This is a genomic window from Sodalis sp. RH19 (assembly GCF_047324215.1).
GTDB lineage: Bacteria > Pseudomonadota > Gammaproteobacteria > Enterobacterales > Enterobacteriaceae > Acerihabitans.
In genome coordinates this window covers 2415785-2531127 of the sequence record NZ_CP178734.1, presented here as the reverse complement: position 1 = coordinate 2531127, position 115343 = coordinate 2415785, and the positions used below count along the sequence as shown (strand labels likewise).

The following is a 115343-nucleotide window of genomic DNA, read 5'->3' as shown; positions in this document are numbered from 1 at the left end:
AACTATGCGCAGGATCTGCAGCTGTCGGTGCGCGGCTTCGGCAGCCGTTCGATGTACGGCGTGCGCGGGGTGCGGATTTATGTGGACGGCATTCCGGCCACCATGCCGGACGGGCAGGGACAGACCTCGAATATCGATCTTAACTCGGTGGATAAGGTGGAGGTGCTGCGCGGCCCGTATTCGGCGCTGTATGGCAACGCATCCGGCGGCGTGGTGAATATCGATACCCAGACCGGCGCCCAGCCGGCGACGCTTGAGGCCGGCACCTACTACGGCAGCTACGGCACCTGGCGCAACAGCGTCAAGGCCACCGGCGCCACCGGCGACGGCACCCAGGCCGGGGACGTGAACTACGCGGTATCCGCCTCGCGCTTTACCACCCACGGCTTTCGCGATCACAGCGCCACGCAGAAAAATCTGGGCAACGCCAAGGTGGGCGTGCGCCTGGATGACGTCAGCACGCTGACGCTGATGTTTAACAGCGTGTCCGTGGACGCCGGCGATCCGGGCGGCCTGACGGCGGACGAATGGCATGACAACCCGCGCCAGTCGCCGCGCGCGGACCAGTACAACACCCGCAAGACCCTGGACCAGACCCAGGCGGGGCTGCGCTATCAGCGCGAGATGGGCGCCAATGACCAATTGACCATGCTGGCGTACCATGGCGAGCGCCATACCACCCAGTACCAGTCCATTCCCCTGTCGGCGCAGCTCAACCCCAACCATGCCGGCGGCGTTATCGTGCTGGAGCGTAAATACCAGGGCATAGATACGCGCTGGCGCCACCAGGATAACCTGGGGCCGGTACCGGTCACGCTTACCGGCGGGCTGGATTATGAAACCATGACCGAGCGGCGCCAGGGGTTCGAAAACTATCTTGCCCGGGACGACGGCATCACCTACGGGGAAAAGGGCGCCCTGCGGCGCAACGAGAAAAACCGTATGTGGAATCTCGATCCCTACCTGCAAACCACCTGGAACCTGACCCCGCGCTGGACGCTGGATGCCGGGCTGCGCTACAGCACGGTCAGCTTTGATTCCCGCGATTACTACATCACCGGCGCCAACGGCGACGACAGCGGCAGCGCCCGCTATCATCGCCTGCTGCCGATGGGCTCGCTGAATTATGCCGTCAACCCCGCCTGGAACCTGTATTTCTCTGCCGGGCGCGGTTTTGAAACGCCCACCATTAATGAACTCTCCTACCGCCCCGACGGCCAGCCGGGCCTGAACACCGCGCTAAAGCCCGCCACCAGCGATACGTTTGAACTGGGCAGTAAGACGCGTATCGGCTACGGCTTGCTGACCGCCGCCGTGTTCCAGACCAATACCGACCACGAACTGGTGGTCGCCGAGAGCACCGGCGGGCGCACCAGCTACGCCAATGCCGGCAAAACCCGCCGCCGCGGCCTGGAGCTGGCGCTGGATCAGCAGTTTGCGCTGGACTGGCGGCTGAAAATGGCATGGACGCTGCTGGACGCCACCTACCGCAACGCCACCTGCGCGTCCGACGGTCTGCACGCCGGATGAACGGGTGCCGGCGGGCAATCGCCTGCCGGGCATCGCCCGCAATATGGGTTATGCCACGCTGGAATGGCGGCCCGAGGCGGGGTGGCATGCGGGGGCCGAGGTGCGTTATATGAGCGCTATCCAGGCCGATGACCAGAACAGCGCCCAGGCGCCGTCCTATACGGTCGCCAGCCTGAATACCGGCTACCGGGTGAACTGGCGTAAATGGTCGCTGGATGTGTTTGGCCGGGTGGATAACCTGTTCGATCGCCGCTACGTCGGCTCGGTGATCGTCAATGAAGGCAACGGGCGCTATTTCGAGCCGGCCGAGGGCCGCAACTGGGGCGGCGGCGCGACCCTAAGCTACGTTTTTGAATAATCATGGCATAACAAGAGCTATTTGACCTATCTAGCTTAATCTTTACATCATCGACATGACATTTTGGTAAGGTGCATCCTATGCAAAAACAGACAGTGTTATCACGGACACTCGTCATACTGACGGCATTATTCGCCGCGCTGAGCGGCCTCTACCTGCTGATCGGCGGCGTTTGGCTGGCCACGCTTCACGGCTCGCCGTATTACATCATCGCCGGCCTGGCGATGCTGCTTACCGCCTGGCTGCTGTACCGGCGCCGCCCCGCGGCGCTGTTGCTGTACGCCATTTTCCTGCTCGGCACCACGGTTTGGGCGCTCTGGGAGGTCGGCACCGATTTCTGGGCGCTGACGCCGCGCCTGGACGTGACGTTCTTTTTCGGCCTGTGGATCGCGCTGCCCTTTATCTACCGCCGCCTGGCGGCCAGGGACGCGCTGGCGCGCGGCTCCCTGCTGGCCTCGCTGCTGATTACCGTGCTGGTGCTGGTCTACGCGGTCTTTAACGACCCGCAGGAAATCAACGGTACCCTGAGCGCCGACCAGACGGCGTCCTCCGCCCAAAGCGCCAACGGTATCGCCAACGGCGACTGGCCCGCCTATGGCCGCACCCAGGAAGGGACGCGCTATTCGCCGCTCAACCAGATCAATGATAAAAACGTCGGCCAGCTGAAGGAGGCCTGGACGTTTCGCACCGGGGATATGAAAACCGCCGCCGATCCGGCGGAGCTGACCGATGAAGTGACGCCGATTAAAATCGGCGATCTGCTTTACCTGTGTACGCCGCACCAGAAGCTGTTTGCCCTGGACGCCGCCACCGGCAAAGAGAGATGGCGCTTCGACCCGCAGCTGAAAACCGATCCGTCGTTCCAGCATGTCACCTGCCGCGGCGTGTCCTACCATGAAACGCCGGATGCGGCGCAGGCCAACGCCGCGGGCCAGCCGCCGGCGCTTTGCGCCCGCCGCATCTTGCTGCCGGTCAACGACGGCCATCTGTATGCGCTGGATGCCCAGAGCGGCAAACTCTGTCCGGATTTCGCCGACAACGGCAAGCTGAACCTGCAAAACAATATGCCGTTTCCCAAAGCCGGCGGCTACGAGCCTACCTCGCCGCCGATCGTCACCGGTAATGTGATCGTGATTGCCGGCGCGGTGACCGATAACTATTCCACCCGCGAGCCGTCAGGGGTGATCCGCGGTTTTGACGTTAACAGCGGCAAGCTGCTGTGGGCGTTTGATCCCGGCAGCAAGGACCCCAACATCATTCCGGAAGGCGCGCAGCTCTATACCCCGAACTCGCCCAATTCCTGGGCCCCGGCCGCCTATGACGCCAAGCTGGATTTAGTCTATCTGCCGATTGGCGTCGCCACGCCCGATATCTGGGGCGGCAACCGTACGCCGGAAATGGAGCGGTTTGCCAGCGGCCTGCTGGCGCTGAACGCCACCACCGGCAAACTGGCCTGGTTCTACCAGACCGTGCATCACGATCTGTGGGATATGGACGTGCCGGCGCAGCCGACCCTGGCGGATATCACCGATGAAGGCGGCAATAAGATACCGGTAATTTATGTGCCGGCGAAAACCGGCAATATTTTTGTGCTGGATCGCCGTACCGGCAAAACGGTGGTGCCGGCGCCGGAAACCCCGGTGCCGCAGGGCCCGGCCAAAGGCGATCGCCTGTCGCCCACCCAGCCGTTCTCGGAATTGACCTACCGTCCCAAGCAAAACCTGAGCGGCAAGGATATGTGGGGCGCCACTATCTACGATCAGCTGATCTGCCGCGTGATGTTTCACCAGCTGCGCTATGAGGGGCCGTTTACGCCGCCTTCCGAGCAAGGCACCCTGGTGTTCCCCGGCAACCTCGGCATGTTTGAATGGGGCGGTATTTCGGTTGATACCGACCGTCAGATTGCCGTCGCCAACCCGATGGCGCTGCCCTTCGTCTCGAAGCTTATCCCGCGCGGTCCGGGCAATCCGATGGAGCCGGATGAGGCCAAGGGGGGGACGGGTTCCGAGGTCGGCATCCAGCCGCAATACGGCGTTCCTTACGGCGTGACGCTGAACCCCTTCCTCTCGCCGCTGGGTTTCCCCTGCAAACAGCCGGCGTGGGGATATATCTCGGCCCTGGACCTGAAGACCAATGAGGTTGTCTGGAAAAAACGCATCGGCACCGTACGCGACAGCTCGCCGCTGCCGCTGCCGTTCAAAATGGGCATGCCGATGCTGGGCGGCCCTATTTCCACCGCCGGCAATGTCGCCTTTATCGCCGCCACGGCGGATAACTACCTGCGCGCGTTTAACGTGGCCAATGGCCAGGCGCTATGGGAAGCGCGCCTGCCGGCGGGCGGCCAGGCCACGCCGATGACCTATGAGGTCAACGGCAGGCAGTACGTGGTGATAGCCGCCGGCGGCCACGGTTCATTCGGCACCAAGCTTGGCGATTATCTTATCGCCTATGCCTTGCCGGACGCGAAATAATATCCTCCGGGGGCCGGCTATTATATTAATAGCCGGCCCCCGCGCCGCAATGGCCCGTCATCGCTAAATAATGGTGGACCCCTGAGTATATTCTTAATAAACCCCGCCGCCGCTTTCATTATTTCCCGCCAGCGCAAGGCTATTATTTATTGACGCAATGTTATTGATTTGTAATAATAAATATTAAAAACATTATTTAATGCCGCGTTAAGGATAAATAAGCCCATCGGCTGAAATAATAATAAAGTTTTTGCACCTCGGGCCGATTGAGCTGAAGCCCCCGCGTCTATTTATCCGCCTATTAATGAGGTGCAGATGAGAATTAACAATCCCGTTACTCTCAGTGAGTATAAGATTGACAGTGAAACAACATTACAATCCGCAACCGATCTCCAGGGTACTATTTTTTATGCCAATGCGGCGTTTGTCAGCGCGTCTGGATACCACTATCAGGATCTAGTTAATCAGCCTCATAATATTGTCCGCCACCCCGATATGCCGCCTGCGGCGTTTGCCGATATGTGGCATACGCTGCGGGCGGGGCATTCCTGGTCGGCGCTGGTCAAAAACCGCCGTAAGAACGGCGACTTTTATTGGGTACGCGCCAATGCGACGCCGACGGGCCATAACGGCCAGACCACGGGGTATCTCTCGGTGCGCATCGCCCCGACCGCCGAGGAGGTCAGACAGGCGTCGGCCTTATATCAGGATATGAATTCCGGCAGGGCCGGTCGCCGCCGCCTGGCGCTGTACCGGGGACTGCTGGTGCGCACCGGTTGGCTCGCGCCGCTGTCGCTGCTGCAAAAAATGCCCTTGCGCTGGCGTTTGCGCCTTGCGCTGTTGATGGCCGCCGCGCTGCCCGCGGTGGGCGCCGGCGTGTTCGCGCTCGGACCGGCGGCGCTTGGCGCCGTCACCCTGGGCGGATTGGCGGTGACCTCCGGCTGGCTGCACCGGCAGGTGGGAAAACCTATTGCCGTCATCCTGGCGCAGGCGCAAAGACTGTCGTCCTGCCAGAGAGGGGAATATGTCTATTTCAACCGGGTTGATGAAATCGGCTACCTGCTGCGCAGCGTTAACCAGATGGGCCTGAACCTGCGCTCCCTGACGGACGACGTCAGCGGCCAGATCAAGGATATCAGCAACGCCAGCGGTGAAATCGCCGCGGGGAACCGCCAGCTGAAAGTGCGTACGGAGCAGGCGGGCGATAATCTGCAGCAGATTATCAGCGCCACCGAGCAGCTGATGGCGAGCGTCGGCAACAGCGCCGACAGCGTTAATGAAACCCGGTCGCTGGCGGCAATGAGCAGCAGCGCCGCCGAAGAGGGCCGGGAAAGGATGACCGAGGTCATCAGTACCATGGGCGCCATCAGCGATTCCAGCCGCCGCATCGTGGATATTATCGCCGTTATCGAAGGGATTGCGTTCCAGACCAATATCCTGGCGCTTAACGCCGCGGTGGAAGCGGCCCGCGCCGGCGAGCAGGGCCGCGGGTTTGCGGTGGTGGCCGGAGAGGTCCGCCTGCTGGCGCAGCGATCGTCCTTGGCGGCCAGGGAAATCAAGGATCTGATTGAAACCAGCGTGGAGCGGATAACGGACGGGAGCAAACTAGTGCAAAACGCCGGCGACACCATGGATAATATCGTCCAGCAGGCGGGCCAGGTGGCGAGCCTTATCGGCGAGATCAGCACCTCCTCGCAAGAACAGACCATGGCCCTGACCCTGATAAGCCAGTCCATCGGCCAATTGGACCAGACCACGCAGCAAAACGCGGCCATGGTGGAGCAATATGCCCAATCCGCTGAAGAATTGTCCCATAGCACGGTACGCCTGGCGGCGGCGGTAAACGTCTATCGCCCCCATCAGGAACCGCGCGCGGCGTCGCCTTCCCTTGCGCGCGGCGGGTCCTGACGCCGCCGTTTTCCGCGCCGGCGCGGCGGCGGCCGGGCCACCGGCGCTGTTGCTAACCGCTTGATTAATTCGCCGCCGCCAGCGATATTGTTAGCGGTGGCGGCGGGTCTTCCTGCCGCCGCCACGTTTGGCGTTGCCGCTTTCGGTAGCGTCGCTATTGCGCCGGGCAAATTTATAACGCTGTTTTAGCAAACAATCGCTTATTAAACTCCCCGCATTAACCGGCCCGGCCGGGGGCATGTCCTTCGGCCGGATCAGTCTGTTCATTACCGGATAACAGGATTGGCCATGCATTCTTCCGCTTCCGCCAGCTCGGACTCGCTGCTGCGGCATCCGTCTTTTGTCGCATTCTGGCTGGCCCGCACCGGCTCCGCCTTCGGTTTCCAGATGCTGTCCATCGTGGTGAGCTGGCAAATCTATACCATGACCGGACGTGCGTTTGACCTCGGCCTGATTGGCCTGGCGCAGTTCCTGCCGTCGGTGCTGCTGGCGCTGCCCGCCGGCCATGCTGCCGACCAGTTCGATCGCCGGCGCATCGTATTATTCGGCCAGATAACCGAATGGCTGGCCATTGCCGCGCTGGCGGCGCTGACCCTGATGCATTATGCCAATGAGCTGGCTATCCTGGGCCTGGTGTTTTTTATCGCCGTGGCCAAAACCATGGAGGCGCCGGCGCTGCAGTCGATGCTGCCGGCGCTGGTGCCGCCGTCGATGCTGGCGCGCGCCATGGCCGCCAATGCCGCCTCCGGCGAGGCCGCGATGATGGTGGGTCCGGCGCTGGGCGGTTTTCTTTATGTCGCCGGGGCCGGTACGGTGTATATCGCCATCGGCGCGCTGTACCTGGTGTCGATCTGGATGGTCGCCCGCCTGCGCTACGAGCAGGCGCCGCCCAAACGCGTACCGGCCAGTTTCGCCACCCTTTTCGCCGGGGTGCGCTTTATCCGCGCCCGCCCCGATGTGCTGGGGGTGATCTCGCTGGACCTGTTCGCCGTGCTGCTGGGCGGCGCCACCGCGCTGCTGCCGATTTTCGCCAAGGATATCCTGCATACCGGCCCCTGGGGCCTGGGGCTGCTGCGCGGCGCGCCGGCGCTGGGCGCGCTGCTGGTCGGTTTCTGGCTGAGCCGCCGGGCGCTTGAGCGGAACGTGGGCATGATCATGTTCCTGTCGGTGGCCGGGTTCGGTATCGCGACCCTGGTGTTTGCGCTGTCCACCGCGCTCTGGCTGTCGCTGCTGGCCTTGTTCGCCCTCGGCGGCTTCGATATGGTGAGCATGGTGATTCGCGGCGCGCTGGTCCAGCTGGATACCCCCGACGCCATGCGCGGCCGGGTCAGCGCGGTCAATTCGATATTTATCAATACCTCCAACCAACTGGGCGAATTCGAGTCCGGCCTGTTGGCGGCATGGCTGGGCGCGGTGCCGGCCGCGGCCCTGGGCGGTATCGGCACCCTGGTGGTGGTGGGACTGTGGATGGCCTGGTTCCCCAATCTGCGCCGGCGCCAGCGGCTGCATAACGAGGAAAGGATGCAGGAAGGGGCCGCCGATACCCTGTAGCGGGCGGGCGGAAAAATAAGTGCGGTGGTCGCCCGGGTTTCTTCCATACTGTCTTTATCCTGTTAATGATGGAGTCCCGGATGCACAACCCGACGCTGATGCAGTTTTTTCATTGGTATTATCCCGCCGGCGGTACCCTGTGGCATGAAGCCGCCGAACGGGCGGGCTGGCTGGCGGACATCGGCATCAGCCTGGTATGGCTGCCCCCGGCCTATAAAGCGGATACCGGCGCGCAGTCCGTCGGTTACGATACCTATGATTTGTTTGATCTGGGCGAGTTCGATCAAAAGGGCGGGCGGGCCACCAAATATGGCGACAAAGCGGCGCTGCTGGCGGCCATCGCGGCGCTGAAATCCCATCATATCGGCGTACTGCTTGACGTGGTGCTGAACCATAAAATGGGCGCCGACGAGCAGGAACGCATTCAGGTCAATCGCGTTGAAATCGAGGACCGGGAAGAAATAGAAGACCAGGCGATAGATGCCACCGCCTGGACCCGTTTCACCTTTCCCGCCCGGCAGGGCCAATATTCTCAGTTCGTTTGGGATCATAAGTGCTTTAGCGGCATCGACCTGATAGAGGATCCCGCGGAAAAAGGCATTTTCAAAATCGTCAATGACTATACCCGCGACGGCTGGAACGAAGAGGTGGACGACGAACTGGGTAATTACGATTATCTGATGGGCGCCAATATCGAATTCCGCAATCCGGCCGTCACGGCCGAACTGGCCCACTGGGGCCGGTGGGTGATGAATGAAACCCATTGCGACGGTTTTCGCCTGGATGCGGTCAAACATATCCCCGCCTGGTTTTACCGCGACTGGATCGACCAAATCCAGGCCGATGCCGCGCAGCCAATGCTGGTTATCGCCGAGTACTGGTCGCATAAAACGGCGATCTTGCTGCAGTATCTGGAGCAGGTGGCGGGGAAAACCATGCTGTTCGATGCGCCGCTGCAAATGAACTTCCATCATGCCTCGACGCAGGGCGCGGAATTTGATTTGCGGCAGGTGTTCAGCGATACCCTGGTGGCCGCCGACCCGGCCCATGCCGTCACCCTGGTGGACAATCACGATACCCAGCCGCTGCAAGCGCTGGAGGCGCCGGTGGCGCCCTGGTTCAAACCGCTGGCCTATGCGCTGATACTGCTGCGCGAGCAGGGCGTGCCGACGGTGTTTTATCCCGATCTGTTCGGCGCGTCCTATGAGGATAAAGACCAGGAGGGCAATGTCCGCGCCATCGAGCTGCCGGCGATCCCGGGGCTGGAGGCGTTAATCCGCGCGCGGCAGTTGTACGCGCACGGCCGGCAGACCGACTATTTCGACGATGCGCACTGCGTGGCCTTTCACCGCCACGGCACCGGCGAGCGGCCGGGCTGCGTGGTGATCATGTCCAACAGCGGCGAGGGCGAAAAACGCCTGCGGCTTGGCGCTGATTTTGCCCATGGGCGCCTGCGGGATTACCTCGGGCAGCATGAGGCGACGGTGACGCTGGATGAGACCGGCGCCGGTATCTTCAGATGCCGCGCCGCCGGCGTCAGCGTTTGGGTTGATGCGGGCTAAGCGGCTATCGGGTCCGCGGAAAACCGCGCTGTCATAGGGCGCATGGCGCCGCATCGTTATCCCATCATCAGCGCCTCCAGCGCGCCGAGATCCCTGGCGTTCCCCAGGTTTTTCAGCCCGTCGAACAGGGCGGCCGCGTGATCCAGGTCCGTGCAGCAGTCGATAAATTTTTGCCTGCGCTCGCCTTCGCTAAAAGGTTCCGCGTTGCTGCCTTTCGCCAGGCGGCGCTCGGCTTCCAGGCGGCGTCCGTCGCGCAGGGTGAGGGTAACGCGGTGCGGCAGCTTGTCGCCGGCTGGGACAGCGGCCTCTTGCTGCGCGCTGTAGGCGCGCATGCTGACGCGGGCCAGGCGCGCCGGATCGCTTTGCCGCGCTACCCGTGCGGGGGTAAAATCCTGTACGCTCAGCGCGCCGTGGCGCAGCCAGGTATCGACGCAATAGTGCATTGAGAAACGCGCCTGCATCTCATTTTCCGGTACGGTATAGGCCAGGTTGCGCCGGTTGGCGATGCCGACCAGCGTTTCTACCGAGACCACGTCGGCGTCGGTAAAATCATGGGCCTCCCGCAGGTCGGACAGCGTATCGACAATCATATGCGTCGAGCCGCAGCAGGGATGGCGCTTGGGCATTACCCCCACGCCGTCAATACTGTGCAGCCGGGTGCCGAGGATGGCCGGGATGTCCCAGCCGGCGGGCGCGGCGCCGCCGAACATTTCACCAAATCCCTGCGGCGCCTCGAGGATATCGATTCTGCCGCGCATGCCCTGTTGCGCCAATACGGCCGCGTCCACCGCGTTGCGGGCCGCCCAGCCCGCATGCAGCGGTTTGATGGGCGTGCCGAACTGGCCTTTGATGCCCGACGCAAAACTGACGGCGTTGCTTAAGGCGCGGGCAATGCCGTCCTGGTCCAGGCCCATCAGCCAGGCGACGCCCGCCGCCGTGCCGATGCAGCCGACCGTCGACGTGCCGTGCCAGCCGGCGGTGTAGTGCGCAGGCCCCACTCCCGCGCCGATAAACGCCTGCGCCTGCAGGCCGATCAGATAGGCGTCGATCAGTTGCCCGCCGCCGGCGTCGAGTTCATCCGCCACCGCCAGCAGCGCCGGCACCAGTACCGCCGAGGCGTGACTCATGCCCGGCCCGAAGTTGTCGTCATAGTCGATGGCGTGTGCCGACGTGCCGTTGATAAACGCGGCAATCGCCGCCGGGGCGCGGCCGCCGCCGATCACGCGCGCCCGGCCGCCGTGGCGCAGGTACATCTCGCCCGCCGCCCGCACGGCGAGCGCGGAAAAATCGCGCCGCCCGGCATAAAGACAGGCCAGCGTGTCGACAATCGCCAGGCGCGCCCGCTCCCGCGCCGTGTCGCTGAACCCGGTCTGGGCGCGGGTCCAGGCGGCAATGGCTTCAATCACGTTCATGTTTGTTCTCCCGAAAGTGCGGCTAGGAACACCAGCACCGCATTGATTAACTGGCCGAATTGGAAACGGTTGACCTCGCGCCCCGCGATGTCGGTATTCACACGGTGGACCACCACGGCGTCCAGGGCGGGCAGTATCAGGCAGTAATGTCCCCCCGCGCCGTAGGCGAAATAGCTGCCGCTTGGGAGTAGGCATCCGGGCAATGCCACGCCGTCACGGGCCAGCCACCACATATAGCCGTAGGCACCGCGATCGCCGGCGTGGGAATAGGGCAGCAGGCTCTGGCGCACCCATTGCGCCGGGATAATCTGTTTGCCCCGCCAGTGGCCCTGTTGCAGAAACAATTGGCCGAAACGGGCCAGATCGCGGGTCGACAGGCGAAACGGATAGGCCGCGTGTCGCGAATGCGCTCCCGGTTCCATCCAGCCGTCCTGCGGCCTGAAGTCGGCCATACCGATCGGTTGGGCTATCTGCTCGAAAAACGCCCGGTGGATATCCATGCCGGCCAGCTGTCGGTAAGCGCTGCCCAGGGCGTTGAAATCCCAATTGTTATAACTCCACCGGCAGCCCGGCGGCTGGCTGTGGCGCGGGGGTTTGATCCGCGTCATCCACGGTGTTTCATAGTTGGCCGGGTGGTAGATACCCGATCGCGCCGTCAGCAGGTCATAAAGCGTGGCGCTGCGCTCAACGTCGCTCAGGGCGTTTATATCGTTGATATCGAGGGCGGCCAGCGTCAGCGATACGTCGAAGCCGCCGCGCGCTACCTGGATGCCGATAAGCGCGCTGAGAAAGCTTTTGCGCATGGAATGGCAAAGAAAGCGCCGCCGCATGTCGCCATATTCCAGCAGGCTAACGCCGCCGCGCAGGATCAGCAGCGCGTCGCTGTCCAGGCTGTCGCAGCGCAGCAGCAGGGCGTCCCTGGCCTGATTTGCGTGAGTCGTCGTCATAATAACCGGCTCCTGGGCGCTAAAGGCTGCTGGCGGCGAGAAACTGCCGGGTGTAGGGCTCGGTCGCCTTGGCGCCCCGGATATCGTCGGCGGTCATCTCCTCGATCAGTTTGCCCTGGTGCATGATGGCCACCCGATCGCATAAATGGGCCACCACCGCCAGATTATGCGTGACCATCAAATAGGTCAGGTTGCGCTCGCGGCGCAGGGTTTTCAGCAGGTTGAGGATTTCCGCCTGCACCGACACATCCAGCGCCGATGTCGGCTCGTCCAGCAATAACACCTGCGGCTCGATAATCAGCGCCCGGGCCAGCGCCACGCGCTGCCGCTGGCCGCCTGAGAGCTGGTGCGGATAGCGATAGCGAAAGGCGTCGCCGAGGCCCAGGGCATGGAGCACGTCGGAGATACGCGCCTCGCGCCGATCCATGCCGTGAATCACCAGCGGCTCCAGCAGGGTGTGATACACCATCTTGCGTGGGTGCAAAGACGCGTAGGGATCCTGGAATACCATCTGGATCCGGCGGTAAAACGCCTTGTCGCGCACCGGATGCTGCTCGCGGTTCTGGTAGAGGATGGCGCCGGTATAATGGGCGTTCTGGCCGGTCAGTGCGCGCAACAGGGTGGATTTGCCGCAGCCGGATTCACCGATCAGGCCGTAGCTTTCGCCGCGCGCGATGCTGAAGGAAACGCCGTCCACCACCTGCTTGCGCAGGCGCCCCTTGCCGAAGGCGATGCCTAAATCGACGGTTTCGATCATCCGCTCGGCGGCAGGCGGCGGGGTATAGTCCTGCGCCTGGGCCGGCGCCGGGCGGGAAGGGTCGTTTATCGCGCAGGTCATCAGCATTGTTCTCCATAGCGATACACCGGGCCGGTCAGCCATGCCGGATCGCGCGCCGGGATCGCCAGCATATCCACCGGATGGCGCAGATCGGGCTGGCTAGCAAGCAGCGCCCGGGTATAGGGGTGCCGGGCGTTATGCAATTGATCGGCGGCGATTTCCTCCAGAATGCGCCCGCCGTACATGACCAGCGCCCGGTCACAGAACTTTTCCACCAGGCCCAGGTCGTGGGTAATAAACAACAGGCCGGTTTTACGCCGCTCCAGCAGGGCGTCAAGCACCCCCAGCACCTGCTGGCGCACGGTGACGTCCAGCGCCGATGTCGGCTCGTCGGCGATGATCAGATCCGGTTCGGGTATCAGCATCATGGCAATCATGATGCGCTGGCCCATGCCGCCGGAAATCTCATGCGGATAAAGCCTGAAAACCCGCTGCGGATCGCGGATGTTCACCGCGTCCAGCATCAGCAGCGTCTTGGCCCGCGCCTCGTGTTCGCCGACGTTAAAGTGGGTACGGTAGGCCTCGTTGATCTGCTGCCCGACGCGCATCAGCGGATTAAGTGAAAATTTAGGATCCTGCATTATCATCGAAATGCGTTTACCGCGGATTTTGCGCATCCCACGCTCGCCGGTAAGCAGGAGGTCGGTATCGCCCAGCCGCATTTTTTCGGCGCTGACGCGGGCGCCCCGCGGCGTGAGTTTCAGCAGTGCGCGCCCGGTCAGCGATTTACCGGAGCCGGATTCACCGACCAGGGCCACTTTTTCGCGGCCGATGGCGAACGAAATATCGCGTACGGCGTGGTGTTCCCGATGAGGGTCTTTAAACACCACGTTGAGGTGGCGCACTTCCAGCAGGGTATCAGTCATGGCGCAGATCCAGAACGTCGCGCAGGCCGTCGCCGAAGAGGTTAAAGGCCAGGCTGGTGAGAAGAATCGACAGGCCGGGAATGGCGGCAATCGTCCAGTTGGTCATCATGAACTGTCGCCCCGAAGACAGCATCGCCCCCCACTCGGGACTGGGCGCCTGCGCGCCTAGCCCCAGAAAACCAAGGCTGGCGGCAGTGAGGATAATCCCCGCCATGTTCAGCGTCAGGCGTACCACTACCGACGGCAGGCACATGGGGATGATATGGCGCAGGATAATGCGCATCTGCGATGCGCCCTGCAGGCGCACGGCGGCGACGTAATCCATTTTGCGGATCGACAGCGCTTCCGCGCGCGCCAGCCGGGCGATGGGCGGCCAGGCGGAGAGCGAAATGGCGATGATGGCGTTTTCGATGCCGGGTCCGAGCGCGGCGACAAACCCCAGCGCCAGGATAAGGCTCGGGAAGGCCAGGAAGATATCCACGATGCGCATCAAGAGGGTATCGGCCCAGCCGCCGAGGGTGCCGGCGATGGTGCCGACCAGCAGGCCTATCGGTCCGACGATCAGCGCCGACAGGAAGGTGATGTACAGCGTAATGCGCGCGCCGTAGATCAGGCGGCTGTAGATATCGCGCCCGAGTTCGTCAGTGCCGAGCCAGTAGCCGGCGCCGGGCGCGGCAAGGCGCAGCTGCAGGTTTTGCGCGTAGATATTATGGGTCGCCAGCCAGGGGGCGAACAGCGCGGCGACGGTAATGATCATCATCACCGCCAGGCCGAACAGCGCCGGGGTATTGCGGCAAAAACGGCGCCATTGATTGAGGCTCTGCTGCATACGCGCCTGCCAGGGCGTCGCGGGGACGGGGGCGTCCAGCCAGGCGCGCAGCGCGCGGCGCGACTGCCGGGTCAGCCGGGGTTTAGCCGAATCGGTCATGATTGCTCCTGACGGGTGCGCGGGTCGAAAATGCGGTAAAGCAGATCGCAAAGCAGGTTAATCCCCACGAAGATACTGCCGATCAACAGTGAACAGCCGACCACCGCGTTCATATCGCCGGCCAGCATGGCGTTGGTCAGATACCGGCCGAAACCGGGCCAGGCGAAGACGGTTTCGGTCAGCACCGCGCCTTCGAGCAAAAAGGCGTAGGAGAGCGCCACCACCGTCACCACCTGCACCGCCACGTTGCGAAACGCATGGACCCATACGCTGCGCGCCCATGACAGCCCCTTGACGCGGGCGGTGATGACATATTCCTGCGACAGTTGTTCAATCATAAAGCTGCGGGTCATGCGGCTGATGTAGGACAGGCCGCTGAGGCCGAGGATCGACGCCGGCAGGATCAGATGACTGAATACGTTGCCCAGCGCCGCCCAGTTGCCGGCAAGCAGGGTGTCCACCAGATAGAGCCCGGTCACGCTCTTCACGTCGAATTCATAGATAAAGTCGATGCGCCCCGGCCCGCCGATCCAGCCGAGCGTGGCGTAGAACAGCACCAGTCCCATCAGCCCCAGCCAGAAATTCGGCGCGGAATGGCCGAGCAGGCCGATAAAACGGATGCAGTGATCAAACCAGGTATTGCGGTACATGGCGCTGAACACGCCGGCCGGAATACCCAGGCAGGTGCCGATGATCGCCCCCAGGCTCGCCAGCTCCAGGGTGGCGGGAAATACCCGGCCGATATCCTCGATGACCGGGCGTCCGGTGGTCAGGGCGTTGCCGAAATCCAGCCTGGCGACGTGTTGCAGATACAGTAAAAATTGCTGCCACAGCGGTTTATCCAGCCCCAGCAGGCGATACATTTTTTGGTAGGCTTCCTGACTGGCGTTATCGCCCAGCACCGCCACCACCGGATCAATGGGCAGCAGACGGCCGATAAAGAAAGTCAGCGCCGCCAGTCCCAACAGCGTGCAAAACACGGAAACCAGCAGCTTGCCCAGCCGCGCGCCGTGCCCGCCCAGCCTGAGCCAGAGCGGGTCGGCCGGGTGTTCGGCCGTGGCGGCCGGATCGATTAGCGACATCGGTGACTCCTTGCGTGAAAACGACCCTATCGTCGTGGTTATTTAGCCGCCATGGCGTAATACACGCGAAAACCGTTCCAGGTCCAGTCCTTCACCTGTTTGGTCAGCCCGGCGGTGTTGTACATCTGGAACATGATCGCCATCGGGCCCTGCTGCATCTGCTCTTCCTGCAACTGGTGATAGCGCGCGATACGTTTTTGATCGTCCGGCTCCAGCAGGGCGTCGGTGACCTGCTGGTTCATCGCCGGGTCAAAATAGGCCGCGCGCCAGCTGGGATATTGCGTATTTTTGGCCTCCTTGCCGTTGTCCGGATTGAAAACCAGGCGCGAGGCGTTGCCATAGGCGTCCGGTACCGAGGTCTGCCACGCCATCATGGCGCTCTGGAACTCACGTCCGCGCACGCGGCTGAACAATTGGGCGTTGGCCATGCTTTCAATCGTGAGTTTCACGCCGATTTTCGAGGCGTTTTCCTGGGTGCTTTGCGCGATGGGGGCGGAGTGCGGCAGGGTGCCGATAATCAGTTTGGCGGTAAAGCCGTTGGGATAACCGGCTGCGGTTAACAGCTGCCTGGCTTTATCGAGATCGAGCCTGAACGGCTGTCCGGCGTCTTTATCCAGCGCGCCGTAGGCGCCGAGCTGGGCGAAGCTGGCGCGGGGCACGCCGAGGTACGGCATCACGGTGGACGCCAGCCCCTGGTAATCAATCAGGTAACGCATCGCCAGGCGCACCTGGGGATTTTTGAAAATGGGATCCTCATTGTTAAAGGTCCAGAAAAACAGCTGCGGCTTGAGCACCTTATCGATGTTCACCTGGCCGCCCTGGTCCAAATCACGCAGATCGTCCGGCGCAAGATCGCGCGCGATATCCACGTCGCCCTGGGTCAGCAGCAAACGCTGGGTGCCGGTTTCCGCCACATGACGGATCAGGATACGCTGCAGTTTGGGGGCGGCGCCCCAATAGGGCTTATTCGCCTGCAGCATGACGCCTTCACCGGCGTTCCAGCGCATCAACTGGTAGGGACCGACGCAGGCGGTATGGGTGGTCAGGTATTTATTGCCCATATCGCCGTTAACGGCGTTTTGCTCGACCAGCGCGCGATCAAGAGTGGTGGAGACGTTATTGGCCGCAATCGCCTGCAGCACCAGGTTGGCCGGATACGACCGGTCGAAGGTCATCACCAGCGTATTGTCGTCCGGTGCCGTGATACGCTGGGTAACGTTGTCTTTGTTAAAGCCGAATTCGGTCAGGGTGGCTGAATTGCCGAAGCCCAGCAGCACCACCCGCTGCAGCGACCAGGCGACATCCCGCGCCGTCGCTTTATTACCTGACGGAAACGCCAGCCCGCTGTTGAGATGGAAGGTGATTTGCCTGTGGTCCGCCGCAATGTCCCAGCTTTTCGCCAGGCGGGGTATCACGTTGGCTTCATCTTTGGGGTCGAAATCGACCAGCGTATCGCAGGTGTTCTTAATGATTTCATTGGTGACCACCTCCCCGATCTGCGCCGGGTCAAAGGTACTGATGGCATCGATATTCCATGCCATCACCAGTGAATCCGGCGGCGTTTGCGCGTGCGCCGCCGGGGGCGGCAGGGCGTATCCCAGCGTCAGCGCGATCAGGGTGTTCAGGGTACGTCTGCGGGTAGTGCGCATAAATTCCGCTCCTGTGAATAGAAATGGCGAATCGCCGAAAATGCGCCGCGGCATGACGGCGACGGGACAGACAAAAACCGTCATTCGGCCGGGCGCGGTTGCAGCGGCGGTTGCACGTCGGCGGGAATAGGGCAGACATAAGGCGTTTGCGCGGTGAGTTCGTAGTGCGCGGTTTTCGCCTGCGCCAGCAGGACCTTATCGGTCAGGGTATCGATGGCGGTGGCGGCCATCACCTTGGCGGCGTAGGCCAGCCCCTTATGCGCGGCGGGCATCATGCCCTGCGCGGTCAGTTGCCAAGAATGGCCCGGCGTGCCGATGGCGTAGGTGGGGACGTGGGCCTGTACGGTCGGCAGCACCCAACTGATGTCGCCAACGTCGGTGGAGCCGAGCATCAGTTCGCCGGCCGCGTCCAGGGGCACGATGAATTCGCACAGCGCGGCGGCCTGGGGCGGTGTTTTCATGCCGATGCGGCGATAGGCGCTCTGTATATCCTCCGGGGACAGGGTGGCCTGGATGTCGGCGGCAAAGGCTTTGTCGGCATCGTCGAAGGCGGGCGGACCCAGCAGGTCGAAATTGTGCTGCATGGCTTCTTCCAGCGGTTCGTTGCCCAGCAGGTTGGCGACGGCGCTCATGATGCTGATATCCACCGTGGTCTCGGTCATCATCGCCGCGCCCGCCGCCACTTTTTTCACCCGTTCATTAAGGGCGAACATGGCATGGACGTCACGGGAGCGGATAGCGTAACGTACCGCCGCGCGCGCCTGCACCACGTTCGGCGCGATGCCGCCGGCGTCGAGCATGGCGTAGTGAATGCGCGAATCAGAGGGCACATGTTCACGCAGGTAGTTGACGCCGACGTTCATCAGTTCGACCGCGTCCAGCGCGCTGCGGCCCAGATGCGGCGACGCGGCGGCATGGGAGGCGCGGCCGTGGAAAACAAAGTCCATACGGGTATTGGCCAGGGATTCGGCGCGCGCCACTTCGCTGAAGGCCGACGGATGCCAGGTAATGGCGATATCCACGTCGTCAAACGCGCCGGCGCGGGCCATAAAGGATTTTGCCGCGCCGCCTTCCTCCGCCGGGCAGCCATAGTAACGTACACGGCCCGGCGCGCCGGTTTGCGCCAGCCAGTCCTTAATCGCCGTAGCGGCGAGCATGGCGGCGGAGCCGAGCAGGTTGTGACCGCAGCCATGGCCGTGGCCGTTGCCGGGAATCGGTTCCGGACGCGCGATGCCGGCGACCTGGCTCAGTCCCGGCAGCGCGTCGTATTCACCCAGTATGGCGATGATCGGACCGTCCTGGCCGGCTTCCCCCATGACGGCGGTGGGAATGCCGGCGACATTTTCCGTGACGCGAAAACCCTGGGTCTTGAGCATGTCGGTATGTTCGGCCACCGAACGGTATTCGGTATAGGCGATTTCAGGCATGCCCCAGATACGATCGCTCAGGGCGGTGAACAGGTTTTTCTTTACATCGACCAGGTTCCAGACCAATGCTTTCTGCTGCGCTGTTGCGTTATTCACCTGAATATCCTCGTGCCGGTGGATGGGGTTGTTGTTGATGTGTCGGGCCGGAAAAATAATGGGAACCCGTTCAGGATGTGGATATCGGCGGCAAAGATCCAATGAGACTTTCAACTGGCCTATTCCAAAATCGCATAGCGTGCCGCGGCATGGTTTTGTGGCGTCAGGGGAAATTATTTATTTGATATATAGTGTTTTTATCACGGAAATAATCGCCCGCCCCGGCCGTTGAAAGGCAGGGAAACAGTGGATCGCCAGGCTGATTAAACCGCCCGGCGCGTGGGCGCGGCTCAGGCTGCCGCGTGGGTCCGGTGCAGCAGGGCGGCCCGGTTCCACAGGCGCTCGGCCTGGATGTTGCGGAATTTTTCCAGCCGGTAAAGGCGAATGCCGGCCTGGATATCCCAACTGCGGTCGCCCGCGCGGATCAGGGTACCGGCGGCGAGTTCTTCATCGATCAAACTTGACGGCAACCAGGCGGTGCCGCAGCCGGAAATCGTCATGGCCTTCAGGCCGCTGGAGATTGAATTTTCATAAATGGTCTTCAGCGGCAGCGGGCGCGTGGCGAACAGCGCGCTCAGCGCATGGGCGAAAAATGAGCGTTTGCCATAGCTAAGATAGGGGATAGGCGCCTGGACGCCGTCGGCGGCCCGGCTCTCATCAATGGGATAAAGCGGCTTGCCGCCGCTGTCCGGCGCGCAGACGGCGATGGCCCGTTCCTCGCCCAGTTCGAGATAAGGAAAACGTTGCAACTGTTTCATCAACGGCACGGAGTCGTGCGCGTAGGTCAGTAAAAAATCGGTTTCACCGTCGAGCAGGAGGGAGATATTGCCGCTGAAGGAAGGTTGCTGATCGCATAAACGGATATAGCCGTATTGGTGGGAGGGTTCGACGGCGTTAATCCAGGACGGAAAAAACGTCAGCGACAACGTATTCAGCGTGGCGAAATGCACGATGGCGTGCTTATGCATATGACGCTCGCGGATATCGTTGCGTAGCCGGGTCATGGAAAACACCATTTCCGCCGCGGTTTGCAGAAAATCCTGCCCCTCTGCCGTCAGGCGGATCGGGTAGGCCTTGCGATCAAACAGCGGCACGCCGAGCCACTCTTCGAGCTGCTTGATCCGGCGGCTTAGCGCGGACTGGGTAATGTTTCTCTCATTAGCCGCCCGCGTAAAGCTATAGCACTGAGAAACGCTGAGAAAATCTTCCAACCATTTCAGTTCCATCGGATAACCCCTGGCTAGTTATGATCACCCTATCTATGGGAGAAAGCGCATTGCGCCCGGGTCGTTGCTTGAGAAGCCATATGGCGACTTAACCTGCAGCAAGATCCACGCCAACGGCAAAAAAGAATGAGTGTCTTTGTTTTTCAGGGGATTACGCGAACAGGCCGGCGTAATGCTTGTCATGGCCCGGCTTGGCGGCGGACGGGTTGTCGCGCGCTGCACCGTCAAGGGGCAGCGCGCGCGCGGTTATTGCTGAAAGCGTATCGCGTCGATAAACAGGGCAAAGGCGGTGGTATGCTGTTTACGGCTGGGATAATACAGGTAATATCCCGGGAACGCGGGGCACCAGTCTTCCAGCACCCGGATCAGCTGTCCGCTCGCCAGGGGTTCTTGCACCGTATCATCCGGTACGAATGCCAGACCGAATCCCGCGATGGCGGCATCAATCCGCTGGCGCAGGCAGTTAAAGGTTAACTGGCCGTCGACCCGGACCTTTAGCTCATGGCCCGCTTTTTCAAATTCCCAGGCATATTTGCCCCCGAGTGTGGGCAGGCGCATATTAATGCAGCGGTGATGCTGTAATTCCTGCGGCGTCGCCGGTATGCCATACCGGTCCAAATACGCGCCCGCGCCGACCACCGCCATTCGCATCATCGGCCCGATACGCACGGCGACCATATCCTTGGCGACCTGTTCACCCAGGCGTATGCCGGCGTCATAACGCCCGCTGACGATATCCGTCAGGCTGTTATCCACGGTAATTTCCACATTGATATCCGGATACCCCGCCAGGAAGCGTTTCAGGACCGGCCACAGGACATAATCCATCGCATGTTCCCCGGCGCTTATCCTGATATTGCCCGCCGGCTGGTCACGCATTTCACCCAGGGCATCCAGCTCGCTCTCGATGTCGGCGAAGCGCGGACCCAGCGAATGGAGCAAGCGTTCGCCCGCTTCGGTCGGCGCCACGCTGCGCGTGGTGCGCGTTAACAGCCTGAGCCCCAGGCGTTCTTCCAGGCTGCGCATGGCGTGGCTTAGCGCCGACTGGGAAACCCCCAGTTTCGCCGCCGCTTTTGTGAAGCTGCGTTCCTTTGCCACCACCAGGAAAGAAATGAGGTCATTGAAGTTTTCTCGTAACATTACGCCGCCTGCGTTGTGCGCATCATTTGCATTGCCCTTATTCTATACATATATGCCTGGCTGCGTTCAGACCTCAGTCCGGGAGATTGCAACAACATTTATGAATCCATTTCATAAGCTCATTTCCTTCGCGCCGCTAACCCCGCCACCGTCCTTCTGCTAACGTTAACGGGCGATTGAAGATCACCCGGCGCAAAGCCGCCCCGCCTTAAGGTATTGAAAATAACCTATACCAGGGCTTTTCATGAACAGCACGCCATCCCCACGGTCTCGTTCGCCAGCGTCGTGGCGTTTGCCATCCGCCAGACGGGGATCTTAACGAAATCCTGTTCCGTCCGACCAGCCAGGAACTTTAAGGAGTAAAAAATGCAAAAGAGAAAACTCGGCAACAGCAATCTGGAAGTCTCGGCGCTGGGCCTGGGCTGCATGGGCCTGAGCCATGGCTATGGCCCGGCGAAAGACCGGCCTGAGGCCATCGCGCTTATCCGCGCCGCGGTTGAGCGCGGCGTGACCTTTTTCGATACCGCGGAAGTGTACGGTCCCTTTACCAATGAAGACGTGGTGGGGGAAGCGCTGGCGCCGTTTCGCCATCGGGTGGTGATTGCCACCAAATTCGGTTTCGACCTGCCGAGTCCGGACGGCAAACAGCACCTCAACAGCCGGCCGGAGCATATCCGGCAGGTGGTCGAGGCGTCGCTGAAGCGCCTGCGGACCGAGGTGATTGACCTGCTTTACCAACATCGCGTCGATCCGGACGTCCCCATCGAGGATGTCGCCGGCACGGTGAAACAGTTGATCCAGGAAGGCAAGGTGAAGCATTTCGGCCTGTCCGAGGCGGGCGCGCAGACTATCCGCCGGGCGCACGCGGTCCAGCCGGTTACCGCCCTGCAAAGCGAGTACTCCTTATGGTGGCGGGAGCCGGAGCAGGAGATTTTACCGACGCTTGAGGAGCTCGGCATCGGTTTTGTGCCCTTCAGCCCGCTCGGCAAGGGGTTTCTCACCGGCGCCATAAGCAAGGATACCGCCTTCGACAGCAACGACTTCCGTAATATCGTGCCACGCTTTACACCCGAGGCGCGTGCTGCCAACCAGGCGCTGGTGGACGTGCTCGGCGAGCTGGCGGCGGGCAAGCAGGCCACGCGCGCGCAGATAGCCATCGCCTGGCTGCTGGCGCGCAAACCCTGGATTGTGCCCATCCCGGGCACCACAAAACTGCACCGCCTGGAGGAAAACCTGGGCGCCGTCGAGGTGATTCTCACCCCCGATGATTTGCGCGCCATCGAAAGCGCCGTGGCCAATATCAACGTACAGGGCGAGCGTTATCCGGCCGACATGCAAAAGAACGTCGGCCGCTGAATGCGGGCCGGCGCCGCAACGGCTGCGCAATGCCGACATCCCCGCCGGAGGGGCGGGCTGTGGGTTAATATACCAGCGCCTGCCCGTCCTTGCGGCTTTCAGTGGCGGCGATATACACGCCCTGCGCGTCGCGCATAATGGCCTGGGCGCCGCCGAAGCTGTGGATCTGCATCGGGTCCTCGACGCTTATCTGGTGTCCCATGGCGCGCAGGGCGGCGAGAACATTGCGGTCAAGCGCCGGTTCCACCATCACCTCGCGTCCTCGCACCACCCGCCAGCGCGGCGCGTCAATGGCCGCCTGCGGGTTTTGCCGGTGCTGCATGATGCGCAGCGCCATCTGGACATGGCCCTGCGCCTGCATGGATCCCCCCATGACGCCGAACGACATCAGCGGCTGTCCGGCGCCGTCCAGGGCAAACGCCGGGATAATGGTGTGGAAGGTGCGCTTGTTGCCGGCGAGGCAGTTGGGATGTCCCGGCTCCAGCACAAAACTGGCGCCGCGGTTTTGCAGGCTGATGCCGGTGTCCGGCACCACCACGCCGGACCCGAACCCCATATAATTAGACTGGATAAAGGATACCATCATGCCGCCGGCATCGGCGGCGGACAGATAGACCGTGCCGTTTTGCCGCGGCGCGCCGAAGACAAAATCCCCCGCCCGCTCGGGATCGATTAACGCGGCGCGCTGTTGCAGGTATGCATCGCTTAATAAATGCCTGGCCTCGAATTCCATATGATCGCTATCGGCCACATAACGTTCCAGGTCGGCCAGCGCCAGCTTCATCGCCTCGATGGACAGATGCAGCGCCGCCGCCGAGTCGGGATGATAACGGCCGATCCCGCAGTGCTCCAGGATGCCCAGGGCTATCAGGGTGGCGATGCCCTGGCCGTTGGGCGGGAGTTCATGCACCGATCCGCCGGCAAAAGGACGGGACAGCGGTTCGACCCATTCCGGCCGGTGATTGTTCAGGTCCTCAAGCGTTAGGCCGGCGTTATGCTGCCGGGCGAAAGCGGCAATTTTCGCCGCCAATTCGCCGCGATAAAACGCCTCGCCCTCGGTTTGCGCGATCAGTTCCAATGTCCTGGCCTGGGCCGGGTTGCGGAATAGCTCGCCGATGGCCGGCGCGCGTCCGCCGGGCGCAAAGCACGCCATAAATCCCGGCTGATCGCCAAGGCGCTCGACGCCGCGCTGCCATAATGCGCCAATCAGGGGCGATACCGGAAAACCGTCGCGGGCATAATCAATCGCCGGCTGCGCCAGCGTCGTCAGCGGCAGGGAGCCGAAGCGGCGGGCGAGTTCCACCCAGCCGGACACCGCACCGGGTAGGGTGACCGCGTCCCAGCCCAGTTCCGGCACGGCCGGCAGATGGGCGTAATCTTCATATTTCCAGGCGGCGGGAGAGCGGCCGGAGGCGTTTAAGCCATGCAGCCGTTTGCCGTCCCAGACGAGGGCGAACGCATCGCTGCCGATACCGCAGCCGGTGGGTTCCACCACCGTCAGGGCCATGGCGGCGGCGACGGCGGCGTCCACGGCGTTGCCGCCTTGCAGCAGCATGCGCAACCCCGCCTGGGCCGCCAGCGGCTGGGAGGCGCAGACCGCGTTGCGGCCCATCATCGGCGGCCGCAGGGAGGGGTAGGCTACCTGGAAATCCAGTGGTGATGTCATCGTGTAATCCTGTGTTGGTTAATTGTCGCGCGGATCCAGCGCATCGCGCAGCCCGTCACCCAGCAGGTTGAAACCCTGGACGGTAAAAAAGATCGCCAGTCCTGGAAAAATCGACATCCATGGCGCCTGCTCAAGGTAATTTTTCGCGGTATTGAGCATGGCGCCCCAGGAGGGAGAGGGCGGCTGTTGCCCCAGTCCCAAAAACGACAGGCTGGCTTCGGTAATGATGGCCGAGGCGATGGCCAGCGTCGCCTGCACCATAATCGGCGACAACACGTTGGGTAGCACATAACGCAGTACGATCCAGCGGTCGGGCAGACCGATGGCCCGGGCGCCCTCGATATACTCCTCGTTGCGGATGCTCATCACCTGCCCGCGCGTCAGACGGGCGAAAATCGGCATCACCGACAGGCCGATGGCGATCATCGCATTGATAAGGCTCGGGCCGAGAAACGCCCCCAGCGCGATGGCCAGGATCAAAAACGGACAGGACAGCAACGCCTCGATAACGCGCGAGATAATCCCATCCCATATTCCCTGCCAATAGCCGGCGACCAGCCCCAGCGGCACGCCGATAAAAATGGCGATAATCACGGAAATACAGCCGGCCGTCAGCGAAGTGCGGGCGCCCCAGATAAGGCGGGAGAGGATGTCGCGGCCCAGTTCGTCGGTGCCGAGCCAGTAGATCGCCGACGGCGGTTTGCGTACCGTCAGAAAGTTGGCCTTGATGGGGTCGAAGGGCGCCAGCCACGGCGCCAGCAGGGCGATGATGACAAAGATCAGCACGATGGCCGCCCCGATCACGGCGCTTTTATTGGCGATGAATTTCTTTATCGCCCGGCTGCCCGCCCTGGGCGTAGCCGGCGCGGCCGCGCCGGTGAGCACCTGCGACATATTATTCTCCTCTCATGCGCGGATTGATCAGCACGTACAGCACGTCGGCCACCAGGTTAAGCAGCAGGAAAGCCATCGCCACCACCAGCACCACCCCCTGCACCACCGCGTAATCGCGGTTGAACACCGAATCGACAATCATCTTGCCGAATCCCGGTATGGTGAAGACCTGCTCGGTAAGCACCGCGCCGCCAAGCAGCTCGCCAAACAGCAGCGTAGTGAGGGTGACGATGGGCACCAGCGCATTGCGCAGCGCGTGTTTGAGTATCACCCGCCCGGGCAGCAGGCCCTTGGCCTTGGCGGTGCGGATATAGTCCGCTTTCAGCACGGCGATCATCGCCGCCCGGGTATGGCGCATCAGCGTCGCCGCCAGCCCGGTGCCGAGCACCAACGCCGGCAGCAGCAGGGTGCGCAGGTTTTGCGCCAGGTCTTCGGTCAGCGGCACGAACCCCGAGGCCGGCAGCCACTGCAGCTTGACGGAAAACAGCAGGATCAGCAGCACCCCCAGCCAGAAGTTGGGGATGGAGATGCCGGACAAGGCGATAAAGTTGGCGCTGTAATCCACCCAGGTTCCCCGGCGCACCGCCGCGATAATACCGGTGGTGATGCCGAGCGCCATGGCGATGATCATCGACAGCAGCGTCAGTTCGACGGTCACGGGCAGCTTGCTGGCGATAAGCGTGGTCACCGGTTCCTGGGTGCGCAGCGATATGCCCAGGTTGCCCTGCAGCGCGTCGCGCAGCCAGTAAAAATACTGCGCCGGTATGGGGTCGTCCAGGCGGTATTTAGCGCGCAGCATGGCGATTACCGCCGGGTCGCGCTCTTCGCCGGCCATGGCCACCACCGGGTCGCCCGGCAGCAGTTTTTGCAGCGAAAACACCATAATACTGACCAAAAACAGGGTGGGTATCGCCAGCAATACGCGCTTGCCAATCAGTTCTAACATCATCGCTCCCGGATTCTCGACGCGCTACGGCGCCAGTTGCATACCCGCCAGGCGGATCAACCCGTCGGGATAGGGTTTGAATCCCGTTATTTTTTTCGTCATGCCGAAAATGCGCGGCTCGAAATACAGATAGGCCAGCGGCATATCCTGCTGCAACTGCGCCACCACCTGGCTATAAAGGACTTTGCGTTTGGCCTGGTCGGAGGTGGCGCGGGCTTGTTGCAGCCAATCGTCCACCTGCGGGTTGCTGTAGCGCCCGTCGTTCAGGTTGCCTTTGCTGTGGATAAACGAATAGATGCTGCCGTCCGGATCCGGACGGCCGGACCAGCCCGACATGCTGACCTGGAAATCTCCCCGCTGCTGGCGATCCAGCAGCGTGGCGAATTCAGAGGTTTGCAAATGGACATTAAACCCGGCTTCGCCGGCCATGGCCTGGATGACCTGGCCCACCTGCTGGGCATCCGGTCTGTTGGCCACCAGGAGGGTGGTTTCCACCGGCGTGGCGACCCCGGCGGCGGCCAGCAGGGATTTGGCTTTCTCCACATCCCGCGCCGGCACCGGCAAATCCACATGGTAAGGGCTGACGGTGGAGAACGGCTGGTTAGCCGGGGTGTATTGCCCCTCGAAGGCCACCTGGTTAATGGCGTCGCGATCCAGAGACAAGGAGAACGCTTCGCGTACCCGCGCATCCTTGGCAAACGGATCGCTGGGATTGGCCTTGCCGTTGGCGATATTAAAGGTCAGCCCCATATACCCAAGCCCAGTCACCTTGGCCAGGGCGAGTCTGGGATTGGCCTCGACGGTTTTCACATCGCTGGCGGCAATGCCTTCGGTCAGATCCAGATCGCCGGCGCGCAGGTTGGCCAGGCGCACCGAGGAGTCGGGAATGGGCATAAAAATCACTTTATCGAAGTGGTAGGCCTGTTTATTCCAGTAATTATCATAGCGCGTCAGCACAATGCGGTCCTGCTGCACCCGGCTGTCGAACTGGTAGGGACCGGAGCATACCGGGTGCGCGGCAAAGTTATCCTTCGCGGCGGCCTGCGGCGCCAGCATGGTGCCCGCCCGGTCGGTGAGCTGGGAGAGCAGCGCGGCGTCGGCGTTCTTCAGGTGAAACGTCACGCTATAGGGGCCGGTGGCCTCGACGGACGCCACTGAGGACAGTTCGCTTTTGCGCAGCGATCCCGGCAGGGTCAGCGCACGATCGATATTAAATTTCACCGCCTGCGCGTTAAAGGCTTCGCCATCCTGAAACGTCACGCCCTGGCGCAGGTTCATGGTCAGGGTTTTGCCGTCATCGCTGTACTGCCAGTCGGTGGCGAGGCCGGGCACCACCTGCAGCTTTTCATCCACATCCACCAGCCGGTCGCACATGGCGGCGAAGACAAATCGGCCATAATAGGTCCGGGCCAGGTGGGGATCGAGCATGTCGGGGTCGCTGCCCAGACCGATACGTAAAATGCTTTCGGCATACGGCTGGCCGCTGACGCCAAGCAACACCAAACCACTCAGCGCGGTATAAAGCTTGTGACGGGAGTTCATGAGCATAGATTCCTTGTGGCAGTTAGGGTTTACGGGCCGCGGCGTCGACAAACAGCGCGCGCCGCCGCAGGAAAGCCGCCGACGGCGGCGCCATGACGATAACGCTGCGATCGCTGTTCAGTTCCCGCCAGCGGTGACACGCCACCTGGCGCCGATCGCCGGCGGGTTCCAGCGGCGGTTCATGCTGCCGGCAGACGTCCCTGACGTGGGGACAACGGGTATGGAAACGGCATCCCGACGGCGGCTGCGACGGGTTGGGCAAATCCCCCGTCAGCAGCGGTCCGGATTGCCGGCCGCCTGGGGTTAACTGGGGCGCTGAAGCAATCAGCGCCCGGGTATAGGGGTGCAGCGGCTGATCGAAAATATCATCGGCGGCGGCGATTTCGACGATTTGCCCCAGGTACATCACCGCGACGCGATCGCTCATATGGCGGATCACCGCCAGTCCGTGCGCCACCACGATCAGGGTCAGGCCGAACTGTTCTTTCAGGCTCTCAAGCAGGTTGACCACCTGCGCCTGTACCGACACGTCCAGCGCGGAAACCGGCTCATCCCCCAGCAGCAGCGTGGGTTTGGACGCCAGGGCGCGGGCGATGCCGATGCGCTGGCGCTGCCCGCCGGAAAATTCATGGGGAAACCGCCGGGCGTACAGGGCCGGCAGCCCGACGGTGCGCAGCAGTTCGGCCACCCGTTCGCGCCGCTGCGCCCGGGAAATCCGCTCATGCAGCCAGATGGGCTCGCCGACAATCTCCTCCACCGTCATGCGCGGATTGAGGGAGGCGAACGGATCCTGGAAAATGATTTGCAGCTCGCGCCGCAGCTGGTTCAACTGCCCGGCGGGCAGCATGCCGATATCATTGCCCTGGTAGAAAACCCGCCCTTCGGTGGCCGTCAGCAGGCGCAGCAGCAGCCGGCCGAGAGTGGATTTGCCGGAGCCGGATTCGCCGACGATGGCCAGGGTTTCGCCCGGCCAGACCTTCAGTGATACCCGATCCACCGCGTGCACCTGGCGCTGGCGGGTAAACAGGCCTTTGGGGCCCTGAAAGATTTTCGTCAATGCCACGCTTTCAAGGATCGGCTGGCTCATGCTCTGGCTCCCGGCGCGAAATGGTGTTCAAGCGGCGCGTAAAAACACGCGGCCTCATGGCCTGCGGCGACCGGACGCAGATCGGGCCGGGAACGGTGGCAGCGTTCGTCGGCGAACGGACAGCGGGTAGCGAAGCGGCAGCCGGCGGGCATGGCGTCCGCGGTGGGCACCGACCCCGGAATGGTGGCCAACTTGCCGATGCGGGCCGACAGGCTGGGCATCGAGGCCATCAGTCCGATGGTGTAGGGATGCTGCGGGTCGCTGAAAATGTCGTCCACGCTGCCGGTTTCGACAATTTGGCCGGCGTACATGACCGCCACCTGCTGCGCCACTTCCGCCACCACGCCGAGATCGTGGGTAATCAGTAAAATGGCGGTGCCGGTGTCCTGCTTGATTTGGTTAAGCAGGCTGAGGATACCGGCCTGGATAGTGACATCCAGGGCGGTGGTGGGTTCGTCGGCAATCAGCAATTGCGGCCGGTTGATCAGCGCCATGGCGATCATCACCCGCTGGCGCATGCCGCCTGAAAGCTGGTGCGGATACGACTTCAGGCGCAGCTCCGGCGCCGGAATCTGCACCAAAGCCAGCATCTCCCCGGCGCGCGCCATGGCCTGGCGATAGCTGCCGCCCTGATGCCGCATCACCGCCTCCGCCAATTGGTCGCCCAGGGTAAACGCCGGATTAAGGGACGTCATCGGCTCCTGGAAAATCATGGCCAGCTGATTGCCGCGCAGGTTGGCGTATTGCCGCGGCGACAGGGCGCGCAGGTCGTGTTGGTTAAAATACAGTTCCCCCTGGTCGATGCGGGCGCTGTCGGGCAATAACCCCATTAACGCCAGCGAGGTGACGCTTTTGCCGCAGCCGGATTCGCCCACCAGCGCCAGGGTCTCCCCCGGCTGGATATGTAGCGAGATATCGTCGAGCACGCTGGCCGGCGAGCCGTGGAAGCGCACCCGCAGATGGGCGATATTCAGCACCGGCGGCGCGGGGGATGTGGGGATCGTCATCAGGCTTTAGGCTCCTTGTCGATGGACAGGACAGTGGTCAGCGCCTGTTGCAGCGCCAGAAGATGTTCGGTCATGACGGCGGCGGCCTCCTCGGGCCGGCGGGCCTGGAGATAGCGGATCAGGCGCTGGTGCTGCCGGTTATAGTTGTCCAGCCGCGCCGGGTTGCGCGCCTTCTCGCGCTGATGGCGCCAGCTGTCGTCGCGGCGTATGGCGTCCAGCGCGTCAAACAGGCCGAGCAGCAGCCGGTTGCCGGCCGCTTCGGCCAGCGTCCGGTGGAAGGCGCTGTCCCACAGTTCGTGCTGATCGCTGTCATCGGTTGCCAGCACCTGCATCCGCTCCTGGAGGCGCGCCATCAGCGCCAGCTGTTCCGGCGTGGCGCGCAGGGCGGCCAGGCGCGCCAGCCCCGGCTCCAGCTGCAGACGGGCTTCCATCACCTCCAGCAGCGTCGATTGGCGCGGCAAGCCCTGCAGCACCAGCGGTTGCGATGGGGCATCGGGACCCAGGAAGGTGCCCTTGCCCTGTTTGCGCCACACCCTGCCTTCCATCTCCAGTACGTCCAGCGCGCGGCGGATCTCCCGGCGCCCGACCTGATAGCGTTGCGCCAGCTCCCGCTCAGTGGGCAGCGGCAGCTCAGGCGCGGGGTGTTGCAGGATCAGCGCGCGCAGCTGTTCCAGCGCGGAGAAGGACGACGGCTGTTTTGTCATGACTCACACCCTGATTTGCCATAATCGTGTCGATAACGCCCTGATGGCGCGCTGTTCCGCCGGAACGCACGCCATCACTCATTACCTTTCATCACCATCAAGCACAAATCGAACCAATTTTTTATTGGTTCGCTCTTTTTTTAATCGAACGTTGCAGATGACTGGAATTTCAGGGGATTTGTTGCGGGCGCGCGAAGTGCCCGGCCGTCAATGCCGGGGATATCATTAAGGCAACCGCCATGGAGGGAGAGGATGCACCACGGGTGGGCACACCACGCACCGCGCTGCATCAGGAATTGCCGCTCTCAGGCTAACCGCCGCCCTGATGCCGGGACGACGGTTAGCGCCGGCGTCAGTATCTTTCCAGCCAGTGGGCGTAGGGGGCGGGCAGCGTCCAGGAGGGACGTTCAATCTTCAGTTCACGGGCGGCGTAATAACTCCAGTGGGGATTGGCCAGATGGGCCTTGCCCACCATGACCAGATCCAATTGCTGGTCCTGAACGGCTTTTTCGGCCAGGTCCGGCGTACCGAATCCCCAGGCGGAGGCGACCGGGATATCCGCTTCCCCGCGCACCCGCTTGGCGATCGGGCCCATAAAAGCCGGTCCCCAGGGAATAGTGGCGTCGGGGGTGGAGAACCCGATGCTGACGCTGAGCATATCCAGGCCGGCCTGTTTGAAGCGCGTGATCAGGTCAATGGATTCAGTCAGGGTCTGCTCGTCGCGCCCGTCGAACTCCAGCACGCCGAACCGGGCGGTCAGCGGCAAATGTTCCGGCCAGACTTCGCGTACCGCCGCCAGGGTTTCCAGCAGAAAACGGCCGCGGTTAACGGCGCTGCCGCCGTACTGGTCGTCGCGCTGGTTGGAATGGGCCGAGAAGAAGCTCTGGGCCAGGTAGCCGTGGGCGAAATGCAGCTCCAGCCATTCGAATCCGGCGTCGCGCGCCCGGCGGGCGGCGGCCACGAAATCATCACGCACCCGGGCGATATCGTCAAGCGTCATGGCCTTGGGCACTTTCGGCAAATTGGCGCCAAAAGCGATGGCGGACGGCGCAATGGTCTGCCAGCCGCGCGGGTCGCTCTCGGCGATATGGTCATCGCCCTCCCAGGGCCGGTTAGCGCTGGCCTTGCGGCCGGCATGGCCGATCTGGATGCCGGGCACCGCGCCCGCCGCTTTGATGGCCCGCACCACCGGCACAAAGGCCTGGGCCAGGGTATCGTTCCAGATGCCGGCGCAGCCTGGGGTGATACGCCCCTCGGGGGAGACCGCGGTGGCCTCGACGATCACCAGCCCGGCGCCGCCGCGGGCGAGGGCGGCCAGATGGACCTGGTGCCAGTCGTTGATCAGGCCTTCATCGGCGGAATACATGCACATGGGCGGCACCGCGATGCGGTTGCGCAGCGTAACATCCTTGAGTTTAAAGGGTTGAAAGAGTGCTGACATGGTTCGGGTTCCTGTATTTGTTGGCGCGATGATTTACTGTAGCCTTATTCTGTAATTCGATAATATTCGAATTATGGCTTTTTGACAAGCCGTTTGCTATAGTCGCCCCATGCGCCCCTTTAAACATCCGTCGATAAATGAATTCGCTCTCGAACGCGTGCTTTACGCCTTGAGCGACCCGTTGCGCCTGGACATCGTGCGCCGCCTGGCTCAGTTGGGCGAGGCCAGCTGCGGCGAACTGGACGGCGGCCGCCCCAAATCCAGCGTTTCCCATCATTTCCGCGTGCTGCGCGATGCCGGGCTGGTCTATACCCATAATGTCGGCACCACGCACATCAATACGCTGCGCAGCGATGATATGCAGGACCGCTTCCCCGGCCTGCTGACGACGATCCTGGCGCAGCATTAACCGCCCCCGCTTCGCCAATATCGCCTAATACGCCGCACCACGGCCTGAATTTCCCCTTTTCCGTTTTCGCGGCAAATCTGTGATCGCCATCTTATTGACCAAAAAGCAACTGTGAATAACATCACATTAATCTTTCATTAACATATCTACCATTGGTATTACCACTGGTTAAGGCTGATGAATGACAGATGACGATTAAACGCGGGAACGGGAAACAGGACACCGGCAACGGCTACGATCGGGTCGTCGGATTTCTGCGCGAGCAACTGCTGTCGGGGGAGCTCAAGGCGGGGGACTGCCTGCTGCCGGAGCGTGAGCTTTCCGCCCGGCTCGGCGTAAGCCGGCCGGTGCTGCGCGAGGCCTTGCGCGCCCTGGCGATGATTGGCGCGGTGGAGATCCGCCATGGTATCGGCACGGTGGTGAAAAAACCCAGCGTGTCGATTCTGGGTGAATTTTTCACCTTTGTACTGGCCCATCAGGCGGATGTGATTGACGACGTGATGCAGGCGCGTATTGCCATTGAACGGCAGGCGGTGCGCCTGGCATGCCGCCGGGCCACGCAAGGGGATTACGATCGGCTGGCCGAATGCCTGCGCGCCATCATCGACACTATCCATACCCCGGAAGTCGGCGGCCTGGCGGATTTCCACTTTCATGAAGCTATCGTGCTGGCGTCCGGTCTCGGCGACGCTTATCAGTATTTACCAGTCCATCAGCGCGCTGATGATGCGTTCGCACCTGGACCGGCGTGAACAGATTATCCAGGTGGACGGCATCGAGGAGTTCCTGATCGATCACCACCGGCTTATTTTTGCCGCCATCGTCGGGCGCGACGAAGCGCGCGCCGACGAACTGCTGGCCCGCCATTTCGAGATCGGCGCGGACTTTCGCCGCCGCGCCACCATCCGCATGGCAGGCGCGGCGCCTTTTACCGACTAAACCACGACCGCAGAAGGAAACCCGAATGAATATCGTTATTGGCAGCGATCACGCCGGCTTCCGGCTGAAGCTGGAACTGGCCGACTGGCTGCGTGCCGCCGGCCATGAGGTGGACGACATCGGCAGCCACACGCCCGACCCGGTCGACTTTCCCGATATCGCCCATGCCTTGTGCGCTAAGGTGCGCCAGGACGCCGGGCGCCGAGGCCTCCTGGTGTGCGGCACCGGCGTGGGCGCGGTGATCGCCGCCAACAAAATCAACGGCATCCGCGCCGCCGTGTGCCACGACATCCATTCAGCGCACCAGGGGGTGGAGCACGATGATGTCAATGTGATGTGCATGGGCGCGCAAATCGTCGGATCGTGGCTGGCGCGCGATTTGGTCGACGCGTTTTTGCAGGCCCGGTTTGTCCGTGATGAGGACTTTGTCCGCCGGGTCGACAAACTTAACCGTCTTGAACAGCAGGACTGATCCTGGGGGAGGCAATCACATGAATGAGTTAACACCAAAAGGCAACGTCGGTTTCCTCGGCCTGGGCGTCATGGGACGCGAGATGGCGCGTAACCTCGCCCAGGCCGGCTTTAGCGTGCGCGCCTATGATGTGCTGCCGGCGGCCGTTGCGGCGCTGGCGGCGTATGGGGTACAGCCGGCGCGGGATATGGCGCACGCCACCGCCGACGCCGATATCGTGATCTCCATGCTGCCCGACACGCCGCAGGTGGAAGCCGTGGTGCGCGGCGACGGGGGACTGTTGGCGTGCCCTCCGCGCGGCGGCCTCTACGTGGATATGAGTACTATCGCGCCGGAGGCGACGCGCGCCATGAGCCGGGCGCTGGCGGCGCAGGGCGTGATCATGCTGGACGCGCCGGTATCCGGCGGGCCGGCGGGGGCGAAAAACGCCGCCCTGAGCATTATGGTCGGCGGCGACGCCGCGGGATTCGCCCGCGCCGTACCCTTTCTGCGGGCAATGGGCACCACCATTAACCATGTCGGGCAATCCGGCGCCGGTCAAACGGTGAAACTGTGCAACCAGCTGATATGCGCCATCAATATCCAGGCCATTTGCGAGGCGCTGGCGCTGGGGCGCGCCTATGGCATCGATCTTGGCCAGATGCGCGAGGTGCTGCTGGGGGGGTCGGCGGCGTCCTGGATGCTCGACAAACTGGGCTCGGCCATGATCGGGGGCGATACCTCCGCCGGCTTTCGCATCGATTTGATGATGAAGGATTTGCGTCTGGTGCTGGACGCGGCGCGAGAGCGTCCGGTGCCGCTGCCGGCCACCGCGCTGGTGGCGACGCAATACCAGGACGCGCAGGCCCACGGCGAGGGATCTAACGGCAACCAGGCGCTGTTCAGGGTTTACGACCGGATCACCGGGCGGGAAACGGCGGCGGCGACAAAATAGGTAGCGGGTTATGAAGCTTGATTTCACGGCGATATTCACGCAATGGCAGATGCTGAGGGACGGCGCGCTGCTCACCGCCGAGCTGGCGGTCATCACCACCGTTTTCGGTTTTCTGATAGGCACCTTATGCGCGGTGGCGCGCCGTTCCGAGTGTGCCTGGTGTTCCCGTATCGCGGGGGTGTATATCGAAGCCATTCGCAATACGCCGTTTCTGGTGCAGATCTTCCTGGTGTATTTCGGGCTGTCCAGCCTGGGTTTTTCGTTTACGGCGTTCACCGTCTCGGTGATCGCGCTGACGATAAACGTCGGTGCCTATACGGCGGAGATCATGCGCGCCGGCTTTGAGTCCATCCATCCGGGGCAATGGGAAGCGGCGGAAACGCTGGGGTTATCCACCTGGCAGCAATATTGGCATGTGGCGCTGCGTCCGGCGATAGAACGGGTTTATCCGTCGCTGACCAGCCAGTTTATTCTGTTGATGCTCGCCTCGTCGGTGACGTCGCAGATTTCGACGGAGGAACTGACCGCCACGGCCAATTTTATCCAGTCGGAGACCTACCGGCCGTTTGAAACCTTTTTTGTCGTCGCCGGTATTTACCTGGCCCTGTCGTTCCTGATGCGATTTGCGTTCTGGCTGGTGGGGCTGGCGGCTTTTCCCCGCCGCCGCCGCCTTGGCACCCCGCTTTGAGGAGCGAGACATGAATTCTTCCCTTAATCCCGCGCATATCCAGTTCCTGCTGCAGGGCGCCTTCTGGACCCTGATCCTGTCGCTGATGGCCTTCGGCGGCGGCGGCCTGGTCGGTTTCCTGGTGGCCCTGGGGCGTATCGCGCCGCTGCGCGGCGTGCGTTTTCTGGTGAGCGCCTATGTCCAGCTTATCCAGGGCACGCCGCTGCTTATCATTATGTTTATGATTTATTTCGGCCTGCCGTCGCTGGGGTTCAGTATTTCCCCGTTGTTTGCCGCCGGGGTGTCGCTGACCCTGTACGCCAGCGCTTACCTGGGGGAAATCTGGCGCGGCTGCCTGCAGGCGGTGCCGCGCGCGCAGTGGGAAGCGGCGGAATGCCTGGCGCTGTCCCGCGCCCAGCGCCTGTTCAAGGTGATACTGCCGCAGGCCGTGCGGCTGGCGACGCCGCCCACCGTGGGATTTTCGGTGCAGATCATCAAAAATACCTCCCTGGCGTCGGTGGTGGGTTTTGTCGAGCTGGCGCGGGCCGGGCAGCTTATCAATAACTCGATCTTCGAGCCGTTTATTACCTATCTGATTGTCTCTTTGCTCTATTTTTGCCTGTGTTTTCCGGTGTCGGTATTAAGCCGCAGGCTTGAACGCCGCGCCATGGTTAAAAAAACGGCGCGGCAAAACGCGGCGCTGACCAGAATGGCCTAAGCGTTAAAGGAAATCATTATGTCGATTATCGTGCTTGATAAGGTGCAAAAAAGCTTTGGCGCGGTGCCGGTGCTTAACGATGTGTCTTTTTCCGTGGATCGGGGGCAGGTGGTGGCGTTGATTGGCGCCAGCGGGTCGGGGAAAAGCACCGCGCTGCGCTGTATCGATCGGCTGGAGAAGATTAACGGCGGCAGCATCGAGGTGTGCGGCCATCGCGTCGAGGATCCCCATCTTGACCTGCGTAAGCTGCGTCAGGATGTCGGCATTGTGTTCCAGAGTTATAACCTGTTTCCCCATCTCACCATTGAGCAAAATATCACGCTGGGGCCGATGTCGGTTAAAAAACAATCGAAAGCCGACGCGCGGCGCCTGGCGCATTCGGTGCTGGAGCAGGTGGGTCTGGCTGATAAGGCGGATAGCTATCCGGAGCAGCTTTCCGGCGGACAGCAGCAGCGCGCGGCCATCGCCCGTTCGCTGGCCATGAAGCCGAAGGTGATGCTGTTCGACGAGGTGACCTCCGCGCTCGATCCCAAGCTGACCGGCGAAGTGCTGCGTGTTATCGAACGGTTGGCGGGCAGCGGGATGACCATGATCATGGTGACGCACGAAATGAATTTTGCCCGGCGCATCGCCGACAAAGTGGTGTTTATGCACCAGGGCGCCGTGCATGAAAGCGGCGGCGCCGCCATTTTAAAACAGCCCGCCACCCCGGCGCTGCAGGATTTTATCGCCAACGAGCTGTAGTCGGCGGCGTTGGCCCGTCAGGTAACCCTGGAGAAAACTATGCGATATATGAAACGATTGGCTTTGTTGGGCACCCTGTTTTTGTGGCTGGCGTTTAATCCCGCCGCGGCGGCGACCAACGCCTGGCAGGAGATCAAGGAACGGGGCACGCTGCGGGTGGCGACCGATTTGTCCATTCCCCCTTCCGGGATGCTGGACGCCAGCCTGAAGCCGATAGGGTCGGATGTGGAAACCGCGCAGTTGCTGGCGCAGGATTGGGGGTTGAAACTGCAGTTTATCGAGACCACCGGTCCGACGCGGATCCCCAATCTGCAAACGGGTAAGGCGGATATCGTCATATCAACCCTGTCGGTAACGCCGCAGCGGGCGCAGGTAATCGATTTTACACGCGCTTATGCCGGATTGCGGTCGGTTATCGGCGCGCCCGCGGCGACGAAAATCGGCGGCTGGGACGACCTGAAAGGTAAAGCGATTACCGTGACGCGCGGAACCACCCAGGATACGCAGCTGAGTACGGAAGCGGCAAAACGGGGTTTTACCGTGCAGCGTTATGACGACGACGCGACGCTTGTGACTGCCGCGGTGAGCGGGCAGGCTTTTGCGGTGGCGACGTCGGCCACCTTGGTTAACCAGATAAAAAAACAGAACCCGAAGCTGGCGTTTGAGCCGAAAATGACCCTGCAGGTGTTCGATTTGGCGATCGGGGTGCCGAAAGGGCAGCCGGAGCTGAAAGCCAAACTGGACGAGTGGATTGCCGCCAATCTGAAAAACGGCAAACTGAACGCTATTTATCAAAAATACCATGGCGAGCCGATCCCGCCGGAAATCATTAATCGATAGAATGCCGGACCAGCGACTCGCGCGTGATCTCGGCGATGGCGCGGGCGCCGGTGAGGGTCATGGCCACGCGCATTTCCTTGTCGATAAGCGTGAGCAGGTTGGCCACCCCCTGTTCCCCTGCCGTTGCCAGGGCATAGATATACGCGCGCCCCAGCAGCACGGTGTCGGCGCCCAGCGCAATCATGCGCACCACGTCGAGGCCGTTGCGAATGCCGCTGTCGGCGAGGATAGCGATATCGCCTTTGACCGCGTCGGCGATGGCGGGCAACGCGCGGGTGGAGGAGAGCACGCCGTCGAGCTGGCGTCCGCCGTGGTTGGACACCACGATGCCGTCCGCGCCGAAGCGTACCGCGTCCCGGGCATCCTCCGGGTCAAGTATGCCTTTGATGATCATGGGGCCCTGCCAGAATTCCCGGATCCATTCCAGGTCGCTCCAGGAGATGGACGGATCGAAGTTTTTCGCCAGCCAGCCGATATAGTCTTCCAGGCCGGTGGGTTTGCCCACATACGCGGAGATATTGCCGAGCACGTGGGGACGTCCGCGCACCCCGACATCCCAGGCCCAGGCGGGATGGGTTATCGCCTGCAGATAGCGGCGCAGCGCCGCGTTCGGCCCGCTCATGCCCGAGTGGGCATCGCGGTAGCGGGCGCCGGGAACGGGCATGTCCACCGTGAACACCAGCGTCGAGCAACCCGCGGCCTTGGCGCGCTCCAGCGCGTTGCGCATAAAGCCGCGGTCCTTGAGCACATAGAGCTGGAACCACATCGGCTGTGTTATGGCGGAAGAGACCTCCTCGATGGTGCCGACCGAGACGGTGGACAGCGTAAAGGGGATGCCCTTGCTTGCGGCGGCCCTGGCGGCCTGGACCTCGCCGCGCCGGGCATACATGCCGCAAAGTCCGACCGGGGCGAGGGCGACCGGCATGGCGAGCCGCTGGCCGAACAGCGTCGTCTCCAGGCTCAGCTGCGACATATTCCTGAGCACCCGTTGCCTGAGCGCCACCTGCGCCAGGTCCTCGACATTGCGCCTTAAGGTGTATTCGGCGTAGGCGCCGCCGTCCAGGTAGTGAAACAAAAAGGGCGGCAGCTTACGTTGGGCCGCCGCGCGATAATCGGTTGCAGCTGAAATGATCATGTATCCTGTTCTCGCATCATGTCGGTGTCGGTATCCTGATAAGCCAGGCGGGTAACGCGCGCCTGCCGGGCTTCGTCTTCGTGCAGGGCTTTCAGCGTGGTATGGACGCACTCCAGATGCGTTATCGCCGCGCTGCGCGCGCGTTCGGGGTCGCCGGCCAGTATGGCCTGCAGCAATTCATGGTGTTGTTCGGTTAATTTGGCGAAAATCACCGGCACCGTATACATGCGCCGCCGGCTTTGCATTACCGAGGATTGCAGCAGCTCGAACAAACCGCGCATGGTTTGCAAAAGCACCAGGTTGTGCGAGGCCTCGGCAATGGCCAGGTGAAAACGCACGTCGGCCTGCGCGGCCAGATCGGGATCGTCGCTCTCGCTGACCCGCAGCGTGGCGTCAAAACACACCCGCAGCCGTTCCCTGTCGGTATCGGTGGCGCGCCGCGCCGCGTGCCATGCGGTGCTGGCCTCGATAGCCAGCCGCGCTTCCAGTACGTCATAACGATAATCAGGATCCTCGGCCATCAGCATTTTCAGCGGCAGGACGATGCGCTGCCCGGACCATTGATGAAAATCATCCTGAACGTAGGTGCCGCCGCCGCGACGGCTGACCACCCACCCCTGGCTGCTGAGTTGCTGGATGGCCTCGCGTACCGATGAGCGCGATACGCCAAGCTGGGATGCCAGCTGGCGCTCGGCCGGCAGGCGCATGCCCGCGGCCAGCCCGCGCTCCGCTATCAACTGCTTGAGACGCAGGGCGATATGGTCGGCCACGCGGATATCATCAGGTAAGGTCATGGGATCATCCAAGGCAAAATATACGCCTGCAGGGTAGTGATAGCCCCGACGATACTGCAAAAAATCAGGCTGTGCTTCACCGTAAAGCGAAATAAATCCGGCTCATGGCCCACCAGCCCCGCCGCCGCGCAGGCGATGGCGATGGACTGCGGCGAAATCATTTTGCCGGTGACGCCGCCGGTGGTATTGGCCGCCACCAGCAGCACGTCGGATACGCCGATCTGCTGCGCGGTGGTGGCCTGTAGCGCGGCGAACAAGGCGTTCGAGGCGGTGTCGGACCCGGTAAGGAATACGCCCAGCCAGCCGAGGAACGGCGAGAAAAAGGTAAACGCCCGGCCGGTATGCGCCAGGGCCAGGGCCAGCGTCGCGGACAGGCCGGAATAATTGGAAATAAAGGCAAAGGCCAGCACCATGCCGATGGAGTAGATAGGCAGCGCCAGATCCCGCAGGGTCTCTTTAAATGTCGCCAGCGCCGCGCGCGGCTTCATGCGCAGATAGGCGATCGAGATAAAGGCCGCCACCATAATGGCGGTGCCGGTGGCCGAGAGCCAGTCGAACTTATACACCGCCGGGTACGGCAGGAACGTCGCCACCACCGGCGGCGTTTTTGCCACCAGCTTATCCAGGAAGGGCACGGAAATGCTTACCACCCAGCTTTGCAGCGGGCCGCCGGCGGCAAACAGCGCTTTAAACGGCGGCACGCTCCAGAGGGTTACCGTGGCGGTCAGGAAAATAAACGGCATCCAGGCGCGGACGATTTGCCCGGCCGTATAGGTCACGGCCGGCGCCGGCTGGGCCGGCTGGCCGCCGTCGCTGAACCGGAAGATGTGCGCCGGATGCCAGACGCGCAGGAACAGGGTCAGGCATACCAGCGATACCAGCGAGGCGATAATATCCGGCAGCTCGGGCCCGATGAAATTCGAGCTCAGATACTGGGCCAGGGCGAAGGAGATCCCCGCCACCAGGACCGCGGGCCAGGTTTCCCGGATCCCGCGCCAGCCGTCCATGATCGCCATGATCCAAAACAGCACGATAATGGTCAGGAACGGCAACTGTCTGCCGACCATTTGCCCGATAGTAAAGGGGTCGATATTGGCCACTTGCCCGGCGACGATAATCGGCACGCCCATGGCGCCGAAGGCCACCGGCGCGGTATTGGCGATCAGGCATAAGCCGGCGGCGTACAACGGCTTAAAACCCAGCCCCACCAGCAGCGCGGCGGTAATGGCCACCGGCGCGCCAAATCCGGCGGCCCCCTCCAGGAACGCGCCGAAACAAAAACCGACAATCATCATTTGCAGGCGCTGATCGGGGGTAACCGACAAAATAGAGGAGCGGATGATATCGAACTGGCCGGTCTTGACGGAAATCTTATAGACAAAAACGGCGGCGATGATAATCCATGCAATCGGCCATAAGCCGTAGAAAAAGCCGTAAACCACCGAGGCCAGCGCCCGATCGAGCGGCATGCGGAACAACAGCAGCGCCACCAGCAGGGCCAGGATGGTGGTAATAGTGCCCGCCAGGTAGCCTTTCAGGCGTAATTTAATCAGCGCAAAAAAGAAAAACGCGATGGGAATCACGGCGACCAGGCTCGATAGCCAGATATTGCCGAGCGGGTCGTAATTCTGTGGCCAGATTGGCATGTCATGCTCTCCTGTGACTTGATGTCCGTCGGTGGGTATGCGCCGGGCCGCCCGGGCGCGTCCTGCCCGGCGAATAGGGTTGGCGCAGACAGCAAACTTGGCCTTGGTCATGAAAAAAATGTGAATGAAATGGTCGCCAACGGGCTGACTGTTACACAAAATTGGTCCTACCAAAACATTTAAGCAATTCTCTTGATACATAAAATTAATGAATCGATAACAAATAGCAACGCTTCATGGGCTTTTTTATTGATTTGCCTGCAATAGTCACAATTTTTTTGTTATTGGTCGGACCAAAAGGCGTGGCGTAGTGTTTCGCAGCGGTACATTTGGGCGAGGATAGGCGGGAGACCGTCTTGACGCGGGCCGGTTGCCGCGCGGCGTGCGGGAGAGGCTGCGCGCATGATGCCGGCCGACCTGTTGCGAAGCTGCGCGTAATATCGCCCTATATCCGTTCTTTTTCCACGTAGAATATAAGGCGGTGCGCGCTAGAAATTAATGATAAGGCGCCAGTAGTAAATTAATCGTTGGGCGCGCGCACAGGTCGTGAAAATTAATATCGGGATATAATTGTTTCAGCTCAAGATGGAAGGAGACCAATTGGATGGAGGACAGGCCGCGATGGAAAAAATTATCATTCAGCGACATACCGTCAATATTTATATAATGACCCAAAATATCTATTAATGGATGATTTAAGGCGTCTTTTCCCGGCGCGTTTTTTTGCCCCATCACAATGTGCTCCATTTCTTTGATCTTGGTTTTGGTCATGGTGATCAAGGCTTTTTTATCCAGCTTGCCGCTGATGGAATAAGGCAAATCGTCAATAGGATAAAAATAGCGCGGAATCATATAATGACCCAGCTCATTTTCAAGTTCCTGGCGGATGGCTCCCGTATCAATCCCTTGCCCTGGTTTGTCCATTTTCAGCCAGCCGACGATCACCGATTCATCATCCCCATCGCCTTCCAGGACAACGACAGCCGCCGCCGCGACGCCGGCACATTTCTCCAGGGCGTCCACCACTTCGGCGCAGTCGATACGGTACCCGCTGACCTTATAAAAATCGCCATCCCGGTACAGGTAATTCAGCACGCCTTCCGCATCGATTAAACCGATATCGCCGGTATCATAAAAACGCCCCTCTGTCTGCTCGCCGGGAAGAGCAATGAATTTTTCGGCGGTCAGGGCAGGGTTGTTAAGGTATTCCAACGCCACCCCGGCGCCGCCGATGAAAATATTACCCGGTTCCCCCGCCTTCATCTCGCGCCGCGCGTCATCCAGAATTTTTATCTGCGTATGGTCGATTGGACGACCGATGCGATTATCGCCGGCGCGGGTGATGACATGCGCCGTTGACCAGACGGTGGTTTCCGTCGGCCCGTAGAGGTTGCATAACCAGCGCGCGCGCGCCGACAGCCGGGCGGATAACTGCCGTCCCAAGGGTTCTCCTCCCACCAGGAGCCGGTTGAATCGCCAATCATCCTGCAGATAGGGTAAAAGACATTTGAGCATGGACGGCGTCGACTGGAAAATATCGGGCTGACAGCGCATTAACTGCCACGCAATCTCCTGGACTGAATGCGTTTGCGCATCGTCGAGCAGAAACAATGTCCCGCCGTTGGCCAGCGGCACGGCATACTCCAGGTAGAACATATCAAACGACACCGAGGTTGCCGACAGCCAGCGGGTCTCGCCGCCGGCCTCGAGCAACCGGCTGAAACTGTTGATCAGGTTACTGCACCCCCTATGCGCCACGCTGACCCCTTTCGGCTCGCCCGTGGAGCCGGAGGTATAAATACGATAAGCCGCCGGCGCCGGATTTTCCGCGGGAACGGGTTTTATCTGCGCAACGGCGCTAAAGGTCGCCACATCAGCCCCGTCCGCGCCGCCGATATGACCCGCGCGGCTGTCGTAGGTCAACAGGCAGGACGAGGCCGCCAAAATTTTCATCACGCGGCCTGGCGCGGTGCAAATATCCAGCGGGATGTAGGGTACCCCGAGGTAATGGCAGGCCAGCAAGGATGCCATCAGCTCCACACCTCGCGGCAGGCACAGGAGAATGCCGTCCGTTTTGGCGTCCATTTTATGCGCCAGCTGTTGCGCATAATGGCCGGCCATGTGCTGCAACCGGGCGTAGCTGATGGATTGGTCATTCACCACTAGGGCAATAGCCTGCGGAGTGCGCTTCGCCGCGGCCTCGAAGGCATGAATAAAATGCATGTTTCCAGCGCAAGGGGAATTACTCACCATTCTCGAATCTCCATTTCATAATAACGCAGTTAATATCAACGTGATTAACGTTGTCACACCGATAACGCCGGTTACAACGCTAATCAGCGCTATAATCAGCAATTATAATGTGCAGATTAATAATTATGCTTAATAAAAAATATCGCTGCCTCCTTAAATGCCCGCCTGCCGGATAAGGGCTATGACACCCTGGCTGCGGCAGGCGTTAATCAGTTATTCACTGAAAACTTAAATGTAAAATGCTATTTTCACAACCCGGCAGTGGCGGATCGGCCATAATAAATACAAGCTGCTAAAAAAACGTATTCCTGAAAATTTAACGCTAAAAAAATAAGTTAAATGGCGGAATAAACCAGCATATGGCAATATTTGTGCTTTTTAAAAAAACATATTAATTAATTAGTATTGGTTTTTATCCACTGCCGGGCTGGTAGTGGGCAAGGCAGGCTGATGGGCAACCGGCGGGCTTCCCGCCACGGGGCGCCGGATGCGCGGATCGATGATTATTCGTCGCGGCCAGGGCGCCGTTAAGCGGCGCCACCAGCGCCGGCGCTTATTGGCAGTCGGCTTTATATTCGTATTTATCGGCTTTTTGACGATCGTTTTCAGTAATGGTCACCAGATCGGTCAGCGTCTGTTTCGGCACCGGCTTGCCGGCCAGCAGCGCCAGCGCGGTGGTAATGACCGCTTCGCCTTCCTGTTTGGGGTTCTGCGCAATCAACACGTTGATGGTGCCGTTTTTCAGCGCGCTCACTTCGGCGGTGGCGGCGTCATAGGCCACCACCTTGACTTTTTTCGCCGCGCCCGCCTGGCGCAGGCCGGTTACGGCCCCGATGGCGCCCTGATCGTTGGTGGAAAATACGCCCGCCAGCCGAGGATGGGCGGAGAGGGTGGAGGTGATGATTTCCGCCGCCTTCTGCGGGTCGTCGCTTTGATACTGCGGGCCGAGGTAGGTGATGCCGGGATAGGTTTTGATCTGTTCGGCAAAACCTTTTTCACGCGCGTCCTGGGCGCTTGAGCCCGGCGGCTGGGTAATAACCAGCACTTCGCCTTTGCCGCCGAGCAGCGTATTCATCGCCTCGGCGGCCATTTTACCGCCGCGCTCGTTGTCGGAGATGATTTCCGTCGCCAGGAAACCATTGTCATTGAGCGTCTGGTCGACGGTCAGCACTTTTGCCCCGCGCGCCGCCAGCTGTTTCATCGGCGCCACCAGGGCCTGCGCATCGGTCGGCACAATCGCGGCCACCGCCGGCGCGGTCGCCGTAACGGCGTTCACCACCGGGATCTGGCTGTCGGCGGCAAACTGATCGGGGGCGGAAACCTGCAGGGTAACGCCCATCTGCCGTGCTTTTTCCTGCGCGCCGCACTGTAATGCCTGATAAAAAGGACTCCCCTTCACCCCCAGGACCAGCGCGACGGTATGATCTTGTCCGGCGGCCAGGGCGGGAGGCGCCAGCGCCAGGGTTAAGGTCGATAAAACAGCGAATGCCATGGTGTTACGCATCATGATTTCCCCTTAGGAAGTGATTGAAACCTGAGTTGACTGATAATAAAACCGTGCCTGCGGGCGGAATGGCGAACCGCGTGGTGGCCATGCGCGCACGGCGCATGGCCATGGCGTGCGAAACCCCGGCCCTTCCTATTCGCGACGCAGGTCAGGCAAACGTGCCTGTAGCGTGACCTGCGGTTAACGTCGATCCCGGGCCCGGCGTTTGAGCTGATCAATCCAGACCGCCAGGATCAGTACCATGCCCATCGCCACGGTTTGCCAAAACGGCGGGATGCCGAGGATGACAAAACCGTTTAGCAGGATAATGGGGATAAACACCCCGATAATGGTTCCGGCGACGCTGCCGATGCCGCCGAACAGGCTGGTTCCGCCCAGCACCACGGCGGAGATGGTCGCCAGGTTATCCATGGCGTGGCCGCCGATGGTGGTGGTGGAAAAACGCGCGTTGGACATGATGGCGGCCACGCCCGCCAGCGCGCCGGAAATCATGTAAATGGCGACCAGGCGCGCTTTAACATTGATGCCCGCGCGCCGCAGCGCTTCCAGGTTGGAGCCGACGGCAAAGACATGCAGGCCGAAGCGGGTGAGGTGCAGTACAAAAGCGGCGACGGCCAGCACCGCCACCGCGATCAACACCAGCACCGGAATACCGGCGACGGCGCCGCCGCCGACCACATCCACCAGCTTTTCCGGCATGGCGCGCACATCGATGCCGCCGGAAAATACCTGCGCCAGCCCAAGCGCCATGCCGAAGGTGCCGAGGGTGACAATCAGCGCCGGGATTCTGGCCACGGCCACCAGGAAACCGTTGAGCGCGCCCCACAGCAGCCCGGCCGCCACCGCCACCAGGCTGCCGGCGGCAATCACGCCCCAGCCGGCGTCGGTGGTGCCGAAGGTATTGCCCGCCTGGCCTGAGAGAGACAGCATCGCCTGGGCGGAAACCACCGAGGAAAACACCAGAACCGCGCCCACGGATAAATCAATGCCGGCGGCGATGATGACGTAGGTTTGCCCCACCGACAGCACCAGCAAAATGGCGGCGTTAATGGCGATTTGCGCCAGGTTGTAGGCCGAGCCGAACTGTTCGGGGCGCAGCAGGCCGAACAGCGCGATAAGCGCTATCAGCAGAATAAATATCCAGCCGCCGCCGATCAGCCGCGCCAGCGTATCACGCGCTCCGGCGGGGTGTTCAGCGCCAGGCGCCGGTTTATTTACTAAGGTTTTGTTCATGGCGCCGCCTCCGCGCTGCCGTAGGTGCCGCTGGTCATGGCCGACACCAGATCTTCCACCCGCAGGCCCTTGGTCGGCATCTGCGCCACGCTTTTGCCCAGGCGCAGCACCTCGACCCGGTCGGCGATTTCCAGGACCTGCGGCATATTGTGGCTGATCAAAACCACCGCCAGGCCGGCGTCGCGCACCTGGCGCACCAGTTGCAGTACCCGCTCGGTCTGGACGACGCCGAGCGCGGCGGTCGGTTCGTCCATAAAAATCACCCGTCCGGCCCACATGGCGGCGCGGGCAATGGCCACCGACTGGCGCTGGCCGCCGGACAGCGAGGAAACCGGCACCGACAGCGAGCGCAGATTGACGCCCAGGCGGGCGAACTGTTCCACCGCTTTGCGGCGCATGACGGCGCGGTTGAGCATGCCCAGCCTGCCCAGCGGGCCGCCGCGCAGTTCCTCGCGGCCTAAAAACAGGTTTTCCACCGGCGTCAGCTCCGGGGCCAGGGCCAGATCCTGATAGACCGTGGAGATGCCGCTGTCCTGGGCCGCCCCCGGCGAGGCGAACACCACCTCGCGGCCGTCGATTTTAATCACGCCCTCATCGGGCCGATCGGCGCCGGAGAGAATTTTCGTCAGCGTTGATTTCCCCGCGCCGTTATCGCCGATCAGGGCGCAGATTTCACCGGGATAGACGCGGAAATCCACGTGCTCCAGCGCCCTGACGCCGCCGAAGTGTCGGCTGATGGCCACGGCTTCAAGTACCGGGATGGTCATTTTCGTGTTTCTCCACCGCAAGACCAATGTTATTGGCAAACGCGAACCACTGGTTGTAGGCCGCGCCCGTCAGGCCGGACCAATACTGGAAGGCGGCTTCCGCGTCGGGAAAATTCCACACTTCGACGGTCTCGAAATCATGCTGGCCGCGAATATGGTAGCGGCCCATAAACCGCGCGCCGTCGGTCGCCGCCCGATCGGCAAGCGCTTGCCACCGGGCCCGCTTTTCCTGTTGTTCGGCATCGGTCAGTAAATACCAGCGCGGGCGCGGGCGGGCATAATGGATCCAAATACTCTCTGACATAGGGGCTCCTTAGGCGCCGGCGGGCAACAGCAGGTCGGCCAGCGGGCGAACCTTGCCGGTGACGTGGCGTGAGGTGGTGAATTTAAAATCCGCGGCGTCCTGATGGCCGGTAATGGCCCGGGAGACGCTGTCCAGGCTGTCCGTTTCCCAGATGCCAAGGTGATGCCAGCTATGCGCCCAGTCCAGGCGATGACGGCCGGCGATATTGATATTCAGCGCCAGATCGCCTTTAAACGCGACGTCGCATTCAGCGTCATATTCCGTGCGTTCGGCGGGCGTCGCCTCGCACCAGGCGTCGTTCCATTCCCACAGCGCCATAAACCCCCAGGGGCGCCGGATATCCGCACCGCCGCCGTTCACGGTGGCGAATTCACGCGGACCTAACAGCCACTGGGTGGCGAACAGCCGCGACCAGCCCGCCTGTTCAAGACGTACGGTTCCCGCCAGCGCGGCGTCAAGGGACGGCGCCTCAAAGGCGCCGGCCATATCCCATTCGTGCAGGGCGCCGCTGTCGAGCGCCGTCGCCGGGAGGGTCTGGTCGGCCGGCGTAAACATGGCGCGGAAAGACAACAGCCAGCCTTCGCCGCGCAGCTGATCCAGCAGCGTCATCAGCGCCTGATAATGTTGCCGCTGATACACCGCGTCGCCCGCGTCCGTCTGGCGTTTGGCCAAAAATGCCACCACGCAGCGCGCCGAGGTCGACGGCTGGGAAGAGAATACGTCGGTTTCACCGGTCAGCAGCGTCATTTGCCCTCCCGCACCAGCATCACCGCCTGCATTAACTGCGCCACGCGGCGGGCATCCACCGGTTTCCACCAGGCGCCGTCGTGCTTTAGCCATTGGCCGATAATGGCGCCGTCGGCCGCGCTGAACAGCGCGGGCACCTGGGCCGGCGACAGGCCGGAACCGACGATAACCGGTAAATTGGTGCCGTTGCGCACGTCGTTCACCTCGGTCGGTTCGGTGGGCGATCCGGTGCGGGTGCCGGTGGCGATCAGCACATCGGCGTCGAACCATTCCGCGTCGGTGGCCTGCTCGGCGATGCCGCGGTCGGCGGTAATGGCATGGGCGCCAAACTTGACGTGCACGTCGGCGAAAATGGCGACATCGCGGGCGTCGATCATCGACCGGTAGCGCATCGCTTCCGGCGCGGGACCGTTGATAAAGCCTTCATTGGCCACATAGGCGTTAACCCATTGATTGACCCGTACCCAGCGCGCGCCGACCGCCTTTGCGATGGCCAGCGCGGGAATGGCGCCGTTGGCCACGCAGGTGATGCCGATGGGCGTCGCCACGGCGGCGCGCACTTCCATGCAGGCGGCGGTCAGCGCGGCCACCGTCTCCGGGCCGATATTTTCCGGCCGGCAAAAGGGCAGATCGCTGGCGTTTTCAATAATAATGCCGTCGATGCCGCCCTGCGCCAGGGTTTTGGCGTCGGCGACGGCGGCGGCGAAAATGTCTTTCATTGCCTGCCCGTTATAACGCGGCGCGCCGGGGAGGGCCTGCAAATGTATGACGCCTATTACCGGTTTTTTTACCGGGAACAGCGCGGCAAGCATGTCGGGTTTTTGGGGAAGTACCTGTGGTCCGGCCATCTTATCTCTCGTCTGTCGGGGCGCGGGCATCGCCATCGGGCGTGCCGGCGCGTTGATAATGCATAAGCTGTGCGTGGCTGGGGTAGGAGGGCTGCGCGCCCATGCCCCCGCAGCTGTAGGTGGCGGCAAAGACCGCCCGCGTAAGCGACTGGTGTAGGGATTCGCCCGCCAGGCGCCCGGCGATAAACCATCCGGCCAGGCAATCGCCCGCGCCGGTGGTGTCCACGATGACCGGGTCGAAGGGTACGCGGGCGCTCACGTCATGAACCGCGGAGACGTAGCGCGCGCCCTGCGGGCCAAGGGTGCACACCACGGCCGTTACGCCCAGCGCCAGCAGCCGCGCCACGGCGTTATCGCCCAGCTGGCGCAGCGCGCGCTGGTTGCAAAACACCACCTCGGCGCCGGACAGCAGGGGATAGAGGGGTTCCAGACCGCCGGCGAAGGTGGCGGGCTCCAGGTCAATCGACCACTTGCAGCCGGCCCGGCGGCACTGTTCAATCAGGGGCCACGCCCCCTCGCCGTACACGGCGGTATGCACCCAGTCGATACCGCGTAAATCGAGGGTCTGCACCCATGCCAGGCTGGGATACAGCGAGACGCCCGGCTCCAGCAGCAGCCGTTTTTCGCCGTGCGGCTCAAGGAGGATTACGGCGCGGCAGGTCCGTCCGGGCCTTTTGCGGCTGATAATCCGCAGGCCGGATTGTTGCAGGCCCCGCAGCAGGGGATCCGCCACCAGGTCGTCGCCGGTTTCAACGGCGAGCGTGACGTCCGCGCCCGCCAGGCGGCAGGCCAGGGCGGCGTTGCTCACCACCCCGCCGGCGGACTCGCTGTTGATGCGCGCCAGGACTTTTTCGTCGGGCTGCGGGATATGATCCATGCCGAAGGTGGTATCCAGGCTGATATCGCCGACAAACAATCCTTTGCCGGCCATCATGATTTACGCACCAAATCGATGGTAAAGCTGTAGCGATCGGCGCGGTAATGTACCGTCACATATTCCACCGGGCGCTGGTCCGCGTCGTAGCTCAGGCGCCGGGCGACCAGGCAGGCGGATCCCCTGGCCACCTGGAGGGCGCGGGACAGTTCGCCGTTGAGCAGGGCGGCGCTGATGGTTTCCTGGCCGCCGACGATGCGGCAGCCGCACCGCTGTTCCAGCCAGACATACAGCGACTGGCGGTCAAGGTCGCCGGCCCCGGGCGTCGGGTGATGGACAAAAAGGGCGGGCGACAGCCAGCTGTGGGAATACGCCATCGGCATGTCATCGGCTTTTAACAGCCGGGTGGACATAAAGGCTTTTTCGTTGGGCTGCAGGCGCAGGGAGGCGGCAATATCGGCGGGAGGAACCGCCATGCGGGCGCCGAGGGTCTGGTAGCCGGCGCTGAAACCGCGCCGCTGCATATCTTCCGCGAAACTCGACATCTGGCTCAGCGGCTGGACCACCTGCGGCGGCAGCACGATGGAGCCTTTACCTGCGCGGCGGCTGATTAAGCCCTCCTGCTCAAGTTTATCCAGCGCGGTGCGCGCGGTGGTGCGGCTGACCCCGAACACCTGGTTAAGCAGGGTTTCCGAAGGCAGGGCCTCGCCGGGCTTAAATCCGCCGAATTCGATTTCACGGCGTAATCTGTCTGCGATTTGCCACCATAATGGCTGCGGGCCGGAAACAAGCCCATGCTGATCCCAATGCATGTTTATTCTTTCTGGTTGCCGATAGGTTGTCATGATAATTGAATGACATGACAATCCCTGTCAACCGGCTAATTCACAGAAAAATCATTAAAATCAATAGGGTTGGTGCAACTGAAGGGTAGGTGCATTTGCTTTTTTATCGTCAGGAAACAGTGAATTAATACCAGACATTTGACCGTCGTCGGCGCGGATTTTACGGCGGCAATGCCGTCATAGGAAATTAGTATGATTGTGATCTTCGTGTTAAATCGGGCAATGCGCGCGGTCAACACGCGCCCATCCGCCATGCTTTGCGCGCATAGCGACAATAGCAACCGGCATTAGCCGCCGGCGCACCCCGGGGCTACAATCGCCGCGACATCCGAACCAGTATCCCCGGGGTAGATAATAATGAAAATTCTCGACGTGGTTGAAATCACCAAACCCATTGCCTCGCCTATCCGTAATGCCTATATCGATTTCAGCAAGATGACCACCAGCCTGGTGGCGGTGGTCACCGATGTGATTAAGGACGGCCGGCGCGTGGTGGGCTACGGCTTTAATTCCAATGGGCGCTATGGCCAGGGCGGCCTTATCCGTGAACGTTTCCGCGACCGTATCCTGCGGGCGGATGCCGACGCCGTGCTTAATCCTAACCGCGATAATCTCGATCCCCACCGGATTTGGGACCTGATGATGGCCAATGAAAAGCCGGGCGGCCACGGCGAGCGTTCCGTGGCCGTGGGCACGCTGGATATGGCGCTCTGGGACGCCACGGCGAAAATCGCCGGCCAGCCGCTGTTCCGGCTGCTGGCGGACACCCACGGCGTAGACGCCAATCCCCGCGTATTTGTCTACGCCGCCGGCGGTTATTATTATCCCGGCAAGGATCTTGTCGCGCTGCGCCGGGAGATGCGCGGCTATCTGGACCGCGGTTATACGGTGGTGAAGATGAAAATCGGCGGCGCGCCAATCGACGAGGATCGCCGCCGTATCGCCGCCGTACTGCATGAGATCGGCGACGACGCCCGTTTGGCGGTGGACGCCAACGGGCGCTTTGATCTGGAAACCGGCATCGCTTACGCCAAAATGCTGCGCGAGTATCCGCTGTTCTGGTTCGAGGAGGCCGGCGATCCGCTGGACTATGCCCTGCAGGCCGCCCTGGCCGGCTTTTACCCGGGCGCCATGGCGACGGGTGAAAATCTGTTTTCCCACCAGGATGCGCGTAACCTGCTGCGCTACGGCGCCATGCGCCCGGACCGGGATTATCTCCAGTTCGACTGCGCCTTGTCGTATGGCCTGGTGGAGTATCTGCGCACCCTGGCGGTGCTGAAGGAGTTCGGCTGGTCGGCGTCGCGCTGTATCCCGCACGGCGGTCACCAGATGTCGCTGAATATCGCGGCGGGGCTGGGGCTTGGCGGAAACGAAAGCTATCCGGATTTGTTCCAGCCCTACGGCGGTTTTCCGGATGCGGTGACCGTTGACAACGGCTATATCACGATGCCCGAGCTGCCGGGCATCGGATTCGAGGGGAAATCCGAGCTGATAAGCGTGATGCGCGCGCTGGCCGAATAATCGCCCGCGCGCCCGGTAACGCATGATACCGCGCCGGCATGGCTGTCCGCGCATCCCGCGTCAGCGCGGGCCCTGGCCGGCGATGGCCTGCCATAACCGCTCCGCCGCCCGGGTCATCGACGATGCTGGGCGGAACACCCTGATCTGCACCGGTACCTCGAGGCGCCGGTCCCGTACCGCCGCCGCGACCAACGCGCCGCTGAGCAGATCCGCCTGCGCCAGCGTCCTGGGCAGCCAGGCCACGCCGTCTCCGGCCCGGGCCATGGCGAGCAGGGTGGCGGCGAGATCGGAGGTAAAAACCCTGTCCATTTTTGCCAGCTGCGCGGTCATGTGCCGTTGGGTGGCGATTATCCGGCCCAGCCCTGAATCAGTGCTGTAGGACAGGTACGGTATCGGCCGGGCCATGTCGTCCAGGGACCATTTCGGCCGTTTGCCGGTGGCGTCGGGCGCGCAAAGCGGCAGCAGGATATCCTCGCCGACCTGGACGCTGGTAAAGTGCGCGTTCTCCAGCCCGCGGCCGGCATCCGAATGGGAATGGCACAGCAAGAATTGCGCATCGCCGCGCAGGAACAGGCGTTCGCAGGCCAGCAAGGTGTCCGACACCAGCTTTACCTGGCCATCCAGAGGGGTGATGCCGCTTTCACGCAGCCAGTGGGGGAAAAACAAAGAGGACAGCGAATGGGTTGCGCAAAAAGTGATCATCTGCGCGCCTTTGCCCGCCGCTTCCAGCGTTTTCGCCCGCAGATCCTGAATCGCGCGCAGAAGGGCCACCGCCTGCGGGTGGAACACCTCACCGGCGGCCGTTAGCCTGACGCCGCCCCGGCTGCGTTCAAACAACGGCGTGCCGGCCCACTCCTCCAGCGCCTGAATGCGCCGGCTGAACGCCGGCTGCGTCACATGCCTCAGCTCCGCGGCCCGTGAAAAATTCAGGCTCTCGGCCAGGGCCGCGCAGTCTTCAAGCCACGCCAGCTCAATGTGGGGATGATTCATCATACCTCGGCTCCATGGCGTCCGACGCCTCTTGTCAGCATGCGCTGCCGCCATTATCGCACAGCCGGCGCGCACTTTCCTGATGACAAGTCGGCGCACTCTGTGCAGGATGAGATTTATTTATCCAGGGCAACAAATCTGATGAGTGTGAAAACCGCCTCCCTTGAGAACCGCATCCGTCAATGCTGGGAGCAGCTTTCCAGCCATGAGCAGCGGCTGGCTGACGTGATTCTGGCCGCGCCGGGCCAACTGGCGATGAATACCGCCACCGAGCTGGCGCGGAGCGCCGGCGTCTCAAAAGCCACCACCACGCGTTTTTTCCGCCATCTGGGCTATGACAATTACGACGCGGCCCGGCGGCAGGCGCGCGATATGCAAAACAGCGGCTCGCCCCTTTACCTGCAGCAATTTCAATCCGGCTCGCCGCTGGATGCGGTGATCCAAAACCATCTGGAGCGCGAGGTGGCCAACCTGGTCAATACCTACCGCTCGCTGGACGCGCAGCAACTGGGCGACATCACGCAAGCGGTCGCAGGCGCCCGCCGGGTGGTGGTGATGGGCTGGCGATTCAGCCAGACCATTGCCGCCATGCTCTATCGCGATCTGATCCATGTTCACCACGACGTGAGGCTGCTGCCGCGCGCCGGCGATTCGCTGGCGGAGCACCTTGCCGTGCTGGGGCCGCTGGACGTGGCGATCTGCGTCGGCCTGCGCCGCCGGATGCCCGCCCTGGAGGCGGCGATGAACGCCATGGCGGAGCTGCGGGTGCCGATGCTGTACCTCTCCGACGTCCTTTCCGGCAAACCCTCGAGACAGGCGACCTGGATTATTCGCTGCCACACCGAGGGCAGCCTGATCTTTGACAGCACCGCGTCGCTCTCGGGGGTATGCAACCTGCTGTGTTCGCTGGTGGCGCGCGAGCGGGGCAAAGCCCGCAACGATCAGCTGGCGCTGATCGAATCCGTGCACCAGTGGCTTGATGAGCTGGAATAACCGATCGTCATGGTGCATTAGCGCAAGATTTTGCCCGGGGATGGTGCGCCGGCGGCGCGGCAACCGCCGGTCCGGCGCGGCTGTAAACGACCCTTAAGAAACAAAAGAAATAAAATATAATGATAAAGAAACAATAGTTTCACTCTGATTTTATACAGAAAAAAGGGTTTCTCTCCCGGCGCGGATAACGATGGCGGTAAAAAGTGGCATGAAAGCTGCCTAATTGTTAGACACCGCCACCACACCAGGATATGACCCTTATGAATAAAATCGCCTTTTTCGCCGCCGCGCTGCTGGCCTTAGGAGCTTACTGCGCCACGGCCCAGGCGGATACGCTGGCCGATATCAAATCCAGCGGCAAAATGACCGTCGGTATCGATCCCACCTTTCCCCCCTACGAATACACCAACGACCAGGGCGAGGTGGTCGGCTACAGCGCCGCCATTATGCAGTCGGTAGCCAAAGAACTGGGGGTGAAACTGGAGTTTCAGAAAACCGCCTTCAGCGGCATTATTCCCGGGCTGATCTCCGGCGCCTTCAACACCGAAGGTTCCTCCCTTAACGTCACCGCCGAGCGGGCGAAGAAGGTGCTGTTTACCGTGCCCTTCAGTAAAACCGTCAACGGTATCCTGGTACGCCAAGCCGACGCGGGCCATTTCAGCGCTAAGCCATTGAAAGTGGAAGACCTGGCGGGGCTGCGCGGCGCGGCGAAAAGCGCCAGCGTGCCGGAACAACTGCTGAAAACCTTTAATGACCAACTGGCAGGCAAAGGCCTTAAACCTATCATCATCATCAGCGTCGATACGCTGGACCAGACCGTCAGCACCCTGATGACCAAACGCGCCGACTTTGTGATTGACGATATCGCCGTGCTGGCGCCTGTCGCGAAAAAATATCCCGGCAAGGTGGCGCAGGTGGGCGAGATAGGCCCATCGCAGTGGATGGCGTGGGCCACCCGCAAAGAGGACGCCACGCTGAACAAGGTTATCAGCGACCGTATCCTGGCGATGCAGAAAACCGGCGAACTGGCACGGCTGCAAACCCAATACCTGGGCACTACCTTTACGGTGCCGGCCGATAATTTCATTCCGCAGGAGTAAGGCATGTGTCAGCAACAGGTTCATGTCCCCGCCGGGCACGGCCGGGCATTCACCGTCCGTAAAGGGCAATATCTCACCATTATCGACAGTGAGGGGCAGCAGGCGGCGGATTTTGTGGCGGTAAACGCGGCGAATCCCGCCGAGAAGCTGTCGCCGGTGCATACGCGCCAACACCTGCGCTCGCTGTTCTTTAAGCCGGGCGACGCGCTTTGGTCAAGCGATAACCGCGCCATGTTGCGTATTATCGACGACAGCATCGGCATTCACGACGCCAACGTGCCGGCCTGCGACCGTACTCGGTTCAGCGTGGACTTCGGCGTCGAGGGGCATCGCAACTGCGTCGATAACCTGCTGGAAGGCATGCGCGGCTTTGGCGTTACCTACTACAGCCTGCCGGAACCGTTCAACCTGTTCCAGAATGGCCCGGTCACCGCCGACGGCCGAATGGAGGTGACCGATCCGCATAGCCGGGCGGGGGACCGCATTACCTTCCTGGCATTGTGCGATCTGGTCTGCGCCGTGTCGTCCTGTCCGCAAGACATTATTCCCGGCAACGGGCTACAGGTGACCCCCATCGATATCCTTATCTCCGATCAACCCAACGCCGGCGAGGCCTGATATGTTACTGATGAAAGAGGATGTTGCCGCCCCAAAAACCACGCGTTCGCTGGCGGAGCCGGTCATGGTGATGCCGGGCGCGGCGGGTGCTATCCGCGTGGTGCGCGGACAGTTGCTGCGCATCACCGCGCTGGGCGACGGCGCGGTAGCCTCGCTATTTGGTTTCAGCGTCGAGGATCCGGGGATCTGGCTGTCGGTGCATCACACGCGCGTCTTTAGCAACAGCTATCTGCTCGGCTCGGGCATGCGTTTGGTCAATAACCGCCGCCGGCCGGTTATGGTGCTCGGCAAGGATAGCGTGCGCCGCCACGATCTGCTGCTGCCGGGCTCCACCACGGCGTGGCTGGCCGGACGCGGTTACGCCGGGCAGCAGGGCTGTATGGACGCGGTGGCCGCCGAACTGGCGCGCCTGAAGATGCCTGTGCCGAAACTGCCCGACCCCGTCAATTTGTTTATGCATGTGGACCTGGAACGCAATGGCGCTATCGCGCCGCGGCCTAATGAGACACGGGCCGGCGACAGCATCACCTGCCGGGTGGTGATGGATACGCTGTTTATCGTCAGCGCCTGCTGCACAGGGATCGAGGGTAATGACCGTCCGGCGCCGCTGCGGCTATCGGCGGCGGAAGCGTTGACCGATTTTCCGGCTCAGTGAGGTAGCCATGGGGCTGGATGCTGAGGTCAGCGCCGGATTGCCGGAGCTGGCGCGGGGCCTGTGGGTCACCCTGCAACTGACGATGCTGGCGGCGCTGCTGAGCCTGGCGCTGGGCCAGTTGGGCTGCTACCTGCAGTTGCGGCGGGGCGGGGTACCGCGTTTTGCCGGCCGGCTGTATGTCAGCCTGATGCGCGGCACGCCCGCCATCGTCCAGCTGTTCGTGGTGTTTTTTACCTTGCCCAGGCTCGGGCTGGGCGGGCAACCGCTGCTGGCGGCGACGATCGCCATCGGCATGAACAGCGGCGCCTATGTGGCGGAAATCCTGCGGGTCAACCGGCGCCTAGTCACGCCAGGACAGCTGGAGGCGGCGCGCACGCTCGGGCTTGGACGCTGGCTCACCTGGTGGTATGTGGTCAATCCGCAGGTGATGCGCGCCAGCCTGCCCATGCTGGTCAACGAATTTACCCTTTTGCTGAAAACCACGCCGCTGGCGTCGGTGGTGGCGCTGACCGAGCTGACCTACGCCGGGCAGATCGTCATCGCCCGCAGCTACGAGCCGGCCCAAGTGCTGCTGCTGGTGGCGCTCGGCTATCTGCTGATTGCCCTGCCGCTGCTGCGCGCGGCGCGTTATCTCGAAGGCAAAGGGAGACCGGTATAATGGACTGGCATGCCATTGCCTCGTCGGCTCCCGCGCTGTGGGCGGGGATGCAAATCACGCTGTTGCTGAGTCTTATCGCCGCATGGTGCGCGGGGCTTGCCGGCGCGCTGCTGGCGTGGTGTCTGCTGCGCGCGCCACCTTTCTGGCAGCCGCTGCTGCGCGCCTATCGCGCGCTGACCCTCGGCCTGCCGCTGCTGGTGGTGATTTATCTGCTGTATTTTGTGCTGCCTGAATATGGCATCACGTTCTCGTCGCCCACCGTGGGCGTGCTGGCGCTGACGCTCTATTACGCTCCCTATGTCGCGCAGGTGATCCTGGCCGCGATGGCGGCCCTGCCGCGCGGGCAGTGGGAAGCCACGCGGGTGCTGGGTTTAAGCCGGACCCGCGCCCTGGTGGACGTGGTGCTGCCGCAAACCCTGCCGCAGATGCTGTCGCCGCTGACGGGCCTGCTAATTGGCCTGATCAAGGACTCGGCGCTGCTGTCGATTGTCTCGGTGCGGGAATTTATGTACGCCGCCAAGCAGGCCATCTCGGCCACCTACGCCCCGCTGGAAATCTATCTGGCGGTGGCGCTGTGTTATTGGCTGCTTAACAATGTTATCGACATTCTGGCCCGGCGGGTGGAGCGGCGCATGACGCGCTATAGCCGCCGTACGGCGAATTAACCTGGAGAAGACCAATGGAAGCACAATTTACCTGCCGCGATGAGCGGCTGATCCCCGCCCGCCACGGCAAGGCGATCCGCCTGGCCGCGGGTGAAGCGGTGCAGTTGATTAACCTGCACGGCACCCAGGTGGCGGACTGCTGGGCTTATAACGCCCGCGACGTGGGCGAGTACATGTGCATGGAGGCGACGCGGGTCTGGAACCAGCGCCTGAATCCGGTGGTGGGCGACAGTTTTATCACCAATCAGCGCCATCCGATCCTGACCCTGGTGGCGGATACCTCCCCGGGCGTGCACGACACCTTTATGGCGGCCTGCGACGCCCGCCGCTATGAGCTGCTGGGCTGCACGGAGCCGCATCGCAACTGCCACGATAACCTGCATCAAGGACTGGCGGAACTGGGCGTTGCCCTGCCGCACGGCAATCTCGCCTCGTTTAATGTGTTTATGAACATCCGCGTGCAGCCGGACGGCATCACGCTCAGCACGCTGCCGACGGTGACGCGTCCGGGGGATTACATTATCCTGCGCGCCGAAATGGACTGCTACGTGGCGTTTTCCGCCTGTCCACAGGACATCGTCAGCATCCAGGGGCAGGGCGATAACACGCCGCGCGACATGCTGTTGCGTATTCTCACCGGCGATTTTCCCGGCGGGGAGGTGAAAGGGCCATGGATACCGGAGACGGCGGCGCCGAGCAACCGGTAATACGCGTGGCGTGGCTTGGCTCCGGCCGCGTCGCTGGCGGCGCGGCACGATAGGCGGGCGTTAGCTGGCCGCCTTCAGCGGGAACCCGCCGCGGGTATCCTGGTGCATTAAATTGAGCAATAAACGCATAAAACGCTGGCCGCTGGGGGGCAGGGGATGCCCCCGCAGCGACAGCAGCGAAAACGTCACTTCATAGGCGAACGTTTGCGCATCCGCGACTTCAACAAAACAATAGAACTGGGACAGCGTCTGCACGTAATGGGTCGGCAACAGTCCCACATAACCGCCGGCGGCAATCAGGGTGGCGACCGCCTCCAGTCCCGAGGCAACGGCCTTGCGTTTCATATTAAGCCGCTGGCTTAACCGGGAACTGTAGGGATCGCGATCGCGGGTGACCAGGACATAATTCTGGTCAATCAAATCCGCCATCCCGGGCGACGGTTGTCCGAAGGGGATGGCCACGTAGAGGCGGAACGCCTCGTTGAACAACGGCACGCTTTGCAACTGCCGGTTGGTCTCCGGCATGCCGCTGATGCCAATATGCAATTGCCGGTCAAGCATGTGCGTGAGCAGCGAATCATGCTGATGGATAGACAGATGCACGGTGACGTCCGGCGCGATGGAGCGGAATGCCGCCAGCGTCTCGGACACCTTGGAGCCGGAATTGGACAGGCAGTTATCGGCGATGCCGATAGTCAAATCGCCCGCCAGGATATTACGCGCGTCGTTCAGATCGTCGCGTATTTTTTTCAGCGTATCGTCCGCCAGGCTGGATGCCCTTAAGACACTTTCACCGAATAGCGTCAGTTGAAAACCGGCCGGCCCGCGAAAGCAGAGTTTTTCACCCAGCCTGGCCTCCAGGTTCTGGAGATGGCGACTGATGGTGGACCGCTCGATGTTCAGCGCCTCCTCGGCCGCGGTCAGTCCCCCAGCCTCGGCGACTATGCGGAAGATGCGCAGCAGTTTAAGATCGGCCTCCGTCAGAGGCGGCACGGGTTTAAGATTTTTGGCGGATTGATTCATGTTTCGCTGCCTAACGTCGGGGCTACATCGGAAGGCGCGCTTAACGTGCGCCCTGAGAGCGGTCAGAGTGGGTCAAACGGACCCTGCAACAAAAACGTGCGCAAAAAAACGACGCGCAAAATACAACATGCAAAAGACAATATGCAAAAGACAATATGCAAAAGACAATATGCAAGATAAATGCCATGCCGGGAGACGGCGGTGATGCGTCACCGCCGGCCACGGCTGCTCTTTATCTGAGCAGGCATGCCCCATCCTGGGGCTCGGGAGCGGGCCGGATGCATGTTGCCGGCGAAAAGGGTGTACGCCATACACGCATAGGTTCACCGGCGGTTACCAAGCGCGGCCGGCAACCGATCTATACTCCCAAGCGTTACCCATCCTTCAGGAGCAGCACATGTCGCAACCCCTTACCGTTCCGCCCTCCCACGGCCCCCAGGGCTTCCTGCGATCGCCGGTGTCCACCGATCTCGACCATCTGGACGCGCATATCGCCATTATCGGCCTGCCCTACGGCAATGCCTACGCCCCTCATGCCATCAGCAACGATCAGATCCATGCCCCCGACGCAGTGCGCGCCGTAAGCGACACCGTCAGCAAGGGCAAGGATCAGTATGATTTCGACGTCGGCGGCCCGATCCTGGATAACCGGCCGATCAAGCTGGTGGACGTGGGCAATGTGCTGGCGGATCCCGCCGATCTTAGCAGCCATACCCCGCGCGCCGAGCAGGCGATCCGTAAAATCCTCGCGGCCGGCGCCATGCCCATTACTCTGGGCGGCGACCACGGCATCCCCATTCCCATCCTGGCGGCGTTCGAGGGCCGGGGGCCGATTACCCTGATTCAGATCGATGCGCATATCGACTGGCGCAATGAGGTGAACGGCGTACGCAACGGTCTTTCCAGCCCCATCCGCCGCGCGTCAGAAATGGCCCATATCGGCGAAATCTTCCAGATCGGCATTCGCGCCCAGGGCAGCGCCCGCACCGAGGAAGTGGACGCGGCGCTGGCCTATGGCGCGCATATCATTCCCGCCTTCGAGGTCCACGACGCGGGCATCGACGCCGTTATCGACCGCATCCCCGACGGCGGTCAATTCTATATCACCATTGATGCGGACGGCCTGGATCCTACGGTGATGCCCGCGGTGGAAACCCCGGCGCCGGGCGGCCTCACCTTTCATCAGGTGCGCCGCCTGATCCATGCCCTGGTACGCAAGGGCAGAGTGGTGGGCATGGATATCGTCGAAATTACCCCCGCCAAAGATGTGAATCATATCAGCTGTATTACCGCCGCGCGCCTGATGGTGAATGTGATCGGCGCGGCGGTGCGGGCGGATTATTTTGTCACGGCGCAGTCTTGACGCCACCTTACCGGTCCTCAATGGGAGTTAATCATGCGTAAAACCCGTCACCTGTTTATTGTCCGGCTGGTACTGCTGTGCGCCGGCCTTGGGCTGCTTGCCGGCCAGGCCTCGGCTGAAACCGCGCTGGAAAAAATCAAACGCACCGGCACCGTTACCGTCGGCACCGAGGCGGCGTTTCCCCCCTTCGAGTTTGTGCAGGATGGCAAAATCGTCGGCTATGGGTCGGATATCCTGGTGGAAGTGGCCAAGACGCTGGGGGTGAAGGTAAAACAGCTGGATCTGCCCTGGCAGGGCATTTTGCCGGGGCTGCTGGCCGGTAAGTTTGATTTCGTCGCCACCACGGTGGGAATTAACGAAGAGCGCGCCAAGCGTTATGCCTACACCCTGCCCATTGCCAACGGCGCGCCGTATCTGCTCAAGCGCAAGGGTGACGCATTGGCCAAGCTGGCCGATCTTAACGGCAAGGTGGTGGCAACCCAGCTGGCGTCGTCCACCGAACCCGTGGCGCGCGCCCTGGACGCCAAACTGAAGGCCGACGGCGGCGCGGGGTATAAGCAGCTCAAGCTGTTTACCGATTTCCAGGGAGCGTATATGGCGCTGGCCAACGGCGAGGTGGACGCGGTGGTGCAATCGTTGCCGAGCCTGGCGGTATTGGTAAAACAGCGGCCGGATACCTTTGCGCTGATGACGGCGATTCCCAACCAGGGCGGCTATGACTACCTGGCCTGGGTCACCCGTCCGGAAGATAAGGATTTGCGCGATGCTATCTCCGGCGTTATCCGCAGCATGCGTGATGACGGGCGCCTGGCGACACTTCAGCAAAAATGGTTCGGTTTTACCATGGACATCCCGGATAGCGGCTATCTTCCCCCCGGCGCGCAATAATTTTCGTTAAACCGAACGCGGAGACCCGGCGATGAAATTCAGTTGGCAAACGTTATTTTCCAGTTTCCCGCCTTTACTGGAGGCGGCATGGGTCAACCTTAGCCTGGCCGTGATTATTTTTTTGCTGGTGCTGGCTTTCTCAACCGGGTTTACCCTGTTGCGGGCGAAAAAAATCGTCTGGCTGGGGAGGGCGTCCGCGGTGCTGATAAGCTTTGTGCGCGGCACGCCGCTGCTGATCCAGATTTTTATTTGTTATTACGTATTGCCGGCCCTGGGGTTGGACCTCAGCCCCGAGGCGGCGGGCATAATCGCCATTACCCTCAACAGTACCGTATTCCTGGCCGAAGCCATGCGCGGCGGCCTTGCCACCCTCGATCCGGGGCATATCGAAGCCGCCGCGGCGCTCGGTCTGCCCCCACGCGCCATATGGCAATGCGTGGTCTTACCGCAGCTGTTCCGGCGGATGATTCCGGTCATTGTCAACGAAGCCACGATTATCGTCAAAGGCACCGCCTTGCTATCGGTCATTACCGTGGTGGACGTGCTGCGCACCGCGCAGCAAATTGCCGGCGGTAATTACCGGCCGTTTGAAACGCTGCTTGGCGCGGCGCTGATTTTTCTGGCGATCAATCTGGCGTTCAGCGCCATCGGCAACTACCTGGAGGCCAGGGCAGCGGACGCCCGGGTATGACGTATGCATATTGATTTCACCGTGCTTTACCCCTACTGGCCGCTATTATTGCAGGGCGCCGGCCTGACACTGAAAATCACGCTGATAGCCTTTGCCATCGGCTACCTGCTGGGCATGGCGGTGGCGCTACTCGGCCTGGTGCCGCTGCGGGTGGTGGCCGCGCCGATCGGTCTCTATATCGCCTGCCTGCGCAGCGCGCCGTTTATTATTTTTCTGTTCGTGGTGTATTACGGGTTGCCCTATACCGGCCTGCGTCTGCCGGCCGAGGTGGTGGGTACCCTGGCGCTGGCGCTCTATGCCAGCGCCTACTACGGCGAGATCCTGCGCGCCGGCATCCAAGCGCTGCCGCGCGGCCAGTTTGAGTCCGCCCGGGCGATAGGCATGTCGCCTGCGCAGGCCATGCGCCATATTATCGCGCCGCAGGTCCTGCGCGCGGTGGTGCCGCCCACCACCAATATGACGCTGACCATGATGAAGGAGTCGGCGGTGCTCAGTTCCATCACCGTGCCGGAACTCACCTATCAAGGCCTGGTGGTGCAGGGCGCCACCTTCGCGCCGTTCGAGGTGTTTATCGCCATTACCGCCCTGTACTGGCTTATCGCCGCGCTTGTCGCCGAGATTGCCCGCCGCGTGGAGCTGGGCGGCGGCCAACCCAGCCGCCATGCTATACAGCGCAGTGCTATTGCCCGGCGTTACCTCTCCCTTGACTGGCGGAACATGCCATGAATAATCCGCCCGCTCTGCGCGTCACCGCTGTCAGCAAACGCTTTCGCCAGGTCTGCGCCGTTAATCAGGTGTATCTGGATATTGCCCCGGGTGAAATTGTGGCGCTGATTGGCCCCAGCGGCTGTGGCAAAAGCACGCTGCTGCGCTGCGTGACCTGGCTGGAAACGCCGGATGAAGGTTTTATCGAGATCAACGGCGCCCCTTTCGGCCGGCGGCGGGAAGGGGAAATCATCCGCCACCAGTCCCGGCGCCAGATCGATATGTTGCGCCCCCGGCTGGGGATGGTATTCCAGCAGTTCAATTTGTGGCCGCACCTCACCGTACGCGAAAACATCGTCACGCCGCAACGGGTGGTATTGGGCCGCGGCGGTGAACAAGCCCACGCGCGCGCGGAACGGCAAATGGCGCAGTTTGCGCTGTCCCAGGTAGCCGACCGCTATCCCTGGCAGCTCTCCGGCGGGCAGAAGCAGCGCGCCGCGATTGCCCGGGCGCTGGTGATGGACCCGGCGGTGATGCTGTTCGACGAGCCCACCTCGGCGCTTGACCCGGAGCTGGTGGGCGAGGTGCAGACGCTGCTGCGCTCGCTGGCGCAGGGCGGCATGGCCATGCTGATTGTCACCCACGATATCCGTTTTGCGGTGAACGTTGCCGGACGCCTCGCGTTTATGTGCGAGGGCGGCATTGTCGAGGAAGGGCCGGTGTCACAGCTGGTCGGTTCCCCGCGCGATCCCCGCCTGCGGCAGTTTCTGACCCTGACCTATGCGTCGGGGCGCGATAATCCCTCTACCCAGGAGTAACATCATGTCCCGAGTCAACCGGCCGTTTGTCGGCATTCCTTCGTTTTTACGCGCCAGGATTGCGCCTGATATCACCCAACTGGACGCGGCCATCGCCATATTGGGCATTCCCTTCGACGAGGGCTCGCCCTTTATGCCCGGCACCCGTATGGCGCCGCGCTCCCTACGCGAGCACTCGCTGCGTTTTTGCAGCGAGCATCGCGGTTATTATTCCCCGGAGGAAAAGCGGGAATTCCTCGGCGAGGAGGTCCGCGGCGGGCTGATCGTGGACGCCGGCGATGTGGATATCCATCCCACCAATGTTGAAAAAACCTTTGAGCTTATCACCGACGCGGTTAAGCACATCCTGGACGGCGGCGCGCTGCCGGTGATCCTGGGCGGTGACCATTCGATTACCTACCCGGTGTTCCGTGCGTTTGACGGCGATATCCACGTACTGCATTTTGATGCCCATACGGATTACGGCACGCTGGAGCAGGATATGCAATACACCAACGGCCACGCTTTCCGCCATGTGGTGGAGCGCGCCAAGGCCAGCAGCCTGACGCAGATTGGCATCCGCAGCCTGCGCCACAGCGCGGAAATCGTTGAGCAGGTGATTGAGGGGGGAAACCGGGTGATTCCGATGGGCGAGTTCCGGCGCATCGGGCCGCAGGGTATCGGCGCGCTGCTGCCGGAAAACGCCAGGGTGTATGTCAGCATCGACGTGGATGTGCTGGATATGTCGCTGGTGCCGGGCTGCGTCTCGGCGGAGCCGGACGGCATGACCTACGCCGAATTGCGCGACAGCCTGAAGACGATAGCCGAACGCTATCAGGTGGTGGGTTTTGATTTTGTCGAGGTCAACCCGCTGCTGGATGTCGGCTCCGGCGTGACGTCTTACCTGGGCGCGCACGTGGTAATCGAGTTCCTTGGCAATATCTGCGACCAGCCGCGCTGGCGCGAGTCACGGCGCGCGCGGGAAGGCGCGGCGGAATAATATATTGCCGGCGGGATATCAGCGCGCCGGCCTCCCTTTTTCAGCCGAACGTTGTTAATCTGGGGCAATCCCGTGACGACGGTCACGGCCGTTCATCTTTTACAAGGCGAAGACATGTCACTGTCAGACGATGGCGCGCTGCCGCCCGGCCCCGATGATGCGCCGCTGATGCGGTCCGGCGTGCGCGATCTGCGTTTTTCCGCCATCCGCGAGGTGGCCAACGCCGCTATTGGCCGCGAGGATATCCTGCCGTTCTGGTTTGGCGAACCGGATCGCAGCACGCCGGAGTTTATCTGCGCCGCCGCGCAGGCGTCGCTGGCGGCGGGGGAGACGTTTTATACCCCCAACCTGGGCGAGCCGGCGCTGCGCGAGGCGCTGGCGCGTTATCTGTCGTCCTGGCACCGGCCGGTGGACGAAAACCGCATTGCCGTGACCAATTCCGGCGTGTCGGCGCTGATGCTGACGGCGCAGGCGCTTTACCGTCCCGGCGACCGGGTGGTGGTGGTGACGCCGGTGTGGCCGAACCTGGTTGAAATTCCGAAAATTCTCGACGCGCGGGTGGCGGAAGTGCCGCTGCGGCTGCTGCGTGAACCGCAAAACGTCTCCCGCTGGCACCTGGATATGGAGACGCTGCTTGCCGCCCTGACGCCGGGCACGCGGGCGCTGGTGATTAACTCGCCGAATAATCCCAGCGGCTGGGTAATGTCGGCGGCGCAGCAGGCGATGGTGCTGGCGCATTGCCGCCGGCATGGTATCTGGATTGTCTCCGACGAGGTCTACGGCCGCATAGTGTTTGACATGCCCGCAAACCGCTGTGCGCCGTCGTTTCTTGATATTGCCGATGCGCGGGATCGACTGATCGTGATTAACAGCTTTTCCAAAAGTTGGATGATGACCGGCTGGCGGTTGGGATGGATGGTGGTGCCCGATACGCTGATAGAGGATATGGGTAAATTAATCGAATATAACAGCAGCTGCGCGCCGGCATTCGTGCAAAAGGCGGGCTTGGCGGCGGTCAGCCAGGGGGAGGCGGCGCTGCGCGACACCCTGTCCCGATTCCAGGCCTCGCGGGATTTTCTCCACCGCGAACTGAGCGCCTTTGCGCAGATAGAAACGCCCTTGCCCCAGGGCGCCATGTATCTTTTTTTCCGTGTGGCGGGGCTGCGGGACAGCCTGGCGCTGTGCAAGGCGCTGGTGGCCGACGCCGGGCTGGGGTTGGCGCCGGGCAGTGCGTTCGGCCCGGCGGGCGAGGGCTGTATCCGCTGGTGTTTCGCCAGTTCGCAGGACAGGCTCGCACAGGGGGTGGCAAGGCTGCGCGCGTTCCTGGCCACGGGCTTGGCAAAGCAACCACGCTGAGTGGCGCGGCATCCTGCCTCCCGGCGGAGCCAGGGTTTGCCCCTCATGTCGCCAACCGCGAGGGGTAAAGCGGCCGATGCCGGCCCCGGCAATGTCCTCGTCCTGCCGACGGCGTCAGGCGTCTAAGATAATTAGCGCTGGGCGGCGGGTTACCCCGTTCATCCGCCGAGATCGGACATTCAGCCCAAATGCGTATGCCGCTCCGGCGCCGGCCCGGTGTCCATTGCCGCAATGCCTTGCACAATGCCGCAGCCATCCACCCGCTGTTCCCGCTGGCAGCGCCGGCGCAGGTCGGTAAGCTGCCCCTTAAGCTGGGTAAGCTCTGCGATGCGCGCCTCCACGTGGGCGATATGCTCCTCAAGCAGATGGTTGACCGCGCCGCACCCGGCATCGGGCTTTTCAACCAGATCCAGCAACTGGCGAATTTCCCCGTGGGTCATATCCAGCACGCGGCAGTGGCGGATAAACCGCAGGCGCTCCACGTGCTGCGGCGTATAGCTGCGGTAATTGGTCGCGGTGCGCAGGGGCGCGGGCAGCAAACCCTGTTTTTCATAAAAACGCACGGTTTCCACCGTGCAATGCGCCGTTAACGCGACTTCACCGATTTTCATCACGGGCTCCTTTATTATATGGCTTGACTCTATAGTAGCTTCAGGGTGTGCAATACGCCATAACGGATGCTAACAGGAGCACAACATGGCTTTTCAGCGCATGACCCCCATCACCACTCCCCGCGACTGCTGTCGCGCCCGTGTTTCAGGGCCATTAGGCCAGGATAACCCGCCTCAGCCCTGCTGCCGGACGGATGCGGCGCACTCCGCCACCGCCAGTGCGGCCAGTCCGGGCGCGGCCGGCTTTCCCGCCGGCAGCCTGATCAGCCGCCTGTATATCGCCCAGATGGATTGCCCGACGGAAGAGGGCATGATCCGCAAGGCGCTGGGCGGTATGCCCGGCGTGCAGGGCATGGAGTTCAACCTGATGCGGCAGGTGCTGACCGTCGCTCATAGCGAAGGCGCCCTGCCCGCCGTCGAGGCGGCGATCCGCGCGCTGGGCATGGACAGCAGCCCGGTGGTGGACGCTCGGCCGCCGGAGACGCCGGCGGCTAAACCCTGGTGGCCGCTGGCGCTGGCGGGCGCGGCGGCGCTGGGCGCGGAAGCGTGCCACTGGGCGGGATGGCCCCAATGGGCGGGGGCGGTATTGGCGCTGGCGGCCATTGCCGTCTGCGGCCTGGAAACTTACCGGAAAGGCTGGATTGCGCTGCGCCACGGCAATCTGAATATCAATACGCTGATGAGTATCGCCGTCACGGGGGCGATGTTGATTGGCCAATGGCCGGAAGCGGCCATGGTGATGGTGCTGTTTACCCTGGCCGAGCTTATCGAGGCCAAATCCCTGGACCGGGCGCGCAACGCCATCCGCGGACTGGTGCAGCTCAGCCCTGAACTGGCGACGGTGCGGCTGCCGGACGGCGGCTGGGCCGACGTGGCCGCCGGGGATATTGCGCCGGGCCGGATCGTGCGGGTAAAACCCGGCGAGCGCATCGCTCTCGACGGCGTGATCACGGACGGCGCCTCAAGCGTGGATCAGGCGCCCATCACCGGTGAGAGCCTGCCGGTGGAAAAAACCGCCGGCGATACGGTGTTCGCCGGCACGATTAACGGATCGGGCGCGTTTGAGTTCCGGGTGACGGCCGCCGCCACCCAATCCACCCTGGCGCGCATTATCCATGCGGTCGAGGAAGCGCAGGGCGCGCGCGCGCCCACCGCGCGCTTTATCGACCGGTTCGCGCGGATCTATACGCCGGCGGTGTTTGTCCTCGCCCTGGCCATCGCCCTGGGGGCGCCGCTGTTGTTCGGCGGCGGGTGGTACGAATGGGCCTACCGGGCGCTGGTGATGCTGGTTATCGCCTGCCCGTGCGCCCTGGTGATCTCGACGCCGGTGACCATCGTCAGCGGCCTGGGCGCGGCCGCCCGCCACGGTATTCTGATCAAGGGCGGCGTCTATCTTGAGGAAGGCCACAAGCTCGCCTGGCTGGCGCTGGACAAGACGGGCACCATTACCCATGGCAAACCGGCGCTGACCGATACCGTGCCGCTGGCGCAAGGGGAGGGGCGGGACCCGGTGCTTGTCGCCGTCGCCATCGCCTCCCGCTCCGATCACCCGGTCTCCCGCGCCGTGGCGACGGCGGACCGGGGCAATGACGCGCCGCCGCCGGACGTCGCCGATTTCGGCGCGCTGCCGGGACGCGGCGTGCGCGGCACGGTGGACGGCGTACAGTACCAGCTTGGCAACCATCGGTTGATTCATGAACTGGGGGTGTGTACGCCCGAGCTGGAGGCGCGGCTTGGCGCGCTTGAGGCGCAGGGCAAGACCGTTATCATGCTCAGCGACTGCGAACGGGTACTGGTGTTGTTCGCGGTGGCGGATACCGTAAAGGAAAGCAGCCGCGCCGCCATCAAGGCGCTGCAGGCTCTGGGCATCAAAACCGTGATGCTGACCGGCGATAACGCCCATACCGCCCGCGCCATCGCCAGCCAGGTCGGCATCGACGAGGCTCTGGGCGATCAACTGCCGGAGGACAAGCTGCGCGCGGTGGAGGAGTACGCGCGCCAGGGCAAGGTCGGCATGGTGGGCGACGGCATCAACGATGCCCCCGCCCTGGCCAGGGCCGATATCGGTTTTGCCATGGGGGCGGCGGGCACGGATACCGCCATTGAAACCGCCGATGTGGCGCTGATGGATGACGACCTGAATAAAATAGTGCGCTTCGTGCGCCTGTCGCGCACCACGAGCCGGGTGCTGGTGCAGAATATTACGCTGGCCCTGGGCATCAAGGCCGCCTTCCTGATCCTGGCCATGCTGGGCATGGCCACCATGTGGATGGCGGTGTTCGCCGATATGGGGGCCAGCCTGCTGGTGGTGGCGAACGGACTGCGCCTGACGCGCCAGTAGCGCCGGCGGCCGTTTTCCGCCGTTCGGGCGCAGCGCGGTCACTCCTGCCGCGCCTGGACCTCCGGCGCGGCGCGATCGAACAGTCCGTTTTTCAGGATGTCCTCGGCATAGAGAAAACCGATGCCCATCACCTGCTGTTGCCGGCTCAATCCGCCCACCAGAATCTGTGTCGCGTTGTCTATGGCGGTCTCGGCGTGATCGAAGGGATTATAGCGGGTTTGCTCATGGATGATCGCCAGCCAGTCGGCGCCGAATTGACAACTGCGGCCGTAGAGATAAATACGGTTGATATTCAGGATATTGAGGAAATTATACAGGCTCAGCCCGATCGCCCGCGCCGCGTTCTGCACCAGCAGGCGCACCGACGGGTTGCCGGCGTGGAATTCACTCAGCAGCCAGGCGGTGGTGATCTGCTGGTTTTCCAGGTCGTTGTCCGGGGTCATTTTTAACTGCATCCTGACCTTTTTCTTCAGGGAAGAGAGCGAGGCGATGGTCTCCAGGCAACCGTAGCGCCCGCACGAGCAGGCCGCCCCGTCGGGATCGATAATGGTGTGGCCGATTTGGCCGCTGCCGAACAGCGTACCGCGATAGATGTCACGATCGATAACGAAGGATGAGCCGATGCCGTAATCGACGTTGATAACGCAAAAATCACCGGCGTTAGCCCGGTTCTGCCATTTCTCCGCCAGCGCCAGCATCACGCAATCATTGTCCATCAACAACCGGGTAGCCAGTTTCTCTTCCAGCAGATAACGCAGTTCAACGGGCTCGTGCCACAACGCCTGGGGCATTCTTTCCGACACGCCGGTGCGCGGATTGACCTGGCCGTGGATGGACAGCGCAATGCGCAGCGGCGTCTGTGGATCATGCTGGCGATATCCATGGTACTGCCGCTCGATTTCCTGCGCCAATTGCCCGGGCGTGGCAATCCGCGCCGGCTGCTGCCGCAGGGGCTGCAGCGGCTGGACCAGACCATCCACCAGGACGCTTTCAATCAAAAAAGGCGAGATATTCAGGCACAGGATATTGCCCCGGGTGGCGATTTGGAAGCTGCCGCTGTTGTTGCCGCGCTTGTGCAAATTGCGTGCTGAACGGCACAAATAACCCTCCGCAAGCAATTCATCCAGAATATTGCTCACCGCCTGGATGCTCAATTGACTTAATCGTGCCAGCGTAGACTTGCTGGCGATTTTTTCGCGGTATAAGTGGCTGATTATTACTGCTTTATTATGACCGCGCATCATATGGCTGTTCATGCCGCAGAGGTTCATTCACTCAACTCACTTAACTGTATTGCGTGACCGCTTGACGAATATTGACCACAAACTGTCCTTTATACTGCCTCCTCTGATTTGTTTAATCAAAACTTTAATTGAGGCGGCTATGACAGGTACAGTGAAGATGTGGCGGGAAAGCGTGTCGATTCCCACTTACCTGACCGGTGGGCAGGATACGCATCCGATGTTTCTGGAACATCGGGTGTACCAGGGATCGTCCGGCGCGGTCTATCCCTACGGCGTAACGGATACCCTGACCGGGGAAAAAGCGCCGCGGGAGTATCAGGCGCTGTGGCTGGAAAACGATTATCTGCGGGTCATGCTGTTGCCGGAACTGGGCGGGCGTATCCAGCGCGCCTACGACAAGATCAAACAGCGCGATTTTGTCTATCACAACGAGGTGATTAAGCCCGCCCTGGTGGGCCTGCTCGGGCCGTGGATATCCGGCGGCATCGAATTCAACTGGCCGCAGCATCACCGGCCGACCACCTATATGCCGGTGGATTACCGGCTGCAACAGCACGAGGACGGCGCCTGCACGGTCTGGCTGGGCGAGCTGGAGCCTATGCGCGGCCTGCAGGTCATGACCGGGTTTACCCTGTATCCGGATCGGGCGTTAATCGAAATTTCGGCCAGGATCTTCAACGGCAACGATACGCCCCGTCATTTTTTATGGTGGGCGAATCCGGCGGTAAAAGGCGGCGACGATCACCAAAGCATCTTTCCGCCCGATGTCACCGCGGTATTTGATCACGGCAAACGCGATGTATCCACGTTTCCCATCGCCACCGGCACCTACTATAAAGTCGATTATTCCGCCGGGGTGGATATTTCCCGTTATAAGAATATCCCGGTGCCCACCTCGTATATGGCCTATAAGTCGGACTACGATTTTGTCGGCGCTTACAGCCATGATGAGCAGGGCGGCTTACTGCATATTGCCGATCATCATGTGTCGCCCGGGAAAAAACAGTGGACCTGGGGCAACGGCGAGTTCGGCCGCGCCTGGGACGCTAACCTGACCGACGCCAATGGCCCTTATATTGAATTGATGACCGGGGTATTTACCGATAACCAGCCGGATTTCAGCTGGCTGGATGCCGGGGAAGAAAAGCGCTTTGTGCAGAATTTCCTCCCTTACAATACCCTGGGCACGCTGCAAAACGCCAATACCACCGCCGCCCTGAAACTGGAAAGAACCGCGGCGGGATTGATATGGGGGCTCTACGCGGTGGCGATACTGCATGGGTATCGTTTGGTTATCCGCGACCAGCGCCTGCCGGCGCCGCTACTGGATATCACGGTGGACCTGACCCCCACCCAGGCGTTACAGGAAGAATTAGCGGGCGATTTTTCCGGCCGGTTGTCCATCGAACTCAGGGATACGCAGAATAACGTGGTCCTCAGCTACCTTGAGCACCAGCCCACGGACGCGCCTTTGCCGGCCCCGGCCCAGCCTCCGCGCCCGCCCGCCGATATCGACAGCGCCGACGAAGCCTGGTTTATCGGCCAGCACTTGGAACAATATAACCATGCCGGACAGGGCGCGGACGAGTATTACCGGCGAGGGCTGGCCCTGGACGCCGGCGACTACCGTTGCAACCTGGCGCTGGCGATAAAAGAGTATAACCGTGCCGGCTATGAGCAGGCGATCGCCTATGCCGATGCCGCTTTAGCCCGTAGCCATCGCCTGAATAAAAATCCGCAGGACGGCGGCGCCAGCCTGATACGCGCCTGCGCCTGGGAACGCCTGCGGCAATGGGATCGCGCCTATGAAGATTTTTATCGCGCGACCTGGAGCGGCAACGGCAAGGAAGGGGGCTTTTTCGGTTTGGCGCGCATCGCCGCCCGCCGCCGGCAGTGGCGGGACGCGTTAGCCTTTGCCGACCAGAGCCTGCTGAGCAACGGCGCCAATTATCCGCTGCTGGCGCTGAGGGCCGTCCTGCTGCAACGCACCGGCCAGCTGGCTGAAAGCCTGGCGTATATTGAACGGCAACTGCAGGTCTATCCCCTGCATTATGTGCTGTTTGCCCTGCGTTATCTGTTTGATAACCAGGAAGCATCGCTTGCCGAGCTGCGCCGGGTCACCGGCGATCGGGGCGTTAACGCCCTGGGCATCGCCACTACCCTGCTGTCGTTCGGCCTGCGTGACGAGGCCCTCGCCATCCTGACGCTGCTCGACAGCCGGGAAACCCTGCCGCTGTATTTACGCGCCGTCCTGGCAAAAGGGACGCTTTCGCCAGAGCAATACCTGGCGTTACTGCAGCAGGCGCGGGATAACTTCGGCCGCTTGGTGCGGTTCCCCAACCAACTGGCGGAAGTGGCGATGCTGGAACAACTGCCTGAGTGCTATTTCGCCCAGTATCTGCTGGGGTGCTTCCATTACAGCAAACGCAACTACCCGCGGGCGGTGGACTGCTGGCGGCGCAGTCTTGCGCTGCAGCCCGCTTTTGCCGGCGTCTGGCGCGACCTGGGGGTTTTCTATTTCAATAAGCAACAGGATCGCCGGCTGGCCGCCCGCCATCTGGAACAGGCGTTCACCCTGGCCCCCACCGACGCGCGCCTGCTGTTTGAAGGGGATTGCCTGCGCAGGTTATGCGGGGTCAAACCGGCGGAACGCCTGGCCAAACTGACGGCGCATATGCCTGTGGTCCTCAGGCGCGACGACCTGATTGCCGAGCTGCTGAGTTTATATAATCAGCTCGGGCAAGTGGAAAAAGCGCTGTCGGTGCTGTTGTCCCATGTCTTCCACCCCTGGGAAGGCGGCGAGGGTAAAGTGACCGCCCAATACCTGATCGCGCAGCTTCGCCAGGCCCATGGCGCGCTTGCGGCGGGTAAGCCGCATACCGCGTCGTTAAGCCTGCAGGCGGCGCTGCGCTATCCGCCGAACCTGGGGGAAGGGCGGCTGGTGGGGCAAACCGACAACGATATTTACTTCTGGCTGGGCATTTGCGCGCAGCGCCTGGGGGACGACGTACAGGCGCGGGCGCATTTTCAACGGGCGGCACGGGGCAACGGCGAGGTCAATGAAAGCCGTTATTACAACGATCAGCCGGTGGATTATGTGTTCTACCAGGGCGCGGCGCTGGCGCGCCTGGGCCGCGTCCGGGAGGCGCACGACCTCTTTACCGCCCTGCGGCACTGGTCCGACGCCGCCCTCGACCGGCCGGCGGCGACGGACTTCTTTGCGGTATCCCTGCCCGATTTAGTGGTGCTGGACAATGACCCGGCACAAAACCACCGTCAGCACTGCCTGTTTGTCGGCGCCCTGGCAGCCCTCGGGCTCGGCGATACCCTGCGCTGGCAACAGCAGCTCGACGCCTTGCTCGCCTGTAATCCCAACCATGATAAGGCGCAGTTATTCGCGGTGTTGGCCCCTACGCTGACCGGCGAATTGCAGGACTGCTCACAACAAAACCAATAGGGGTGGTCTCATGAAAAGCACAAGTCCGTTGAATTTATCCTACGTCTGGGCTATCTGCCTGGTGGCCGCCTGCGGCGGTCTGCTGTTCGGTTATGACTGGGTGGTGATAGGCGGCGCCAAGCCGTTCTATGAAGCCTATTTTGGTATTACCAATCCGGCCCAGTCCGGCTGGGCGATGAGTTCCGCCCTGGCGGGCTGTGTGGCGGGCGCCATCGCCTCCGGCACCTTGTCCGAGCGCTTTGGCCGCAAGCTGCCCCTGCTGCTGGCGGCGGTGATGTTTACCCTGTCGGCCTGGGGCGCGGCGATGGCGCATAATTTCTCTTTATTCGTGGCGTTTCGCATTATCGGCGGGCTCGGCATCGGCCTGGCGTCGGCATTATCGCCGATGTATATCGCCGAAGTCAGCCCGGCGGAAAAACGCGGTATTTTTGTCGCGGTGAATCAGTTGACCATCGTTATCGGGGTGCTGGCCGCCCAGTTGGTGAATCTGATGATCGCCGAACCGGTGGCGGCGCATGCCGGCATGGCCGACATCGCCCAGTCCTGGAACGGCCAGATGGGCTGGCGCTGGATGTTCGGCTCCGGCGCGGTGCCGGCGGTGGCGTTTTTGCTGCTGCTGTTTATGGTGCCGGAGTCGCCGCGCTGGCTGGTGAAAGTGGGCCGTTTCGACCAGGCGGAAAAGGTGCTGGCCAAAATCGGCAACGCCCAATACGCCCGCACCATGCTGGCGGAGATCCGCCAGTCCATGGCCGGGGACGATACCCGCCGGGTACGGTTGCCGCAGTTGTTCTCCCGCCGGGTAAGGCCGGTGATGATCATCGGCATCGTGTTGGCGGTATTCCAGCAATGGTGCGGCATTAATGTGATCTTCAATTATGCGCAGGAAATTTTCGCCTCCGCCGGATTCGATATCAACGATACGCTCAAATCCATTGTCGCCACCGGCCTTATCAACCTGATTTTCACCCTTATCGCCCTGCCGCTGGTGGATAAGCTGGGCCGCCGCAAGCTGATGCTGCTGGGGTCGCTGGGGCTGACCATTATCTACGGTTTAATCGCCGCCGCCTACGCCATGGGCATCCTGGGCCTGCCGGTACTGTTGCTGGTATTGGTGGCCATCGCCATTTACGCGTTGACCCTGGCGCCGGTCACCTGGGTGCTGCTGTCGGAAATCTTCCCCAACCGGGTACGGGGCATGGCGATGGCGGTCGGCACCTTTTCCCTGTGGGTGGCCTGTTTCCTGTTGACCTACACCTTCCCGCTGTTAAACGCCGCGCTGGGCGCGTCGGGCAGTTTCCTGCTCTACGGCGTTATCTGCCTGGCGGGTTTTACCTTTATCTGGCGCAAGGTGCCGGAAACCAAAGGCGTCACGCTGGAGGCGCTGGAACAACGCTTCGGCGACCAGGCGGAGCTGGATTATGAACAGCATCACGCTAAGTAACGAGGCGCTCGTCTTGCGGTGCCGGGCGCAGGGCGGCGCGGTATTAAGCCTGGCCACCCGCAGCGGGATCGCGATCCTGCGCCCGGCACGGGATCCCCTGGCGCCGCCGGGGGAGTGCGCCTTATTCCCGATGCTGCCGCTGGCGAACCGGGTGGAGGGCAATGCGTTCAACTGGCGGGGGCGGACGATCACCTTTCCCCGCTCGCCCTGGGACGAACGGTTTTTTTTACATGGCGACGGCTGGCTGTCGGCCTGGACGGTGGCGGACTCTGCGCCCGACGCGGTGGCGTTTTCCCTCTCCCGCACGCTGACGGACATCTGCCGTTACCGTGCGCAGCTGAGCTATCAACTGCGGGACCATGCCCTGCTGGCCACCCTGAGCATCACCAATACCGATGCCCAGCCGTTTCCTTTCGGGCTGGGGTTTCATCCGTTTTTTTGCAAAACCCCGGCCATGACGCTGTGGTTTCAGGCGCGGGGCTACTGGCCGGAGCGCGCCCATCACCTGCCGGCGGACTGGCGGGAAGAGGTGCCCAGCGGCTGGGATTTCGCCACGCCCCGCTTGCCGGGGGCGGGCTGGATGAATAATGCCTTTTCCGGCTGGACCGGCAGGGCGGTATTGCATGATGCCGGCAGCGGCGCCACCGTTACCCTGGACAGCGCGACGGATATCCTGATGGTCTATCAGCCGCAAAACAGCGATTTTATCTGCCTGGAACCTCAAACCCATCCGGTGAACGCCCATAACCAGCCCGGCATGCCGGGACTGGCGGTGCTGGCGCCGGGCGGGACCCTGCGGCTTGCCATGCGCATCGGCTGGGCCGGGACGACGGCGCGGCGGCGGTCCTCCCCGGGCTAACCGGCGTCACGAAGGCAATCCGGGCAGCGGCGATACACTATCTTGCTAAAGGGAGTTGTTTCCCGCAGTAAAAAGCCATTAACATGCAAGCTTATGTTTGTTATGGCAGGGTTAACGATGAGTGACGCGTACGTTTCAAATGCCGAGATGGCGGCCCCATTAACCATTTATGAAGAAGATTTATCGGTTCGCATCGACGCCTTGCCGGCAACCGCCGGCCTGTGGCGGTTTATCATACTGCTGGCCCTGGGCGGTTTTTTTGAGCTGTATGATTTGTTCCAGACCGGCTATATCAGCGGCGGACTGGTGGCGGAAGGCATTTTCCATACCGGCGCGCAGGGGGTGTTCGGCGTCTCCGATCAGGCGGCGTTCGCCTCGGCCACCTTCCTCGGCTTGTTTATCGGCGCCAGCCTGCTCAGTCCGTATGCCGACAGGTATGGCCGCCGGCTGACCTTTATGTTCGCCCTGGCCTGGTACGGCCTGTTTTCGTTATGCCTGGCTTTTCAGCATCAGGCGGAGTGGATTATTTTCCTGCGTTTTATGGTGGGCGTGGGGTTGGGCATCGAACTGGTGACCATCGACACCTATCTGGCGGAATGGACCCCGGCGGGTCTGCGCACCAAGGCGTTCGCCTTTTCGTTTTTCATCCAGTTCCTGTCGGTGCCCGCGGTGGCGCTGATGTCCTGGTGGCTGGTGCCGCAGACTATTTTCGGCTTGACCGGCTGGCGTTATGTGGTCATCGCCGGGGCCGTGGCGTCGCTGGTCATCTGGCTGGTGCGCAAGAAATTGCCGGAATCGCCGCGCTGGCTGGTGCAGCAGCGGCGCTACCGCGAGGCGCGCGAGGTGATGCTGGAGATGGAAAGACGCTGCGGCATTACCGCCGCCGTTGATTTCCCCCGGCGCGACCAGGCGCCGGCGACGGCGAAAGCCGGCACCTTCCGGGACATCTGGTCCGCGCCCTATCGCGGCCGGACCCTGATGCTGTCGGTGATGAATTTTTTCCAGGCCATCGGCTTTTTCGGTTTCGGCAATTGGCTGCCGGCGCTGCTGGCGGGCCGGGGCGCCACCATTACCCACAGTCTGCTGTACGCCTTTTTTATCACCCTGGCGTATCCGCTGGGTTCCCTGTTATGCAGCCTTTACGCTGATAAAATGGAAAATAAATGGCAAATCGTTTTATCCTGCCTGGTGACCGTTATTTTCGGCGCGCTGTTCGCGGTGCAGAATAATCCGCTGCTGCTTATCATATGCGGTTTTTTTGTCACCTGGTCCAACGCCTGGCTGACCTACAGCTACCATTCCTATCAGTCGGAGGTGTTTCCCACCTTTATCCGCGCCCGCGCCGTGGGGTTTTGTTATTCCTTCAGCCGGCTGTCGACGGTGTTCAGCAGCATCATTATCGGCCTGTTGCTGCAGCATGCGGGCGTGCAGGGCGTCATCGCGTTTATCGTGGTCAGCATGCTGATTGTGATGGGCGTGATTGCGGTGTTCGGCCCGAAAACGCGTGGTCTTGATCTGGAAGATATCTGATCTGATGCCGCCTCGTCACGGGCTATACAATCAATCCGCGGGTGTCGCTGCGGATCTTCGCCCAGCGGACGCTTTTTCAGAAATGATATGTGCCTTGGGCGCCGGCGTGGCCGCGTCCCAGATAGCCGATAATCTGGTGGGCGATGTCATATACTGGGCATCTTCTCGAACTTTTTGCGATAATCGCGTGGACTGACGGCCAGATGATGGCGAAATATGCGGGAAAAATAGAGCGGGTCGTCATAACCCACCGCCAGCGAAATCTGCGCAATGGACAGATGGGACTTCTGCAATAAATCGCAGGCGCGGGAAACGCGCTGCTTTTCCCGCCAGGCAAAGATGGTTTGTCCCATTTCGCGCTTGAACAGATGCGCCAGGCGCGACGGCGATAAAAATGTCATGCGCGCCAGATGATCGATGCGGATTTCTTCGTCAATATGTTCATTAACGTACTGGCAGAGCGACTTCACCCGGGGGTCGAGATTATGACGATTGCTTATGGGCTGCCGCTCGAAGCACATCAGGATAATGCGTTCCAGGGCATTCATCGCCAACGCGTCCGCCAGCGATTCGTTGGCCGCGTTGTGGTGGATGACCTCCTTAAACAGCAAGGTCATGTCCTCGACATTGCCATCCAGCCGCAATCTGCCGATGCCGTCCCCGGTTGCATCCCAATGCAGCCAGTCGATCCAGTAGGGGCGGGGGATAAAGTAAATCCACAGATGGTCCCAGGCGTTGCTGCCCTCGGCCCGGCCGTAGTGATGAGGAATGCCGGGGGGGAACAGCAGCATATCATCCTGGCGACAGATAAAAGGCTCGGAAGGGGTATGGATCAATCCTTCGCCCTTCTGCGTCAGATGAAGCATATATCCTTTCATGCCGTTGGGCCGGTTTATGAAAAAGTCCAGCTTGCTGCCGGGTGAAATTGGCGTAAACCCCGATACCATATAGGCATTGAAGGTAAAACTTTTCATCAGCGGCGAAAAATTTACCATATCGGCATCATTCATCTTCACCATGGGTAATCCCCGATATCCTGTCTGTCCATTGCATTATGATAATAGCTACAATATCTGTTTATCTGTTTTTGCGCCCGGTATCAATCAGGGCGATAGCGCCCTGCCGATAAATCCACCGCCAGATGGTCATAGATAGCATCCAATTTATAAAAATACAAAATCAGTAAATTAATTGCCGCCAGGATAAGCGGGAAGAAAATAAACATAAACTCGATGGTATACACCACGCTTTGCGGTTGGACGGCGGCGCCCCCGCTGACGAAACCGACGGCGCCGAGTACCCAGCCGACGCTGGCGGTGCCAAGCCCCATGCCGAGGGTCTGGCCTAGGGTGCCGGCGCTGAACAGGATCCCTTCCAGGCGCAGTTTGGTGGTCCATTCACCATAATCAATCGTATCCGCCAGAAAGGCGAACATGGTGGCGCCGATACCGCAAAAGCCCACGCTGCGCACCGCGGTGGAGATGATAATAAACAGCGAATCCTGCTTATTTAATAACGGGATCAGATAGGCGACGCAGCATATCACCAGTCCCAGCATGGCCAGTTTGCGCTTGCCCAGGTGCTTCATCAGCATGGGGATTACCAGCAAGGTAAGCAATCCTGGGATGTATTGCGCCATGCTGATATAGGATATAAGCGTAACATCCTGCAGAATATATTTGGAATAATAAACGCTCACGGTCGTCAGCGCCGTCAGGCTGGTAAAGGTAACCAGCAGGTAACAGAAAATCATGATCCAGTAACGGTTGGCGCGCATCGAGCGCACTACCTGTCCCGCGGTAATATGGCGGGTATTGTCCTGGCGCACCGGCCGTATCCTTTCCCGGGTGCCCATACCGGTTATCAGCAAAAACAGCGCGGTAAAAAAACCGTAAATGCCGAATACGATGATCCATGACGTGGCCGAATTGCCAAAGAAAGCCACTAACGGCAGGGTACAGACGCCGACGGTCAGTGAACCGCAGGTGGAAAGCCCTTTGCGGAATACGCTGAGGATGCCGCGTTCATAAGCGTCGCGGGTGATCAGCGCCAGCATGGATCCATAGGCGATGTTATTGGCGGTAAAAAAGATGTTGGCCAATAGGTAGGTAACGCAAACGTAAGCCACCTTGGCGCCGTAGCTAATATCCGGCACGGTCGACATCAGGAACGCCGACAGGCCGAAGGGCACCGCGGTCCATAACAACCAGGGGCGGGCTTTGCCGTAGCGGGTGTTGGTTTTATCAATACGAATACCGATAAATATACATATTACGCCGTCAAGAGCACGGGCGAAAAACATCAGCGAACCCACCACTACCGCGGAAACGCCGACAACATCAGTATAAAAATACGCCAGAAAGGTCACCATCATGGTATACGTCAGATTGGTGCCATAATCGCCGATTCCAAAAGCCAGCCGTTCGGAAAACCTGATTTTCCCTAGGTCCTCGTTTTGAATTCTTTCGCGCATTACTCCTCCTCCACCAAAATAATGGCAACGTCCCAGTCATTGAGATTTATAATGTCGCCTTTTTTTACCGCATTATTATTCAACAACGTTGTTCCCCGGCGGCACGGCACGGAAAATTGCTGCGGTTGATGTGAATAGTTCAGATAGAACAGCACCGTTTCACCCCGGCGCGTCTCGGCGCGTTTGCGGATCACCGGGAAGCGATGTCCGGACAGTTCCGCCGCCAGCGGAAGATCGCCCAGCACATAAGCGTACAGTTGTTCCAACGCGGCCGGCGAAAGCGGACAGCCGATATACACGGCGGAACCTTTGCCGTATCGGTTGCGGGTAATTGCCGCATATTTACCCCAGTACTGATGCTGGTAGCGTGCGATCACTTCAACGCTTGGGGTGTCGGCTTCCAACAGCTCCATCCAGTCCTCTATCCTGGCGTCTGCGGCGTTTAATTGCAGCACATCGGAGCTGAGAGACACGCTTTCCGGCGCGGCAAACAGCTGATAGGTCACGCCGCAGGCCTCAGAAATAATGCCGGGTTGGGGTAGGGTCCTGACCTTCAGATGCTCGTTGGCAAAGCCGGATTTAAAGGAGTAGATCATGTGGCCGCCCGCGGCGACATATTGGTTCAGGCGGGTCAGCACGGCGTCCGATGCCGCGTAGAGTAGCGGGGCCACCAGTAAATCGTAGCGGTCGATGCGCGCATCGTCGGCGCTGAGAATATCCACTTCGATATTAAGACGGTATAAAGCGTCATAATATGCGCGGAACACATCATTATACTGATGCTCCGTGGGTCGGCCAAACTGATGACCCCGGTAAGGATGCCAGTCAATAGCCGTCAGGCTATCATTACTGACCAGCAACGCCACGCGATTGGTTTTTTTCAGGCCCACAAGCGCCGGCGACAATTGCGCCAGCTCTCGCCCGATACGTTGCGCTTCATGATAAACCGGGTTGGGCCGCAGATCGTGGCTAAGCAACCCTTTCCAATAGGTTTCATAGGAATTGTGAATGGAGTGCCAGTGCCAGTAGCCCACCAGCCTGGCCCCGGAGGCGATATGGCTAAAGGCTTGCAACCGCAACTGGCCCGGATAAGGCGTCCATTCCTTGAAGGCCTGCGCCTGCGTTTCCAGCACCAGGTAATTATCGTCCTTTGTGGTACGGGCAATATCGCCGGCAAAGGCGATTTCCGCCCCGGTCAGGCGATCCTGGCTGGGATGATAAACATCAATGCCGGTAATAGTCAGCGTAGCGGCCGCCGCAAAATGGTCCACTTCACTTCGGATGCCAAAAGAATATGTGCGCCAGTCAAAATCGAAATTATGGGTAATAAACTGCGCGTCTGATTTATATTCTCCGACAATACCTGCCTGCCAGTGGAGAAAATCCGTAACCAGCCCGCGCTGGAACTTTTGAAATTCCGCTCCCAGGCTGGCATTGATGGTGCCCTCCACGGAAGGGAAATCCTCCCAGGCATCGACGCGGTTGCTCCAGTAATCAAGACCGAACGCTTTGTTTAACCGATCAAGATCGTTATTAAAAATTGATTTCAGATATTTAACGAAATCTTGCTGCACATGGCTGCCGGATGTTTCGTAATATTTTGTTTCATTATCAATTTGAAAGCCAATCACGGCGGGATGATGTGCTGTCGCCGCCATCAGCTTGCGAATAATTCTTTCCGCATATCGCAAATAAATAGGGCTGGTAATATCCATTTTTTGTCGAGGCCCGTATTTATTGATGCCATGAGGCGTCGTGGCCATTACTGAAGGATGTTTTTTTACCAGCCATGCCGGGATGGCGTAAGTGGGTGTTCCTATTATAACGGCAATGCCGTTTTTATGCATTTTATCCATTACTGTCAGTACAGATGAAAAATCAAATATACCATCCTGTTTTTCGTAAGTACTCCAGGTGCTTTCCGCTATACGTACATAATTTATTCCAGCGTCTTTCATCATCTTGATATCATCATCAAGTCTTTCTTCTGGCATATATTCACGATAATAAGCGACGCCATATAAAAATTTATCCATTAATATCCCTTAGTGGCGGTGATTGCTAGGGCTAACATATCCCAATTGCTGCTGATAAAAATTAAATTAGCTGCCGCAGACATAGAGAAAACTGCTGCCGGGAATTTGTTATGATCCGCGTCACAAAACGCCAATGCCGGCCACGCGGCCGCCGCGCGCGCCTGGTCATGCCCAGTCCGTGCCGGGTCGGCTGGCTTTTCACTCTTGACTACAAAAATAGCGGGGGTTTTGGCTTAAGATTTTTGTAGAAGGTTATCAACGATATCACTGTAAAAAGACATGGCGCCGGCGGCAAGGTGCTAAGCTTTTATTTGTTGCCTGCCAAGTCCCGCCTCTACTTGCCCGCCCCGGGGGCGGGAAGGCGGTGGTGGTTGGCTTTACGGAGCTTAAAAGGAACGTCTTGCCATGTCTTTAACTCTTTATCCCCGCCATGGTTTCATTACTGCGCCGTCAGGCGCTGGCACGCGATGCTGACGTCAGGAGAGACAGCGCCCGATCCCCTAAGCCGGTTCCAGCCCGCCACCCGGGACTGGTTCGCGGCCACCTTCGACGCGGCCACGCCCGCGCAGCAGGCGGCCTGGACGGCGATTGGCGCCGGCGACAGCACGCTGGTCATCGCTCCCACCGGTTCGGGCAAGACGCTGGCGGCCTTTCTGCACGCCATCGATGGATTGTTCCGGGAGCGCGAACGCGACCCCGGCCGCGCGCGCCAGACCGCCACCCGGGTGGTTTACATTTCGCCCATTAAGGCGCTGGGCGCCGATGTGCGGCGCAACCTGAGCGTGCCGTTGGATGGCGTCAGCGCCAGGCGCCGGCGGCGCGGCGATCCCGAGGTGACGCTGACGGTGGGTATGCGCACCGGCGACACGCCCGCCGCTGAACGCGCCGGCCTGCAAAGACGGCCGCCGGATATCCTGATCACCACGCCCGAGTCGCTGTATCTGATGCTCACCTCCAGGGCGCGCGAGACCTTGCGCGGCGTGACCACGGTGATTATCGACGAGATCCACGCGGTGGCCGGCGGCAAACGCGGTTCGCATCTGGCGCTGAGCCTGGAGCGCCTGGATGCTTTGCTGCCCGCGCCGGCGCAGCGTATCGGCCTGTCGGCGACGGTGCGCCCGGTGGAACGCGTGGCCCGTTTCCTGGGCGGCGCGCTGCCGGTGACGGTGGTTAACCCGCAGTCCAGGCGGCCCCTTGCGATGCGCATCGTGGTGCCGGTGGAGGATATGACCGCGATACCGGCGCGCGACGACGCCGCGCCGGAGATGCGGGCTACCGGGCGCGCGGGGTCGATCTGGCCGCATGTGGAAGCCAGCATCCTCGAGCAAATCCTCGCCTGCCGTTCCACCATTGTCTTTACCAATTCCCGCGGCCTGGCCGAGAAACTGACGGCCAGGCTCAATGAACGCTATGCCGAGCGCGCCGCCGCCTCGCCATTGCAGCAGGAGACGGCCGCGCATTACCTCTCAAATTCGGGCGGCACCGGCAAGCGCGCCGCCGGCGAACCGCCGACCGTCGCCCGGTCCCATCATGGCTCGGTGTCGAAAGAGCAGCGGGCGGAAATTGAAATGGCGCTTAAATCCGGCGAGCTGCGCTGCGTGGTCGCCACCTCCAGCCTGGAACTCGGTATCGACATGGGACTGGTGGATCAGGTTATCCAGGTCGGCGTGCCGCCAACGGTCGCCAGCGCGCTGCAGCGGGTGGGGCGCGCCGGCCATCAGGTGGGCGGCATTTCTTCCGGGGTGGTTTATCCGCGAACCCGACGTGATGTGATCGATGCCGCCGTGACGGTGGAGCGCATGCTGGCCGGACGGCTGGAATCCGTGGCGCCGCCGCGTAACCCGCTCGATGTGCTGGCGCAGCAGACCGTGGCCGCGGTGGCCATGGAACCGCTGAATATCGAGGAGTGGTTCCTGCGGGTGCGGCGCGCGGATCCGTTTCGCGCCCTGCCGCGCAGCGCCTTCGACGCCACCCTGGATATGCTGGCCGGCCGCTATCCGTCGGAGGCGTTCGGCGAGTTTCGACCGCGGCTGGTCTGGGATCGGGCGAGCGGTTTGCTTACCGCCCGCCCGGGGGCGCAGCAATTGGCGGTGATCAGCGGCGGCACCATTCCCGATCGCGGCATGTTCAGCGTCGTCTTGCCGCAAGGCGAGGAAAAAAGCGGCGCGCGTCGGGTCGGCGAGCTTGACGAGGAGATGGTCTACGAGTCGCGGGTCAACGATGTGATAACCCTGGGCGCCACCTCCTGGCGCATCCAGCAGATTACCCACGATCAGGTGGTGGTGGTCCCGGCGCCGGGCCGCTCCGCCCGCCTGCCGTTTTGGCACGGCGACAATGCCGGCCGGCCGGCCGAACTGGGGGAGGCCATCGGCGTCTTCCTGCGCGAGGCGGAGGCGGCGACGGCGGGCATCCGCGGCCCGTTGGCGCAGGACCACCCGCTGGCGGCGCGGCTTAAGGCCGCGGGTCTGGATGATAACGCCATCACTAATCTGGTCGAACTGGTGGCGGAGCAACGCGAGGCCACCGAGGTGCTGCCCACCGATCAAACGCTGGTGATTGAGCGCTGCCGCGACGAGAGCGGCGACTGGCGGGTCATGCTGCACTCGCCTTATGGCCAGCGCGTGCACGGCCCCTGGGCGCTGGCCATCGCCGCGCGCGTCCACCAGCGTTTAAAAGTCGATCCCGCCGTCGTCGCCAGCGACGACGGTATTATTGTCCGCATACCGGACAGCGTCGGCCGACTTCCCGGCGCGGAACTGTTTGTGTTCGATCCCCACACGCTGCCGCAAATCGTCACCGATGCGGTGGGACAGTCGGCGCTGTTTATCGCCCGCTTTCGCGAATGCGCGGCGCGCGCCTTGCTGCTGCCGCGTCGGCGCCCCGGCAAACGCTCGCCGTTGTGGCAGCAGCGCTTGCGCGCCGGTCAGCTGCTGGAAATTGCCCGGGAGCATGACGATTTTCCGCTGATCATCGAGACCGCCAGGGAATGTTTGCAGGACGTATATGATCTGGGGGCATTGCAGGCGCTGATGCAGCGCATCAATGACGGCGCGGTGCGCATGCGGGAGGTTACCACCGAGATCCCCTCGCCGTTTGCGGCTAATCTGCTGTTCGGCTATGTCATTGAGTTTATGTACCAGGGCGATGCGCCGCTGGCGGAACGACGGGCGTCCGTACTGTCGCTGGACAGCGGCCTGCTCGGCGAACTGCTGGGTCAGGTGGAGCTTGGCGAGCTGCTCGACCCCCGGGTGGTGGAACGGGTCGGTCAGGAATTGCAGCGCACCGCCGCCGCTCGGCGCGCAAAGGGCGCTGAAGGGGTGGCCGACCTGTTGCGCGAGCTCGGTCCCCTGTCGCGCCCGGAAATCGCCGCGCGCCTGGCCGATGGCGACGGTGCCGGCGATTATCTGGCGCAGCTGGCGGCGGCGGCGCGGATTATTCCCGTACGCATCGCGGGCGAGGCGCGCTGGGCCGGCATAGAAGATGCCGCCCGCCTGCGCGATGCGCTGGGGATAGCTTTACCGCCGGGCATTCCGGCCGCGTTTTTGCAGGCGGCCGGCGATCCCCTGCGCGAGTTGCTCAGCCGCTATGCGCGCACGCACGCGCCTTTTACCCCAGCGCAGGCGGCGGCGCACTTTGGGCTGGGCGTGGCCATTGTGAATGAGCAACTGGAGCGCCTGCGCGATCAGGGCAGGGTGTTACCCTGCAACGTCGCGGGCGGGCCCGGACCGGACACCGACACCGGCGCGCCCGCCGACGGCGGCCAGCAGCGCCGGTGGGTGTGGGATGAGGTATTCCGCCGTTTGCGGGCGCGCTCTTTGCAGGCGGCGCGCGAGGCGACCCGGCCGGTGCCGCGCGAGGCCGTGGTGCGGCTGGTGCTGGAGCGCCAGGGCGTACTGACCGACGCCGCCGCGCCGGCGTCGGATCCCGACCCGTCCGCCGCGCTCGGCGCATTTGAAGGCGTCGAGGGCGTCGCCCGGGTCATCGAGCAACTGGCGGGGGTCGCGTTGCCGGCTTCACTGTGGGAACGCCAGATTTTGCCCGCCAGGGTCCATGACTATCATCCGTCGATGCTGGATGAGCTGATTGCCGCCGGCGAGGTGGTTTGGGCCGGCCATGGCGCGCTTGGCGACGACGATGGACTGGTCTCCCTGCATCTGCGCGAAAACGCCGGCGCAACGCTGCCGCGGGTGAATGATGAGGCCGGCGCGTCAACCGCCTCCGCGCTGCAACAGTCCATTCTCGCCGTGCTGGCCGATGGCGGCGCCTATTTTGTCCGTCAGCTGGCGCCGCTCGTCCAGGCGCGCCTGGCGGCCGGGCCCGGCCAGGAGGCCGGGGCGGAAATAGCGCCCGCTGAAATGGCGGAAACCGTTTGGGATCTCGTCTGGCAAGGCCGCCTCACCAGCGACACCTGGTCGCCGCTGCGCGCGCTGACGGGGATACGCCCGCCCACCCGTTCGCGCCCGGCCCGCGTCCCCCGGCACCGGCGCCAGGTGGCGGGCTGGGTACCGGTGTGGGCGCCGGCCAAACCGGTATCGGCGCGGAACGCCCGGTTCGGCGATGCGGTCCTGGCCGGCCGCTGGTCATTGCTGGCCGGCGAGGCGGCCAGCCCGACCCTCAGGATGCTGACCCAGGTCGAGAATCTGTTCGACCGCTATGGCGTGGTAAGCCGCGGGGTGGCGATGGCCGAGCAGGTGCCGGGAGGCTTTCCCGCGCTGATGCCGGTGCTGCGGCGGATGGAAGAGGCGGGCCGCGTGCTGCGTGGGCGCTTTATCACCGGCCTGGGCGCCGCGCAGTTTGCCGATAAGGACTGTATTGAACGCCTGCGTGAATTGGCGCAAACGGATGCGGCGTCCGGCGAACCGGTGGCGCTGTCGGCCAGCGATCCGGCCAATCCCTTCGGCTGGCTGTTGCCCTGGCCGTCCAACCCGGCAGACCTGCGTCCGGCCCGGCGCGTCGGCGCCATAGTGGTGATCTGCAACGGCAGGCTGGCATACTATCTGGCGCAAAGCGGCCGCCAGCTGTTAACCTTTATCGATAACGACGACATCGGATGGCGGGCCGGTGGTTTGCGCGCGCTGGCCGCCGCGCTGCAGCGCGAGAAACGCCGCGTGTTTACGCTTGAGGATGTCGACGGCCGGCCGGCGCATGGCAGCCCGGTCGCGGACGCTTTGTCCGCGGCCGGATTCTCGCGCGTGCCCAAGGGATATGCCTGGTATGGGTGAACCGGGCGCGCGGGGAGGGCCACGGCGCGGTATAGCGCCTGTGGCACCCCAGCCCAGGTTCCGCAGGAAGGGTTGGCAAGGCTTACCGCACCCGACCTGGCCTTGCCATGCCGCCGCCCTGATTTACCGCCGCGCCAGTATCAGCCCGCCGGTATCCGCCGCTGCCCGGTATTCGCCATAATCCGCCAGGGCAAGGTGGCGAACCCGCATCGGATGGCGGTGCGTCGCCGTGATGACCACCACCCTGGCCCCCGCCGCTTCAGCCGCGGCAATCCCGGCCGGCGCGTCTTCGAACACCAGGCACCGGCCGGCGTCGACCCCCAGCCGATCGGCGGCCATCAGGTAGCAGTCAGGCGCGGGTTTGCCGCGGACCACGTCTTCGGCGCTTATCAGCAGCGCAGGCACCCTCAGTCCGGCGGCCCGCAGGCGGCGCAAGGCCAGTTCTCGCGGGGCGGATGTAACGATAGCCCAGCGGTCCGGTGGCAGCGCGGCCAGGAAATCCGGGGCATGGGCAATCGGGACGATGCCGTCGGTATCCTCGATCTCCGCCTGGGTGATTGCCCGGGCCTCGGCCTCGGGGTCTACGCCCGGCAGGTTCAGGCGGCGAATGGTTTCGACACTGCGCACCCCGTGGATGGTGGGCAGAAACGTCGCCACGTCCAGCCCGTGCCGCGCGGCCCAGCGCGACCAGACGCGTTCGGCCGAGGCAATGGAGTTGAGCAGGGTGCCGTCCATATCGAACAGGAAAGCGGCAAAGCGCTGGTCTGAGTACATAGTCTCTCCGGGATAGGTTTGCGGCGCCCCGCCTAGTGCGTTGTTTCGGGCGGGACAATCCGGGCGTATGCCAGTATCAACGACAGTCTCGGCAAGATCAACGGCCGCAATAGCCGACATGCCAGCGCCGCAATATCAGGCGGCCGTCTTTTACCTCATTCCCCCCCGGGCCCGTTAAATGGCGCGCGCAGGCGGTCAATCGGTGAAGTCGGTCGCTTGCGCCGTTCCCTGCCAGGCATCGATGTCTGCACGCACATCCTGCATCTTCTGCAATGCCAGTTCATTGGCGATGCCTTACGACGCACCCGTAATGAACCCTATTTTCTGAGTTGTTTTCATGATATGTCCCTTGATTAAGGTCATGGCCACCGCGCCGACGGGATAGCCTGCTTTGTCCATGCTGGACGTTTTGCGTGATATTCCGGATATCCCGCGCACCCCTTGCAACTGCGAAGGGTTGATAAATCAGTAGGGACTGGCCGTGGGTCGAACGACTATTTCGCTAACGTCGACATCGTCGGGCTGCGCGATCGCATAGGCTATGGCGCGCGCGACGGCATCCGGCGTTAATGCGATGCGGCGGAATTCGCGCATGGCGTTGCGGGCCGTTTCGTCGGAAATCTGGTCGGCCAGTTCCGATTCGACCACGCCCGGGCAGATAACCGTTACGCGGATCGCGTCGGACTCTTGGCGCAGGCCGTCGGAGATGGCGCGTACCGCGTATTTGGTTGCGCAGTACACCGCCGCCGTGGGCGATACCGACAGCCCGCCGATGGAAGACACGTTGATCACCTGGCCATGGCCCTGTTGCGTCATGACGGGCAGCACCGCCGCGATGCCGTGCAGGACGCCGCGGATATTCACGTCGATCATCCGATCCCACTCGTCCACCTTGCGCGCGGCCAGAGGCGAAAGCGGCATGACGCCCGCATTGTTGACGATGACGTCGATGCGGCCAAAGGTCTCTTGGGCAAACCTGGCAAAGTCATCGACGTCCTTTGCCGATGTGACGTCGAGCGCCCGAAAGCAGACCGAGCCGCCGCCGGCATGGATCTCCCCGGCCAGCGCGGCCAGCCGCTCCGTGCGGCGGGCGCCGATGACGAGCTGGTGTTTCTGGCTGGCGAGAAGCCGCGCGGTGGCCTCGCCGATGCCGCTGCTGGCGCCGGTAATAAGGATGACTTTGGATTCTGTAGCTACGGTCATAATGGCTGACTCCTTTTCAGTGGGTTATCTCGCGGCGCAGCACCATGCCGGCGTGGTATAAAACGCCGTCACGGAAGTCGCCGTCGGCGGAAAAGCCGGTATCGTCGCAATACAGGATATGATCGCCTTCAATGCGGTAGCTGCCCCGATAGGCGCTTTTGCGCGTGCCCCGGGCCTCGTCGTAGCGGCCGTTGGCAAGCAGCTCATGGCGAATGTAGCCATCGGCTGTCACCCAAACGCCGACGTACCTGTTGTGATTCATGACGGCTGCCTCCTGTGTCCTGGCAACAATAACGGGCCGAAGGCCTATAGTAGGAGTGGGGCGCCGTTGCGGGAATAGCCATGGCTATTGCATCATTGCCTATTCCTATTGCGCTGGTGATTTATTTCCCTTAAGGTTGGCGAAACGATGGCTGATTCCTCTGAACGGCCGCAACGGGAGACGATGGCATATGGCGGCAATCGAGGACACCACCACCCAGCGGATGTCGGCGCTGCTGACGCAATTGGCGCCCAATGAGGGCTACACGCTGTCCGCGCTGGATGCCGTTCGCTTTATGCGCTCGGACCGGCCTTTGGGACGAACGCCCGTTTTATATGAACCGAGCATCGTGATTGTTTGCCAGGGACGTAAGCGCGGCTTTCTTGGCAGCGATGTTTATGTTTATGACGCCCAGCATTACCTGGTATTGTCGGTGCCCTTGCCCTTTTCCACCCAAACCGAGGCGAGCGCATCCGAACCGATGCTGGCCGTCGCCATAAGCTTAGATCTGACGCAAGTGGCCGATTTGATGTTGCAAATAAATCATTTGGGCCCACAGGCCGTGCCCGGCATACCCTTGGGTATCGCCTCAACCCCGCTGAGCGGCGCATTGGCCGATGCCATGCTGCGATTGCTTGAAATCATGACCTGTCCGCGCGACGCGCACATATTGGGCCCCGCGGTGGTGAGGGAGATTTATTACCGCGTACTGGTCGGGGAACAAGGGGGCGCCATGCGGGCGGCTTTGGCGCATCAGGGCCAGTTCGGCCGCGTTGCCAAGGCATTGCGCCGGATCCATGCCGATTATGCGCAGTCATTGGATGTCGCGCATTTAGCCGGCGAAGCCGGCATGAGCGTGCCTGCCTTTCATGCCCATTTCAAGACGGTGACCCAAACATCGCCCATCCAGTACATCAAGTCGACGCGATTGCACCAGGCCCGGCTACTGATGATCCGTGATGGCCTGACCGCGGCATCCGCTTCGTCCCGGGTCGGCTATGACAGCCCCTCGCAGTTCAGTCGCGAATTCAAGCGATTCTTTGGCCGCAGCCCCATGGAAGAGGTTCGCGATATGAAGGCGTCGTTTTCGTTGTCCCCCGCAAAGCCCCTTTCCGAGTTTACCCTGGCGCACTGAGCGCCGTTCCCGACGTCCAGCAATACCCTGACGCATCCACACGACTGGCGGCGATTCGGTTAGCCGGTTTCCGGTTAACCTTTACCGGATTTGTACTTTTGCATCCGTCCATGCCTTGGTTAGAGTTATACCTCTGTTTAGTTATTGGATAGTCAGGTAAAAGTTAATGGATGCCTTAATTCCGGTAGTGGATCACGCGGTGATTAACGTCGCGGGCAAGCTTGATGAAACGCAGCGATTATTTACGCTTTTAGGGTTCCAGTTGACGCCGCGCGGTCACCATTCCCTGGGCTCCAGCAACCATCTGGCCATTTTTGGCGAAAACTATTTTGAGCTGCTGGGGTTTGAGGCGGGCAACGCCGATAAACGCCAGGACCTGTGGAACGCGCCCCTCGGGCTCACCGGCCTGGTGTGGAAAACCACTGACGCCGATGCGGTCTACCGCCATCTGCAATCCGTCGGTCTGGCCGGCGATCCCCCCGCCTCATTTTTCCGTCCCGTGACGCTGCCCGACGGCAGCCGGCCTGAAGCCCGTTTTCGTACCGTCAGGCTGGCCGCCGGGCGGATAAAAAACGGCCGCAGTTTTTTTTGCCAGCATGAAACGCCGGAACTGGTCTGGCGCGCCCCATGGCGCCGGCATCCCAACGGCGTCGTCGATATCAGCGCCTTTGTGATTGCCGCGGCCGACCCCGCGGCGGTGGCCGGCCTTTACGGCACGCTGTTTGGTCATAAGGCTATTCATGACGACGGCCAGGGCGGCTATTGGCTGCAGGCGGACAAAACCCGGGTGCGATTTATCACCCCGCAGCGGGCCGCCGGGCTGTATGGGCCGGTCCCGGCAGGCGAAAACGGCGCCGAGCGCATGGTGGCGCTGGAATTTGCGGTCTCGTCGCTGAGCGCCACCACCGACTATTTTCAGCGCAGCGGCATCCAGACCTTATCCCCGGCGCCGGATACCTTGCTGGTTAGCGCCGACCGCGCCTTCAATGTCGCCCTGCTGTTCGCAGCCTCTTGATTTTCTTTATTTTAAGGTCCGTTAAGCATGAAAGCCATCGTATTACGTGAACATGGCGGTAACGAGAAGCTGCGGTTGGAAAACGCTTTTCCCGATCCCATCGCCGGCAGGGGGGATGTGGTGCTGCGCGTGCGCGCCTCCTCACTCAATTACCATGATGTGTTTACCCGGCGCGGCATGCCGGGCATTACGCTGCCCCTGCCGCTGATTATCGGCCTGGATGTGGCCGGCGAGATCGTCGCCCTGGGCGAAGGGGTGACCGGTTGGCATATCGGCGACCGCGTGGTGGTGGACCCGATAAACCGGGTGGACGGCGGGCTGGTGGGCGAGACCACCCACGGCGGCCTGGCCGAACTATGCCGGGTGCCGGCCCATCAGCTGATCGCTTTGCCCGATGAAATCAGCTTCGCGGAAGCGGCGGCGCTGCCGGTGGCCTACGGCACCGCCCGGCGCATGATGGTGACTATCGGCCAGATACAGGCCGGGGAAAAGGTCTTGATCCTCGGCGCCAGCGGCGGCGTCGGGGTCTGTTGCGTGCAACTGGCGAAGCTGGCCGGCGCGCAGGTGATTGCCTGCGCCGGCAGCGAGGAGAAAGCCGAACGCCTGCGCGCCGTCGGCGCCGACCATATCATCCGCTACACCGAACAGGACTTTGCCAAAGAAGTGTTCCAGCGCTTCGGCAAGCCCGCGCGGTCGCGCCACGCCGCCGTGCCGGGCGGCGTGGATGTGGTGGTCAATTTTACCGGCGGCGATACCTGGGTTAAATCCCTGCGCTGCCTGCGCGTGGGGGGGCGGCTGCTGACCTGCGGCGCCACCGCCGGTTTTAATCCCGTCGAGGATTTGCGCTACATCTGGACCTATGAATTGCAGATCCGCGGCGCCAATGGCTGGGAGCGCGATGACCTGCATCAGTTGCTGGATCAGGTGCGCGACAAACGGCTTAACGTCCTGATCGATCGCCAATGGCCGCTGGAGCAGGGCGCGCAGGCGCTGGCCTCGCTGGAGCAACGCCAGGTGATCGGCAAGGTGGTGGTGGTATGAGCGCGCGGCTGAGCAAAACGCAAATCGAGGAAAAGTTCCGATTATCGCCGTTTATCGCCTGGCTGCAGCTGCGCGTGGAGGCGGTGGATTACGATCAGCAGACCCTGACGGTAACGGTGCCGATGCGGGCGGAGTTCGAGCGCAGCGCCGGCAGCGGCCAGTGGCATGGCGGACCGCTGGCCTCGATTATCGATACCGTCGGCGACTTCGCGCTGGCGATGATGGTCGGAACCGGTTTGCCCACCATCAATTTTCGTGTCGATTACCTGCGCCCGGCGGTGAATACCTCCCTGCGGGTGGTGGCCCGCGTCAGGCGCTCAGGCCGTACCGTCGGCGTCGCCGACGTGGACGTATTTAACGGACAACAACAATTACTGGCTATCGGCCGCGCAAGCTACGCCACCGGCGTTGCACAACCGGGAGTTTCATCATGAACGGACATTTTTCACGGCGTAAATTCCTCGGCATCCTGGGGGTGGGGGGATCGCTTGCGGCGTTGTCCAGCGGCATCCCCGGCCTGGGGCTGGCGACCAACGCCAGCGCCGCCGAGGTGGCGGGCGGCGCGGCGCGCCGCGGCGGTACCCTGGTCATCTCCTGGGGGGGACTTGAGCCTCAGGCGCTGTTTGTGCCGGGCGGCGGCGGTTCGTCGCCTTTCCAGACGTCAACCAAAATACTGGAGCGTTTGCTGAAGCTCGACAATACGCTGCATTTTCAGCCGGCGCTGGCCGAATCGGTGGTGCCTGCCGCCGACTATAAAAGTTATGACATCACCCTGCGCCAGGGAGTGAAATGGCATGACGGCGCCGATTTTACCGCGGACGACGTCGTCTACAACGTTGTCGAGCATTGGAAGGCCATTTCAGCCGGTATCGCCCTGAAAGCCCTGAACGCCGCCACCGTCCTGGATGCCCATCACGTACGGCTGAGTTTTGATCATCCGGTCCCTGAATTTTTCCTCAAATCCATACTGGCGGGCCAATACCAACTGCTGCTGCCGAAACATTTATACGCGGGCAGGGACATTCTGACCCATCCGCTGAATAACCAGCCGGTCGGCACCGGCCCATGGATTTTCGATAAATGGACGCGCGGCAGCTATGTGCAATACCGCCGCAACGATAGCTATTGGTCGCCCGGCCAGCCCTATCTCGACAAACTGCTGGTCAGGTGGTGGAGCGACGCGGCGTCGCGTACCGCCGCCCTGGAAACCGGGGAACTGGGACTCGGCTATTCGAACCCCGTGCCCGCCAGGGAAATCGACCGCTTGCTGAAAACCGGCCAGGTGGTGCTTGATACCAGCGGGTATGAAAACAGCGCCTGGACGGTAACGGTGGAGTTTAACCAGCGGCGCGAGGTGGTTAAGCGCCGTGAAGTGCGCCAGGCGATCCTGCATGGCATCGACCGTGATTTCATCGTCAACACGATCTATTTTGGTCGGGGGAAACCGGCGGTGGCGCCGATTTTCAGCAGCAACAGCCTGTTTTTCACCGACGACGTGCCCCGCTATGAATTTGACGTTAAAAAAGCGGCCGCCCTGCTGGATGCCGCCGGCCTGCCGGTGAAAAACGGCAGCCGGTTTACCGTCAACCTGCTGGCGGCGGCCTGGTTCGAGGAGAACGCCAAGCTGGGCCAATACCTGAAACAGGCCCTGGAAGATCTCAATATCACCGTGCGGCTCGATTCGGTGGATCGCGCCACGGCGCTGAAACGCATTTACAGCGATTACGATTATGATATCGCTATTTCCAACTTTACCGCCCCGCTGGAGCCGGTACCGACGGTAACCCAGTTTTTTACCAGCGACGGCATCGTTAAAGGCGCCGCTTTCCGCAACGCCACCGGCTATAGCAATCCGGCGATGGACGACTTGGTAAGCGCTATCACAGTGGAGGTGGACGAGGCCAAACGCCGCGCATTGATCCAGCAATTTTCCCGGCTGGCCAGCACCGACGTGCCCATCGTGCCTCTGGTGGAAATGCAGTCCTACACCCTGGCGCGCGCCAACGTCCGCAACTTCACCACTGATGCCAATGTCCAGGGCACGTCCCTGAACGACGTCTGGCTGGCGAGGTAGCGGCATGATGCGCATTATTCTGCGCCGCCTGTTGCAAGCGGTGCCGCTGCTGCTCGGGGTGGTCATCATCAATTTCGTATTGATGAAATGCGTGCCCGGCAGCCTGCTGGACGTGATGACCGCAGAACAGCAGGTTACCGACCCGGCGATGATCGAGCGGCTGCGCGCGTTATACGGGCTGGATCAGCCGGCCTGGCTGCAGTTGCTGAAGTATATCGGCGCGGTGGCCCGGCTGGATCTGGGTTTTTCCTACCGGCACAACCTGCCGGTGCTGGACGTCATCTTATCGCACCTGCCCGCCACGTTGCTGCTGATGCTGGCAAGCATCGCGGTGGCCCTACTGGTGGGCGTCGGCGCCGGCGTGCTGGCCGCCATAAAAGTCAACAGCGCCTGGGACACACTGATATCGGCGCTGGCGGTGCTGTGTTTCGCCGCGCCGGGTTTCTGGCTCGGCATCATGATGATTATTCTGTTCTCGGTAAAACTCGGCTGGTTTCCGGTGGGCGGGATGGAAACCATCGGCGCCGATGAGCGGCCCTGGGGACGGGTGGCGGATATCGTCCATCATCTGGTGCTGCCGGCGCTGACCCTGGGCCTGTTTTATGCCGCGACCTACGCGCGGGTGATGCGCGCCTCGATGCTGGAAATCGCCCAGCTGGATTTTGTGCGCGCCGCCAGGGCCAGGGGCCTGAGCCGGCTGCGGGTAATAACCGGGCATATGATGCGCAATGCCCTGTTGCCGGTGGTAACCCTGTTCGGCCTGCAACTGGGCACCGTGCTGGGCGGCAGCGTCGTGGTGGAATCCGTGTTCAGCTGGCCCGGCATCGGCCAGGTCCTGTTCGACAGCGTGATGAGCCGCAATTTTCCCGTGGTGATGGGGGTGCTGGTGCTTAGCTCGCTGGTGGTGATCGTGGTGAATATCCTGGTGGACGTGGCGTATTCCCGCCTGGACCCGCGGATTGGGAGCTGAAATATGTCTGTAGTCGTCCCCCTGTTGCCCGCCGCCGCGCCGCGCCTGGCGCTGCTGCGCCGGTTTTGCCGCCATCGCGGCGCGGTATGCGGCGCGCTGATTGTGTTGGTCATCGCCGCCGCCGCGCTGCTGGCGGGCTGGCTTTATCCCGTCGACCCGTTGCGCATTGTGGCCATGCCGGAGATTTGGCCCTTTACCGATTGGCGCTATCCGCTGGGCACCGACTCCCTGGGTCGCGACATCACGGCGCTTATCGTCCACGGCGCGCGCGCCACCCTGCTTATCGGGTTGGTGGCCAGCCTGGTGGCCACCACGCTCGGCGTGGCCGTGGGAGCCGCCGCCGCCTGGTTTGGCGGCTGGATCGACGAAGTGCTGATGCGCATCGCCGAGCTGTTCCAGATCATTCCCAACGTGGTGTTTGTGCTGACCGTGGTGGCGGTGCTGGGCCCGCGGATAGAAAACATTATTATCGCCGTCGGCCTGGTTTCCTGGCAGCCCATCGCCCGGCTGACCCGGGCCGAATTCCTGTCCTTCAAGGATCGCGAGTTCGTGCTCGCGTGCCGGGCCTGCGGCATGGGCAATCTGCGCATCGCCCTGGGCGAAATCCTGCCCAATGTCATGCCGCCGGTGATCGTGCTGTCGTCGCTGGTGGTTGCCGGGGCGATCTTGTACGAATCCGTTATCTCCTTCCTCGGCCTTGGCGATCCCAATCTGGCCAGTTGGGGCCGGCTGGTGGGGGAAGGGCGCACGCTTATCCGCTCCTCTTGGTATATCTGCGCGGTGCCGGGCGTGGCGATTATGCTGGCGGTGCTGGCGCTGAACCTGATTGGCGACGGGCTGAACGATGCCCTGAACCCGAAGCTCAGGGATCGCCTATGAGCAGCGTGCTGGAGGTCAGCGACCTGCGCGTCGAACTGCGCGGGCGCCAGGGCAGCGTGACCGCGCTGGACGGTATCTCCCTGGCCCTCGCGGCTGGCGAAACCCTGGCGGTGGTGGGCGAGTCGGGCTGCGGAAAATCCCTTACCGCGCTGGCGCTGATGGGGCTGCTGCCCACCCCCCCGGCGCATTTGAGCGGCGGAGAAATACGGTTTGAAGGACAAAATCTGGTGGCGCTGGGCGAAAGGCGGATGCGGCAACTGCGCGGCAATCGGCTGGCGATGATTTTTCAGGACCCGATGAGCTCGCTTAATCCGGTGAAAACCGTCGGCGATCAGCTGGGCGAGGTCTTGCGGGTGCATTTAGGTCTGTCGCGGCGCGAAGCCTGGCGCCGCGGCGTCGCCCTGTTGGAGCAGGTACATATTCCCGACCCGGCCAGGCGCATGGATGAATATCCGCATCGATTATCGGGCGGCATGGCGCAGCGGGTCATGATCGCCATGGCCATCGCCTGCAAGCCGGCGGTATTGATCGCCGACGAACCCACAACCGCCCTGGATGTGACCATACAGGCGCAAATACTGGCGCTGCTGCGGGAGCTGCAGGCGGATACCGGCATGGCGCTAATGCTTATCACCCACGATTTGGGCGTGGTCGCGGCCATGGCCCAGCGTGTGGCGGTGATGTATGCCGGCAAAATCGTCGAGGAAGCGCCGGTGCTGGAACTGTTCGACTATCCGCTGCATCCCTATACGCAGGGACTCTTGCGCGCCACGCCGACCCCGGGACGGCCGGATGAGCGGCTGGTGGATATCCCGGGACGGGTGCCGGCCCTGGCGGAATTACCCGCGGGCTGCGCTTTTGCGGCGCGCTGCCGGCAGGCAACGCCCGCGTGCGCCCTGCAGCGGCCGGAGCTGACGCCTCTGCGTCCGGCGCACCGGGCCGCCTGCCTGGTGGCGCAGGCGCAGGCGCAGCCCGCGCCGCTACGCTGGGTCAACGGAGGCCGGCACTGATGAAACCATTGCTTAGCGTAAACAATCTGCAGGTTGGTTATCCCACCCGCGACGGGCGGGTATTCGCCCTGTCTGGGGTGGATCTGACCCTCAGCCGCGGTGAAACCGTCGGGCTGGTGGGGGAGTCGGGCTGCGGCAAATCCACCCTGGGCAAGGCGGTGATGCGGTTAATTCCCAGTACCGGCGGCAGCATACATATCGGTGATGCCGACATTACCCATTTAAGCCGCAAAGCCTTGCTACCCTATCGGGCGGATATGCAGATGATGTTCCAGGACCCGCAGGGGTCGCTTAATCCGCGCCAAAGCGTGGGAAAAAGCATCGGCCGGCCGCTTGAGGCGGCGGGCTGGCAGGGGGCGGCAATCCGGCGGCGGGTCGGCGAGCTGCTGGAACTGGTGGGATTGCCCGCGGCGGCGTCCTCACGGTTTCCCCATGAGTTTTCCGGCGGCCAGCGTCAGCGCATCGGCATTGCCCGGGCGTTAATCCTGGAGCCTAAGGTTATCATCTGTGATGAGCCGGTCTCCGCCCTGGACGTATCGGTGCGGGCGCAGGTGATTAACCTGATGCGCGATATCCAGCAGCGCACCGGCGTGGCCTACCTGTTCATTTCCCACGATCTTTCCGTAGTGGAATATATCGCCGACCGGCTGCTGGTCATGTACCTGGGACGCATCGTTGAGAGCGGTCCCACGCGCCAGGTGTGGGCCAAACCCGCCCATCCTTATACTTCCGCGCTGCTGGCGGCGGCGCCGGTGGCGGATCCCCGCGCAGCGCGCGGCCGCAACCTGCTGACGGGCGAATTGCCCAGCCCAATTTCCCCGCCGCCCGGCTGCCCGTTTCACACCCGCTGCCCGCGCGCCAAAGAACGTTGCCGGGTGGAGCGTCCGTCGCTGCGCGCCGGCGGCGACCAACGACAGGTCGCCTGCCATTTTCCCTTATTTGACGTTGACGCCGCGCAATTACCGCCACCGGCGTTATAAAGGAGTCGCTATGCCGTTTCATCACCACAACCTGGGCGATCTGATCGTCCGCCGCGGGGATTTACAGCGTGATGCGCTGATTGACCTGGGCGATCCCGCCCGCCCGCGCCATTGGAGCCATCGGCAGATTGATGAGCTGGCCGGCGGCGTCGCCCGCTACCTGAGCGATCTTGGCCTGCCCCGGGGCAGTACCGTCGCCATCGCCTCGCTTAACAGCGCGCAATACATTGCCGCGTATTTCGGCATTATGCGGGCGGGGCTGGTCGCGGTGCCGCTCAATATCAAAGTACCGATCGAGACGCTGGAATACCTGGTGGCCGACGCGCAAATTCGCCTGGCGTTTGTGGACGAGGCGCGTTACGCGCTTTTAAAAGGCAAACTGCCGCTGGTGAACTTTGACGGCGACGGCGAGGACGCTTTCCGGCGGCGTATCAAGCCGCAGGCTTTCGACACCGTGCAACCCCTGCCGGGGGAGGTGGCGATGATTCTTTACACCTCCGGCTCCACCGGCCGGCCGAAAGGCGTGCCGCTGACCCACCAGGGGCAGCTGTGGGCGCTGGAGGCCACCCGCAGCGGCGGCGTGGAGCCGGACGCGCCGCAGGCGCGTTACCTGTTGGCGCAGCCCTTGTTTCATATGAACGGCTTATTTCTCACCAAACGGGTCTTTGCGGTTAACGGCTTGCTGGTGGTGCTGCCGGCATTCGACGCCCAGCGCTATGCCGCCGCCCTTGCCGATTACCGTATCAATATCGTCACCGCCGTGCCGACCATGTTCGCCCGGCTGTTGCGCGATCCGCGCCTGCTGGCCGGGCGGGATTACTCCGCCCTCAACCGCCTGATGCTCGGGTCCGCCCCCATGTCGCTCTCGTTGCTCAACCGTATCCAGCAGGCGTTTCCCACGGCGACCATCACCCACGGTTATGGCACCACCGAGGCGGGGCCGGCGGTGTTCGGTCCTCATCCCGACGGGTTGCCCACTCCGCCGCTGGCGCTGGGATACCCGCTTGCGGCGGGAGAAGTGAAGCTGGTGGACGGGGAAACGGAAAACGACGGCGTGCTCTGCATGCGCAACCCGGCGGTGACCCCGGGTTATCTCGGCCTGCCGGAAAAAAGCAGCCAGGTGTTTCGCGGGGGCTGGTATTACAGCGGTGATGTCATGCGACGCGATGAACAGGGATTTTATTATTTTACCGGCCGCGCGGATGATATGTTTGTCTGCTCCGGCGAGAATATTTTTCCGGTGGAGGTGGAGAAAACGCTTGAGTCCCATCCCCATGTGCGTCAGGTCTGCGTGGTACCGCTGCCCGATGAGGAGCGCAGTCAGGTGCCGGTGGCGTTTGTGGTGCTACAGCCCGACAGCGCCCTGAGCCCGGATGCCTTAAAGCAGTATGCCCTCGCGCACGGCCCGGCCTACCAGCATCCGCGGCGTATCGCCTTCCTGGCCGAATTGCCCTGGGCGGGCACCAATAAAGTGGACCGCCATGCGCTGACGCAACTGGCGCGCCTGCTGGAGGCGCGCCAGGGGTGGGATAACCCCCTGGCAGCGACGGAGCCGGACCATGCCTAAAATAGCCCTGGTCACCGGCGCCAGCCGCGGTATCGGCCGGTCCATTGCGCTGGCGCTGGCCCGACAGGGCGTGGCGGTGGCCGTGCATTATCGCCGTGCGCGGGAGGACGCGGCGCGCGTGGCCGATGACATTGAACGGGCGGGCGGCCGCGCCTTTATCCTGCAGGCGTCGCTGGAAGAGAGCACGGGCGCGCAGCTGCTGATGGACCGCCTGCAGGCTGAGTTGACCCGGCTTTTCGGCGCGCCGCGGTTTGATATCCTGGTCAATAACGCCGGGCAGGGCGGACGGGCGGCTATCGCGGAAGTCACGCCGCAGCGGCTGGCCGATACGCTGCAGGTCAATTTTATTTCGCCGTTTTTCATTATCCAGCGCGCCATCCCGCTGCTGCGGGACGGCGGGCGGATAATCAATATTTCCTCCATGAGTACCCGGGCCGCTTTCCCGGAAATGGCGGCCTATGCGCCCGCAAAAGCGGCGCTGGAAAGCCTCGGCGTGTTGCTGGCGGCTGAGTTGGGAAGCCGGGCCATCACGGTGAATGCCGTATTGCCGGGCGCGACCGCCACGGCGATGAACCCACGCGCCGCCGATCCGCAGTCCGCGGCGGTGATCAGCCAAAGCGTGGCGCTGGGCCGGGTGGGCCAGCCGGAAGATATCGCGGAAGTGGTGGCGTTTCTGGCCGGCGAGGGCGGCCGCTGGATAACCGGGCAGCGCATCGACGCCAGCGGAGGCCAGCGATTGTAGCCGGCCCCCGGCGCCGCGCCTGAGCGCCGGCCGCGCGCCATCGGCTCCCCGCTCAGCGCCGCAGCTTATGCAGCGTCTCATGCGCCAGGCGCGTGAAATAGCGCGCCGCCGGGGCGATGAGCGCTTCCGCGGGATCGAAACGCGGATGATGCAGGCCGAAGGCGCTGGCCGAACCGATATTGACGAACGCGCCGGGCAAGCGGTGCAGATAAAAGGCAAAGTCTTCGCCGCCCATCAGCGGCGGCAGATCGTGGACCCGATAACCCTCCCGGGCCGCCACCTCCTTGGTGAAATCCGCCCATTCAGCGCTGTTTACCAGTACCGGCGGCCCGGCGTGCCAGCGCAGTTCGGCATGGGCGCCGAAGCCGGCGGCGATATGTTCAATCAGGCGGGTGATTTTTTCCGGCATCCTGGCCCGGACCGCCGTATTATGGGTGCGCACTGTGCCCTCAAGTTCCACCTGCTGCGGCAGCACATTCCAGGTATTGCCGCCGTTGATGCGCGTGACGCTTAACACCACCGATTCCAGGGCGCTAAAGGCGCGGCTGGGCAAGGTTTGCAACGCGGTGATGATATGCGCCGCCAGCACGATGCTGTCGACGCCTTCCTCGGGACGGGCGGCATGGGCGCCTTTACCGTTAACCAGGATTTCAAAGCGGTCGACGTTGGCATGCAGCGGTCCGGAACGGGTGCCGAATTCGCCCACCGGTAAATCGGGGGCGTTATGGCCGCCGAAGATCACGCTCACGCCCTCCAGCGCGCCGGCGTCGATAAGTTGCCGGGCGCCGTCGAAGGTTTCCTCGGCCGGCTGGAACAGGATCCGGACTTTACCGGCCAGATCGGCCTCCCGCTCCTTCAGCAGCAGCGCGGCGCCCAGCATAATCGAGGTGTGGATATCATGACCGCAGGCATGCATGACGCCGGGGTTACGTGAACTGAACGGCCGGTCCGATTGCTCATCAATGGGCAGGGCGTCGATATCGGCGCGCAAGGCGACGATCGGCCCGTCGCGACGGCCGATTTCCGCGACCACGCCGGTGTTCAGCGCGAGCGGCAGGAGAGGGATGTCCGCTTCGCTTAACCATTGCCTGATTTTTTGCGTCGTCTGGAATTCGTGATTGGATAATTCCGGATATTGATGCAGCTCCCTGCGCCAACCCACCAGCTTCTCCCCGAAAATATCCGTTAAAACCTCAGATGTCATGGTCTGTCATCCCGCAAAGGCTATTTCTTTTGTCAGACAAAAAAGCTAACAACCCCGCCAGCGCGGGTCAAAGATTAAATATGGCTGAGCTTAGGCATGAAATGGAAAAGCAAGGACGGGCGTCACCCGGTAACAGGGCGAATATTTGGCCGCGCATCCTACCCTGGCCCTATCACGCAACCTGCGCCCGACAGTACACATTTAACTCACATTTTAATTACATCTGTCTGACTTATGCCGTCGTTTAATGGCGATTATGCGAAAACTTCATAACGAAAGCCATGGCGGAGTAAAGCCTTTGATGAGTCTCACGGTTTAGCCGGTGGCTCTCCAGTAGGATAAGGATATGTATTATTCAGTGGCTAGAGAACTATTATGGAAACACAACTTTTACATGAATTCGTTTTATTATCGAAAACACTGAATTTTAGTAAAGCCGCGCAGAAAATGAATATCACCCAGCCGGTATTAAGCCGGCATATGAAATACTTGGAAGAATATTTTGGCGCTAGTTTTTTTAAACGCGATACACATAAAGTCGAACTGACCACCGCGGGGAAATTATTTACCGAAGAAGCAGGGAAAATATTATTACAGTATGAGACGTCCATATCGGCGATCCATTCTTTTACCGGCAAAAGCCGGCGCCGGCTTGCCGTGACGTTTCTGGGGGAAGCCATCCAGAAATTCTTGATTACTTTCCTGACGCAGTTCCGCGCCACCCATAACGATATCCTTATAGAATGCCGCGACAGCGAGCTGGATGAGGCCCTCGCGTTACTGGATAATCACGCCAGCGACATGGGATTTCTTATCAGGCCTAATTTTATGGCCAATGAATCGAGATTTTGCACGCTGCCTTTTCAAACCGATCCGCTGTGCGCGGTGGTCAATAAATGCCATCCCCTGGCCGGACGCGGCAGCGTTTCTTTGCGCGAGGTCAGCGAATGGCCGATAATGCGCATTGATCCACGGGAATTTTCCTTGTCCGATGAATACAGCACCCGTTTCTTGACCATTCGTAACATTGATTTCACCCTGGATAAAGAATACCCCAATCTTAAGACCTGCTGCTTTAACCTGGAATTTAGCGACCGCGCGGTGCTCCTGATGCCCAGGCACCGCGGATACCTGACCGGCCAGAACTGCGTTATGCTGGACATTGCCGAACAGGACTGCTGGTTTAACCTGGAACTGGTGTGGGACAGCAAAAATACCAATCCCTCGGTGGCCATATTTTTGAAAGAGTTTAAATCTTTCTTAAAACAGTAAATTAAGATGCCATCCCGCTTACCCTCCCCAATGCGCTATATCAAACCTTCATTGCATTTTATCATATAGCTATATATCTCTTTATGGTCCTCTTGCGCGTAATATTTAGCCTCCTTTTTCCGCCTGTGAAAGAATTTAATTTCCTATTGATAAATATGCTGAATATAGTCCAGTTCCCTTAATGGCAATCGGCATGCGCAATACGCTATTTTCTTGTTTTTTATGATGCGGGTCACCTATGTTCTTCAGGCAAAATCTGCGCCTGCGGTAACATCGCCACAATGGTTATGTCGAAAATGCATAGCCGGAAAAATAAAAAGAATTTCCACCATTTGTACAGCGATGGTACGTTTTTATTGCCCGAAAGCACCGGACCTAAAATGTATATCACATCATTTAAACCTGTGTTGCTTCCAAGAGATTCTAATAAAGCTATAAAGGAGTAAACCATGGCGATTAAAGCCAATTACGAGTCTGATCACGGAAAACGAAAAGAAATGTCCCATAAGGAATTGGGAACGATTCCCCATATGCGTTTCGAAGAGTATGCGGAGAAACTGAAACACTGCTTCACCATGAAACGGGAAAACGGCATTCTCGAAGCCCGACTGCATACCAACGGCGACAGCCTGCAATGGGGGGCGCCCGCGCACCAGGCTCTTCACTACTTTTTCGACTGGGCCGGCAGGGATCCCGATAACGAGGTCATCATCCTGGGCGGGACGGGAAAGGACTTTATGAAGGGCATCGGCCGGCTTGACGATAAGGGCAACTGGGGCCCGGCAACCGAGTTCAACTCCGCGCCGGAAGAAGCCTGGAAGATGTACGAGTATCAATACTATGACGGTACCAACGATATCGAAGGTCAAGTATTCGATGTGGAAGTGCCCACCATCGGCGTATGGAACGGCGCCGCTTTCCATACCGATCTGGTGCTTTTCAGCGATCTTACCCTTTGCACCGAAGATGCGTGGACCACGGATATGCACTTTCGCGTCAACATGGTGCCCGGTGACGGCATCGGCATCGCCTGGCGGGAACTGATGGGCCGCAAGAGATATGCCTATGCGGAACTGACCGGCGAGATCATCACGGCCCGCAAGGCCCTGGCCCTGGGGATGGTTAACGAGATCTGCCCGGATACGGAATCCTGCTACGCGCGGGCGCAGGAAATCGCCGAACTTATTATGCGTACCGGCAGCCGCGTCACCCGCCGCATTACCACTCAGCAGCTCAGAAAAGCATGGAAAGAAGATATCGCCAATGAGCTGCGCAACGCCTTCTCCACCGAAATGTTCGTCACCGCCACCGAACACAGCCCCCACGAAGTCAATTACTGGCACTGGGCGCACGAAGAGGCTGAGCTGGTCAAGGCAGCCGAGAAGAAAGGCAAGGTCATACGTCCGCGCGTCAACGGCGGCCAGGAAGAAGACGAAATCAAGTAACGGGGCATCCGGTGATGGATGAACCGCCATTGCCAGTCGCCGGGTCGCCATACCGGAAAACGACACGGCGCATTTGATTATTGTCGCCGCGGCACCGTTGCCGGCGGCGCGCGTACCGGCACGTCACGTTGCCTGCCGGTGCGTCCGGGCATCCTTTTGCCGGCAAAAATTCCTACCAATCGCAAGCGGGGCAGGTCCATGAATACAGGGAACGACGTCATCATATCCGCCGCATTGACCGGCGCGGTGACACCAAAAGACATCAATGAAAATATTCCGCTGACGCCCGAAGAAATTGCCGCGGACGCGTACCGCTGCTGGCAGCGGGGCGCCGCCATCGTTCATCTCCATATGCGCGACGATCGGGGGCTGGGTACGATGGACAGCGGAAAATTTGCCGAAACCATCCGTCTGCTGCGCGCCCGCCATGACTGCGATGTGATTATCAACTGCACCACCTCCGGCGACCATCGTGCCAGCGATAAGCAGCGGCAGGAGCATGTGGCCAACCTGAACGGGATAGAAATGGCGTCCTGGGACGCGGGTTCCTTTAACTGGATGCCCGGCGGCGTGTTTATCAATTCCCCGCAGTTTTTAGGCGCTCTCGGCGAGGTGCTGACCGCCCGGGGCATCAAACCCGAAGTGGAGATTTTCGATGCCGGCATGCTGGGCATCGCCGGGTATTTTCTCGAACAGGGCAAGCTGGCCGGGCCGCTGCATTATCAATTCTGCCTCGGCGTGCCGGGGGGAATGCCCGCCACGGTAGAGAACCTGCTTTATCTCCGTGAGCACATCCCTCCCGAGGCCACCTGGTCGGCATTTGGCGTCGGCAAGGCGCATATGTCCATGCTGTACGCCGCCATAGCGTTGGGCGGGCATGTCCGCGTGGGGCTGGAAGACAACGTCTATTTCCGCAAGGGCGTAAAAGCGTCCAATGCGCAGTTGGTGGAGCGCGCCGCACAGGCAATCCGCTTGTTCGGCAAAGAGGTGGCCACACCCGAACAGGCAAGAAAACTGCTGGGGCTCCGGCCGTTATAAACCAGGCCTTACCCGGGCCCGCCCAGCGGGTCCTGCAGGCATGCAAAAGAAGGTTGTTATGAGAGACGCAGTCATAGTATCGGCGGTTCGTACCCCGGTGGGTAAATGCCGCGGCGTGTTGGCGGCGGTACCGGCGCATATCCTGGGCGCACTTACCGTCAGGGAAGCGGTGGCCCGCGCGAACATCGAGCCGGAAAGCATTGATGATGTGATATTCGCCAACCTGATGAATAACGAAATCAATAACATGGGCCGCATGGTGGCGTTGGAGGCCGGGCTGCCGGTTTCCGTACCGGGGATAACCCTGGACCGTCAGTGCGCCGCGTCGCTAAACGCGCTGGCCTACGGCGCTATCCAGATCGCGGCCGGTTTCGCCGACGTTATTGTCGCCGGCGGGGTGGAAAGCGATTCCCGTCGCACCTGGCAGCTGGAAAAAACCGACAGCGCCTATGCGGTACAGCCGCCGCGCTTTGTCGATATCCATACGTCGCCGGATAGTCTGGGCAACCCGCCCATGGGCATCACCGCCGAAAATGTGGCCGCCAGGTACGGTTTGTCCCGCCGCCAGCTTGACGAGTTCGCGTTGCGCAGCCACCGGCTGGCCGGCGCCGCCTGGCAGGCGGGCCGGTTTGAGGAGCAGATTGTGCCGGTGCCCGTAACCGACAAAAAAGGCCGGCAAACCCAGGTGTCGCGCGATGAGCCGCTGCGCACCGATTGTTCCCTGGACGCCCTGGCTTCCCTGCGGCCCAGTTTCAAACAAGACGGCGTGGTGACCGCCGGCAACAGCTCGCCCATGAGCGACGGCGCCGGTGCCATGGTGCTGATGGAACGTTCGCTGGCGGAAAAAAACGGCCACGCGATCCTGGGCGTCTTTCGCGGCTACGCGGCGGCGGGAGTGGATCCCAACCTGATGGGACTGGGACCGGTTCCCGCCACCGCCAAACTGCTAAAGCAGGCGGGACTGGCGGTAGGCGATATCGATTTATGGGAGCTGAACGAGGCGTTCGCCGCTCAATCGCTGGCCTGCATCCGGGAAATCGGTATGGATCCCGCACGGGTCAATCCCAATGGCGGCGCCATCGCCCTGGGACATCCCCTGGCGGGCACCGGGGCAATCCTCACCGCGAAAACCCTGTATGAAATGAAGCGCCGCAACCTGGACAAGGCCGTTATCGCCTTCTGTGTCGGTGGCGGCCAGGGCGTGGCGGTTTTGCTGACGAGGAATTAATCATGCCGGGAAAATATGCCTTAGCCGATGACATCACCCGTCTTTTTCAAGACGGCCAGACGCTGATTTGCGGCGGGTTCGCCAATTGCGGCGTACCCAATCACCTGATCCAATGCGTGATAGACAGCGGCGCCAGGCACTTCACGCTGATTGCCAACGATTCGGGCGACGCCGACCTCACCATCGGCCGCCTGATTCATCACGGTCTGGTGGATAAGCTTATCGCCTCCCATATCGGCCGCAATACCGAAACCGTGGCGCTGGTGGCGGCGGGAAAACTCCAACTGGAACTGGTGCCCCAGGGCAGCCTGGCGGAGCGGATCCGCTGCGGCGGTTCGGGATTGGGGGGCGTTCTGACCAAAACCGGCCTGGGTACCGTAGTCGAGGAAGGGAAACACCGGGTGGTGGTAAACGGAGAACTGTATTTGCTGGAAACCGCGTTGCGGGCGGATATCGCCCTGGTGCGCGCCCGTACCGCCGACCCGCTGGGCAACCTGACCTATCGCGGCACCATGCGCAACTTCAATCCCCTGGTGGCCAAGGCGGCGAGGGTAACCCTGGTGGACGCGGACATGCTGGTGGACCTGGAGGAATACGGCATGGATCGCATCGTGACCCCGGGCGTCTATGTGGACAAGATCCTGACAACGCGAGGAGAAAGACAATGAATGCCCGTGAAAGGATAGCAAAGCGTGCCGCAGGGTATTTTTCCGCCGGCGATGTGGTCAACCTGGGCATCGGCATTCCCAGCCTGTGCGGCGACTACGCGCAGCCCGGCGTAATGTTCCATACCGAAAACGGCCTGGTGGGCATGGGCCCGCTCACTTCGGGCATGCTGGCGACGGAAGGATTCTGCAATGCCACCGGCATGCGTTTTGCGCCGGTGCCCGGCGCCAGTTCATTCGACAGCGCGGAATCCTTCGGCCTGGTCCGTTCCGGCAAACTGGCGGCGTCGGTGCTGGGCGCCCTGCAAGTGGCGCAAAACGGCGATCTGGCCAATTGGGCCCAGCCCGGCCGGGTGTTCGGCATGGGCGGGGCGATGGACCTGGTGAACGGCGCCCGCAAGGTCATTATCACCATGGAGCTTTGCGCTAAAGATGGCGCACGCAAAATCGTCAACGCCTGTAGTTATCCCCTGACGGGCAAACGCTGTGTCAATCATATCGTTACCGAACAGTGCGTGATTGACGTTACCCCGGACGGACTGGTGCTGGTGGAACTCCTGGCGGGATTGACCCCACAGGACATCCAGCGTCAGGTCGAGCCGCGGCTGATTGTGGCCGATGTCTTGAAAACCATGGAAATATAGCGTCCGGAGGACACCGTGATAAAAAGCGCTCCAGGTAGATTTGCGCCAGATCACGACACGGGCGATGACGTCGAAACCGGGGCGGAAAACCGGCAACCGTGCGCAACATCCCGATAAACCCACTACGCATCCCCGGGCGCGGCCCGACTGCGTACAACGAGCTGACCATTATGACTGGGCAAGAAAAACACCTGGCGCTGCCACAGAAGACTGTCGATCTTACTACCCGGGGGGACGATCATCTTTCCGCCACCAAAAGCAGTTTCGGCTTCCATGGATGGACCATTATCTGTTTCCAGGCCCTGATGTTCTGGCTGGCCGCGGGCGCCGTAACGCATGGCTTGAATGTGATCCTGCCCGCCTTATCCAACACCTTTAACCTGGAGTACAACGCGCTGCTGGCGCTGGCGACCCCGGCCTCCTGGGCTTCAATCCTGGCGGGGCCCCTGTGCGCCAAGCTGTGTGAAAAGAAGGGACCGAAATTTAATATCGTTTTCTGCCTTATCGCCTGCGGCTTGTGTTTCGGCCTGCTGGGCTACTGGGGGACGCTAACCGGTTTTACCGTACTGTTTGCCGGGGTCTGTTTTTTCGGCACCGGTTTCGCCTATCTGGGTGGAACCGCTCTTATCGCCAACTGGTTTATCCGTAAACAGGGTCTGGCGCTGGGCTGGTGCACCATGGGGCAAACCTTTTCCAGCGCCTTTTTCGTGCCGGTGCTGGCCGGGTGTTTCTCATGGTTCGGCGTGCATAACGGCTTTTGGGGCGTCTCGCTGCTGATGTTCGCCACCGCGCTGCTGGTGGCGCTATTTGCCGCCAACAAACCGGAAGACATCGGCCGCGCGCCGGACAATGCGCCCATTACGGCCGAGGAACTGGCCGAACGGATTCGTGCGCATTCAGACTACATTTGCCCGGTCACCACCGGTCAATTGCTTCGCATGAAGGACGTCTGGTTCATGGGCATCGCCACCGGCGGTATCTATATCATGCTGGTGGGGGTGGTGAGCCAGATTGTGCCCCGCCTGATGGGCATGGGATTTGAACTGGGCACCGCCATCTTCTATATGACCCTGGCGGCGCTGTTCGGCACCTTCGGCGCCTATGGCTGGGGTTGGCTAAACCAAAAGGTGGGCATTAAAGCGGCCATCTCCATTTACACCTTGTGGTGGATGGTATCGGTGGTTATCAACATCGTCCAATTTAATGCGCTGACCCTGTGGATTTCTCTGTTGATGATCGGTTTTAGCCTGGCGGGCGCCACCAATTTAAGTACCGCGCTGATTGCCACTAAATTTCCGCGCAAAGCCTATATCCGGGCCATCGGCATTATCGCGCCCATCCAGTCCATTGTACGCTGCTTCGCATTTTCCATTCTGGCGCTGGGATTGACCTATCTGGGCGGATATACCGGCGCTTATCTCCTCTTGGTAGGGGTCGGCGCCGTGACATTGATTTTGATTTGGCAAACCGATGTGACGCCGATAGGAACATTGACGCCAACATCCGGCGAACACCCCGGCCTTCGTTAATGGCGAAAAGAGAATCAAATAGGTTTTTACCCGAACCTGAATAGGATGAATTTATCAAAAACAACCGCCGGCAATGTGCCGGAAATAATAATTGCCGCGATTATTCATCGGGATAAAGCGGACGCTGATTAAATCGTAACAGGCATTCTAATAAGACAGGGTTTCCTGGAGAAATATAATGAGATTCAGCAGGAGGTCAATATGACGGGAATTGTTATTGCCAGTGCCGTGCGTACCGCAATCGGCAGCTTTGGCGGCAGTCTGGCGTCGCTGGCCGCCCCCCGGTTGGGCGCGCTGGTGGCGCTGGAAAGCCTCAGGCGCGCCGGTATCCCGCCCGATATTATCGACGAGGTTTTCTTGGGTAATGTCCTGCAGGCGGGATTGGGCCAAAACCCGGCCCGTCAGGCGATGCTGCATGCCGGCATTAATGAAAAGACCCCGGCGACCACCGTCAATGTCGTCTGCGGGTCCGGCTTGAAAAGCGTCATCCTGGCGTCCCAGGCTATCGCCGCGGGCGATGCGCAGATTGTCCTGGCCGGCGGGATGGAAAATATGTCGGCGGCGCCTTATCTGCTGGATAAAGCCCGCTGGGGCTACCGGATGGGGGAAGGCGCCATTATCGACAGCATGGTGCATGACGGACTGTTTTGCAGTGTTAATCAATACCATATGGGCATCACCGCGGAAAATGTCGCCGTCCGGTATAACATCAGCCGGCTGGAGCAGGATCAGATTGCCCTGCGCTCGCAGCAGCGGGCGGTGGCGGCCATTGGCAACGGCGCGTTCCGTAATGAGATTCTGCCCGTGATCTTGCCCGGCAAAAAAGGCGACATTATTTTCGATACGGATGAACATCCGCGCGGGGATGTCAGCGCCGAGGGCCTGGCCAGGCTGCGTCCGGCCTTTGCGCCTGAGGGCAGCGTCACGGCGGGGAATGCCTCCGGCATCAATGACGGCGCGGCCGCGCTGGTGGTAATGAACGAAGCCCGGGCCCGCGCACTCGATATCAGGCCGTTGGCGCGGATCCGCGGTTATGCCACCTGCGGCGTCGACCCGGCGTTTATGGGCATCGGGCCGGTGCCGGCGGTGCGCGCGGCACTGAAGAGGGCCGGTCTGGGTATCGGTGATATTGACCTGTTCGAGGCCAATGAAGCCTTTGCCGCGCAGTTCGCCGCGGTGGGCCATGAGCTGGGGCTGGATGAAGACAAAACCAACGTCAATGGCGGCGCCATCGCCCTGGGCCATCCCATCGGCGCCTCCGGCGCCAGGATATTGGTAACGCTGCTCTATGCCCTGGCGGCCCGGGACAAAACCTTCGGCGTGGCAACCCTGTGTGTCGGCGGGGGATTAGGGGTGGCGATCGTGGTGGAACGCCTGTGACATATGTCTTACCGTCAGGGGGAAAATAGGGGCTTAAAAAATAAAAACGGGAATAATTTAAGGCCGAGTACAGGTCTTAATTCATAAATGCATTAAAAATACAAAAATGGATGATTACTGTTTTTACGGGCTGGTTTTATATCCCGGCTTTGACGATATTTTTTATAGCCAGGATTGAAAACCGACATAATAAGTGCGGCGAAGTTGGAAATGACGCGTAATAAAGCCAATTGCAATCATTTTAGGTCATGTGCCCGATAAATTCGGACGTGGATTAATATTGGCACTAACTTTGCTCAATATCGCGGGTAGATAAAACTTATATAAGCGGAACGATATTCTATGAAAAACGATTACGTGAAAAAAAGCTTATCAGCACTGGTTGCGCTCATTCTGGGCTGCTCTGCGGGTCTGTCGGCCAACGCGGCTGTTACCGCCGGCGATTATACGGCTGCGGCCAAAGGCAAGGAAAGTGATGTCAGGGTCACGGTTTCCATTGATCAAGCGGGAACGATTAAAAATATCGTCGCCGACGCATCCGGAGAAACCCCTGAACTGGGCGGCGTGGCGGGACCTCTGGTCGCCAAGTCCATCCTTGATAGGCAAAGCCTGGACGTGGACGGCATGACCGGCGCCACCGAAACCAGCGATGCCGTTAAGCAAGCCGCCAAGGCGGCCTTGCTGAAGGCCGGCGCGGATATCGGCAAATACACCAGCGTATCGGCTAAAACCGCAGACCCTGTCGCCGATGAGGAGAAAACGGTGGATGTGGTGGTCATGGGGGGCGGCACTTCCGGCACCGCCGCCGCGCTGGCCGCGGCGGAAAAAGGCGCTAAGGTGCTGGTGATTGAGAAATCCGCGGTGGTGGGCGGCAGCGGCAATATGGCCAGCGGCTTTTTTGCCGTGGGATCGGCGCTGCAAAAATCCTTAGGGATGAAATATACCCCGCAGGACCTGACGCACCGGCTGCTGGATTACAACCACTTTTTATCCAATGGCCCGCTGACTAAAGCCATTGTGTATAAGTCCGGTTCAACGGCTGACTGGATGGAAAAACATGGCGTGAAGCTGGAGATTAAGACCGCCGCCAAAGACACCAACCAATTACAGCAGGCGCACATGGATGATCCTATCAAGTCTGATATTTACCACCATTATCTCAATACCAATGCCGCCTATAAAAGTCTCTATGCCGACTTCCAGCAATATGGCGGAGAATTGCTCAAAAGTACCGCTGTGACATCATTGATTCAGGAACAAGACGGCAAAGTCACCGGCGTCATTGCGCAAAAGGCGGACGGTGGCAAATTACTCGTCCACGCCAAGGCGGTTATCATCGCCAGCGGCGGGTTCGGCGGTAATGAAAAATTAATACGGGACGTGATGGATACACCGAATATTCATATCCTGGCCTGGCCGAATCAGGGCGAAGGCCTCAAAATGGCCTGGGCCGCCGGCGGGGCGGAGTGGAACTTTCATTCCGCATTGATTCACGCCTGTAAACTGGTGGGAATTACTTCGTCAGCTTCCGCCGATAAAGGCAATGCCGAAAATGATAGTCCCCTTATTTGGTTATTGAAATCACCATTATTATGGGTGGACGCCAACGGTGAGCGATTTGGCGATGAAGGCCTGGTGTATGATTCGGCGTACTGGGCAAATGTGTCTTATTCGGTGGGCGGTAAATATTACATTATTCTCGATAATCAGACGCTGAATGCTTTTACCAAAAAATCATTCCCCTTTCCTTTATCCGGCGCCGGTCCGGCCAATCCTCCCAAGGGCGGCGATTTCACGGCGCTGGCGGATACCGCTGTCGATGGGGGTAAAAGTAAAAATATTTTCAAAGGACAGACACTGGAAGAACTGGCAAAAAATATGGGTGTGGAGGCCGGCCAATTGGAGAAAACCGTTTCCCGTTATAACGATCTGATCAAAGCCAAAGTTGACGCGGACTTTGGCAAAAAACCGGATTATCTGATTTATCCGGTGAAAACCGGACCCTTCTATGCGTTTGAAACCCAGGTGGTGAGTTTAAGCAGCATCGGTGGGGTAAGGGTTAACGCCAAATTACAGGTCACCGATATTAACGCCAAACCTGTCCCGGGATTATATGCGGTGGGCAATGTCGCCGGAGGTTTTTACAGTGGACCCTCTTATCCGCCTTATGAAGGCTTAGCTAATGGCTTTGCGTTGAATTCAGGCCGCATTGCCGGGGAAAACGCGGCGGAAACCATCGCGGCCGCTCATTAATATCAGCAGGGCGAGAGGGCTAAACAGTGTCTTCAAACTGTACCCTATACAGTCAAATGGGCTGGTGAAATACAGGAGCATAATACCTTGCTTCAGGATACCGGCAAGGGATGAAGCATTGCTCGCGCATTATATTTAAATAAGGGGTCGTTATGGGCGTGTCGCGTCGCGGGTTTATTATGGGAATAGGCGGAGCCGTGCTGGCGGCCAATTCAATTAACCGTATTCTGGCGGAGGTCATTAATCCGCAAACTCTCATTGTGGGTAATATCCGCTACGGCATGATCCATGACGAAACCCGCTGCATTGGCTGTAGTGCCTGTGTCCGGGCCTGTCACAAAGTCAATAATGTTCCGGAGGAAGTCACACGGCTGGATATTCTGGATAACGGCACGTACCGGGAGATGGATAAAACCTCGCGGCAGTTCAAGCGTAAATCCTGCCAGCATTGCGATAACCCGCCGTGCGTTGCGGTTTGCCCTACCGGCGCTTCTTATAAAGACGCTACAACGGGCATAGTTGATGTCCACCACGATCGGTGCGTTGGCTGCCGGTACTGTATCGCCGCCTGTCCCTATCATGTCCGCTTCATCCATTCGCTGACGAAAACGGCGGATAAGTGCAATTTTTGCCGGGATACCAATCTGGCCGCCGGCAAGCCCCCCGCCTGCGTGGCGATCTGCCCGGTGAAGGCGCTGACCTTCGGTAATCTGGACGATCCCGACAGCGATATCGCCAAACTTATCGCCAGCAAAACGGTATACCGTGAAAAAGTATATTTAGGCACTCACCCCAAGCTCTATCATATCGCCGGCAAATTTGGAGAGATACGAGGATGAACACTGCGTTTCATTTCGCTACCCTGGTCTGGGATTGGCCCATTGCCATTTACTTATTATTAATAGGTATTTCATCAGGCATGGTCATCATAGCCGTTTTGCTTAAAAGGCAACTCCTCGTGGCAAATGCCGGCAGCGACGGCATTATCAAGGCGACGGTAGTTATTGCGCCTTTAACGGTTGTTCTTGGGCTGGTGATTCTTATTTTCCATTTGGCGCGTTCGTGGACTTTTTGGTATTTGATGGTGTTTTATAATCCCCATTCGGTTATGTCGCTGGGGGTAATGTTATTCCAGGTTTATATGGCGGTGCTCATACTCTGGATTATCGCCATCTATCAGCAATACCTCCTTGATATGATTAAATCAAGATGGCTGAAACGGATTATTTTTTTCATCGCGGGATGGGAACGCCGGCTTGATATGGCGGTATTTTTGTTGGCCATTCTGCTCGGGGTCTATACCGGCTTCCTCTTGCTGGCCCTGAAATCCTATCCGTTATTGAATAACCCGGTATTGCCTCTGCTTTTCCTGGTCTCCGGCCTGACATCCGGGGTGGCCATGGCGATATTTTGCGGACTGGCGTTCTGTAAACAATCGGTTTATTCGCCGTCCCTGGCTTTTATTCACCGACTGGAACCGCCGCTTATCTTGACCGAGCTTGGCCTGCTGGCGGTTTTCTTCATCGGCCTGATTTTTGGCGGCGGACAAAAGGAGGCCGCGGCATTAAATGCCCTGAGCGGTTTTTGGGGGGCCGTGTTTTGGCTTGGCGTGGTGGGACTGGGTATGGTATTGCCTATGGCTTTAAGGTTGCTGTGCGCAGGCCGTATCACCTCCCATAAAGTTTATTGGCTATCGATGTCGGGCGTCGCATTGTGCAGCGTGTTTATGCTGCGCATGTTTATATTGTATGCGGGACAGATGGTAATGGCATAAATGAA

The 115343-nt window shown here is 61.3% G+C and carries 99 protein-coding genes and 1 pseudogene (2 of these 100 running past the window's edge); 59 read left to right on the top strand and 41 right to left on the bottom strand.

The genetic code is table 11. The features are described 5' to 3' along the window. The 5 genes and pseudogenes from pqqU to amyA all read left to right on the top strand — a co-directional run. Positions 1 to 1888 (top strand): annotated as a pseudogene (pqqU, locus tag ACL2XF_RS11400) (TonB-dependent receptor PqqU); it begins 258 nt to the left of the window's first position. A gap of 80 nt (positions 1889 to 1968) precedes the next feature. Next, positions 1969 to 4359, top strand: coding sequence for a glucose/quinate/shikimate family membrane-bound PQQ-dependent dehydrogenase (locus ACL2XF_RS11395; RefSeq protein ID WP_413728629.1), 2391 nt, complete (start codon positions 1969 to 1971; stop codon positions 4357 to 4359). Positions 4360 to 4674: 315 nt separating this feature from the next. After that, positions 4675 to 6267, top strand: coding sequence for a methyl-accepting chemotaxis protein (locus ACL2XF_RS11390; protein WP_413722500.1), 1593 nt, complete (start codon positions 4675 to 4677; stop codon positions 6265 to 6267). Between the two features lie 288 nt (positions 6268 to 6555). Then, positions 6556 to 7818, top strand: coding sequence for an MFS transporter (locus tag ACL2XF_RS11385; protein WP_410015632.1), 1263 nt, complete (start codon positions 6556 to 6558; stop codon positions 7816 to 7818). 80 nt (positions 7819 to 7898) lie between these two features. Then, positions 7899 to 9380, top strand: coding sequence for an alpha-amylase (gene amyA, locus ACL2XF_RS11380; protein WP_410015631.1), 1482 nt, complete (start codon positions 7899 to 7901; stop codon positions 9378 to 9380). A 56-nt stretch (positions 9381 to 9436) separates the two neighbouring features. Here the strand turns inward: amyA and ACL2XF_RS11375 are convergent, their stop codons facing one another. The 10 genes from ACL2XF_RS11375 to ACL2XF_RS11330 form a co-directional block, all read right to left on the bottom strand. After that, positions 9437 to 10792, bottom strand: coding sequence for an MmgE/PrpD family protein (locus ACL2XF_RS11375; protein WP_413728628.1), 1356 nt, complete (start codon positions 10790 to 10792; stop codon positions 9437 to 9439). Beyond that, positions 10789 to 11739 (bottom strand): serine hydrolase domain-containing protein, encoded by a 951-nt coding sequence (locus ACL2XF_RS11370; RefSeq protein WP_413728627.1) that lies wholly within the window; start codon positions 11737 to 11739, stop codon positions 10789 to 10791. Before ACL2XF_RS11370 ends, ACL2XF_RS11375 begins: the two co-directional genes overlap by 4 nt. A gap of 19 nt (positions 11740 to 11758) precedes the next feature. Next, positions 11759 to 12496 carry an ABC transporter ATP-binding protein gene (locus tag ACL2XF_RS11365; protein WP_410016573.1) on the bottom strand — a complete coding sequence of 246 codons (738 nt, stop codon included), beginning with the start codon at positions 12494 to 12496 and terminating at the stop codon, positions 11759 to 11761. 80 nt (positions 12497 to 12576) lie between these two features. Beyond that, positions 12577 to 13443: an ABC transporter ATP-binding protein gene (locus ACL2XF_RS11360; protein ID WP_410015628.1), complete on the bottom strand. Its 867-nt coding sequence runs from the start codon at positions 13441 to 13443 to the stop codon at positions 12577 to 12579. Further along, entirely contained in the window at positions 13436 to 14371 is a 936-nt protein-coding gene (locus ACL2XF_RS11355) for an ABC transporter permease (RefSeq protein WP_410015627.1), read from the bottom strand. The genes ACL2XF_RS11360 and ACL2XF_RS11355 overlap by 8 nt, the downstream gene beginning before the upstream one ends. Next, a complete protein-coding gene (locus ACL2XF_RS11350) occupies positions 14368 to 15453 on the bottom strand; it encodes an ABC transporter permease (RefSeq protein ID WP_413728626.1) in 1086 nt (361 codons plus the stop codon). Before ACL2XF_RS11350 ends, ACL2XF_RS11355 begins: the two co-directional genes overlap by 4 nt. Positions 15454 to 15491: 38 nt before the next feature. Further along, positions 15492 to 17102, bottom strand: a complete 1611-nt coding sequence (locus tag ACL2XF_RS11345) for an ABC transporter substrate-binding protein (RefSeq protein WP_410015625.1) — start codon at positions 17100 to 17102, stop codon at positions 15492 to 15494. A gap of 80 nt (positions 17103 to 17182) precedes the next feature. Continuing rightward, positions 17183 to 18625 carry an amidohydrolase gene (locus tag ACL2XF_RS11340; RefSeq protein ID WP_413728625.1) on the bottom strand — a complete coding sequence of 481 codons (1443 nt, stop codon included), beginning with the start codon at positions 18623 to 18625 and terminating at the stop codon, positions 17183 to 17185. Between the two features lie 290 nt (positions 18626 to 18915). Further along, positions 18916 to 19851: a LysR family transcriptional regulator gene (locus tag ACL2XF_RS11335; protein WP_413728624.1), complete on the bottom strand. Its 936-nt coding sequence runs from the start codon at positions 19849 to 19851 to the stop codon at positions 18916 to 18918. Between the two features lie 246 nt (positions 19852 to 20097). Continuing rightward, positions 20098 to 20991 carry a LysR substrate-binding domain-containing protein gene (locus ACL2XF_RS11330; RefSeq protein WP_413728623.1) on the bottom strand — a complete coding sequence of 298 codons (894 nt, stop codon included), beginning with the start codon at positions 20989 to 20991 and terminating at the stop codon, positions 20098 to 20100. Between the two features lie 366 nt (positions 20992 to 21357). Between ACL2XF_RS11330 and ACL2XF_RS11325 the strand changes: the two genes are divergently transcribed. Beyond that, positions 21358 to 22347: an aldo/keto reductase gene (locus ACL2XF_RS11325; RefSeq protein ID WP_413728622.1), complete on the top strand. Its 990-nt coding sequence runs from the start codon at positions 21358 to 21360 to the stop codon at positions 22345 to 22347. A 64-nt stretch (positions 22348 to 22411) separates the two neighbouring features. On the opposite strand, the gene ACL2XF_RS11320 is transcribed toward ACL2XF_RS11325, so the two are convergent. From ACL2XF_RS11320 to ACL2XF_RS11285, 8 genes are all read right to left on the bottom strand, one after another. Further along, positions 22412 to 24013 (bottom strand): gamma-glutamyltransferase family protein, encoded by a 1602-nt coding sequence (locus ACL2XF_RS11320; protein WP_413728621.1) that lies wholly within the window; start codon positions 24011 to 24013, stop codon positions 22412 to 22414. A gap of 18 nt (positions 24014 to 24031) precedes the next feature. Further along, on the bottom strand, positions 24032 to 24907 hold the full coding sequence (locus ACL2XF_RS11315) for an ABC transporter permease (RefSeq protein ID WP_413728620.1): 876 nt from the start codon (positions 24905 to 24907) through the stop codon (positions 24032 to 24034). A 1-nt stretch (position 24908) separates the two neighbouring features. Then, entirely contained in the window at positions 24909 to 25853 is a 945-nt protein-coding gene (locus ACL2XF_RS11310) for an ABC transporter permease (protein WP_413728805.1), read from the bottom strand. Between the two features lie 24 nt (positions 25854 to 25877). Beyond that, positions 25878 to 27395, bottom strand: coding sequence for an ABC transporter substrate-binding protein (locus ACL2XF_RS11305; protein ID WP_413728619.1), 1518 nt, complete (start codon positions 27393 to 27395; stop codon positions 25878 to 25880). A gap of 22 nt (positions 27396 to 27417) precedes the next feature. After that, complete coding sequence (locus ACL2XF_RS11300) at positions 27418 to 28482, bottom strand: ABC transporter ATP-binding protein (protein WP_410015617.1); 1065 nt, start codon at positions 28480 to 28482, stop codon at positions 27418 to 27420. Beyond that, positions 28479 to 29492 (bottom strand): ABC transporter ATP-binding protein, encoded by a 1014-nt coding sequence (locus tag ACL2XF_RS11295; RefSeq protein WP_410016571.1) that lies wholly within the window; start codon positions 29490 to 29492, stop codon positions 28479 to 28481. The genes ACL2XF_RS11300 and ACL2XF_RS11295 overlap by 4 nt, the downstream gene beginning before the upstream one ends. Continuing rightward, on the bottom strand, positions 29489 to 30193 hold the full coding sequence (locus ACL2XF_RS11290; protein ID WP_413728618.1) for a FadR/GntR family transcriptional regulator: 705 nt from the start codon (positions 30191 to 30193) through the stop codon (positions 29489 to 29491). The genes ACL2XF_RS11295 and ACL2XF_RS11290 overlap by 4 nt, the downstream gene beginning before the upstream one ends. Before the next feature lie 352 nt (positions 30194 to 30545). Further along, positions 30546 to 31634, bottom strand: a complete 1089-nt coding sequence (locus tag ACL2XF_RS11285) for an NADH:flavin oxidoreductase/NADH oxidase (protein WP_413728617.1) — start codon at positions 31632 to 31634, stop codon at positions 30546 to 30548. Between the two features lie 109 nt (positions 31635 to 31743). Between ACL2XF_RS11285 and ACL2XF_RS11280 the strand changes: the two genes are divergently transcribed. The 9 genes from ACL2XF_RS11280 (at position 31744) to ACL2XF_RS11240 (ending at position 37357) form a co-directional block, all read left to right on the top strand. Further along, positions 31744 to 32043, top strand: coding sequence for an ArsR/SmtB family transcription factor (locus ACL2XF_RS11280; RefSeq protein WP_410015614.1), 300 nt, complete (start codon positions 31744 to 31746; stop codon positions 32041 to 32043). 188 nt (positions 32044 to 32231) lie between these two features. Further along, the gene (locus ACL2XF_RS11275; protein ID WP_413728616.1) at positions 32232 to 32795 is read left to right on the top strand and encodes a FadR/GntR family transcriptional regulator; all 564 of its coding nucleotides are present in this window, start codon (positions 32232 to 32234) and stop codon (positions 32793 to 32795) included. Then, positions 32767 to 32982, top strand: coding sequence for a hypothetical protein (locus ACL2XF_RS11270; RefSeq protein ID WP_413728615.1), 216 nt, complete (start codon positions 32767 to 32769; stop codon positions 32980 to 32982). The genes ACL2XF_RS11275 and ACL2XF_RS11270 overlap by 29 nt, the downstream gene beginning before the upstream one ends. Positions 32983 to 33007: 25 nt before the next feature. Further along, the gene (locus tag ACL2XF_RS11265; protein WP_410015612.1) at positions 33008 to 33454 is read left to right on the top strand and encodes an RpiB/LacA/LacB family sugar-phosphate isomerase; all 447 of its coding nucleotides are present in this window, start codon (positions 33008 to 33010) and stop codon (positions 33452 to 33454) included. 19 nt (positions 33455 to 33473) lie between these two features. Beyond that, positions 33474 to 34388 (top strand): NAD(P)-dependent oxidoreductase, encoded by a 915-nt coding sequence (locus ACL2XF_RS11260; RefSeq protein WP_413728614.1) that lies wholly within the window; start codon positions 33474 to 33476, stop codon positions 34386 to 34388. Positions 34389 to 34398: 10 nt separating this feature from the next. Next, positions 34399 to 35076: an amino acid ABC transporter permease gene (locus tag ACL2XF_RS11255; RefSeq protein WP_410015610.1), complete on the top strand. Its 678-nt coding sequence runs from the start codon at positions 34399 to 34401 to the stop codon at positions 35074 to 35076. Between the two features lie 10 nt (positions 35077 to 35086). After that, complete coding sequence (locus tag ACL2XF_RS11250; protein ID WP_413722510.1) at positions 35087 to 35773, top strand: amino acid ABC transporter permease; 687 nt, start codon at positions 35087 to 35089, stop codon at positions 35771 to 35773. An 18-nt stretch (positions 35774 to 35791) separates the two neighbouring features. Continuing rightward, complete coding sequence (locus tag ACL2XF_RS11245) at positions 35792 to 36517, top strand: amino acid ABC transporter ATP-binding protein (protein ID WP_410015608.1); 726 nt, start codon at positions 35792 to 35794, stop codon at positions 36515 to 36517. Between the two features lie 39 nt (positions 36518 to 36556). Then, a complete protein-coding gene (locus ACL2XF_RS11240) occupies positions 36557 to 37357 on the top strand; it encodes a transporter substrate-binding domain-containing protein (protein ID WP_410015607.1) in 801 nt (266 codons plus the stop codon). Here ACL2XF_RS11240 and lldD read toward each other — a convergent pair. The 12 genes from lldD to ACL2XF_RS11180 all read right to left on the bottom strand — a co-directional run bounded on the left by lldD (position 37347) and on the right by ACL2XF_RS11180 (position 50277). Continuing rightward, positions 37347 to 38492 carry an FMN-dependent L-lactate dehydrogenase LldD gene (gene lldD / locus ACL2XF_RS11235; protein ID WP_413728613.1) on the bottom strand — a complete coding sequence of 382 codons (1146 nt, stop codon included), beginning with the start codon at positions 38490 to 38492 and terminating at the stop codon, positions 37347 to 37349. The genes ACL2XF_RS11240 and lldD overlap by 11 nt on opposite strands. Continuing rightward, a complete protein-coding gene (gene lldR, locus ACL2XF_RS11230) occupies positions 38489 to 39286 on the bottom strand; it encodes a transcriptional regulator LldR (protein ID WP_410015605.1) in 798 nt (265 codons plus the stop codon). The genes lldD and lldR overlap by 4 nt, the downstream gene beginning before the upstream one ends. Further along, positions 39283 to 40932 carry an L-lactate permease gene (lldP, locus tag ACL2XF_RS11225; RefSeq protein WP_410015604.1) on the bottom strand — a complete coding sequence of 550 codons (1650 nt, stop codon included), beginning with the start codon at positions 40930 to 40932 and terminating at the stop codon, positions 39283 to 39285. Before lldP ends, lldR begins: the two co-directional genes overlap by 4 nt. 495 nt (positions 40933 to 41427) lie before the next feature. Beyond that, positions 41428 to 43155 carry a non-ribosomal peptide synthetase gene (locus ACL2XF_RS11220; RefSeq protein ID WP_413728612.1) on the bottom strand — a complete coding sequence of 576 codons (1728 nt, stop codon included), beginning with the start codon at positions 43153 to 43155 and terminating at the stop codon, positions 41428 to 41430. A 583-nt stretch (positions 43156 to 43738) separates the two neighbouring features. After that, the gene (locus ACL2XF_RS11215) at positions 43739 to 44692 is read right to left on the bottom strand and encodes an ABC transporter substrate-binding protein (protein WP_410015601.1); all 954 of its coding nucleotides are present in this window, start codon (positions 44690 to 44692) and stop codon (positions 43739 to 43741) included. A 180-nt stretch (positions 44693 to 44872) separates the two neighbouring features. Beyond that, complete coding sequence (locus tag ACL2XF_RS11210) at positions 44873 to 45925, bottom strand: ABC transporter permease (protein WP_413728611.1); 1053 nt, start codon at positions 45923 to 45925, stop codon at positions 44873 to 44875. Continuing rightward, entirely contained in the window at positions 45922 to 46692 is a 771-nt protein-coding gene (locus ACL2XF_RS11205) for an ATP-binding cassette domain-containing protein (RefSeq protein WP_410015599.1), read from the bottom strand. Before ACL2XF_RS11205 ends, ACL2XF_RS11210 begins: the two co-directional genes overlap by 4 nt. Then, entirely contained in the window at positions 46673 to 46996 is a 324-nt protein-coding gene (locus ACL2XF_RS11200) for a hypothetical protein (protein WP_413728610.1), read from the bottom strand. Before ACL2XF_RS11200 ends, ACL2XF_RS11205 begins: the two co-directional genes overlap by 20 nt. A gap of 9 nt (positions 46997 to 47005) precedes the next feature. Further along, positions 47006 to 47743, bottom strand: coding sequence for a hypothetical protein (locus ACL2XF_RS11195; protein WP_413728609.1), 738 nt, complete (start codon positions 47741 to 47743; stop codon positions 47006 to 47008). After that, on the bottom strand, positions 47740 to 48591 hold the full coding sequence (locus ACL2XF_RS11190; protein ID WP_413722516.1) for a BtpA/SgcQ family protein: 852 nt from the start codon (positions 48589 to 48591) through the stop codon (positions 47740 to 47742). The genes ACL2XF_RS11195 and ACL2XF_RS11190 overlap by 4 nt, the downstream gene beginning before the upstream one ends. A gap of 1 nt (position 48592) precedes the next feature. Further along, positions 48593 to 49525, bottom strand: a complete 933-nt coding sequence (locus tag ACL2XF_RS11185; RefSeq protein WP_413728608.1) for a carbohydrate kinase family protein — start codon at positions 49523 to 49525, stop codon at positions 48593 to 48595. Continuing rightward, the gene (locus ACL2XF_RS11180) at positions 49522 to 50277 is read right to left on the bottom strand and encodes a GntR family transcriptional regulator (RefSeq protein ID WP_413728607.1); all 756 of its coding nucleotides are present in this window, start codon (positions 50275 to 50277) and stop codon (positions 49522 to 49524) included. Before ACL2XF_RS11180 ends, ACL2XF_RS11185 begins: the two co-directional genes overlap by 4 nt. Before the next feature lie 390 nt (positions 50278 to 50667). On the opposite strand from ACL2XF_RS11180, the gene ACL2XF_RS11175 reads away from it, so the two are divergent. Beyond that, complete coding sequence (locus ACL2XF_RS11175; RefSeq protein WP_413722519.1) at positions 50668 to 51831, top strand: mandelate racemase/muconate lactonizing enzyme family protein; 1164 nt, start codon at positions 50668 to 50670, stop codon at positions 51829 to 51831. A 60-nt stretch (positions 51832 to 51891) separates the two neighbouring features. Here the strand turns inward: ACL2XF_RS11175 and ACL2XF_RS11170 are convergent, their stop codons facing one another. Next, positions 51892 to 52824 carry a LysR family transcriptional regulator gene (locus ACL2XF_RS11170; protein ID WP_413728606.1) on the bottom strand — a complete coding sequence of 311 codons (933 nt, stop codon included), beginning with the start codon at positions 52822 to 52824 and terminating at the stop codon, positions 51892 to 51894. Between the two features lie 138 nt (positions 52825 to 52962). Between ACL2XF_RS11170 and ACL2XF_RS11165 the strand changes: the two genes are divergently transcribed. The 7 genes from ACL2XF_RS11165 to ACL2XF_RS11135 all read left to right on the top strand — a co-directional run bounded on the left by ACL2XF_RS11165 (position 52963) and on the right by ACL2XF_RS11135 (position 58217). Next, the gene (locus ACL2XF_RS11165) at positions 52963 to 53814 is read left to right on the top strand and encodes a MurR/RpiR family transcriptional regulator (protein ID WP_413728605.1); all 852 of its coding nucleotides are present in this window, start codon (positions 52963 to 52965) and stop codon (positions 53812 to 53814) included. Between the two features lie 260 nt (positions 53815 to 54074). Next, positions 54075 to 54914 (top strand): transporter substrate-binding domain-containing protein, encoded by an 840-nt coding sequence (locus tag ACL2XF_RS11160; RefSeq protein ID WP_413722521.1) that lies wholly within the window; start codon positions 54075 to 54077, stop codon positions 54912 to 54914. A gap of 3 nt (positions 54915 to 54917) precedes the next feature. Further along, on the top strand, positions 54918 to 55532 hold the full coding sequence (locus ACL2XF_RS11155; RefSeq protein WP_410015589.1) for a DUF1989 domain-containing protein: 615 nt from the start codon (positions 54918 to 54920) through the stop codon (positions 55530 to 55532). A 1-nt stretch (position 55533) separates the two neighbouring features. Then, entirely contained in the window at positions 55534 to 56187 is a 654-nt protein-coding gene (locus tag ACL2XF_RS11150) for an urea carboxylase-associated family protein (RefSeq protein ID WP_413728604.1), read from the top strand. A gap of 7 nt (positions 56188 to 56194) precedes the next feature. Beyond that, complete coding sequence (locus ACL2XF_RS11145; protein WP_410015587.1) at positions 56195 to 56845, top strand: amino acid ABC transporter permease; 651 nt, start codon at positions 56195 to 56197, stop codon at positions 56843 to 56845. Next, the gene (locus ACL2XF_RS11140; protein WP_410015586.1) at positions 56845 to 57510 is read left to right on the top strand and encodes an amino acid ABC transporter permease; all 666 of its coding nucleotides are present in this window, start codon (positions 56845 to 56847) and stop codon (positions 57508 to 57510) included. The genes ACL2XF_RS11145 and ACL2XF_RS11140 overlap by 1 nt, the downstream gene beginning before the upstream one ends. A gap of 14 nt (positions 57511 to 57524) precedes the next feature. Further along, positions 57525 to 58217, top strand: coding sequence for a DUF1989 domain-containing protein (locus tag ACL2XF_RS11135; protein ID WP_413722522.1), 693 nt, complete (start codon positions 57525 to 57527; stop codon positions 58215 to 58217). Positions 58218 to 58277: 60 nt separating this feature from the next. On the opposite strand, the gene ACL2XF_RS11130 is transcribed toward ACL2XF_RS11135, so the two are convergent. Further along, a complete protein-coding gene (locus tag ACL2XF_RS11130; RefSeq protein ID WP_413728603.1) occupies positions 58278 to 59240 on the bottom strand; it encodes a LysR family transcriptional regulator in 963 nt (320 codons plus the stop codon). A 397-nt stretch (positions 59241 to 59637) separates the two neighbouring features. On the opposite strand from ACL2XF_RS11130, the gene ACL2XF_RS11125 reads away from it, so the two are divergent. The 7 genes from ACL2XF_RS11125 (at position 59638) to ACL2XF_RS11095 (ending at position 66040) form a co-directional block, all read left to right on the top strand. Next, complete coding sequence (locus ACL2XF_RS11125; protein ID WP_410015583.1) at positions 59638 to 60603, top strand: agmatinase; 966 nt, start codon at positions 59638 to 59640, stop codon at positions 60601 to 60603. A 33-nt stretch (positions 60604 to 60636) separates the two neighbouring features. Further along, the gene (locus ACL2XF_RS11120; protein ID WP_410015582.1) at positions 60637 to 61491 is read left to right on the top strand and encodes a transporter substrate-binding domain-containing protein; all 855 of its coding nucleotides are present in this window, start codon (positions 60637 to 60639) and stop codon (positions 61489 to 61491) included. A gap of 31 nt (positions 61492 to 61522) precedes the next feature. Further along, positions 61523 to 62182: an amino acid ABC transporter permease gene (locus ACL2XF_RS11115; RefSeq protein WP_413728602.1), complete on the top strand. Its 660-nt coding sequence runs from the start codon at positions 61523 to 61525 to the stop codon at positions 62180 to 62182. 3 nt (positions 62183 to 62185) lie between these two features. Then, entirely contained in the window at positions 62186 to 62908 is a 723-nt protein-coding gene (locus ACL2XF_RS11110) for an amino acid ABC transporter permease (protein WP_410015580.1), read from the top strand. Beyond that, positions 62905 to 63705 (top strand): amino acid ABC transporter ATP-binding protein, encoded by an 801-nt coding sequence (locus ACL2XF_RS11105; RefSeq protein WP_410015579.1) that lies wholly within the window; start codon positions 62905 to 62907, stop codon positions 63703 to 63705. The genes ACL2XF_RS11110 and ACL2XF_RS11105 overlap by 4 nt, the downstream gene beginning before the upstream one ends. Before the next feature lie 4 nt (positions 63706 to 63709). Then, positions 63710 to 64684, top strand: a complete 975-nt coding sequence (locus tag ACL2XF_RS11100) for an arginase family protein (RefSeq protein ID WP_410015578.1) — start codon at positions 63710 to 63712, stop codon at positions 64682 to 64684. Positions 64685 to 64798: 114 nt separating this feature from the next. Then, positions 64799 to 66040: a pyridoxal phosphate-dependent aminotransferase gene (locus ACL2XF_RS11095; protein WP_413728601.1), complete on the top strand. Its 1242-nt coding sequence runs from the start codon at positions 64799 to 64801 to the stop codon at positions 66038 to 66040. A 179-nt stretch (positions 66041 to 66219) separates the two neighbouring features. Here ACL2XF_RS11095 and cadR read toward each other — a convergent pair whose 3' ends face one another. Next, positions 66220 to 66651 carry a Cd(II)/Pb(II)-responsive transcriptional regulator gene (cadR, locus tag ACL2XF_RS11090; RefSeq protein ID WP_413728600.1) on the bottom strand — a complete coding sequence of 144 codons (432 nt, stop codon included), beginning with the start codon at positions 66649 to 66651 and terminating at the stop codon, positions 66220 to 66222. An 85-nt stretch (positions 66652 to 66736) separates the two neighbouring features. Between cadR and ACL2XF_RS11085 the strand changes: the two genes are divergently transcribed. Continuing rightward, positions 66737 to 68992: a heavy metal translocating P-type ATPase gene (locus tag ACL2XF_RS11085; protein ID WP_413728599.1), complete on the top strand. Its 2256-nt coding sequence runs from the start codon at positions 66737 to 66739 to the stop codon at positions 68990 to 68992. A 38-nt stretch (positions 68993 to 69030) separates the two neighbouring features. On the opposite strand, the gene ACL2XF_RS11080 is transcribed toward ACL2XF_RS11085, so the two are convergent. Next, a complete protein-coding gene (locus ACL2XF_RS11080; RefSeq protein ID WP_413728598.1) occupies positions 69031 to 70263 on the bottom strand; it encodes an ROK family transcriptional regulator in 1233 nt (410 codons plus the stop codon). A gap of 112 nt (positions 70264 to 70375) precedes the next feature. On the opposite strand from ACL2XF_RS11080, the gene ACL2XF_RS11075 reads away from it, so the two are divergent. The 4 genes from ACL2XF_RS11075 to ACL2XF_RS11060 all read left to right on the top strand — a co-directional run bounded on the left by ACL2XF_RS11075 (position 70376) and on the right by ACL2XF_RS11060 (position 77523). Beyond that, the gene (locus tag ACL2XF_RS11075) at positions 70376 to 73693 is read left to right on the top strand and encodes a DUF5107 domain-containing protein (RefSeq protein ID WP_413728597.1); all 3318 of its coding nucleotides are present in this window, start codon (positions 70376 to 70378) and stop codon (positions 73691 to 73693) included. A 10-nt stretch (positions 73694 to 73703) separates the two neighbouring features. After that, positions 73704 to 75134 (top strand): sugar porter family MFS transporter, encoded by a 1431-nt coding sequence (locus ACL2XF_RS11070; protein WP_413728596.1) that lies wholly within the window; start codon positions 73704 to 73706, stop codon positions 75132 to 75134. Beyond that, positions 75112 to 75993, top strand: a complete 882-nt coding sequence (locus tag ACL2XF_RS11065) for an aldose 1-epimerase (RefSeq protein WP_410015571.1) — start codon at positions 75112 to 75114, stop codon at positions 75991 to 75993. Before ACL2XF_RS11070 ends, ACL2XF_RS11065 begins: the two co-directional genes overlap by 23 nt. A 147-nt stretch (positions 75994 to 76140) precedes the next feature. Continuing rightward, entirely contained in the window at positions 76141 to 77523 is a 1383-nt protein-coding gene (locus ACL2XF_RS11060; RefSeq protein ID WP_413728804.1) for an MFS transporter, read from the top strand. Between the two features lie 146 nt (positions 77524 to 77669). On the opposite strand, the gene araC is transcribed toward ACL2XF_RS11060, so the two are convergent. From araC to ACL2XF_RS11045, 3 genes are all read right to left on the bottom strand, one after another. Further along, positions 77670 to 78539 (bottom strand): arabinose operon transcriptional regulator AraC, encoded by an 870-nt coding sequence (gene araC / locus ACL2XF_RS11055; protein ID WP_413728803.1) that lies wholly within the window; start codon positions 78537 to 78539, stop codon positions 77670 to 77672. Positions 78540 to 78622: 83 nt separating this feature from the next. Beyond that, a complete protein-coding gene (locus tag ACL2XF_RS11050) occupies positions 78623 to 79996 on the bottom strand; it encodes an MFS transporter (protein WP_410015570.1) in 1374 nt (457 codons plus the stop codon). Beyond that, complete coding sequence (locus ACL2XF_RS11045; protein ID WP_410015569.1) at positions 79996 to 82032, bottom strand: beta-galactosidase; 2037 nt, start codon at positions 82030 to 82032, stop codon at positions 79996 to 79998. The genes ACL2XF_RS11050 and ACL2XF_RS11045 overlap by 1 nt, the downstream gene beginning before the upstream one ends. A 467-nt stretch (positions 82033 to 82499) precedes the next feature. On the opposite strand from ACL2XF_RS11045, the gene ACL2XF_RS11040 reads away from it, so the two are divergent. Next, complete coding sequence (locus ACL2XF_RS11040; RefSeq protein ID WP_413728595.1) at positions 82500 to 87254, top strand: ATP-dependent helicase; 4755 nt, start codon at positions 82500 to 82502, stop codon at positions 87252 to 87254. Between the two features lie 123 nt (positions 87255 to 87377). Here ACL2XF_RS11040 and ACL2XF_RS11035 read toward each other — a convergent pair whose 3' ends face one another. From ACL2XF_RS11035 to ACL2XF_RS11025, 3 genes are all read right to left on the bottom strand, one after another. Beyond that, positions 87378 to 88028, bottom strand: coding sequence for an HAD-IA family hydrolase (locus ACL2XF_RS11035; RefSeq protein ID WP_413728594.1), 651 nt, complete (start codon positions 88026 to 88028; stop codon positions 87378 to 87380). A 465-nt stretch (positions 88029 to 88493) separates the two neighbouring features. Beyond that, positions 88494 to 89231, bottom strand: a complete 738-nt coding sequence (locus ACL2XF_RS11030; protein WP_413728593.1) for an SDR family oxidoreductase — start codon at positions 89229 to 89231, stop codon at positions 88494 to 88496. A gap of 16 nt (positions 89232 to 89247) precedes the next feature. Continuing rightward, a complete protein-coding gene (locus ACL2XF_RS11025; RefSeq protein ID WP_410015565.1) occupies positions 89248 to 89493 on the bottom strand; it encodes an Atu4866 domain-containing protein in 246 nt (81 codons plus the stop codon). A gap of 190 nt (positions 89494 to 89683) precedes the next feature. Between ACL2XF_RS11025 and ACL2XF_RS11020 the strand changes: the two genes are divergently transcribed. From ACL2XF_RS11020 to ACL2XF_RS10970, 11 genes are all read left to right on the top strand, one after another. Then, positions 89684 to 90628 carry an AraC family transcriptional regulator gene (locus tag ACL2XF_RS11020; protein ID WP_413728592.1) on the top strand — a complete coding sequence of 315 codons (945 nt, stop codon included), beginning with the start codon at positions 89684 to 89686 and terminating at the stop codon, positions 90626 to 90628. A 166-nt stretch (positions 90629 to 90794) separates the two neighbouring features. Then, positions 90795 to 91643 carry a VOC family protein gene (locus ACL2XF_RS11015; RefSeq protein ID WP_413728591.1) on the top strand — a complete coding sequence of 283 codons (849 nt, stop codon included), beginning with the start codon at positions 90795 to 90797 and terminating at the stop codon, positions 91641 to 91643. 27 nt (positions 91644 to 91670) lie between these two features. Then, positions 91671 to 92684, top strand: coding sequence for a zinc-binding dehydrogenase (locus ACL2XF_RS11010; RefSeq protein WP_410015562.1), 1014 nt, complete (start codon positions 91671 to 91673; stop codon positions 92682 to 92684). After that, positions 92681 to 93118: a PaaI family thioesterase gene (locus tag ACL2XF_RS11005; protein ID WP_410015561.1), complete on the top strand. Its 438-nt coding sequence runs from the start codon at positions 92681 to 92683 to the stop codon at positions 93116 to 93118. The genes ACL2XF_RS11010 and ACL2XF_RS11005 overlap by 4 nt, the downstream gene beginning before the upstream one ends. Next, positions 93115 to 94758 carry an ABC transporter substrate-binding protein gene (locus ACL2XF_RS11000; RefSeq protein ID WP_413728590.1) on the top strand — a complete coding sequence of 548 codons (1644 nt, stop codon included), beginning with the start codon at positions 93115 to 93117 and terminating at the stop codon, positions 94756 to 94758. The genes ACL2XF_RS11005 and ACL2XF_RS11000 overlap by 4 nt, the downstream gene beginning before the upstream one ends. Positions 94759 to 94762: 4 nt before the next feature. Continuing rightward, positions 94763 to 95728 (top strand): ABC transporter permease, encoded by a 966-nt coding sequence (locus ACL2XF_RS10995; protein ID WP_410015559.1) that lies wholly within the window; start codon positions 94763 to 94765, stop codon positions 95726 to 95728. A 3-nt stretch (positions 95729 to 95731) separates the two neighbouring features. Continuing rightward, positions 95732 to 96607 carry an ABC transporter permease gene (locus ACL2XF_RS10990; protein WP_410015558.1) on the top strand — a complete coding sequence of 292 codons (876 nt, stop codon included), beginning with the start codon at positions 95732 to 95734 and terminating at the stop codon, positions 96605 to 96607. Then, complete coding sequence (locus ACL2XF_RS10985; RefSeq protein ID WP_410015557.1) at positions 96604 to 97617, top strand: ABC transporter ATP-binding protein; 1014 nt, start codon at positions 96604 to 96606, stop codon at positions 97615 to 97617. The genes ACL2XF_RS10990 and ACL2XF_RS10985 overlap by 4 nt, the downstream gene beginning before the upstream one ends. Next, entirely contained in the window at positions 97617 to 98597 is a 981-nt protein-coding gene (locus tag ACL2XF_RS10980) for an ABC transporter ATP-binding protein (RefSeq protein WP_413728589.1), read from the top strand. The genes ACL2XF_RS10985 and ACL2XF_RS10980 overlap by 1 nt, the downstream gene beginning before the upstream one ends. Positions 98598 to 98607: 10 nt before the next feature. Then, positions 98608 to 100164, top strand: coding sequence for a class I adenylate-forming enzyme family protein (locus tag ACL2XF_RS10975; RefSeq protein WP_410015555.1), 1557 nt, complete (start codon positions 98608 to 98610; stop codon positions 100162 to 100164). Further along, a complete protein-coding gene (locus ACL2XF_RS10970) occupies positions 100157 to 100906 on the top strand; it encodes an SDR family oxidoreductase (protein ID WP_413728588.1) in 750 nt (249 codons plus the stop codon). The genes ACL2XF_RS10975 and ACL2XF_RS10970 overlap by 8 nt, the downstream gene beginning before the upstream one ends. Positions 100907 to 100958: 52 nt before the next feature. Here the strand turns inward: ACL2XF_RS10970 and ACL2XF_RS10965 are convergent, their stop codons facing one another. Continuing rightward, entirely contained in the window at positions 100959 to 102110 is a 1152-nt protein-coding gene (locus tag ACL2XF_RS10965) for an amidohydrolase (protein WP_413728587.1), read from the bottom strand. A gap of 375 nt (positions 102111 to 102485) precedes the next feature. Between ACL2XF_RS10965 and ACL2XF_RS10960 the strand changes: the two genes are divergently transcribed. From ACL2XF_RS10960 to ACL2XF_RS10905, 12 genes are all read left to right on the top strand, one after another. Continuing rightward, positions 102486 to 103382, top strand: a complete 897-nt coding sequence (locus ACL2XF_RS10960) for a LysR family transcriptional regulator (protein WP_413722544.1) — start codon at positions 102486 to 102488, stop codon at positions 103380 to 103382. A gap of 449 nt (positions 103383 to 103831) precedes the next feature. Beyond that, the gene (locus tag ACL2XF_RS10955; RefSeq protein WP_413722545.1) at positions 103832 to 104827 is read left to right on the top strand and encodes an enoyl-CoA hydratase/isomerase family protein; all 996 of its coding nucleotides are present in this window, start codon (positions 103832 to 103834) and stop codon (positions 104825 to 104827) included. A 198-nt stretch (positions 104828 to 105025) separates the two neighbouring features. Continuing rightward, positions 105026 to 105865: a 3-keto-5-aminohexanoate cleavage protein gene (locus tag ACL2XF_RS10950; protein ID WP_413728586.1), complete on the top strand. Its 840-nt coding sequence runs from the start codon at positions 105026 to 105028 to the stop codon at positions 105863 to 105865. A gap of 58 nt (positions 105866 to 105923) precedes the next feature. Beyond that, positions 105924 to 107093, top strand: coding sequence for a thiolase family protein (locus tag ACL2XF_RS10945; RefSeq protein ID WP_410015549.1), 1170 nt, complete (start codon positions 105924 to 105926; stop codon positions 107091 to 107093). 2 nt (positions 107094 to 107095) lie between these two features. Beyond that, positions 107096 to 107761 (top strand): 3-oxoacid CoA-transferase subunit A, encoded by a 666-nt coding sequence (locus ACL2XF_RS10940; RefSeq protein WP_410015548.1) that lies wholly within the window; start codon positions 107096 to 107098, stop codon positions 107759 to 107761. Next, on the top strand, positions 107758 to 108402 hold the full coding sequence (locus tag ACL2XF_RS10935) for a 3-oxoacid CoA-transferase subunit B (RefSeq protein WP_413728585.1): 645 nt from the start codon (positions 107758 to 107760) through the stop codon (positions 108400 to 108402). The genes ACL2XF_RS10940 and ACL2XF_RS10935 overlap by 4 nt, the downstream gene beginning before the upstream one ends. Positions 108403 to 108572: 170 nt before the next feature. Then, positions 108573 to 109931, top strand: a complete 1359-nt coding sequence (locus ACL2XF_RS10930; RefSeq protein ID WP_413728584.1) for an MFS transporter — start codon at positions 108573 to 108575, stop codon at positions 109929 to 109931. A gap of 201 nt (positions 109932 to 110132) precedes the next feature. Then, a complete protein-coding gene (locus ACL2XF_RS10925) occupies positions 110133 to 111311 on the top strand; it encodes an acetyl-CoA C-acetyltransferase (protein WP_413728583.1) in 1179 nt (392 codons plus the stop codon). A 342-nt stretch (positions 111312 to 111653) separates the two neighbouring features. Beyond that, on the top strand, positions 111654 to 113564 hold the full coding sequence (locus ACL2XF_RS10920) for an FAD-dependent oxidoreductase (RefSeq protein WP_410015544.1): 1911 nt from the start codon (positions 111654 to 111656) through the stop codon (positions 113562 to 113564). 152 nt (positions 113565 to 113716) lie between these two features. Then, complete coding sequence (locus ACL2XF_RS10915; protein WP_413728582.1) at positions 113717 to 114403, top strand: 4Fe-4S dicluster domain-containing protein; 687 nt, start codon at positions 113717 to 113719, stop codon at positions 114401 to 114403. Then, positions 114400 to 115338, top strand: a complete 939-nt coding sequence (gene nrfD, locus ACL2XF_RS10910) for a cytochrome c nitrite reductase subunit NrfD (RefSeq protein WP_413728581.1) — start codon at positions 114400 to 114402, stop codon at positions 115336 to 115338. Before ACL2XF_RS10915 ends, nrfD begins: the two co-directional genes overlap by 4 nt. Next, positions 115339 to 115343 carry the 5' end (the start) of an MFS transporter gene (locus tag ACL2XF_RS10905; protein WP_413728580.1) on the top strand. Its footprint extends 1381 nt past the window's final position, so 5 of the gene's 1386 nt are visible here — the first part of the coding sequence; it begins with the start codon at positions 115339 to 115341; its stop codon lies beyond the right edge, outside the window.

Bases quoted from the DNA above. Each gene is read 5' to 3' on its own strand.
- ACL2XF_RS11395 (WP_413728629.1), top strand. From the start codon at position 1,969: ATGCAAAAACAGACAGTGTTATCACGGACACTCGTCATACTGACGGCA.
- ACL2XF_RS11390 (WP_413722500.1), top strand. From the start codon at position 4,675: ATGAGAATTAACAATCCCGTTACTCTCAGTGAGTATAAGATTGACAGT.
- ACL2XF_RS11385 (WP_410015632.1), top strand. From the start codon at position 6,556: ATGCATTCTTCCGCTTCCGCCAGCTCGGACTCGCTGCTGCGGCATCCG.
- amyA (WP_410015631.1), top strand. From the start codon at position 7,899: ATGCACAACCCGACGCTGATGCAGTTTTTTCATTGGTATTATCCCGCC.
- ACL2XF_RS11375 (WP_413728628.1), bottom strand. From the start codon at position 10,792: ATGAACGTGATTGAAGCCATTGCCGCCTGGACCCGCGCCCAGACCGGG.
- ACL2XF_RS11370 (WP_413728627.1), bottom strand. From the start codon at position 11,739: ATGACGACGACTCACGCAAATCAGGCCAGGGACGCCCTGCTGCTGCGC.
- ACL2XF_RS11365 (WP_410016573.1), bottom strand. From the start codon at position 12,496: ATGATCGAAACCGTCGATTTAGGCATCGCCTTCGGCAAGGGGCGCCTG.
- ACL2XF_RS11360 (WP_410015628.1), bottom strand. From the start codon at position 13,443: ATGACTGATACCCTGCTGGAAGTGCGCCACCTCAACGTGGTGTTTAAA.
- ACL2XF_RS11355 (WP_410015627.1), bottom strand. From the start codon at position 14,371: ATGACCGATTCGGCTAAACCCCGGCTGACCCGGCAGTCGCGCCGCGCG.
- ACL2XF_RS11350 (WP_413728626.1), bottom strand. From the start codon at position 15,453: ATGTCGCTAATCGATCCGGCCGCCACGGCCGAACACCCGGCCGACCCG.
- ACL2XF_RS11345 (WP_410015625.1), bottom strand. From the start codon at position 17,102: ATGCGCACTACCCGCAGACGTACCCTGAACACCCTGATCGCGCTGACG.
- ACL2XF_RS11335 (WP_413728624.1), bottom strand. From the start codon at position 19,851: ATGGAACTGAAATGGTTGGAAGATTTTCTCAGCGTTTCTCAGTGCTAT.
- ACL2XF_RS11330 (WP_413728623.1), bottom strand. From the start codon at position 20,991: ATGTTACGAGAAAACTTCAATGACCTCATTTCTTTCCTGGTGGTGGCA.
- ACL2XF_RS11325 (WP_413728622.1), top strand. From the start codon at position 21,358: ATGCAAAAGAGAAAACTCGGCAACAGCAATCTGGAAGTCTCGGCGCTG.
- ACL2XF_RS11320 (WP_413728621.1), bottom strand. From the start codon at position 24,013: ATGACATCACCACTGGATTTCCAGGTAGCCTACCCCTCCCTGCGGCCG.
- ACL2XF_RS11315 (WP_413728620.1), bottom strand. From the start codon at position 24,907: ATGTCGCAGGTGCTCACCGGCGCGGCCGCGCCGGCTACGCCCAGGGCG.
- ACL2XF_RS11310 (WP_413728805.1), bottom strand. From the start codon at position 25,853: ATGTTAGAACTGATTGGCAAGCGCGTATTGCTGGCGATACCCACCCTG.
- ACL2XF_RS11305 (WP_413728619.1), bottom strand. From the start codon at position 27,395: ATGAACTCCCGTCACAAGCTTTATACCGCGCTGAGTGGTTTGGTGTTG.
- ACL2XF_RS11300 (WP_410015617.1), bottom strand. From the start codon at position 28,482: ATGAGCCAGCCGATCCTTGAAAGCGTGGCATTGACGAAAATCTTTCAG.
- ACL2XF_RS11290 (WP_413728618.1), bottom strand. From the start codon at position 30,193: ATGACAAAACAGCCGTCGTCCTTCTCCGCGCTGGAACAGCTGCGCGCG.
- ACL2XF_RS11285 (WP_413728617.1), bottom strand. From the start codon at position 31,634: ATGTCAGCACTCTTTCAACCCTTTAAACTCAAGGATGTTACGCTGCGC.
- ACL2XF_RS11280 (WP_410015614.1), top strand. From the start codon at position 31,744: ATGCGCCCCTTTAAACATCCGTCGATAAATGAATTCGCTCTCGAACGC.
- ACL2XF_RS11275 (WP_413728616.1), top strand. From the start codon at position 32,232: ATGACGATTAAACGCGGGAACGGGAAACAGGACACCGGCAACGGCTAC.
- ACL2XF_RS11270 (WP_413728615.1), top strand. From the start codon at position 32,767: ATGATGCGTTCGCACCTGGACCGGCGTGAACAGATTATCCAGGTGGAC.
- ACL2XF_RS11265 (WP_410015612.1), top strand. From the start codon at position 33,008: ATGAATATCGTTATTGGCAGCGATCACGCCGGCTTCCGGCTGAAGCTG.
- ACL2XF_RS11260 (WP_413728614.1), top strand. From the start codon at position 33,474: ATGAATGAGTTAACACCAAAAGGCAACGTCGGTTTCCTCGGCCTGGGC.
- ACL2XF_RS11255 (WP_410015610.1), top strand. From the start codon at position 34,399: ATGAAGCTTGATTTCACGGCGATATTCACGCAATGGCAGATGCTGAGG.
- ACL2XF_RS11250 (WP_413722510.1), top strand. From the start codon at position 35,087: ATGAATTCTTCCCTTAATCCCGCGCATATCCAGTTCCTGCTGCAGGGC.
- ACL2XF_RS11245 (WP_410015608.1), top strand. From the start codon at position 35,792: ATGTCGATTATCGTGCTTGATAAGGTGCAAAAAAGCTTTGGCGCGGTG.
- ACL2XF_RS11240 (WP_410015607.1), top strand. From the start codon at position 36,557: ATGCGATATATGAAACGATTGGCTTTGTTGGGCACCCTGTTTTTGTGG.
- lldD (WP_413728613.1), bottom strand. From the start codon at position 38,492: ATGATCATTTCAGCTGCAACCGATTATCGCGCGGCGGCCCAACGTAAG.
- lldR (WP_410015605.1), bottom strand. From the start codon at position 39,286: ATGACCTTACCTGATGATATCCGCGTGGCCGACCATATCGCCCTGCGT.
- lldP (WP_410015604.1), bottom strand. From the start codon at position 40,932: ATGCCAATCTGGCCACAGAATTACGACCCGCTCGGCAATATCTGGCTA.
- ACL2XF_RS11220 (WP_413728612.1), bottom strand. From the start codon at position 43,155: ATGCATTTTATTCATGCCTTCGAGGCCGCGGCGAAGCGCACTCCGCAG.
- ACL2XF_RS11215 (WP_410015601.1), bottom strand. From the start codon at position 44,692: ATGATGCGTAACACCATGGCATTCGCTGTTTTATCGACCTTAACCCTG.
- ACL2XF_RS11210 (WP_413728611.1), bottom strand. From the start codon at position 45,925: ATGAACAAAACCTTAGTAAATAAACCGGCGCCTGGCGCTGAACACCCC.
- ACL2XF_RS11205 (WP_410015599.1), bottom strand. From the start codon at position 46,692: ATGACCATCCCGGTACTTGAAGCCGTGGCCATCAGCCGACACTTCGGC.
- ACL2XF_RS11200 (WP_413728610.1), bottom strand. From the start codon at position 46,996: ATGTCAGAGAGTATTTGGATCCATTATGCCCGCCCGCGCCCGCGCTGG.
- ACL2XF_RS11195 (WP_413728609.1), bottom strand. From the start codon at position 47,743: ATGACGCTGCTGACCGGTGAAACCGACGTATTCTCTTCCCAGCCGTCG.
- ACL2XF_RS11190 (WP_413722516.1), bottom strand. From the start codon at position 48,591: ATGGCCGGACCACAGGTACTTCCCCAAAAACCCGACATGCTTGCCGCG.
- ACL2XF_RS11185 (WP_413728608.1), bottom strand. From the start codon at position 49,525: ATGATGGCCGGCAAAGGATTGTTTGTCGGCGATATCAGCCTGGATACC.
- ACL2XF_RS11180 (WP_413728607.1), bottom strand. From the start codon at position 50,277: ATGCATTGGGATCAGCATGGGCTTGTTTCCGGCCCGCAGCCATTATGG.
- ACL2XF_RS11175 (WP_413722519.1), top strand. From the start codon at position 50,668: ATGAAAATTCTCGACGTGGTTGAAATCACCAAACCCATTGCCTCGCCT.
- ACL2XF_RS11170 (WP_413728606.1), bottom strand. From the start codon at position 52,824: ATGATGAATCATCCCCACATTGAGCTGGCGTGGCTTGAAGACTGCGCG.
- ACL2XF_RS11165 (WP_413728605.1), top strand. From the start codon at position 52,963: ATGAGTGTGAAAACCGCCTCCCTTGAGAACCGCATCCGTCAATGCTGG.
- ACL2XF_RS11160 (WP_413722521.1), top strand. From the start codon at position 54,075: ATGAATAAAATCGCCTTTTTCGCCGCCGCGCTGCTGGCCTTAGGAGCT.
- ACL2XF_RS11155 (WP_410015589.1), top strand. From the start codon at position 54,918: ATGTGTCAGCAACAGGTTCATGTCCCCGCCGGGCACGGCCGGGCATTC.
- ACL2XF_RS11150 (WP_413728604.1), top strand. From the start codon at position 55,534: ATGTTACTGATGAAAGAGGATGTTGCCGCCCCAAAAACCACGCGTTCG.
- ACL2XF_RS11145 (WP_410015587.1), top strand. From the start codon at position 56,195: ATGGGGCTGGATGCTGAGGTCAGCGCCGGATTGCCGGAGCTGGCGCGG.
- ACL2XF_RS11140 (WP_410015586.1), top strand. From the start codon at position 56,845: ATGGACTGGCATGCCATTGCCTCGTCGGCTCCCGCGCTGTGGGCGGGG.
- ACL2XF_RS11135 (WP_413722522.1), top strand. From the start codon at position 57,525: ATGGAAGCACAATTTACCTGCCGCGATGAGCGGCTGATCCCCGCCCGC.
- ACL2XF_RS11130 (WP_413728603.1), bottom strand. From the start codon at position 59,240: ATGAATCAATCCGCCAAAAATCTTAAACCCGTGCCGCCTCTGACGGAG.
- ACL2XF_RS11125 (WP_410015583.1), top strand. From the start codon at position 59,638: ATGTCGCAACCCCTTACCGTTCCGCCCTCCCACGGCCCCCAGGGCTTC.
- ACL2XF_RS11120 (WP_410015582.1), top strand. From the start codon at position 60,637: ATGCGTAAAACCCGTCACCTGTTTATTGTCCGGCTGGTACTGCTGTGC.
- ACL2XF_RS11115 (WP_413728602.1), top strand. From the start codon at position 61,523: ATGAAATTCAGTTGGCAAACGTTATTTTCCAGTTTCCCGCCTTTACTG.
- ACL2XF_RS11110 (WP_410015580.1), top strand. From the start codon at position 62,186: ATGCATATTGATTTCACCGTGCTTTACCCCTACTGGCCGCTATTATTG.
- ACL2XF_RS11105 (WP_410015579.1), top strand. From the start codon at position 62,905: ATGAATAATCCGCCCGCTCTGCGCGTCACCGCTGTCAGCAAACGCTTT.
- ACL2XF_RS11100 (WP_410015578.1), top strand. From the start codon at position 63,710: ATGTCCCGAGTCAACCGGCCGTTTGTCGGCATTCCTTCGTTTTTACGC.
- ACL2XF_RS11095 (WP_413728601.1), top strand. From the start codon at position 64,799: ATGTCACTGTCAGACGATGGCGCGCTGCCGCCCGGCCCCGATGATGCG.
- cadR (WP_413728600.1), bottom strand. From the start codon at position 66,651: ATGAAAATCGGTGAAGTCGCGTTAACGGCGCATTGCACGGTGGAAACC.
- ACL2XF_RS11085 (WP_413728599.1), top strand. From the start codon at position 66,737: ATGGCTTTTCAGCGCATGACCCCCATCACCACTCCCCGCGACTGCTGT.
- ACL2XF_RS11080 (WP_413728598.1), bottom strand. From the start codon at position 70,263: ATGAACCTCTGCGGCATGAACAGCCATATGATGCGCGGTCATAATAAA.
- ACL2XF_RS11075 (WP_413728597.1), top strand. From the start codon at position 70,376: ATGACAGGTACAGTGAAGATGTGGCGGGAAAGCGTGTCGATTCCCACT.
- ACL2XF_RS11070 (WP_413728596.1), top strand. From the start codon at position 73,704: ATGAAAAGCACAAGTCCGTTGAATTTATCCTACGTCTGGGCTATCTGC.
- ACL2XF_RS11065 (WP_410015571.1), top strand. From the start codon at position 75,112: ATGAACAGCATCACGCTAAGTAACGAGGCGCTCGTCTTGCGGTGCCGG.
- ACL2XF_RS11060 (WP_413728804.1), top strand. From the start codon at position 76,141: ATGGCGGCCCCATTAACCATTTATGAAGAAGATTTATCGGTTCGCATC.
- ACL2XF_RS11050 (WP_410015570.1), bottom strand. From the start codon at position 79,996: ATGCGCGAAAGAATTCAAAACGAGGACCTAGGGAAAATCAGGTTTTCC.
- ACL2XF_RS11045 (WP_410015569.1), bottom strand. From the start codon at position 82,032: ATGGATAAATTTTTATATGGCGTCGCTTATTATCGTGAATATATGCCA.
- ACL2XF_RS11040 (WP_413728595.1), top strand. From the start codon at position 82,500: ATGCTGACGTCAGGAGAGACAGCGCCCGATCCCCTAAGCCGGTTCCAG.
- ACL2XF_RS11035 (WP_413728594.1), bottom strand. From the start codon at position 88,028: ATGTACTCAGACCAGCGCTTTGCCGCTTTCCTGTTCGATATGGACGGC.
- ACL2XF_RS11030 (WP_413728593.1), bottom strand. From the start codon at position 89,231: ATGACCGTAGCTACAGAATCCAAAGTCATCCTTATTACCGGCGCCAGC.
- ACL2XF_RS11025 (WP_410015565.1), bottom strand. From the start codon at position 89,493: ATGAATCACAACAGGTACGTCGGCGTTTGGGTGACAGCCGATGGCTAC.
- ACL2XF_RS11020 (WP_413728592.1), top strand. From the start codon at position 89,684: ATGGCGGCAATCGAGGACACCACCACCCAGCGGATGTCGGCGCTGCTG.
- ACL2XF_RS11015 (WP_413728591.1), top strand. From the start codon at position 90,795: ATGGATGCCTTAATTCCGGTAGTGGATCACGCGGTGATTAACGTCGCG.
- ACL2XF_RS11010 (WP_410015562.1), top strand. From the start codon at position 91,671: ATGAAAGCCATCGTATTACGTGAACATGGCGGTAACGAGAAGCTGCGG.
- ACL2XF_RS11005 (WP_410015561.1), top strand. From the start codon at position 92,681: ATGAGCGCGCGGCTGAGCAAAACGCAAATCGAGGAAAAGTTCCGATTA.
- ACL2XF_RS11000 (WP_413728590.1), top strand. From the start codon at position 93,115: ATGAACGGACATTTTTCACGGCGTAAATTCCTCGGCATCCTGGGGGTG.
- ACL2XF_RS10995 (WP_410015559.1), top strand. From the start codon at position 94,763: ATGATGCGCATTATTCTGCGCCGCCTGTTGCAAGCGGTGCCGCTGCTG.
- ACL2XF_RS10990 (WP_410015558.1), top strand. From the start codon at position 95,732: ATGTCTGTAGTCGTCCCCCTGTTGCCCGCCGCCGCGCCGCGCCTGGCG.
- ACL2XF_RS10985 (WP_410015557.1), top strand. From the start codon at position 96,604: ATGAGCAGCGTGCTGGAGGTCAGCGACCTGCGCGTCGAACTGCGCGGG.
- ACL2XF_RS10980 (WP_413728589.1), top strand. From the start codon at position 97,617: ATGAAACCATTGCTTAGCGTAAACAATCTGCAGGTTGGTTATCCCACC.
- ACL2XF_RS10975 (WP_410015555.1), top strand. From the start codon at position 98,608: ATGCCGTTTCATCACCACAACCTGGGCGATCTGATCGTCCGCCGCGGG.
- ACL2XF_RS10970 (WP_413728588.1), top strand. From the start codon at position 100,157: ATGCCTAAAATAGCCCTGGTCACCGGCGCCAGCCGCGGTATCGGCCGG.
- ACL2XF_RS10965 (WP_413728587.1), bottom strand. From the start codon at position 102,110: ATGACATCTGAGGTTTTAACGGATATTTTCGGGGAGAAGCTGGTGGGT.
- ACL2XF_RS10960 (WP_413722544.1), top strand. From the start codon at position 102,486: ATGGAAACACAACTTTTACATGAATTCGTTTTATTATCGAAAACACTG.
- ACL2XF_RS10955 (WP_413722545.1), top strand. From the start codon at position 103,832: ATGGCGATTAAAGCCAATTACGAGTCTGATCACGGAAAACGAAAAGAA.
- ACL2XF_RS10950 (WP_413728586.1), top strand. From the start codon at position 105,026: ATGAATACAGGGAACGACGTCATCATATCCGCCGCATTGACCGGCGCG.
- ACL2XF_RS10945 (WP_410015549.1), top strand. From the start codon at position 105,924: ATGAGAGACGCAGTCATAGTATCGGCGGTTCGTACCCCGGTGGGTAAA.
- ACL2XF_RS10940 (WP_410015548.1), top strand. From the start codon at position 107,096: ATGCCGGGAAAATATGCCTTAGCCGATGACATCACCCGTCTTTTTCAA.
- ACL2XF_RS10935 (WP_413728585.1), top strand. From the start codon at position 107,758: ATGAATGCCCGTGAAAGGATAGCAAAGCGTGCCGCAGGGTATTTTTCC.
- ACL2XF_RS10930 (WP_413728584.1), top strand. From the start codon at position 108,573: ATGACTGGGCAAGAAAAACACCTGGCGCTGCCACAGAAGACTGTCGAT.
- ACL2XF_RS10925 (WP_413728583.1), top strand. From the start codon at position 110,133: ATGACGGGAATTGTTATTGCCAGTGCCGTGCGTACCGCAATCGGCAGC.
- ACL2XF_RS10920 (WP_410015544.1), top strand. From the start codon at position 111,654: ATGAAAAACGATTACGTGAAAAAAAGCTTATCAGCACTGGTTGCGCTC.
- ACL2XF_RS10915 (WP_413728582.1), top strand. From the start codon at position 113,717: ATGGGCGTGTCGCGTCGCGGGTTTATTATGGGAATAGGCGGAGCCGTG.
- nrfD (WP_413728581.1), top strand. From the start codon at position 114,400: ATGAACACTGCGTTTCATTTCGCTACCCTGGTCTGGGATTGGCCCATT.